This is a genomic window from Streptomyces sp. NBC_00075 (genome assembly GCF_045041225.1).
Taxonomy (GTDB): Bacteria; Actinomycetota; Actinomycetes; order Streptomycetales; family Streptomycetaceae; genus Streptomyces; species Streptomyces adonidis.
Map to the genome: position 1 here is coordinate 10,163,863 of NZ_CP108243.1, position 112,491 is coordinate 10,276,353.

Sequence of the window (112,491 nt, forward strand, 5' to 3'; positions counted from 1 at the left end):
TTCCGCTACCACCCAGCCCGTACGGCGCCTCCCGCTGACCGGCGTGCTGCGCGTCGGCCGACCGTCGGACATCTGGTTCAAACCGGCCCTGAGCGTGATCGCCGCCGTCGCCCCGCCCTGTCTGACCCTGGCCGCGCTCGACCGCCTCGACCTGGCGATGTACGCCATGGCCGGGGCCCTGTGCGCGCTCTACGCCCACAACCGGCCGTACGCCGCCCGGGCCCGCGTCCTGGCGGGAGTGGTCCTCGGCATGCTCGCCGGACTGGCCGTCGCGCTCGTCACCGCCGCGATCACAGGGAACGCCGTCGTCCTGGTCACCGTGGGCGCACTGCTGGCCGCCGCACAGAAGACGCTGTGCGACGCCACACGCATCGGGCCGCCCGCGAACGTGGTCCTCACCTTCGTGTCGTCCGCCGCGCTGTTCGCCCCGCAGACCCTCGGCCAGGTACCCGGCCATCTGGCGCTCGCCGCCGGGGTGGGCGGCTGGGCCTGGCTCGTCGGCATGGCGCCCGGACTCGTCCGCCCGCACGGCCCGGAGCGCCGCGCGACGGCCCACGCCCTGAACGCCGTCGCCGCACACATCGAGGCGCACGGCAGTGGCATCGGCGGCCACGGGTACGCCCGGTCGCGGATCGCCGCCGAGACCGCGGTCCAGGCGGCCCGGCAGACCCTGTCGGCGGCGGGTGGTCGCTCGGGCACCGCCCGTGCCACGACCCGGCGCGCCCTCCAACGGCTGGTCGTGCGGGCCGAGTTGGCGCTCGCCGAAAGTCGGCCCGACGAACTACGTGCCTGGGCGAGGGAGTTGCGCGGCAGCGGACAGATCCCGACGCCCGGCGAGCATCTCGCCGGAGAGCCGCAGGCCGCCGAACTCGCCGCCCCACCACCACCGTTGTGGACCAGGCTGGGCCCGCTCGCACCCTTCGCCGCTCGCACCGCCCTGGGCTGCGCCCTCGCCGGATACGCCTCCCTCGCCCTCGGTGTCGGCCGCCCCTACTGGGCCCTCGTCACCGCGGCCTCCCTCTACCAGGCCAACGTCACCCTCACCTGGAACCGGGCCGTGCAGCGGACCGTCGGCAACCTCGCCGGGGTGCTGCTGTTCGCCGCCGTCGTACCGCTGGCCCACCTCGGGCCGGTCGCCCTCGTCCTGTGCTGCCTCGCCCTCAACTTCGGCGCCGAGGCGCTGATGAGCCGCAACTACTGGCTCGGCAGCGTCTGTGTGACCCCGATGGCGCTGCTCGTCACCGAGTTCACGGGGTTCCAGGAACCCGGCCGGCTGATGACCGAGCGGATCGTCGACACCTGCGTCGGCGCGCTGCTCGGCTTCGTCGCGGCCGTCGCGGTCACCAACCACCGCGCGGGGGTCCGCGTCGAGCACGCGCTCACGGCGGTGGAACACGCCCGCACCCACGCCGAACGCACTCTGACGGACGTACATCCCGTACCCGAACGCCTGGACGAAGCGCGCCGTGGCCTCGCCGCCGCCCTCTCCGACCTGCGCACCACCGCCGACACGGCCGCCGGGGAGTGGTGGCAGCGCACCCGCCCCCAGGAGCGGGTCGTGCTCGCCGAACGGTCCGGACACCGTACGCTCGCGGCGACGGTACGAGGTCCGGGGCTGCGCCCCCAGGGCCTGGCGTCACATTCCCGCCTGCCCGGGGCCCCACTGCCTTGAGGAGTGGGAGGTGGCCCCGGGCCCGCCTCCGGGCGGACGACGGGAACGCGACGACAGGCACTGGGCGGCTGCCGACACGCGGACGGACGACAGGGCGACGGAGGACGTACGGCCATGACGGCAGGGAACGGGGGCACGCCGCCCGGCAGAGGCGCGGCGGCCGAGGAGACAGCCACCGGGTCGCGAGCCACCCTCGGCCCGGCACACGACACCGTGGCCGGAGTCGTACGCCAGTGGCAGACCGTCCATCCCGGCCTCGACACCGGGCCCATGGAGATCATCGGCCGGATCAACCGCTGCGCCGCGCTCCTCCAGCAGGCCGAGGACGCCCCGCTGCGCCGGGTCGGTCTCACCCGCCCCGAGTTCGATCTGCTCGGCGCGCTGAGGCGTACCGGCCATGAACTGACCCCGAGCGAACTCACCCGTGAGACCTTCTCCTCCGGGGCCGCCGTCACCAAGCGGCTCAAGCAGCTGACCGAGCGGGGCCTGGTCGAGCGGCGCGGCGACACCCGGGACCGCCGGGTCGCCCACGTCCGCCTCACCGACGCCGGACGCGACCTCGTCGACGGCATCCTGCCCGAGCAGCTCACCTACGAGACCGCCGTGCTCTCCGGCCTCGACAACACCGGACAGCGCGAACTCGCCGGACTGCTGGGCGAGTTGCTCGGTCGGCTGGAGGGTCGGCTGGGCGCGTTGCGGTTCTGACCCGGGCCCGGATCAGCCCTCCGTGTACTCCCGGTGGATGCCGAACACCCCGCCCTGCGGATCCCGCAGCACCGCGATGCGCGGGCCGTTCGGCACGGTCGTGGGCTCCATGGTGATGGAGGCCCCCGCTCCGGCCGCCGCGTCCGTCGAGGCGTCCACGTCCTCGACCACGAAGTACGGCAGCCAGTGCGGCGGCACCTCCGGCGGGTACATGTCGCTCATCGCGAGCATCCCGCCGAACTCGGCACCGTCGACGCCGAAGTGCGTGTACTCGGGGGACGAGGTGACGGACCAGCCGAAGACCTCGGTGTAGAAGGTCCGCGCCCGCTCGGTGTCGCGCGCCGCCAGCTCCACCCAGCCGAGCGAGCCCGGCGCGTTGAGCAGGCCCGCGCCCGCGAAGCCCTGGTCCTGCCACAGCTGGAAGGCCGCGCCGTCGGGATCGACGGCGGACGCGAACCGTCCCATGCCCGGCACGTCCCCGGGTTCCATGGCCACCGAGCCGCCCGCCGCCCGCACCTTCGCCACGGTCGCGTCCACGTCCGCCACGGCGAACGTCACGAACCAGGCGACGGGCTGCTTCTCCTCGCCCAGCGGCACGAACGCGGCGACCGGGGCGTCCCCGAGGTGGGCGATCGTGTAACCGCCCATCTCCGCGGTCGGGTCCGTCTGCGGCCGCCAGCCGAAGAGGTCGGCGTAGAAGCGTTTGGTCGCCTCCAGGTCGGTGGTGCCCAACTCGGCCCAGCAGGGTCCGCCGGTCACGGGCTTGTCGAACTTCATGGCGTCACGGCCTTTCTCAGCGCGTGTGCGGTCCACTGTTCTCCACGCAGCACGCTAGACCCGGTGGTCCGGCGGCGCACCCCAGTGGGCAACCCTCAGATACCGGGCCGGTACCGCAGCGGATGGTCCGCCGGCACCTCCACCAGCACGATCCGCGTGCCGTCCGGATCCGCGATCCACATCTCGACGAGCCCCCACGGCTCCTTCACCGGCGGCCGGACGATCTCGACGCCCCGGGACACCAGCTCGTCGTGCGCGGCCGTCACGTCCGCCACCTGGAGCCACAGCCGTACGGACGGCGACGGGGGTTCCTCGGCCCGCCCCGACAGCTCCAGGAACCCGCCGCCGAGGAAGTAGACCGTGCCCCGCTCCGGCCCTGTCCCGAACTCGCGGTGGACGGCGAGCCCCAGCCGCTCGCCGTAGAAGACCCGGGAACGCTCCGGGTCGAGGGGCCGGAGAAGAACCCGGCTGCTCAGTACATGCACCATGCACCCGGAGCCTAGGGCCTGTCCGCCGTCGGAGTTACGCTCATCGGTGCCCGCGCCGCGCACCGGAAACACGAGCACCCAGAGAACATGGAGAGCCGCCTCATGGACACCACCGCCACCGGACCGACCTTCCGAGACGCCACCGAGGCCGACGTCGACACCCTGGTCGAGCTGATCGAGTCGGCGTACCGGGGCGACGCCAGCCGAGCCGGCTGGACCACCGAGGCGGACATCCTCGAAGGACAGCGCAGCGATCCGCAGATCGTGCTCGGCGTCATCAAGGCGGCCGACAGCCGGCTGCTGACCGTCGAACAGGACGGCCGCGTGGTCGCCTGCTGCCAGCTCGAACACCGTGGCGACCACGCCTACTTCGGCATGTTCGCGGTCAGCCCGACCCTCCAGGGAGCGGGCCTCGGCAAGGTGATCATCGCCGAGGCGGAGCGGTCGGCGCGCGAGACCTGGGGCACCCGCGAGATGCACATGACCGTGATCTCCGTACGAAACGACCTGATCGCCTGGTACGAGCGGCGCGGCTACCGCCGTACGGGAAAGATGACCCCCTTCCCGTACGGCGACGAGCGCTTCGGCATTCCGCAGCGCGACGATCTACAGTTCGAGCTGCTGGTGAAGGAACTCGTGTAGCCGCTACGCGGTGAAGCGGCCCGTGCGTTTGATCTGCGGGTAGTCGGTGGTGGCGCCGTCCAGTTCCAGGGCCCGCACGAGGCGCAGCTGGTCCTGGGTGTTGACGACCCAGCCGATGATCCGCAGGTCCGCCTTCCGCGCCCGCTCGACGATCTCCAGGGTGAGGCGGCGGATGTTGAGGCAGACGGTCGAGGCGCCGGAGCGGGTGGCGCGGTCCACGACGTCGGTGCCGTAGCGGCTGGCGATGAGTGCCGTGCGTACCCCGGGCACCAGGCGGGTGATCTCGGCGATCGCCTCCTCGTGGAACGAGGACACCTCGATCCGGTCGGCCAGCCCCCGGCGCTCCAGTACCTCGGCCAGTGCCCGCGCCGCCGCCGTGTCCTTGATCTCGGCCTGGAGCGGTGCGCCGACCGCGTCCAGGACCTCCTCGAACACCGGCACGCGCTCGTCGCGGCCCGCGTCCAGGGCGCGCAGCTCGGCGAGGGACTTCTCGGCGATCGGTCCGGAGCCGTCCGTCGTGCGGTCCACGTCGGCGTCGTGCATGACGACGAGGGCGCCGTCCTTGCTGAGGCGCAGATCGAGTTCGATCATGTCGAGGCCCGCCTGTTCGGCGGCGACGAACGAACGCAGGGTGTTCTCGGGCTCGACGCCCATGATTCCGCGGTGCCCGATGGTCAGGAAGTTCAAGGTCAACTCGCTTCCGTCGACGGCGGCTCGGCTGCCGCAGCCTAACCGCCGGGCCGGGCAATGAACCCGTACAGACGCGCCGGAACCACTGGCCGGAAGTGATGGCTCGGGAAGGGGGTGTGGAGCGGCGACCGCCGGGTACCGGAAGTAACCGTCCTTTTGGTTTCCGGCAGGAAAAAACACGGTGACCATGGGGGTCGGCAGGATAATCTCTCCTGGCTCGCCTTGTGGTCGGGAACCTCGTGCGCATACGGTGTTCTTACGCGAGGTTCTCCCGGGGAGGATGGGACATGACGGAAATTCTTGTGCAGGCGGTTCCGGACGAGCGGGTTCTTCCGCTCGGCAGGGTGGTGGAGCACCCGGCATGGCCCGTGCTCAAGGATGCCGTGGAGCAGATCCGGCCATGGCAGGCCAAGGACGGGTCGGTCGACTTCGACCGGGAGGACGCCCCGGACCACGCGGACGTCGATCTCGCCGTCCGCCGGATCGTGGACGCCGTCGCGGAGCTGTCCCCGCTGCTGCCGCACGACGCCGCCTACCACCAGGCCCTCGCCAAGGATCTGCGCCGCTGGTCCGACGGCGGGTTCCGGGTGCCGGACTTCCTCGACTCGCTGCTGGCCTTCCAGCCCGCCGCGAGCCGCGCGGACGGCCTCCAGCACCTGGTCGTCTTCCCGATGTACACGCAGAACGGCAACCCGGACCGCAACCTCGAAGCGGTCGTCCTGCGCATGGTCTGGCCCGACTGGCTGGCCGAGCTGGAGCGCACCCGCTACGACAACCCGCTGTTCTGCGGCATCACCTTCGAGGACTTCACGGCCGGGTACGACACCAACTCCGCCGTCCTCTTCCCGGAGACCATCGCCGTGCGCGAGGCGCCGGAACGGTTCACCTGGGGCGGCATCTTCTGCGACCGCGAGGCCGCCCGCTTCCGCCGGGTCACCGAGGCCGCCGTCGACATCCTCGGCCTCGAACTGCCCGCGGACGTCGCCGCGATGGTCCACGACCAGAAGCGCTGCGAGGAGGCCTTCGTCCTGTGGGACATGGTCCACGACCGCACCCACAGCCACGGCGACCTGCCCTTCGACCCCTTCATGATCAAGCAGCGCCAGCCGTTCTGGATGTACGGCCTCGAAGAGCTGCGCTGCGACCTCACCGCCTTCAAGGAGGCCGTGAAACTGGAGGCCGAAGGCATTCCGCAGGCCCGCGACGTGCAGTTCGCCGTCCTCTTCGACCGGATGTTCCGCTTCCCGGTCACCGGCGAGCGCGTCCGCAACTACGACGGCCTCGGCGGCCAGCTCCTCTTCGCCTACCTCCACAAGCACGACGTGGTCCGCTGGACCGACAACAAGCTGCACATCGACTGGCAGCGTGCCCCGCAGGTCACCAACCAGCTCTGCGCCGAGATCGAGACCCTCTACCGCGAGGGCATCGACCGCCCCAAGCTCGTCCACTGGTTCAAGGCGTACGAGCTGGTCTCCACCTATCTCGCCCCGCACCCGGGCTCCCGCTGGGCCAAGGGCCCCGACGCCCTCGACCTGAACCAGCCGCCCCGCAAACTCGTCGACGACGTGCTTCCGGACGAGTTTCCGCTGAGCATGTTCTATGAGGCCCTCTCCAAGAAGCTGAAGAACGTGATCGCCTCGACCAAGGGGATCGTCGGAGAGAGCGCAGAGCGGGTCGCCGCATGAGCGACCGCGCCACCGAAAACACTGCTCAGGAGGCGATGAACATGGGGAACGGGGCTCTCAGCGGTGCGGTGATCGCGGTCGCCGGCGCCGGCGGACCGGCCGGCCGCGCGACACTGCTCAGGCTCGCCGAGGCGGGCGCGACCGTCGTCGGCTCGGACAACGACCCGGAGCGGCTCGCCGAGGCCGTCGACGCGGCCAGCTACGCCCACGGCGGCTCCACCGTCGTCGGCGACACCGTCGACCTGCTCGACCTCCAGTCGGCCCGGGACTGGGCCACCCGTATCGAGAAGGACTTCGGGCGCGTCGACGGCCTGGTCCACCTCGTCGGTGGCTGGCGCGGCAGCGAGACCTTCACCAGGACCAGTCTCGACGACTGGGACTTCCTGGAGATGCTGCTCATCCGCACCGTCCAGCACACCTCCCTCGCCTTCCATGAGGCGCTCCAGCGCAGCGAACGCGGCCGGTACGTCCTGATCAGCGCAGCCGGTGCGAGCAACCCGACGGCCGGCAACGCGGCGTACTCCGCCGCCAAGGCCGCCGCCGAGGCGTGGACGCTGGCGATGGGCGACTTCTTCCGTAAGGCCGGTGCCTCGGAGGGCGCGGACGGGCCGACGTCGGCGGCTGCGATCCTGGTCGTGAAGGCGTTGGTGCACGACGCGATGCGCGCCGAGCGCCCCAACGCGAAGTTCGCGGGCTTCACCGACGTCAAGGAGCTGGCCGAGGCCATCGTCGGCGTCTGGGACCGGCCCGCCGCCGAAGTGAACGGGAAACGTCTGTGGCTCACCGAGAAGCCGTGAACCCTCCGAAGACCGACGCACGCCGTCATCACGACCCGGAGGCACGGGGCTTCGCCAGCGACAACTACGCGGGGGCCCACCCCGAGGTGCTCGCCGCCCTGGCCCTGGCCAACGGCGGGCACCAGGTCGCGTACGGCGAGGACGACTACACGGACAACCTCCAGCGGATCGTCCGCAGCCACTTCGGGGCCACCGCGGAGGCGTTCCCCGTCTTCAACGGCACCGGGGCCAACGTCGTCGCGCTCCAGGCGGTCACCGACCGCTGGGGCGCCGTGATCTGCGCCGAGAGCGCGCACATCAACGTCGACGAGGGCGGCGCCCCCGAACGCATGGGCGGCCTCAAACTGCTCACGGTGCCCACCCCGGACGGCAAGCTCACGCCCGAACTGATCGACCGCCAGGCGTACGGCTGGGACGACGAGCACCGCGCGATGCCGCAGGTCGTCTCCATCACCCAGAGCACCGAACTGGGCACCCTCTACACCCCGGACGAGATCCGCGCGATCTGCGACCACGCCCACGCGCACGGCATGAAGGTCCACCTCGACGGCTCCCGCATAGCCAATGCGGCTGCCTCGCTCGACGTCCCGATGCGGACGTTCACCAACGCCGTCGGCGTCGACATCCTCTCCCTCGGCGGGACGAAGAACGGCGCACTGTTCGGCGAGGCGGTCGTCGTCATCAACCAGGACGCGGTCAGCCATATGAAGCACCTGCGCAAGCTGTCCATGCAGCTCGCCTCCAAGATGCGCTTCGTGTCGGTGCAGTTGGAGGCCCTGCTCGCCAAGGACCTGTGGCTGCGCAACGCCCGCCACTCCAACGCGATGGCGCAGCGGCTCGCCGAGGGCGTGCGGGCCGTGCACGGGGTCGAGATCCTCCACCCGGTCCAGGCGAACGCGGTCTTCGCCCGCCTCCCGCACGACGTGAGCGAACGCCTCCAGAAGCACTTCCGCTTCTACTTCTGGGACGAGGCCGCGGGCGACGTCCGCTGGATGTGCGCCTTCGACACGACGGAGGACGACGTGGACGCGTTCGTGGCGGCGCTGAAGGAGGAGATGGCGCGGTAGCGGGCGGTGCGGGAGTGCATAGGTATGCGGTCACCTGAAAAGTCATTGACTCTAAGGTGATCGCTTTCCTATGCTCTGGACGCATGGAGCTGATCCAGAACACCCCCGACCTGTCTGCATATCTGGCCGCTGACGAGGTCATCGACCACCATCATTCAGTGGTACGAGAGACTGCGGCGCGTCTCGCCAGGGAAGCGTCGGACTCGTATGTCTATGCGCAGGCCGCGTACGAGTTCGTGCGCGACACCATCCCGCACTCCGCCGACAGCGGCGACCCGCGTGTCACCTGGCGGGCATCCGACGTCCTGGAGCAGCGCACCGGCATCTGCCACGCCAAGGCCCACGCACTGGCCGCGCTGCTGCGCGCCGAGGACATCCCCACGGCGCTCTGCTATCAGCGGCTCGCGCACGACGACGGGAACGGTCACGCCGTGCATGGCCTGGTCGCCGTACGGTTCAACGGCGCCTGGCACCGGCAGGACCCGCGAGGCAACAAGGCGGGCGTGGACGCCCGGTTCTCCCTCGACGGGGAGCGGCTGGCGTGGGTCCCGGACGTGAAGTCCAATGAGATGGACTATCCAGTACTGTACGCTGAACCTCATCCGGTCGTACTGGGCGTACTCAAGGCCGCGCCCGACAGGCCGTATCTCTGGAAGACGCTCCCCACCGCACTCTGAGGCAAGCGATGACACTCACCCTGACCGTGTCCGACGAGGTGCGCGCGCTCGCGCCCGGCTTCACCCACGTCGCCATCGAGGCGCACGGACTCGTCAACGGGCCCAGCACCGACGCCAGTTCGGCGCTCCTGGACGACGCGGCCCGTCGGCTCGCCGTACGCCTGGACGGCCGCGCCCCGCACGAGGACGCGCACATCGCCGCCTGGCGCGACACGTACACGGCGTTCGGCTCCAAGCCCTCGCGCACCCGCAACTCGGCCGAGGCGCTCGCCAAGCGGGCCCTGACGGATGCGGGTCTGCCCCGGATCAACGTCCTGGTCGACCTCTACAACGCGATCAGTGTGGCCCATCTGATTCCGGTCGGCGGCGAGGACCTCGACCGCATCCAGGGCGGAATGCGGCTCGTACGCGCCACGGGCACCGAGGACTTCGTGACCGTGGCCGGCGGTGAGGACGTCGTCGAGCACCCTGACGCCGGTGAGGTCGTGTGGTGCGACGGGGCGGGCGTCACCTGCCGTCGCTGGAACTGGCGCCAGGGTCCGCGCACGAGGCTCACGGAGGAGACGACGTCCGCGATCTTCTTGTTGGAGTGCATGGCCCCGCCGATGACGGTCGCCGAGGCGAATGCCGCCGGGGCGGAACTGGCCGAACTGCTGGAGAAGTTCAGCCCCGGGGCGCGGATTGCCGTGCGAAACGCGGGGTGAGTTCGGCGGTTCGTCGGCTGCGGGCCCGGTGGGGGCTTGTCGCGCAGTTCCCCGCGCCCCTAGTACTCCAGCCGTAGATCGTGATCTTCATGCTTGAGCAGCTTGTCGTCGGTAGTGGCTGGTCTGGGATCGGGCCTGGTGGCGGCGTCGCCAGACGGACCAGCCAAGCCGGTGGACAGGGTCAAAGACGCGTTGGATGACGAGCGTGATGAACAGTCGTTGGATCTCGTTGCAGGTGAGCGGTATCAGCTCGTCGGGTGAGGGATGACGGTCGTGTTCGTTCGCGCGGACGACGGCGAGGAAGGCGTGCGCAAGCATGGCCAGGGTGACCCAGCGGGACCAGGACGAGTAGCGCCGGACCTGGTGCTCGTCCAAGGCCGCCAAGCCCTTGCCGGACTGGAAAAACTCCTCGACCCGCCACCTTGATCCAGCGACGCGGACCAGGGTGGTCAGCGGCACTGCGGCCGGCGAGTAGCAGCGGTAGTACGCGAGTTCGCCGGTGCTGCGGTTGCGGCGGATCAGCAACTGCTGGCTCCCGGGCCGGGGGTCGGTGAGGTCGATGACGGCCCAGTCGTAGAAGCGGTGGCCCTTGGCTCCGACCCCTGCGGACAGCTTCTGCCAGGCCCTCTTGGGCACCTTCCTGGCCAGCGTATCCGCGCGGAACTTCCCGGCGCCTGTGGTGACTTCGTGCGAGCAGGCCACCGCTAGCACGTAGCCGGTGCCGCGTTCCTCCAGCGCGGCGCGCAGCCTCGGGTTGCCGCCGTAGACCTCGTCTCCCGCGACCCATGCGGCCCGGTGGCCGGCGTCCAGGAATCGGGTGACCATGCGGGCGGCCGGCTCTGGCTTGGTCGCGAACTCCGTCTTGTCACCGAGTCCGGCGGCCCGGCAGCGGTCGGGGTCGGAGGTCCAGGAACGCGGAACATAGAGTTCCCGGTCGATCGCCGCGTGCCCTCGCGGGGTCGAGTAGGCGAGGTAAACGGCTACCTGGCTGTTCTCGACGCGTCCGGCGGTGCCGGTGTACTGGCGCTGGACACCGACAGTGTCGGTGCCTTTCTTCACGTCGCCGGTCTCGTCGACCACCAGCACCGCCTCGTCGTCGTGCAGATGCTCCACCACGTAGTCACCCACGTCGTCGCGGACCTGGTCGGCGTCCCACTTGGCCCGCCCGAGCAGGTGCTGCATGCCGTCCGGGGTCCTGTCCCCGGCCCACTCGGCGATGGTCCAGCAGTTCTTGCGCGGGAGGTCCGACAGCAGGCCGAGTACCAATTTCCGGGCTCGGCGCCGGGATTCGACCCGCGTGAACCGTCCCGCTATCCGGCTCATCAGGCCCTCGAACGCCTCCTGCCAGTGGGCAGGGTTTACGCTGTGACCTGCGGCCACCGCATGATCGTTTGTCTTCACACACCGATGATCAACGGTGGCCGCACCCGTCTCCACAGCGCGTCAGGCTCGCGCAGCGTCTGCCTGCCGTCCTGTATTTGGAGGACTTGTGCAACGTGGCGAAGTCTGGTGGGTTCAGTTCGACGAGCGGAGGTTGGTCGTACTGCTGTCGGGAGAGGACACGTCCGGGATCCGGGTGATGCAGGTCGTTGCTCCGGCGGGCGTCGACATCAGCGGTCTGGGCATCGAAGTGATGGTGGGCGCCGGTGAAGGACTGCCGTTCGAAGGCGTGCTGCGGCTCGCGTTCCCGCGTCCAGGCTTCACCCCGTGCACGTGGCTGACCACTGTGTCCCGGGACGACCTGATAGAGCGGGCGGCCGTCCTGTCCTCGGCGAAGCTCAGCGAGATTGACGATGCCCTCCGACTCGCTGAACAAGCGCAGGAGCAGACCCCGGCGACGACCGCAAAGCTCAGCGAGATAAGGGATGCCCTCCGTCTCGGTGAACTCGGGTAGAGGGAGAAGGAGCCGACAGCGTGGGCGGTCTCGGCCAGATGGTCGACGCTGTCCGACTGTCGCCTCGGCGCCCTTACCATCGAGATCACGATCTACGGCTGGAGTACTAGGGGGTTTCAGCTTGCGCCGGTTTCGCTGACTTCTTCTGGCGTCGGGGCTGTGCCCCCGAGATGCGCCGGCATCCACCATGTGTCGTCCGGGCCCTTGGGGCGGACCGGGTACGCCCGCTGAGCCGCTTCCAGGAGTTCGTTCACGCGCTCGCGCAGTTGGCGCGTGATTACGCCCGCGTACTTGTCGCGGGACGCCTCGATCGCCTCGCCCACGCGGATCGTGATCGGGATGTGGCTGCGCTTGAAGTTGCGCGGGTGGCCCTTGGTCCAGAGGCGCTGTGTGCCCCACACGGCCATCGGGATCAGCGGGACGCCCGCCTCCTGGGCCATGCGCGCGGCGCCGGACTTGAAGGCCTTCAGCGTGAACGACTGCGAGATCGTGGCCTCGGGGAAGACGCCGACGATCTCGCCGGAGCGCAACGAGTCGAGGGCGTGCTGGTAGGCCGCCTCGCCCCTTTTGCGGTCCACCGGGATGTGCTTCATGTTGCGCATCAGCGGGCCGGAGATCTTGTGCCGGAACACCGATTCCTTCGCCATGAAGCGCACCAGGCGCTTCTGCGGGAGAGCCGCCAGGCCGTCGAAGATGAAGTCCAGGTAGCTGATGTGGTTGCTCACCAGCACCGCGCCACCGGAGCGCGGGATGTTTTCCGACCCCTTGCAGTCGATCTTCAGGTCCCAGGCCTTGAACAACGTCTGGGCGAGACCGACGGCGGGACGGTAGACAAGCTCAGCCATGGACGGGGTGGACCCTTCTCTCTGTTCTGCCTGGGAAGGGGGGTTCCCGGCGGGAAACTTACGCAGCCGTAGGTTTTACGGCATTGCGCAGATCGTGCCCCAAGAACGGACGAGTGGCCAGCCCTCGTGCCTGTGAACGGCGAGATACTTGTCACTCACTCCGTCCGTACCGTCATCCGGCGTACAACCAGATACATCTCGCACCCGAGGCAGTACCCGAACGCCGCGTTCAGGAACGCCGCCGCCAGCGCCGCCCCGGTCGCCGCGATTCCCAGCCACTCGGGGCCCAGCGCGTACCCGACGAGCCCCACGCCCGCGAAGACCAGACCGACCGCCTGCGCGAACCGCGGCGGCTCCGGCGACTCGAACTCCGTCGGCGGGCCGAGCCGCGGACGCACCACCTTGCGGAACAGCCAGCCGTACGGGGAGCGTCCCACCCCGCCCGCCGCACCCAGCGCGAACGCCAGCGTCTGCCAGCCCAACAGCCACGCGCTCCCGGTGATCAGCACGACCGCCAGCACAGCCGTCGTCACGGCCGCCCCGAAGCGCGGCCCTCTCACATCGATGTCCATGAACCGATCATTCCGCAGAGGAAACGTTTTGAGCCGGCGGGAATCTTTGCAGTCACGTGAATGCTGCAATCGGGGATGACCGGAATCGTGGTGTGCGTGGCGGTGCTCGCGGCGGCGAGCGCCTTCGGAGTGCTGCATCGGCGGCGGAGCGGGAGAGTACGCGTGCGTGGGCGCGACGACGGAAAGCTGCTCGGCGCGGCCGAGTTGGGCGAGAGCCTCGGCGAGCGGGCGACGCTCGTCCAGTTCTCCAGCGCCTTCTGCGCGCCCTGCCGGGCCACCCGCCGCGTCCTCGGGGAGGTGGCCGGCCTCGTCCCCGGCGTCTCCCACGTCGAGATCGACGCCGAGGAGCACCTGGACCTCGTACGCAGGCTCGACATTCTGAAGACGCCCACCGTGCTGGTGCTCGACGCCGACGGGCGGATCGTGCGGCGCGCGACCGGGCAGCCGCGCAAGGCCGATGTCATCGCCGCGCTGGGGGAGGCCGTTTGACGTGTGCCAGGTGTCCGAGTATCCCGATCCCGCCCCTGATGGTGTGTTCGGTGACGCATCTCCCAGATGCCGGAAGCCACTTGACTGCGCCCACCATCTATCGTCAGCCTGACCCTATGCCTCCGGAACTCCTTCTCCACGCGCGAGTCCATGTGGATCTCGTACGCACCGCGAGCGCGCGCTGTCCGGGCCGTTGAGCAGTCGCCGCCCCGCTCACCGCCTCCCGCAGAAGGACACGCCCATGACGGCCACGCCCGGCCTCGGCACCTCTCCGTCCGTCGTTCCCGCCTCTCCCGACCTCCTGCGCTCCGTCTTCCGGCAGCACGCGGCCGGTGTCGCCGTGATCACCGCCCAGGGGAGTGCCGGCCCCGTCGGCTTCACCGCCACCTCCCTCGCCTCCGTCTCGGCCGAACCCCCGCTCGTCTCCTTCGGTGTCAGCACCGGCGCCTCCAGCTGGCCCGCGATATCCGGGACCGGCCATGTCGGCGTGCACATACTCGGCGAGCACCAGCACGACCTGGCCGCGACCTTCGCCCGCAGCGGCGCCGACCGGTTCGGCGCGCCCACCGCCTGGCGAGAGGGCCCCGAAGGGGTGCCCGTGCTCGACGGTGTCCTCGCCTGGCTGGTGTGCCGGATCGTCGCGCGCGTGCCGGCCGGGGACCACCGGATCGTGCTGGCCGAGGTGCTGCTGGGCGATCCCGCGGGCCCCGGACGCCCGCTGCTCTACCACCAGGGGCGCTTCAACGGCCTCCGGGACTGACCCCTTGTGTTCGACCGATCGGTACAATGTGATTTTGGCGATGCTGCGAGGCCGCCGAGTTCCGGTTACGCTGCGTTGCGAAGGTCACACGTCAAAGCGCTTGCTTAGTGGGCGCGGAGTGGGTGTACTGGCGAGTAATATTTCGTTCGGGGCGCGGGCCGCCCCGACCGGGATCGGCCGCTTGGGGCGCCTATGCTGCCTGCAGGAAGGCAGCCCGGAACAGACGATGCAGTAGGAGAGCCGGCGTGAGCTTGAGGATCGTTGTCACTGTGAAGTACGTGCCCGACGCCACTGGCGACCGGCACTTCGCCGATGACCTGACCGTCGACCGCGACGACGTGGACGGTCTGCTCTCGGAACTCGACGAATACGCGGTCGAGCAGGCGCTCCAGATCGCCGACGAGGCCGACGACGCAGAGATCACGGTCCTGACCGTCGGTCCCGAGGACGCCAAGGACGCGCTGCGCAAGGCGCTTTCGATGGGCGCCGACAAGGCGATCCACGTCGAGGACGACGACCTGCACGGCACCGACGCCATCGGCACCTCCCTGGTCCTGGCCAAGGCGATCGAGAAGGCCGGCTACGACCTGGTCATCTCCGGCATGGCGTCCACCGACGGCACCATGGGTGTCGTACCGGCGCTGCTGGCCGAGCGTCTTGGCGTCCCGCAGGTCACGCTGCTCTCCGAGGTCTCCGTCGAGGACGGCGTAGTCAAGGGCCGTCGTGACGGTGACTCCGCGTCCGAGCAGCTGGAGGCCTCCCTCCCGGCGGTCGTGTCGGTCACCGACCAGTCGGGTGAGGCGCGTTACCCGTCCTTCAAGGGCATCATGGCCGCCAAGAAGAAGCCGGTGGCTGCCTGGGACCTGTCCGACCTGGACCTGGAGGCCGAGGAGGTCGGCCTGGAGGGCGCGTACTCCGTGGTCGACTCCGCCACCGAGCGCCCGGCGCGCACGGCCGGCACGATCGTCAAGGACGAGGGCGAGGGCGGCAAGCAGCTCGCCGAGTTCCTCGCGGGCCAGAAGTTCATCTAGGCCCCGTTCGAGGCTCGTTGAGCCCCGTTTCGCAGACCGCCCCTCATCTTCCGCAAGCAGGAGAGTAGAAGTCCCATGGCTGAAGTTCTCGTCTACGTCGATCACGTGGACGGTGCCGTCCGCAAGCCCACCCTGGAGCTGCTGACCCTCGCCCGCCGCATCGGCGAGCCGGTCGCCGTCGCGCTGGGCAACGGCGCCGCCGACACCGCGCCCGCGCTCGCCGAGCACGGCGCCGTCAAGGTCCTCACCCACGAGGCCGCCGAGTACGCCGACTACCTGGTCGTCCCGAAGGTCGACGCCCTCCAGGCCGCGTACGACTCCGTGTCCCCGGCCGCCGTGCTGGTTCCGTCCTCTGCCGAGGGCAAGGAGATCGCCGCCCGCCTCGCGCTGCGCATCGGCTCCGGCATCATCACCGACGCCGTCGACCTGGAGGCCGGTGACGAGGGTCCGGTGGCCACGCAGTCCGCGTTCGCCGCGTCCTTCACCACCAAGTCCCGCATCGCCAAGGGCACCCCGGTCATCACGGTCAAGCCCAACAGCGCCGCCGTCGAGGCCGCCCCGGCCGCCGGCACGGTCGAGGCCCTGGCGGTCACCTTCTCCGCCCAGGCCACCGGCACCAAGGTCACCGGGCGCACCCCGCGCGAGTCGACCGGGCGTCCGGAGCTGACCGAGGCCGCGATCGTCGTCTCCGGCGGCCGTGGCGTCAACGGCGCCGAGAACTTCCCGATCATCGAGGCGCTCGCCGACTCCCTCGGCGCGGCCGTCGGCGCCTCGCGTGCCGCGGTGGACGCGGGCTGGTACCCGCACACCAACCAGGTCGGCCAGACCGGCAAGTCCGTCTCGCCGCAGCTGTACATCGCCAACGGCATCTCCGGCGCGATCCAGCACCGCGCCGGTATGCAGACCTCGAAGACGATCGTGGCGGTCAACAAGGACGCCGAGGCCCCGATCTTCGACCTCGTCGACTACGGCGTCGTCGGCGACCTCTTCGACGTCGTCCCGCAGCTCACCGAGGAGATCAACACCCGCAAGGGCTGATCGTCCTGAGCCGTCCGAGGCCCCCGTGACCGCACGAACGGTCACGGGGGCCTCGGCTCATCCCAGGGTCAGCGAGGCCTGCACCGGCAGATGGTCGCTGGGGTACATCCCGTCGACGGAGAAGTTGTTGATCGCCGCCCAGTGTGTGGTCACCCCGGGCGAGGACAGGATCCAGTCGATGCGCCGGCCGCCGGGCTTGGGCGTCCGGTAGGCGGGGAACGTCCCGTACAGCGGACTGCGGGAGTCCGCCGTGTCCCAGGTGTCGACGAGCCCGTTCTCCAGCATCAGGTCGTACACCCGGTTGTCGTGGGCGGCCGAGTTGAAGTCGCCGGTGACGACGACCGGCACCGACGGGTCCCAACCGGCGATCGTCTCGCCGATGAGCTTCGCGGAGCGCTCCCGGGCGTACTGGCTGACGCTGTCCAGATGGGTGTTGAGGACATAGAACTCCCGCCCTCCGTCGGCGAGATCGGCGAACTTCACCCAGGTCACCATGCGCAGCCAGTCCGCGCCCCAGGTGTTGGAGGCGATCGTGTACGGGGTGTCGGACAGCCAGAAGTGGTCGAACTCGATCGGGTCGAGTCTGCGGGTGTCGTAGAAGACCGCCATGAACTCGTCCTTGCTGCCACCCCCGCGGCCGGTGCCGATCCAGTCGTAGTGCCCGCCGAGGTCCTTCTCGATCATGCGCACCTGCTGGTAGAGCCCCTCCTGGGTGCCGATGACGTGGGGGCGCTCGCGGCGCAGCAACTCCCGCATCACCGGCCTGCGCACGGTCCAGCGCGGTGTGTCGTCGACGACCGTCGCGAAGCGCACATTGAACGTCATGACGTTCAGGGCGCCCGGGTGCTCGCCGGCGACCGCCGGTTTGGACGAGCCCGCCGTGGTCAGCAGCGGCACGGCGATGGCGACGGCCGCCGCGGACTTCAGTCCTTGACGACGCGTCACTCCGACCTCTTTCGGCACGCGATCTCCTCCCCTTCGGATCAGGATGAACCTTGCACAGTGAATACGGAAGAAGATGCCGGGTCAGCAGTGATCAGGGGGAAGAGCTTGGGAAATCCCCTTTCGAGACGGTGTTGACCGGGGTGAAGACCGGAAGCTAGCTTCGCTCTACGGATTGTTGATTCCGCAGTGCGGAAGACGGAGGGTGTGGAATGGGGCAGGGCCGGCAGGAGAACGTGGCGACGAGTCTCGCGGGCGCCGTCAGCGAGGAGATCAGCGCTTCCCTCGCCCCCGTCGACGTGGAGCTGGAGCGCCGCTACCCGGGCGACCCGGGCACCCGCCAGCCCGTGCACACCGTCTACGTCCCCGGGGGCGCCTTCGCCGCCGACACCATCCGCTCCTGGGGCGACCAGGCCCTCGCGGCCCTCGACGAACACGCCCCGGACGCCGCCTCCTTCGCCGCCGTCCTCGGCCTCTCCGACGACCTCGCCGAAGCCGTCCACGACCGCGTCCGCGCCAAACTGGAGCGCGAGCCGATCGAAGACCTGCGCGTCGACTTCGAGGACGGCTACGGCCCGCGCCCGGACGCCGAGGAGGACGAGACGGCGGCCCGCGCGGCCCGGCTGATCGCCGAGGCGTACGAGAGCGGCACGGCGGCCCCGTACATGGGCATCCGGATGAAGTGCATGGAGGCGCCGGTCCGCGACCGGGGCATCCGCACCCTCGACATCTTCCTGACCGGCCTGATGGAGGCCGGCGGCCTGCCCGACGGGCTGGTCCTCACCCTCCCCAAGGTGACGTACGCCGAGCAGGTCAGCGCCATGGTCCGGCTGCTGGAGGAGTTCGAGAAGGCGCGCGGGCTCACTCCCGGCCGGATCGGCTTCGAGATCCAGATCGAGACGAGCCAGTCCATCCTCGCCACCGACGGCACGGCCACGGTCGCCCGGATGATCCAGGCCGCCGAGGGCCGCGCCACCGGCCTGCACTACGGCACCTTCGACTACAGCGCCTGCCTCGGCGTCTCCGCCGCGTACCAGGCCAGCGACCACCCGGCCGCCGACCACGCCAAGGCGATCATGCAGGTCGCGGCGGCGGGCACCGGCGTACGCGTCTCGGACGGCTCCACCAACGTCCTGCCGGTCGGCCCGACCGAACAGGTCCACGCGGCCTGGCGACTGCACTACGGCCTCACCCGGCGCGCCCTGTCCCGCGCCTACTACCAGGGCTGGGACATGCACCCCCGGCACATCCCGACCCGGTACGCGGCCGTCTTCGCCTTCTACCGCGAGGGATACGAACAGGCCGCGGCCCGGCTCTCCCGCTACGCCAACCGCGCGGGCGGCGACGTCATGGACGAGCCCGCCACCGCCAAGGCCCTCAGCGGCTATCTGCTGCGCGGCCTGGACTGCGGCGCCCTGGACACGGCCGAGGTGACCCGGGCGACGGAGGGGCTGACCAGGGCCGACCTGGACGGCTTCGCCCGGCCCAGGCGTGCGGACCTGACGGCGTCGCCCAGGTAGCACCCCTGTCACAAGAGCGGCCACGATCTTCCGCCGTCACACCCGCCCCGTAGTCTGTACGGACACACGGGTGGGTCACAGGAACGGGGCAGCGGTGTCTTCGGGGGAGCAGGGACAGACGTCCGGACGGCCGGAAGAACGGTCGGATGCACGGGCGGTGGAGCAGAAGGACGGGGCCGACCGGCTGCTGGCCGGCCGCTACCGGGTCGTGTCCCAGCTCGGGCGCGGCGGCATGGGCATCGTCTGGCGTGCGGTCGACGAGGTCCTCGGCCGCGAGGTCGCCGTCAAGGAGCTGCGCACGTTCACGGACGCCGCCGCACCCGAACTGGCCGCCCTGCGGCTGCGGATGCAGCGCGAGGCCCGCGCGGCGGCCCGAATACGGCACTCCGGGGTCGTCGCCGTGCACGACGTCGCGGAGATCGACGGCCGCCCGCTGATCGTCATGGAGCTGGTGGACGGCCTCTCCCTGGACGACGTGCTGCGTGAGCGCGGCACCCTGGACCCGCGCGAGGTCGCCCGGATCGGCGCCCAGGTCATGGACGCGCTGGCCGCCGCCCACCGCGTCGGCGTCCTGCACCGTGACGTGAAGCCCGGCAACATCCTGCTGGAGGACTCGGGCCGGGTCGTCCTCACGGACTTCGGCATCGCCACGATGGAGGACCCGGGCGACGGCTCGGCCACCCACCTCACCCGCAGCGGCGAACTCGTCGGCTCCCTGGACTACTTGGCGCCCGAACGGGCCCAGGGCAACGACCCCGGCCCCGCCTCCGACATCTGGGCCCTGGGCGCCACCCTGTACGCGGCCGTCGAGGGCGCCTCGCCCTTCCGCCGGACGTCGACCTGGTCCACGCTCACCGCGATCGTGGCCGACCCTGTCCCGGAACCCCGCCAGGCCGGTGACCTGGGCCCGGTCCTGCGGCTCCTGATGGCCAAGAGCCCGGAGGAACGCCCGGACGCGGAGACGGCAAGGGGCCTGCTGGAGGCGGTCGCGTCGGCAACGAGCGGTGCCACGGACACGCCCACGACCGGGCTTCGACGGCACGGGGCCGCCGCAGCAGGGGCGCAGGTGGGGGAGACGGCGGAGTCCGCCGCCCCGGCGGTCCCGTCGGGCTCCGGGCCCGCCGAACAGATTCCGTCCGCCCCCGAAGGCGCACAGCAACCGTCCCCCGGCTTCGGCCTGCCCGAGCCCATGACCGCCGGAGCACCAGGCAACGGCCCTGCCGGGCCCAAGGCGACCCTCGTCGACCAGGACGCCGACCACCTCGCGGACCCGACCACCTTCGCCTCCCCGGCTCCCGCCTCCGCCCGCCCCCGCCGCAGGGGACGTGCGGTGCTCACCGCCGCGGCCGTCACCGTCGCCCTCGCCGCCGGACTCACCGTGGCGCTCATCGGCGACGGCGACGACAGCGAGGCGAGCGACGGGCCCGTGGCTTCTCAGGAGAGCAAGGTCGGTACGCCCGCCACGGGCACCGGCCGGTCCGACACGGACCCCTCCGTCACCCCGACGCCCACCGACAAGGGCGCCGGAAAGCCCCCGTCCCCGACGACGACCACGCCCAGCACAGGGAACGACGCGCCCCCGGTCCCGTCGCGAACCTCCGGAACCGACACCACGGGCGCCACCCCCGGAGCCTCGGACACGACCGATCCGAGCGAAGGCGCGACCTCCAGTCCCGCCACCGCGTGCGTGTCCATCGGCGGCGGCAAGTACAACTGCTCGGTCTGGCGCACCGCCAAGTCCTACACCGCGTCCGGCACCCAGATGGGCGTCCTCTACTCGGGCACCAACTATTTCTACTGCCAGCAGGACCTGGGCCGCCGCGAGACCTCCGGCGAGTGGACGAACACCTGGTGGGCGAAGACCGACGACGACAGCGGCAACGCCGATGTCTATGTCAGCGACGTCTACATCGAGGGCGGCGCAAACGACGAACCGGTGCCCGGACTCCCGGTCTGCTGATCCCTCACGTACGACTCCAGACCGGACGCGACCACCAGCCCCTCCGCCGCGAACAGCAGGGTGCCCCGTTCGCACCGGTCCCGGTCGAAGCGGGCCCGCGTGCAGAACTCCTCGGGTGTGCCGCCGAACAGGTCCCTCAACCCCGGTGATCCGGCGAGGAGTTCGGTGAGCAGCGGGCGTTCTCCCGGATGGCGGCGCGGACTTCCGGACCCGTCGTGCAGCACTCCGCGCCGGTTGACGTACACGTACACGCCGGGCAGCCGCTCGCCCGACTCCAACTCGACGGTCACGTCGGGGGAGGGCAGCCATGCACGGTCGTACGGGCCTGTCGGCACCGGCACTCCCTCGCTGGCGTCGATGACGGCGAGCTGGTCCGTGTCGAGCCAGGTGACGAACAACTCCCGTACGTTTCCGGGGGCGTTGAAGGGCGACGCGGAGACATACCCGAGCAGGCTCACATGCGCCGAGACACCGACCTCGACACCGGTGACCTTGACCCGGGTCATCGGGAGCGGTGCGCGGATGCCGAACTCCGCCATCTTGTGCCGCAGTTGACCGGGGGAGGCGTTGGAGCCGACGGCGAGGACGGGCACGCGGCCGGGGAAGGGGGGTGCGTCGGATGCGTCGGAGGAGAGGGGGAGGAAGAGGTCGCCGTCCAGGATTCCGGACTCGGTCGGCCAAGTGCCCGGATAGGTGAGCGGGTGGTCGCGCGGGGCCTCGGCCAGGCCCAGGGACTCCAGGGTGCGCATCGGCGGCTCAGTCCGCCGGGGGCAGTTCCCCCGAGCCCCGGGTGATCAGACGGGTCGGGAGTTCGATGCGCTCCGGGGTGAGCAGGGTGCCGTCCAGCTGGCGGAAGAGGCGATCGGCGGCCGTGCGGCCGAGCTGGGCCGCGTCCTGGGCTACGACCGTGACGCCCGGCTGGAGCAGGTCGGCGAGTTCGAAGTCGTCGAAGCCCACCAGCGCGACGGGGCGGCGATGTTCGGCGAGGACCCGGACGACCGTGACCGTCACCCGGTTGTTGCCCGCGAAGATCGCCGTGACCGGGGACGGCCCGACGAGCATCTCCTCGGCCGCGCGGCGCACCCGCTCCGGGTCGGTGACGCCGAGCGACATCCACGCGTCCTCGACCGGTATCCCCGCGTCCTCCATCGCGGCGCGATAGCCGCGCAGCCGCTCGGCGGCGGTGTGGATGCGGGGCATGTCACCGATGAAGCCGATCCGGCGGTGACCGTGCGCGATCAGATGCGCGACACCGTCGCGGGCGCCGCCGAAACTGTCCGACAGGACGACATCGGCGTCGATCTGCCCGGCCGGCCGGTCCACGAACACCGTGGCGACGCCCGCCTTCAGCTCGGGCTCCAGATAGCGGTGGTCGTCACCGGCCGGGATGATCACCAGCCCGTCCACGCGCCGTGCGCACAGCGCCAGCACCAACTCCTGCTCGCGCTCCGGGTCCTCGGCGCTCGATCCGTTGATCAGCAGGGCGCCGTGGGCTCTGGCGATCTCCTCGACCGCACGGCTCAGGGGGCCGTAGAAGGGGTCGGCGAGGTCTTCCAGGACGAGGCCGATGCTCGCCGTACTGCCCTTGCGCAGCACGCGCGCGCTGTCGTTGCGGCGGAAGCCCAGCGCGTCGATCGCCTCCTGGACACGGCGTTCGGTCTCCGGGGTGACGCCCGGTTCGCCGTTGACGACACGCGAGACCGTCTTCAGTCCTACCCCGGCCCGTGCGGCCACGTCCTTCATGGTCGGACGGTTGCCGTAGCGGTTCTCCGGGCGGCGGGCGGTGTCGGCCACGATGCGCTGTCCTGTCCTGTCGTCCACGGGAATTCGGCGATCCACGGCGATCCGCTGCCGTGTCCTTGGACCAAGTTCTGGTCCGGGGGTGCGTCGTCCCTTTGTATGTATGAGGATGTGGCGTCGAGCATAGAGCCTGGACAACGTTGTCAGATGCGGGAGACACTGTCCACCGCTAACTCCGGACTGCGCCCCCACCGTCAGACCGGTCTGCCCTTTTACCGTGGTTGACAGGGAGATCCGACACTGATGCACACCGACCTCGTGGCCGCGCTCGACATCGGCGGCACCAAGATCGCCGGAGCGCTGGTGGACGGCCACGGCCGGATCCTGCTGCGCGCACAGCGCCCGACGCCCGCACGGGAGGACGGCGAGACGGTGATGCGCGCCGTCGAGGAGGTCGCCGCCGAGCTGACGGGATCGCCGCTGTGGGAAGGCGCGACGGCCGTCGGTATCGGCAGCGCGGGCCCGGTGGACGCCTCCGCGGGCACGGTGAGCCCGGTGAACGTACCCGGCTGGCGCGACTATCCGCTCGTCGAACGCGTCCGGGCCGTGACCGGTGGTCTGCCCGTCGAGCTGATCGGCGACGGGGTGGCGATCACGGCGGCCGAACACTGGCAGGGCGCCGCACGCGGCCACGACAACGCGCTGTGCATGGTCGTCTCGACCGGCGTCGGCGGCGGCCTGGTCCTCAACGGACGGCTGCACCCCGGCCCCACCGGCAACGCGGGCCACATCGGGCACATCAGCGTCGACCTCGACGGCGAGCCCTGCGCCTGCGGCTCCCGTGGCTGCGTGGAGCGCATCGCCAGCGGCCCCAACATCGCCCGCCGCGCCCTGGCGGACGGCTGGCAGCCCGGCCCCGACGGCGACACCTCGGCCGCCGCCGTGGCCGAGGCGGCCCGGGCCGGCGATCCGGTCGCCGTCGCCTCCTTCGCGCGCGCGGCCCAGGCACTCGCTGCGGGCATCGCCGCCACCGCGACCCTGGTGGAGATCGACGTGGCCGTGATCGGCGGCGGGGTGGGCAAGGCGGGTGACGTCCTGTTCACGCCCTTGCGCGCGGCCCTGAAGACCTACGCGACCCTGTCGTTCGTCCAGCGCCTGGAGATCGTTCCGGCGCAGATGGGCACGGACGCGGGCCTGGTCGGGGCGGCAGCGGCGGCGCTGACACGGAGGGTGGACGACGCGGCTGGGGCGGGCGTCTGAGGGGGCTTCTCGGGGGTGGGCGTCGGCCGGAACGGTCCTTCACCGGGCCGATGTCCGTTGCTTCTCTTCTCGGCCTGGTGTTGACGCGGAGGGAGGGCGGCGTGGCTGGGGTGAGCGTGGGGTGGGTGCGGGTCCGGCGGATTGGTCCTTCACTGGGCCGATGTCCGTCGTTCCTCCTCCCGGCCTGGTGTTGACGCGGAGGGTGGGCGGCGTGGTTGAGGCGAGCGTGGGGTGGGTGCGGGTGTCGGCCGGAATGGTCCTTCGTCGGCCGACACCCGCACCCCCTCTCTTCCCTCCCGGGCCGGCTGAGTGCGGAAACGGTTCAGTGGTCGTGAGCAGCGGCGACCGGCTGACTCAGCAACTCACCACCGCATCCGCCCAGTCCGCGTGGTCCGAGTCGATCCCGTCGCCGCCGTCGGTCACGACCAGGCGGATCGTGCGGGCGCCCGTCACGTCCGCCGAGAGGTTTTCGGCGGGCATGGCGTTGGTGAGGACGCCGGTGGAGGCGACCTTCGTACCGTCCGCCCAGATCTCGAAGGCGACGGTGCCGTTGGCGCCCTTCTCGTCGTCGACGCCCACGTCCGCGCCGACCGTCTCGCAGGCCGCCCCGGTGTAGAACTCGACGGCGCTCGACGCGTGGACGCCGAGCCCCTTGGCGTACACCGCACCGCCGATGGTGATCGGATGTCCGTCGCCCGCCGCGCTCTCCCCGTTGCTGGTGTTCCGTTCGACGGGACCGTACCCGTTGGTGGCCGACAGCCAGGGCAGGTCGCCGAGGGGTGAGGTGCCGGCGGGAGGTGCCACCACCACGGACGCGGTCAGCGGCAGCGTGCTATCGACGCGTGCGCCGGCCGGTGACCGGTAACTCGCCCTGAGCGCAAGGTCGTACGAGCCTGGGGGTGTCCCCTGTGCAGGTGTGAGCGTCCACCTCGTGCGCAGGGACCCGCCGGGTCGTACGACGGGGGCGTCGGTCGGGGACTTCGCCCGAACTGTCCATCCTTCGGGGGCCGTTAGAGCGACCGAGACGCGCGTGGCGGGGGTGCGGCCCAGGTCGGTGAGCGTCGTCGTGAGGGTGGTCGGCGTGCCCGCCTCGACCAACAGGGTGTTGTCCAGGGCGAGTTCGACGGCGGGCGGGTACTGGGACCAGCGGCGGTCGGCGGCCACCCGTACGAGGACCGTGCCATGTGCCGGGACCGTCGCCGAGACGGTGCCCGCGGTGTTGTACGTGCGGTGCTGCCACAGGTCGCGCAGGGTGTACGCGTCGGCGGCGGGCAGGCCGACGGCCGCCGCGGTCGTCGCGATCCGCCTGGCGCTGCCGGTCTCGTTGAAGAGGGCCACCGTACGGCTGCCGTCCGCCATCTCCTTGGCGACGACCCAGCCGCCGCCCTCGGACGAGACGACCGTGCCCTGGCGGCCCAGCGGGTCCTGGTCGACGGCGACGACCTCACGGTTGCCCAGGATGTCGAAGGTCGCGTCGGACGCGGACCGCAGGTCGGAGCCGATGAGAAGGGGCGCGGCCATGATCGCCCACATGGAGAAGTGGGAGCGGTACTCGGTGTCCGTCATGCCGCCGTTGCCGACCTCCAGCATGTCGGGGTCGTTCCAGTGGCCGGGACCTGCGTACTGGGCCAGCGGCAGGTTCTTCTTGAGGATCGACAGCATCGAACCCCAGGTGTCGCTGATGTCCCCGGTCGTACGCCACAGCTGGCCGACGTCCGCCGCCCACTCCCAGGGCTTGTTCTGGCCCCACTCGCAGATGCTGTAGACGATGGGCCGGCCGGTCGCCAGGAGCGCGTCGCGCATGGTCGTGTAGCGCAGCTTGGCGTCCACGCCCTGGTTGTTGCAGTTGTCGTACTTGAGGTAGTCGACGCCCCAGTCGGCGAACTGCTGGGCGTCGCTGTACTCATGGCCCAGCGCCCCCGGGAAGCCGGCGCTGTTGCACGTCTTCGTGCCCGCGCTGGTGTAGATGCCGAGCTTGAGGCCCTTGGCGTGCACGTAGTCGGCGACCGCCTTGATCCCGTTGGGGAATCGGACGGGGTCGGGCACGAGCTTCCCGTCGGCGTCGCGCTGCGGCAGGGCCCAGCAGTCGTCGAGGTTGACGTACTCGTAGCCGACGTCCTTGAGGCCCTTCGCCACGAAGATGTCCGCGATCCCCTTGACCATGGCCTCGTTGAACTCCGCCCGGCAGTGCGTGGAGTTCCAGTTGTTGAAGCCCATCGGAGGGGTGAGTGCCAGGCCGGCGGTCGGAGCGGTAAGGGCGGGTGTGGCTTCCGGGGGAGCGGCCAGTGCCGGGGCGGTGAACCCGGCCGTGAACAGCAGAGCCGTCGCGGCTAATGCTCCGATCACTCTGTGACGGGTTGTGCGGGTGTGAAGGTGACGCATCGTTACGTTCCTCCGTACTCGCGAGATATGGGATGACGTCATGTCCGCGTCATCGGTGTGCGTTTACGGTAGGCCGTATACCGGCGGGCAGCCAGACCTCCGATGTCCGGGTGGCTCGGCAGGAGTCGGGCTGGAGTCGGGTTGGAGTCGGACCGGGGTCGGACCGGAGCCGGAGTCGATCAGGGCGTGACCCCGGCCCCGGTTCCGCAGTTGATCCGGGCATGAAGAAGCGCAGCATGCTCGCCATCGCCTCCCTCGCCACCGGGTTCGTCGTCGCGGCGATCACCCCGTCCCACGGTCTCGGCGCCGACGCCCTGGGTGATCTGAACGTGGACGACACGCTCAGTGCCCTCGACCACACCGTCGCCAGCGACAGCCTGGCCGTGGACGACGACGCGCTGGGAGGCGACAGCACCACCGGCTGACGTGCCGGACGTGGTGAAAGTGGCGCCGGTGTCCCGTGAGACGGGGCACCGGCGCCACTGTGTCGGCGGCCTCAACGTGATCTGGTTTCCGTGGCAGGGTGGAGCGGGCAAGCCTCAGGGGTCCAACAGAAGAGGGGGAAACGTGATCGTCTGGGTCAACGGCGCGTTCGGTGCGGGGAAGACCACCACCGCACGAGAACTGATCGAACTGATCCCGAACAGCACGCTCTTCGACCCCGAGGTCATCGGTGGGGCACTCGCACATCTGCTGCCGCCCAAGCGCCTCGCCGAGGTCGGCGACTTCCAGGACCTGCCGATCTGGCGGCGGCTCGTCGTGGACACCGCGGCCGCCATGCTCGCCGAGCTGGGCGGCACCCTCGTGGTGCCCATGACGCTGCTGCGCCAAGAGTACCGCGACGAGATCTTCGGCGGTCTCGCCGCCCGCCGGATCACGGTCCGGCATGTGCTCCTCGCCCCGGCGGAAACGATCCTGCGCGAGCGAATAGCCACCCGGGAGGTCCCGGACATCCCCGACGGGGAGATACGGGTACGGCAGTGGTCGTACGACCAGATAGAGCCGTACCGGACGGCGCTCGCGTCCTGGCTCACGGCCGACGCCCACCCGGTCGACACCAGCACCCTCAGTCCGTACGAGACGGCCGTGCGGATCGCCGAAGCCGTCAGCGCCGGAACAGCGCCGGTGTGCGACATCGTGCAGACCCCGGAACCCACCGGCGAGACGGTGGCCTCCGGGGTCCTGCTGTTCGACGAGCAGGACCGGGTGCTGCTCGTCGACCCCACCTACAAGGCGGGCTGGGAGTTCCCCGGCGGGGTCGTCGAGCGTGGCGAGGCGCCCGCGCGCGCGGGCATCCGCGAGGTCGCCGAGGAGACCGGCATCCACCTCACCGACGTACCCCGTCTCCTCGTCATCGACTGGGAGCCGCCCGCGCCGCCCGGCTACGGCGGACTGCGCCTCCTCTTCGACGGCGGGCGCCTCGACAGCACCGAGGCCGGCCGGCTGCTGCTCCCCGGCCCCGAACTGCGCGACTGGCGCTTCGTCTCCGAGGAGGAGGCCGCCGGCCTACTCCCGCCGGTCCGCTACGAGCGCCTGCGCGGGGCACTGCGGGCGCGCGAGCGGGGTGCCGCGCTCTATCTGGAGGCGGGAGTGGCGGTGGGGGAGGTCGAGGTGGAGTAGGCCCGGGGCCGGTCGACGCGGGTGAGCGGAGTCCGGCCCGCCGCGGATCGGCCTGCGGCCGCCGCGTCTGCGGCGGGCCGCCGGCCAGTTCCCGGCCCTGCCGTCCGGATCACGGCGACCTCAGTCACGGCGCGGTACGCCGGCCGATGTACGGGGATGCGCCCCTGGCCAGGGGCGCGACCCGCCGTGCGGCTTCGCCCGCCGTGCGGCTTCGCCCGCCGTGGGGCTTCGCCCGCCGTGGGGCTTCGCCCGCCGTGGGGCTTCGCCCGCCGTGGGGCTTCGCCCGCCGTGGGGCTTCGCCCGCCGTGGGGCTTCGCCCGCCGTGGGGCTTCGCCCGCCGTGGGGCTTCGCCCGCCGTGGGGCTTCGCCCGCCGTGGGGCTTCGCCCGCCGTGGGGCTTCGCCCGCCGTGGGGCTTCGCCCGCCGTGGGGCTTCGCCCGCCGTGGGGCTTCGCCCGCCGTGGGGCTTCGCCCGCCGTGGGGCTTCGCCCGCCGTGGGGCTTCGCCCGCCGTGCGGTCCTGGGGGTTCGGTTCTATCGAGTGGTTCAGGATGCCGCGTAGTTCCGGAGGAACAGGGCCTCTGTCACCGACAGGCGTTCCAGTTCCTCCGGGGAGACGCTTTCGTTCACCGCGTGGATCTGGGCCTCTGGCTCGCTCAGGCCGATCAGGAGGATCTCCGCCTGGGGGTAGAGCGAGGCGAGTGTGTTGCAGAGGGGGATCGAGCCGCCCTGGCCCGCGTACTGCATCTCCTGGCCCGGGTACGCGACCGCCATGGCCTCGGCCATCGCCGCGTACGCCGGGCTGGCGGTGTCCGCGCGGAACGGCTGGCCCTGGCCGATCTGTTCCGCGCTCACCCGCGCGCCCCACGGCGTGTGCGCCGCCAGATGCGCCTCCAGGAGCTTGGTCGCGGCCGCCGCGTCCACGCCCGGCGGCACCCGCAGGCTGACCAGCGCGCGGGCGCTCGCCTGCACGGACGGGGTGGCGCCGACCACCGGCGGGCAGTCGATGCCGAGGACCGTGACCGCGGGGCGCGCCCAGATGCGGTCGGCGACCGAGCCGGAGCCGATCAGTTCGACGCCGTCGAGCACCTTGGCGTCCTTGCGGAACTGCTCCTCGTCGTACGTCAGTCCGTCCCACGACGTCTCGTCCTTGAGCCCGTCGACCGTCGTCGAACCGTCCTCGGCACGCAGGGAGTCGAGGACGCGGATCAGCGCGGCGAGCGCGTCGGGCGCGGCCCCGCCGAACTGGCCCGAGTGCAGGTTGCCTTCGAGGGTGTCGATCCGGAGGCGTACGAGGGTCATGCCGCGCAGGGTCGCGGTGACCGTCGGCAGACCCACGCGGAAGTTGCCGGAGTCGCCGATGACGATCGAGTCGGCCGCCAGCAGCTCGGGGTGTTCCTCGGCGTACCGTTCGAGACCGCCCGTGCCCATTTCCTCCGAACCCTCGGCGATCACCTTGACGTTGACCGGGACGCCGCCGTTCGCCTTGAGGGCGCGCAGCGCGAGCAGGTGCATGATGAAGCCGCCCTTGCAGTCGGCGGCACCGCGCCCGTACCAGCGGCCGTCGCGCTCGGTCAGCTCGAACGGCGGGGTCTCCCAGCCGGCCTCGTCGAGCGGCGGCTGCACGTCGTAGTGGGCGTAGAGGAGGACGGTCTTCGCGTCCTCGGGGCCGGGCATGAAGCCGTACACCGACTGGGTGCCGTCCGGGGTGTCGAGCAGCGCCACGTCCTGGAAGCCCTCGGCGCGCAGCGCGTCAGCGACCCAGTTCGCGGCGGCCTCGCTCTCGCTCTTCGGGAACTGCTCGAAGTCCGCCACCGATTTGAACGCCACCAGTTCGGTCAGCTCCGCCCGAGCCCTCGGCATGAGGGAGGCGACGGTCTCGGCGACCGGATTCGAGGACATGGGCACGCTCCTTGTGGGTGCGACGTTGTACTGAGGAAGTCCTGTGATCCTCCCACAGCGGACTGTGGCGAAGCCCGCCGTAGGATGCGGGGGGACCAGGTGCGGCAGGCGGATGGATCAGGAGCAGCAGACCATCGTGAGCAGCGAGAACTCTTCGGCGGACGACGTGGCGCGGGTGTGGGACGTCGTTGTTGTGGGTGCGGGACCCGCGGGGGCCTCGGCCGCGTACGCGGCGGCGGTCGCGGGCCGCACGGTGCTGTTGCTGGAGAAAGCGGAACTGCCGCGCTACAAGACGTGCGGCGGTGGCATCATCGGCCCCTCGCGCGACTCCCTGCCGCCCGGTTTCGAACTGCCCTTCCAGGACCGGGTGCACGCGGTCACCTTCTCCAACAACGGCCGCTTCACCCGCACCCGCCGCTCCAAGCAGATGCTGTTCGGTCTGATCAACCGGCCCGAGTTCGACCAGCAGCTCGTCGAGCACGCTCAGAAGGCGGGCGCCGAACTGCGTACGGGCGTCACGGTGTCGCGGGTCGAGCAGCACGGCTCGGCGGTCCCGGACCGGCGGACGGTCGCCGTCGTGCTCCAGGGCGGCGAGACGGTGCTGGCCCGCGCGGTCGTGGGCGCCGACGGCAGTGCCAGCCGCATAGGAGCACACGTCGGAGTGAAACTCGACCAGGTGGATCTCGGCCTGGAGGCGGAGATCCCGGTGCCGGAGACCGTCGCCGAGGACTGGCAGGGGCGGGTGCTCATCGACTGGGGCCCGATGCCCGGCAGTTACGGATGGGTGTTCCCCAAGGGGGACACGCTGACCGTCGGCGTGATCTCCGCGCGCGGTGAAGGCGCGGCCACCAAGCGGTACTTGGAGGACTTCGTCGCCCGGCTGGGGCTGGCCGGCTTCGAACCGAGCATCTCCTCCGGCCACTTGACGCGCTGCCGTGCCGACGACTCGCCGCTCTCGCGCGGCCGGGTGCTGGTCTGCGGTGACGCGGCGGGCCTGCTGGAGCCGTGGACCCGCGAGGGCATCTCGTTCGCCCTGCGCTCGGGGCGGCTCGCGGGGGAGTGGGCGGTCCGGATCGCGGAGGCGCACGACGCCGTGGACACGCGCCGCCAGGCCCTGAACTACGCGTTCGCCATCAAGGCCGGGCTCGGCGTCGAGATGGCCGTCGGCCGCAGCATGCTGAAGGCGTTCGAGCGGCGCCCCGGTGTCTTCCACGCGGCCCTGACCGGCTTCCGGCCCGCGTGGAACGCCTTCCGGGACATCACCCGCGGCTCCACCTCGCTGGGCGAACTGGTGCGCACCCACCCGATGGCCGGGCGCGCCCTGACCGCGCTCGACCGGCCCTGACCGCCGTACAGGTCACGCGTGGTGTTCACGGTTTGACGGTGATCCGGAAGACGGGGTGCTTGGGGGCGGCGGCGAGCAGTTCCGCGTCGGTGGAGTCGGCGTTGACGTCGCCGAAGAAGCGCCCCACCTCCCAGCCCCACTTCTTGAGGTAGGTGCGCAGTACGACCGTCTTCTCCGCGTCCGGCAGCTCGACCGCGGTGAACTCCTGGACCCGGCGGCCGACCTTGAGCCGTCCGCCGCCGGCGGCGCGCATGTTCCGCACCCACTCGGAGTGGCCGCGCGCCGAGACGAGGTACGGGCCGCCCTCGTACGGCAGCGGGTTGACGGGCACCTTGCGCCACTCGCCGCTCTTGCGGCCGAGCACCGACAGCTCGGCGCTGCCCATGAGGCTCACGCCGCGCCGTGCGAGCCAGCCGATGAGGTTGTTCGTGGCCCGGTCGAAGGCATTGGGCTTGATGTAGTGGGCCGACGGCGACGACATGGGGTCCTCCTGGGGTCAGAGAGCGTGAGTGCGATGCTTGCGAGAGCACTGCTCTCGCTTGAGAGCAGTCTGTCGGAGATCGGTGATCCAAAGCAAGAGCACTGCTCTCTTTTTAGTTCGGCGCTCTCGTTTGTGTGCACTGCTCCGAAAACATGGAACACTCGCACGTATGAGCACCGCACAAGGAGCCCGCGCCCGCGCCCGGATCGAGGTCACGTCGGCGATCAAGGACGAGGCGCGCAGACAGCTGGCGGCGGAAGGTGCCGCCAAGCTCTCGCTGCGCGCCGTCGCCCGTGAACTCGGCATGGTCTCCTCCGCGCTGTACCGCTACTTCCCCAGCCGTGACGACCTGCTGACCGCTCTCATCATCGATGCCTACGACTCCCTGGGCCAGGCCGCCGAGACCGCCCACGCAGCCGTCGCGGACGCCGGCGCAGGCCCGCTGCGCCGCTGGGTCGCGGTGTGCGAGGCGGTGCGCAGCTGGGCGCTCGGGCATCCCCACGAGTACGCGCTGATCTACGGCTCGCCGGTCCCCGGCTACAAGGCGCCCGACACGACGGTGCCGGCCGCCTCGCGCGTCGGTCTGCTGCTGATCGGCATCGTGCGGGACGCACACCGCAGCGTCGGTGTGGCGCGTACCCCGGTCCCCGCCGAACTGCGCCCGGAAGCCGAGCGGTTGGCCGCCGATCTCGCCCCCGACCTTCCGGCGGAGGTGGTGGCGGCGCTCGTCGCGGCCTGGGCCCAGGTGTACGGGCTGGTCGGGTTCGAGCTGTTCGGCCAGTTCAACCGCGTGGTCGAGGACCGGGAGACGTTCTTCCGGCACTCCGTGAGCCGGATCGCGCACGGGGTGGGGCTGGTGTTCCCGGAGAAGCGGTAGACGACCGGCGGCCTCGTACTTCCCGGGGAGTACGGCTGGTCACCTCGCCCGGCGGACGCCGTCGCCGCGTGGTGCCGTCTAGCGTGGCTGACATGGACGAGCAGCGCGTACGCGGGGGAGGCCCGCCCCGGTGGTGGGGGCAGGGGCCGCCGTGGTGGAACCGCGGTGACGGGCAGGGCGTGCCCGGGACGGACCGGGACGTGGGCAGCCGGTGGCCCTGGCGTTCCACCGTACTGCTGACGGTCTTCGTGCTCGCCGGTTCGAAGTACGCCGCCGAGCAGCAGGTGGGCGAGCACGCCGACCTGGACCTCTTCGCGCGCGTCCTGCTCGTCGTCGGTTCGGGACTGCTGCTGTGGCGGCACCGGCACCCGGTACTGGTCGCCTTCGGCACCGCGACGGCGGCCATGGTCTATCTCGGCGCCGGGTATCCGTACGGGCCGGTCTTCCTGACCGTCGCGCTGGGCTGCTTCAGCGCTGTCGTCGCCGGGCACCGCAAGGCGGCGTGGGCGGCCGTCGGGATGCTCTGGGCCGGGCATGTGCTGATCGCGCACTGGCTGTACCGGTGGCTGCCGCCGTCCGGGGACGAGCCCGCCGCCTGGGGTCAGGAGATCGTGGTCGCCGCCTGGGTGGTGGCGATCGTGGCGGTCGCCGAGCTGGTCCGGGTGCGGCGGGAGCAGTGGGACCGGGAGCGTGCCGAGCGTGCCCAGGCCGCCCGGCGGCGCGCGGACGAGGAGCGGCTGCGGATCGCGCGCGAGCTGCACGACGTACTCGCGCACAGTATTTCGGTCATCAATGTGCAGGCCGGGGTCGGTCTCGCGCTGCTCGACTCCGATCCCGAGCAGGCCCGTACCGCGCTGACCACCATCAAGGCGGCCAGCAAGGAGGCGCTCGGGGAGGTGCGTCAGGTGCTTGACACGCTGCGTACGCCGGGTGACGCGCCGCGCGCTCCGGCGCCGGGGCTCGACCGGCTGCCCGAGCTGGTGGAGCAGGCGGCGGGGGCCGGGCTGACCGTCGAGGTGCGGGGCGAGGCGCCGAAGCTGTCGCCGGGTGCCGATCTGGCCGCCTTCCGGATCGTCCAGGAGGCCCTCACCAATGTCGTACGGCACTCCGGTTCGCGGCACGCGCGCGTACGGGTCGATGCGGCGGACGGCGTCCTGCGGCTGCGCGTCGACGACGACGGGCCCGCGACCGGCGCAGACGCGGGCGGCAGCGGGAACGGGCTGGCCGGGATGCGGGAGCGGGCCGCCGCCCTCGGTGGCACGATCGAGGCGGGGCCGCGCGCGGACGGCGGTTTCCGGGTGCTGGCGGTGCTGCCGCTCAAGGTGACGACGGTGAAGGGGGACCGGTGATCCGTGTACTGCTCGCCGACGATCAGTCGTTGGTCCGCGCGGGGTTCAGGGCGTTGCTCGACGCACAGCCCGACATCGAGGTGGCGGGCGAGGCCGCCGACGGGGAGGAGGCGCTGCGTGGCGTACGCGAACTGCGCCCCGATGTCGTCCTGATGGACATTCGGATGCCCGTGCTGGACGGGCTGGCCGCGACCCGCCGGATCACCGACGACGCGGCACTGAACGACGTCCGGGTGGTCATGCTGACCACCTTCGAACTCGACGAGTACGTCTTCGAGGCGATCCGCTGCGGTGCCTCCGGCTTTCTGGTCAAGGACACCGAGCCGGACGAACTCCTGCGCGCCGTACGGGCGGTGGTCGCGGGCGACGCGCTGCTCTCGCCCGGGGTCACCCGGCGCCTGATCGGCGAGTTCGCCGCCCGCTCGAAGGAACCGGCCGCCGCCGACGCCCTGACCCGGCTCACCGAACGGGAGCGGGAGGTGATGGCGCTGGTCGGCATCGGCCTGTCCAACGAGGAGATCGCCCGCCGTCTGGTCGTCAGCCCTCTCACCGCCAAGACCCATGTGAGCCGCACGATGGTGAAGCTGGGCGCCCGCGACCGGGCCCAACTGGTCGTGCTGGCCTACGAGTCGGGGTTGGTCAGGCCGGGCTGGCTCGGCTGAGTGGCGACACTGTCGTCGGTCTCGCGGGTGAAGCGGTTCAGTACGCTCACCACGCGCACCACGAAGAGGACGGTGCCCAGCGTCGCGCCCGAGGCGACGAGCGTGTCCTGGGGGCCGTCCGACAGTTCGAAGACCCACGCCGGTCCGGCCACCACCCCGAAGACGACGGCAGCCAGGAACAGGGCGCTGCACAGGGCGTATCCGATCTCCACGGTGACCGCGTCCCGCCGAGCCTGGGAGCCTCGCGTACGGCCCTGCCCCAGATGTCCCCCGTAGTTGTCCATCCGGTGAGTGAAACAGGCGGATGCCCGGCCGGGCAAGCAGCCCCGGCCGGGCACGGACGCTGGAGAGGCTCTCCGATCAGTCGCGGGCAGCCACGCTCTCGGTGGTCGTGTTCTCCTGCTGCTGAAGGGACTTGGCGACGACGACGGACTGGCTCGGCCTCCGGGTGCGCAGCCCGGGGAGTGTGACCAGCAGGCCGACGAGGGCGATGCCCGTCACCACGATCAGGCCGGGGCGGTAGGCGTCGAGGACCGCCTGCGGTGAGGGGTTGTCGGGCGTGCCCGCGGTGACGACCGCCGTCACGACGGCCAGGAAGATCGCGCCGCCCACCTGGACCGAGGTGTTCAACAGGCCGGAGACCATGCCCTGTTCATGGTCGTCGACGCCGTTCGTCGCCTGGATGTTGAGCGACGGGAAGACCAGTGCGAAGGCCCCGCCGATCAGCACCATCGACGGCAGGATCAGGGTGACGTAGCTCGGGTCGAGGCTTACGCGCAGGAACAGGGCGTACCCGGTGATCATCAGGGCGAAGCCCGTCACGATCAGCCGCTGGGTGCCGAACCGGTCGACGATCGCCCCCATCTTCGTCGCGGACAGGGCGACGATGGCGCCTGCGGGCAGGAAGGCGAGCGCCGTGTGCAGCGCCGACCAGCCGAGCAGCGACTGGAGGAACAGGGTGACCAGGAACTGGAATCCGACGTACGAGCCGAAGAGCGCCATCGCACCGAGCTGGGCGCGGATCTGGGGTCCTGAGCGCAGCACGCCGAGCCGGATCAGCGGTCCGGCGGAGCGCTGCTCGACGCGGACGAAGACGGTCAGCAACACGGCGACGGCGAGGAAGGAGAGCAGCGTGCGGGCCGAGCCCCAGCCGACCTCCGGGGCCTGGACGACGGTGAAGACCAGCAGCAGCATCGAGGCGGTGCCGAGGATCGCGCCGGGGATGTCGTAGCCGTTGTGGTCCTTCTCGCGTGCGCTGCGCGGCAGCAGCTTCAGGCCCGCGATCAGGGCGAGTACGGCGACCGGCGCGGGCAGCAGCATGGTCAGGCGCCAACTCGCCTCGGTGAGCAGGCCGGAGAGGACCAGACCCATCGAGAAGCCGGTGGCCGCGCAGGTGGTGTAGATGGACAGGGCCCGGTTGCGCAGCGGGCCTTCGGCGAAGGTCGTGGTGATGATGGACAGGCCGGCCGGGGCGGTGAAGGCGGCGCTGAGTCCCTTGATGAAGCGGCTGGCGATCAGCAGCGGGCCCGAGTCGACGAGTCCGCCGAGCAGCGAGGCCAGCGCGAAGACACCGAGGGCCACCAGGAACACCTGACGGCGGCCGAGCAGGTCGGCGGTCCTGCCGCCGAGGAGCAGGAGTCCGCCGTATCCCAGGATGTAGCCGCTGACGATCCATTGCAGCGTCGAGGTGGAGAGGCCGAGTTCGGAGCCGATGGACGGGAGCGCGACGCCGACCATCGACACGTCCAGCGCGTCCAGGAACATCGCGGCGCAGAGCACCAGCAGGGTGCCCCACAGGCGGGGAGTCCAGCGTCCGTCGGACGCTGGGGTGGTGAGCGGAGAGGTCATGACGAAGACAGTACATGCGCATGCATTGAATGCAAGAGCATTTAATGTTGACGCAACAAACTCCGGTCGGTGTCAGATGACGGCGGACTTCTCCTCCCAGAGTGCGGCGAGCGCGGGGTCGCCGGTCACGGCGGGGAACGGCTGCCGGTTCCACAGGGCCAGGTAGAGGGCGGCGGCCGGGCCGGTCACCTCGCAATCCGCCTCCGGACCGGTGGTGCGTTCGGCCGCCGGGGGTTCCGACGACAGTCGTACGGTCCACACCGCGTCGTCCCTGTCGGTCGCCCGGACCCGTAGTGTCCGGGGCTCGTCCGTGCGGACTCGGCTCTTCGCGCGGGCGTGGAAGCCGCGCAGCAGCTCGTCGATGCCGTCAGCGGCGAAGTCCGGGGCGAGCGGGGTGGGCGCGACGCCGAGGGCGGACTCGGCGTCCACCCGGTGGACGGCCGTCTCATGGGCCTGGCGACGGGCCCAGAACGCGAGGGGCGAGGGGGCGGGCAGAAAGCTCCAGCACTCGACGTCGGGCGGGGCCGAGGCGAGGGTGTCGACGAGGGTGCGATGGCCCTCCCGGAACCAGGTGAGCAGCGCGCTGCCGTCGAGGTCGGGCAGGTCGCCGAAGGGGGACGGCGACGTGTGCCGCTCGGCGACGTACGCGGTTGCCCAGCGGTGCACCGCACCTGTGTGCAGCACCAGGTCGCGCACCGCCCAGCCCGGGCAGGTCGGCACTTTGGCTCCGGTGCCCGCCCGTTCGGCGGCAGCGGCGAGCAACTGGCCCTCCGTGTCGAGGATTTCCATGAATCGCGCGGTCTCGATCAATGCGGTCTCCATTCGGGATTGCGGTGGTTCGCCAGGTCCTGTCGGCCTAGCTCAGGAACGCTTCGGCGGTCGCCGCGAACTGCTTCGCGTCGTCCAGCCACGGGAAGTGTCCGGCGCCGGGCTGGACGATCAGTTCGGCGTGCGGGAACAGGCCCGGGATCTCGGTCATCGCGGGTGGTGGGGAGTTGAGGTCGACCTCCCCGGCCAGTACGAGGACCGGTGAGGCGAGGCGGGCGAGTGCCGCCCGGGTGGCTGCCGGGTCGAAGGCGCCCTCGGAGGCGAAGACGGCCGCGGCCTCGTCGTTGCGCTGCCGGTCCTCCGCGGCGCGGTGGGCGCGGGCGGCCTCGTCCCAACGGCCGTACCAGAAGGGGGCGATGGCCTGGAAGGTGTCGGCGCTCGCCTGTCCGGCGACGAGCGCCTCCAGGGCCGCGAACGCCTCCGGGAACCAGGGCTGGTCCCGGCGCAGTCGTGCCGTCGCGACGCGGACGTCCCCGGCGATGGTGATGCCGAGTGCCAGGACGCTCGGGGTGATCAGCGCGAGCCTGCCGACGCGCTCGGGGTGACGGGCGGCGTACAGCAGGGCCAGGTTCGTGCCGGCGGAGTGGCCGAGCAGGTCCAGCCGGTCGAGGCCCAGGTGCTCGCGCAGGGCCTCGACGTCGGCGACGAGGCGGTCGCAGCGGTAGGACGCGGGGTCCTGCGGTACGGCCGAGCGGCCGGTGCCACGGAGGTCGAGCATGATCAGGCGGCGGTGCGCGGACAGGCCTCCGAGGTCCCCGAGATAGACGGAGTCCTGCATCGGGCCGCCGGGCAGACAGACCAGCGGCGGCCCGTCCCGCTCCTCGCCGAGCACTCGACAGGCCAGCTCGGTTCCGTCGTACGCGGTGAAGTGCGTGGGGGAGGGTGCGGGGGAAGCGGACATGGCCGGGACTCTCGCAGGGGTGCTGCGGTCCGGCAACCGGGTTTCGTGGCGTGGTCGTGGGCAGGGAGCGACTGTTGGCTGCGCGGTGGTGCGGGCCGTGCCGTGAAGCGCCGACGCGCGATTGTCAGTGGTGGGTGTCAGGCTGATGGCACAACGATCTGCGAAAGGGAATCGCCGTGATCACCACCGACCTCGCTCCCGGCTCCCCCTGTTGGCTCGACCTCGGTACCCCCGATGTCCCCGCCGCCGCGGCCTTCTACGGCGCTGTGCTCGGCTGGGAGTACGAGTCCATGGGCGCGGGGGAGGACATGGAAGGCGGGATGTTCCGGAAGGACGGCAAGGTCGTCGCCGGGCTCGGCAAGCTGACGGAGGAAGGCGCTCGCTCGGCCTGGATGATCTACTACAGCGTCACCGACGCGGACGCCACGACCCAGGCCGTGGAGCGCGCGGGCGGCACGGTGCGGCTGGCGCCGAGAGACCTCGACGACTGGGGGCGGATGGCCCAGTTCAGCGACCCGCTGGGGGGCCAGTTCGCGGTCTGGCAGGCGGGCAAGAACTCGGGGTTCGAGCTGGCCGACGCACCGGGCTCCCTGACCTGGACCGAGCTGTACACGCGTGACGCGGCTGCCGCCAAGGAGTTCTACGGCGGTGTCTTCGACTGGTGGTACAGCGAGATGGAGATGCCGGGCGGCGGGGGCGCGTACACCCTCATCACCGCTCCCGGGCTTCCCGAGGAGCGTATGCAGGGCGGCCTCATGCAGGTCCGCGAGGAGGATCTCGCCCTGGCGGACGGGCGGCCGTACTGGCATCCGGTCTTCGCGGTCACCGACTGCGACGCCGCGGTCGCCGAGGTCACCAAGCACGGCGGCAGTGTGCAGATGGGGCCCGTGGACGCGGAGGGTGTCGGCCGGCTGGCCGTGTGCCTCGATCCGGCGAACGCGGACTTCGTGGTGCTGGCCCCGGCCGAGGGCTGAGCCCACGAGGGCCGGGACCGGGGGGCCTGGGCCGGGGGCGACCCTGCGAGCCGAGGAACCCGGGCGGGGTGACCCCTGGCCTGGGCATCGTGCGTGACCCCGGCGGCACGGCGTTGTCCGCGCGCCGCCGGGACGAAACCGTCCGGCCCGTGTGTCGAAACGGTCGTCGGCGGCGGCCACGACACCCTGGGGAAGTCTCGGCCCCGGACATCACGACACCGATGTCGCACGCCGGGTGACGAAGCCGATCACGGCTGCCGTCGCGGCCAGTGCCGCGACGCTGGTGAGGGCGGCGGGGAGTGAGAACCACTCCGCCATGAACCCGATGGCGGGTGGCCCCAGAAGCATGCCGCCATAGCCGAGCGTGGACGCGACCGCGACTCCGTCGGGGCCTGCCAGCGCGCCCGCGCGTTCGACGGCGACGGGGAAGAGATTGGCGAGACCGAGCCCGGTGATCACGAAGCCGACGAGCGCCACCCACAGGGACGGGGCGAGCGCACCCAGGAGCATGCCGACGGCCGCGGTCGAACCGCCGGATATCAACGTACGGGTCTGGCCCAGCCGTTCGAGCAGCCTCGTACCGGTGAGCCGGCCGATGGTCATGGCGAGCGCGAAGCAGGAGTAGCCGACGGCCGCGACGCCCGGAGAGGCGTGCAGATCCTGTTCGAGGTGCAGGGCGCTCCAGTCGGCGAGGGCACCTTCGCCGTAGGCCGTGCACAGGGCGATCAGACCGAAGACGATGACGAGTCCACGGGTGTGGGTGTCCAGGCGCTGCGGCACCGCTTCCTTCTGCTCTGTCTGTACCGCGCTCTCCGGTGCTGCCGGAGGCTGGATGCGCAGCAGGGTGCGGCCCGCCAGGGCGGTGACGAACAGTCCGATCACGGTGAGGCCGAGCAGGTGTCGCGTGGGGGACAGCGCCCCGGCCACGAGTCCGCCGAGCCCGGCGCCGATCATGCCGCCGAGACTGAACGCGGCGTGGAAGCTGGGCATGATCGGCCGGCGCAGGACCCGCACCAGGTCGACGGCGGCGCTGTTGAAGGCGACGTTGATGCCGCCGAAGGCCATGCCGAAGATCAGCAGGACGGCGCCGAGTGCCGGGGCGGAGTGGGTCAGCGGAGGCAGGGCGACGCTGAGACAGAGGAGGACGGCGCAGGCGACGGTGACCCGGTGGTTGCCGTAGCGCCGGCAGAGGCGGCCGGTGAGGATCATCGTGACGACGGCTCCGCCGGAGACGCCGAGGAGGGCGAGGCCCAAGGCGCCGGCGGAGGCGTCGGTCTGTTCCTTGATGGCCGGGATACGGACGACCCAGCCGGCGAAGACGAAGCCGTCGAGGGCGAAGAACACGGTGAGGGCGAGGCGGAGCCGGGTGAGGTCGTGGCCCGGCACGGCGTTGTGCGTTCGGGCTTTGTTTATTTGCGGCACAAAATCAGGCTAGGGGGCTGATCGAGGTGGAGCAAGGGAGCCGCCGGCCCCCGAGGCGCCCCTGACGGTCCCTCACCACTCAGCGGGACCTGTCTTTGGCCGCCGGTCCAGGGCGCTCTCACGCTCCGAGTCGAACCGGTCCTCCCATCGGGAGCAGCGGCCCAGTCCCCGGGCCGGTTCCTTCCGTTCCTTCCGTCGGAGAGACCTTCAGAGCAGGGCGCTCACTCCCCACCGCCCAACTGAGAGAGACCGAGATGTCGGCATCTCCAGAAACCAGTACCGGTGTCCGCCGCCCCTTCCGTCCCCTCCCCGTTCTCCTAGGACTTCTGGTCCTCGCGGGCGCCGTCAGCGGCTTCGCGGCGACCGCGATGTCGCCGAACCCTTCGGCCGCCATGTCGAGGAGCATCGTGAGATTCGTGCGCGTCAGTCCGATGCGGGCAACGGTTTGGCGCTCTTCACGGTCAGGGGCACGCCGCCGAGGGCGAGGGTGCCCTGGCCGGGTCTGGTGCACAGCAGTTCGACCGTGCCGTCCTCGGTGGCGTAGCGCTTGCCGAGGAGGGTTCCGGCCGACTGGGCGGGGTCGAGGGGCTGTCCGGTGCCGGGGTCGTCCTGTGCGGGGTCGACCATCGGCGCGCCTCCGCAGGTCACTTGCCGGTCTCCTGCTGCCCAGCGGACGACGACCACGCTGGTGCTGTCCACCGTGCTCGCGAGCATCATCCCGATGCCGATCCGTGGTGTCATCGCGATTTGTTCCTTCCTTTCTTCTTCGTTCTAGCGGGTCGGTGTCCGGCCGATGATCCCGTCGGCTTCCAGCGCGGCGATCTCCCGCTCCGTGAGCCCGAGTTCGGTCAGCAGGGCGTGGTTGTGCTCGCCGAGCAGCGGGGCACGGCGTACGCGGTCGTGGGAGAGCCGTACCGGCCAAGTGCTGTAGCGAGCGGGGCCGTTGACGGGGTGGTCGACCTCCTCGAAGAAGCCGCGGAACCGCAACTGCTCCAACTCGGCCTGGCGGTGCGGTTGCAGTACCTTGCCCACCGGGACACCGGCCGGCCAGAGACGGTCGACGATCTCGTCCGCGCCGCGCTCACCGCACCAGGCCGCGAGATGCCCGTCGATGGCGTCGTGGTGCGAGTGGCGCCCGTCGACCGTGGACAGGTCCGGGTCCATCGTCCAGTCGGGGCGGCCGAGGGCGTCGCTCAGCGCCTCCCACTGGCCGTCCGTGGCCACGGCGATCGCCACCCAGGAGTCCCTGCCGCCGAACTCGTCGGTGTCCGCGGTGAGATAGAGGTTCTGCGGGGCCGCCGTCGGTCCCCGGTTCCCGGCCCGTTCAAGGAGCGCGCCGTAGGCCGAGTACTCGATGACCTGTTCGGCGGCCACGTTGAGCGCGGCGTCGACCATCGCCGCCTCCACCAGCGCTCCTTCGCCGGTGCGGCGCCGGTGCTCCAGGGCCAGCAGGAGGCCGTTCAGCGCGTGGACGCCCGCGTTCGGGTCGCCGATCGAGTAGGGCTCGACCGGATTCCCGTCGGGGTGGCCGGTGAGCCAGGTCAGTCCTGCCGCGTCCTCGATGACGTAGGCGAAGGCGGCGTTGTCGCGCCACGGTCCGTCGAGGCCGAAGCCGGGCATGCGGACCATGATGGTGTCGGGGCGGGCGGCGCGTACCGCCTCGTAGTCCAGGCCGAGTTGGTCCAGGACCCGCGGGGTGTAGTTCTCGACGATCACGTCACAGGTCGCGGCGAGCCTGCGCAGCAGGTCCCGGCCCTGTTCGGTCCGGAAGTCGAGCGTCAGGCTCTTCTTGCCGGTGTTGAGGCCCGCGAAGATCGGCGACCTCTCCCACCACTGGTCCACGGACGGCGGTACGCCCGCGATCAGGCGGGTTCCGTCGGGTCGCGAGGTGGATTCCAGGTGGATCACCTCGGCGCCGAGCAGGGAGAGGGCGTGCGTGCAGGAGGGGCCGGCCCAGAAGGCCGTCATGTCCAGGACCCTCAGGCCGCTGAACGACAGTCCGGTGTCCTCCTTGCCAGGCGCGCGCTGTGCGACCCGGCGGCTCTCGGTGTGCTCGCCGAGGCGGGGAGCCGGGGCCGCGGGCCGTAGTCGGGCGGGCTCCAGGCGGAAGGGAGGAGCGGGCTGGAGGAAGCCGTCGCGCGGGTTGGGCAGGAAGCTCCGGCGCGCCTCGAAGTGGTCCATGCCCGGAGCGTTGGCACCATTGACCACAGCGGAGTTGGGGATGCGGAACGCCGTGGCCAGCTCGCGGATCTCGGCGACCGTCCGGCCGGAGATCCACTCCTGGACGACCGGCGCGACCTCGGTGGCCCGTTGGACTATCGAGAAGGGGTTCTTCTCGTCGATCCACTCGGGGTGGCCGACCATCGCACAGAAGTCGAAGAACTGCTGGGCCGTCGAACAGCCCAGCGCCACGAGTCCGTCCTTGGCGGTGGCCACGCCCGGCATGTTCAGTCTGCGGGTCCGCTGCCACGGGCGGTCCAGCATGTCCCAGAACGTCACCGGGTGGTAGGTCAGGGACAGGACATGGGCTTCGAGCATGGAGAGGTCGACCAGTTCGCCCGTGCCGGGCGTGCGCAGTCGTACCGCCATCGTCGCGGCGGCGGCGTACGCCCCTGACACCCAGTCACCGGCCCGGCCCCCGACGAAGACCGGCGCCAGGTCCGGCGCGCCGCGCCCCAGTCCGATGATGCCGCCGGACCAGGCCTGGAGGGTGAACTCGGTGGCGGCGCGGTCGCGCCACGGTCCCTCAAGACCGAACGGCGTGATCGACGTGACCACGAGGTGAGGGTGGGTGCGGTGGATCTCCTGCGGGGACAGCGGCGAGCCCGGCGACCACACCACGACGTCCGCCGATTCCAGGAGCCCTCGTATCAGGTCCGGTTCGCCGACCACGCTCTCCTTCGAGCAGGCCAGGAAGCTGAACAGGGCGCCGTCGTCGCCGGGTTCGATCGTGGCGCCGGACGCCGACCACCGTCGTAGCGGATCGCCTTGCGGCGACTCGACCTTGACGACCTCCGCACCGCCGTCGGCCAGCAGTTTCGTGCAGTAGGCGCCGGGGATGCCCGTGGACAGGTCCACGACGAGACAGCCGCTGAGCGGCGGTTCGACGGGAGCCGCACTCATGAGCCGCCGTCTTCCCGCTTGCGTCCCGACCTGCTGAGGCGGAAGTCCGGCGGGAACCGGTCGTCATTGCCCCTGACCGCGTTGGCGATCCCCCCGTCGACCGTCTCCTCGTCGAGCATCAGGTCGTTGCCGTCGGCCCTGGCGATGCCACCGATCGACTCGAAGAGACCCGTGAGCAGCGAGCCCATGTACTCGCCCTGGTGTTGTTTGAAGATCTCGAAGAAGACCTTCTGCATGAACACCGTGTCGGTTGGCCGGGTGCGCGCGCAGGCCAGTGCGTACTTCTCCACCTCCGCCTCCAACTCGCCCCGGGGGACGACGCTGTTGAGGAAGTTGCACTCGTACATCTCCTGCGCGGTGAACGGCCTGCCGGTGAAGACCATCTCCTGGAACTTCCGCAGGCCCATCGTCTGCGCCCAGGTCCACATCCGGGGCGCCCAGCCGATGTACCGGAAGGAGGGATGGCCGAAGAGGGCGTCGTCGGAGGAGATCACCAGGTCGGCGTCGGCGGCCTGGTAGAAGTGCCAGCCGTAGCAGTAGCCCTTGACCTCCAGGATGCTGATCTTCTTGAAGTCCTGGAGGCTGCGGCAGCCGCCCGGGGGAGTCGCGTACCACTGGGCGGGGGTGCCGCCGTAGCGGTAGGAGTCCTTGGGCGGATAGCGGACGTCGTCGTCCTCGCCGATGCCCTGCTCCGCCAGGAGCGGTCCGGCGGTGGGCGCGGCGTGCATCTCCATCGTCTCCGCGATGTCGGCGCCCGAGCCGAGGTCGTCGCCGACGCCCCGGATCACCAGGACCTTCACCTCGTCGTCCACGTTGGCCCGGTGCAGCAGCTGCGCGAAGCGCAACCGGGCCGCCGCGGTAGGGGCGTTGAGGGCGTCGGGCCGGTCCAGGGTGAGCGTGGCGATCTTCGTCTTGGGGTCCTTCTCGTAGCGGATGATCTCCTCCGCCGAGGGACGCGTGGTGTCAGCCATGTACTGGGGTCCTTTCCCCGGCTGTGCGAGGGCGGGTCGGGGTCGTGGGGCTCCGGCCCCGACCCGCCGGACTAGGGTTTCCAGACGGGGCTCGACGTGAGCAGCTCGGCTCCGTCGTCGGTGATCAGCACGGCCTGCCGTCCCAGGACGGCTCCTACGCCCTCCTGCCAGACGTAGCCGGTGACGGCCAGCGCCATGCCGGGTTCGAGCCTTTCCTCGGCGGCCGTGGCCGGCAGGCCGGAGGCGACCACGGGCGGGTCGAAACCCAGGCCCAGGCCACGGGCGACGGGCATCGGGGGCAGCGGCTCGCCGACCGTGTCGTAGGCGGCTAGCAGGTCGTCGGCCGGTGCGCCGGGACGGCAGGCGTCGAGGAGCCGGGCCCACAGTTCGTCCCACCGCCCGTACAGGGAACCCGGGTTCCCGCCTTCGGCCGGCCACGTACGCGCGACCTCGCCGATGTATCCACCGGCCACCACTCCCGAGGTGAAGGCCACGAGGTCGCCCGCGCCCACCCGCCGGTCACCGTTCACCTTCCGCCACGGGTGTTCCCGGGAGGTCACCCAGGCCACCTCCTGGGTCGCGGGGGTGCTCACGCCTCCGGCTGCGGCTGCCTCCAGCAGTACGCCGGACAGGTGCTGCTCGGTGACGCCCGGCCGCAGCTCGGCAACCGCCTTGGCCAGACTGGCCTCGGCCACTCCGACGGCCTCCCTGAGGGCCACCACCTCCTCGGGCGTCTTGACCTGGCGGGCGGCACGCATGGCCGGTTCACCGTCGACCAGCTCGGCGGCGGGGAAGGCGTAGGGCAGCAGTTGGGCGAAGGTGGGCGAGATGGTGTCCGTGCCCACCCGCCGTGCCGTGGCCGTTCCCTCGATGCCCTGGAGTGCGGTCACCCAGTTCATGGGGTTCCAGGTCAGGCCGTAGAGGTGCTCCCGGGGGATGTCGTCGGGCACCCCCTCGTCCCAGGTCATGAGGGCGTGGACGGCTCCGGTCGCGCGGACCACCACTGCGCCGGGGAAGAAGGGATGGGTCCCCGCCGTCCAGAGCCCCGGGGACCCGGTGACGTAACGGACGTTGGCCATGCGGGCGAGGACGAGGATGTCGAGGTCGTGGGCTTCCATGTGTGCCAGCGCGCGTTCCCGCCGCCCGAGGCGGAGAGCGCGGTCGTCCGGCAGGACCTCAGTGGCCATAGGGGGCGTAGGTGTAGTCGGTCAGGGCCGTGAAGCCCTCGTCCTCGATCACGAGGACCTCCTCGCTGCGGTAGCCGCCGGTGCCGTCCTCCCAGACGACGGGTTCGAGAACGAGCACCATGCCTGCCTGGAGCACCAGTTGCTCGTCGAACTCCTCGCCCAGGTCGGTGCCGACGAAGGGCATCTCGGCGGGGTCGGTGCCCATGCCGTGGGCCAGGTAGAAGTGGGGGAGCCAGGGCTTCGTACCGCCGTTCGCGGTGATGGCGGCCCGGGTGAGGTCGGAGGCGGTGGCGCCCGCCCGCAGTACGTTCTTCACCGCGGAGTGGATCTCCCACCACCTGCCGAACTGTGCCTGCTGGCGCGGGTCCGGATCCTGCCCGACGATCCAGGTCCGGCCGAAGTCCGAGCAGTATCCGGCGTAGCCGATGCTCACGTCGGTCCACAGCACGTCGCCCCTGGCCAGCTCCCGCTCGGTCGTCAGCAGTGGAAGGGCGAGGTCGCCGTGGGTGGTCCACACGCCGGCCTCCCTGGACTCCGGCATCACCTGCCAGATGGGGTCGAGTACGTTCGCCTGGGCGCCGTGCTCGTAGGCCTGGCGGACGAAGCCGGCCGACAGGTCGATCTGGCGCATCCCGGGCGCCAGGGACCCCGCGATGTCGGCCATGGCCCGCTCGGTGATCCGCAGGGCGGTACGGATGCAGGCCAGTTCGTCGGGGGTCTTGATCAGCTTCGCCGCCGCCAGGACGAGTGCGGCGTCACTCGGAGGCCCGCCCGGGAAGAGCGACTTCTCCGCTCTGCGCATCGCCCCGGTCAGCTCGTCGGCCGCCACCGTCGCTCCGGCGGGCACGAGGTCGGAGATGACGCCCGCGAAGGTCCGTACCCCTTCGTCGTACTCCAGATAGACCGGCGGATGGACGTGGTCGGAGGGCAGCGGCGACTCGGCGGAGGTGCCCTCGCGGAACGGCATGAACAGATGGGCCCACGGGTCGTCCGCCACGACCACGGCGACAGGACGGTCGGCGTGGGCCAGACCGGAGTCGCCGAGCGGCCAGCTCACCCCGGTCGCGTAGCTCACCGCGGTGTTGCCGAGCAGGATCAGGGCGTCGACGCCCTGCTGGGCCATGGCGGCCCGCAGCTTCGCGCCGCGTTCACGGCCCATACGGGCCAGGTCGGGTTCGGACGGGATGTCGATGACGGTCATACCCGCCTCCGTAACAAGGTCGTTGAGCTACAGGCCGAGGTATTCCTTGATGTTGCCGCTGACGATGCGGGCGGCCTGCTCGGGACCGACGGCGTCCACCACCATGGCGACCGACTTCTCCGAGTAGCCGAACGTGCTTTCGTTGTGCGGGTAGTCGGCGGACCACATGACCCGGTCCGCCCCGATGTCCTCCAGCAGCCTGAGCCCGAGCGGGTCGACCATGAACGACGCGTACATGTGGTGGTCCCAGTAGTGCCGGATGTCGTGCTCCAGCGGGCGGTCCAGCATGTGCCGGTAGGAGGCGAGGATGTGCTCGGCGTCCTGGAGAGCGGAGGGCACCCAGTTCGCCCCACCCTCGAACCACCCGATGCGCAGGCCCGGATGACGGTCGAGGACGCCGCCGAAGATGTACTTCGCCCACACCTCCCGAAACGGCGAGACGTTGACGACCATGCCGACGGCGATCGCGTTGGACTCGCAGGGGGCCTTCAGCGTGCTCTCCCCGATGTGGTGCGAGACGGGGAGCCCGGCCTCCTCGATCGCCTCCCAGACGGGGCGCATGGCGGTGCTCGCGTAGTCGACGGGGTTGCCCTCCAGGTCGTTCCCCGCCGACAGCGGCATCAGGAACGTCCTGATCCCGAGGCTCTTGAGCTCCTCCAGGGTCCTGCGCGCACCCGGCCCGTCCCACCAGTTGATGAGCCCGACCCCGTAGAAGCGGCCCTGGGAGCGTTCTTGCAGGCCCGCTAGGTACTCGTTGTAGATCCGGAAGGTCAGCTCCCGGACCTCGGGGTCCGGGTAGAAGAACATCGCCAACAGCGCGTTGGGGAAGGCGAGTTCCCTGTCGATGCCGTCCGAGGAGAGTTCCTCCAGACGGCCGTCGAGGTTGTCCGTGCCGGCGCCCATGAGCGGGTCGTACTGCATGAGGACGCTGCTGAACTCCTTGGGCAGGAACGACTTCCCGCCCATCCCCAACTCGTAGGCGCCGTCCTCGTACCAGATGCGCGGTGCCTGGTCCTTGAGCCGCTCGGGGAACCTCTCGACGAAGATGTCCTCCGCCAGCGAGATGTGGTTGTCGGCGGAGAAGATCTCGGTGCCCGGCGGGAGGTTCAGGGCGCTGCCTGTGTGCCCCTGTCGGTCCTTCGGCGCGCCGAGGCCCTCGGGCGGGTAGAGCGTGTCGGCTTGGCTGGACATCGTCGTCCTCCATCCATGGGTGGTGCTACGAGGTGGTGGCGGCCCGTATCGGCTTCAGGCCCGCAGTGGTTCCGCCGTCGACCGTCAGCACGGTCCCGGTGACGTGCAGTGACCGGTCACCGCCGAGATAGGCGACGGCTTCGGCGACGTCCCGGGGGGTGCCGAGTCGTGCGAGCGGCTGAGTGGCCGCCATGTGGGCGCGGATACGCTCGGTGGTTCCGGCGTCCGCAGTCGCGGAGGCGAGCAGGCCGGTCGGGATGCCGCCCGGCGCCACGCAGTTGACGCGGACGTCGTGGGCGGCGAGGTCCAGCGCCACGCACTTCGTGAAGTGGACGACCGCTGCCTTCGAGGCGCGGTAGGACAACACCCCGGGTCCGGCCTGGACCCCGCCGATGGAACTGACGTTGACGATGGAGCCGCCGCCGTGCGCGGCCATGTGCCGGGCGGCCGACTGCGTACCCGTCATCACGCCGAACAGGTTCACCGAGAGGACGCGCGGGAAATCGGCGAAGTCCTCGTCCAGCAGGCTCTGGTGCATGGCCCCCGAGACGCCGGCGTTGTTGACCATGAGGTGCAGTCCGCCGAACTCCGCCACCGCGAACCCGACGAGTTCCCGGACCTGCCCGGCGACCGCGACGTCCGTCCGGCGGAAGCGGACGTCCGGGCCCAGGTCCGAGGCCAGGGACTTGCCCGACTCCTCGTCGAGATCGGCGATGACGACCCGGGCCCCGTCCTCCAGGAGCCGCTCGACGGTCGCGCGCCCCAGGCCCGCCGCACCGCCGGTCACCACGGCGACTCTTCCCGACAGTTCTTCGGCCATCGTGGTCACCCCCAGGTGACGGGCAGCGAGTAGACCCCGTAGGCGAGCCGGTCGTGCTTGAACCGGATCCGGTCCAGCGGCTCGGCCAGGCGGAGGGTGGGGATGCGGCGGAACAGCGTGCCGTAGACGACCTGGAGCTCCACCCGGGCCAGTTGCTGCCCCACGCACTGGTGGATGCCGAAGCCGAACGCGTTGTGCTGCCGGGCGTTCGGCCGGCGCAGATCCAGCAGGTCGGGCTCGGGGAAGACATGCGCGTCGCGGTTGGCGCTGAAGAGCTCCACGACGATGCCCTCGCCGGCGCGGATCACCTCCCCGCCGATCTCGATGTCCTCCTTGGCGATCCGCCGCTGGCCGCCGTGGATGATGCCCAGGTAGCGCAGCAGTTCCTCCACCGCGCCCGCGACGACCTTCGGATCGTCGGTGTCGCGCAGGACCGCCAGTTGGCCGGGGTGCTCAAGGAGCGCGACCGTGGCGAGGCCGATCATGTTGGCGCTGGTCTCGTGCCCGGCGATGAGCAGTCCCAGGCCCATCATGGCGGCCTCGGACACGGTGATGTCGCCGGAGGTCACCCGTGCCGCGATGTCGGACAGGGCGTCGTCCGCGGGCTCGGCGGCCTTCTGCTCGACGAGCCGCACCAGATACTCGTTGAGCGCCATGAAGTTCCGCCCGCTCTCCTCGGCGGACACGTTGTGGGCGATCCCGCGCGAGGCGTACTCCTGGAAGAACTCGTGGTCCTCGTACGGCACGCCCAGCAGTTCGCTGATCATCAGCGTGGGCAGGGGGAGTGCCAGCTCCTGGACGAGGTCGGCCGGCCTCGGTCCGGCCAGGAGCTTGTCGACGAGGCCGTCGGTGATCTTCTGGATGGTCGGGCGCAGCGCCTCCACCCGTTTGAAGGTGAACGGGCCGGTCATGATCCGCCGGTACCCGGAGTGTTCGGGGGCGTCCGAGTTGAAGACGGAACGCGGGCGGTGCGCCACCGCGGCCGCCATGCCCTCGTTCCAGTGCGGGAATCCGGGCAGCCGCTCGTCGACGCTGACCCGCGGATCACTGAGCAGGGCCCGCTGTGCGGCGTGACCGGTGACGATCCAGGGGGTGCTGCCGTCCCAGATCCGTACTTTCGCGAGCGGCTTCTCGGCGGTGAGCGTCCGTAAGCCCGGAGGAGGATCGAACGGGCAGCCTTCCGCCCGGGGCATCGGCCACTCGGGGGCCCGGGCTTCCCTGATCGTTGCGGCGTCTGTCGGTGCGTCGGGCATGTCCATCCTCTGGTGGTCGGCCGGGGTGTCATTCCTTGATGTGGATCGCCGGCGCGGGACAGACGGCGGCCGCGCACTGGCCGGCCGCGACGCATCTGTCCTGCTCGACGGTTACTTTCACGGGCTGCTCCGCATCGCCGGAGGGAAGTGCGGTGTGGTCGTCCGTCGACCGCGCCACTGAGTGAACTCCTGCCCAGTTCCTAAGTCAATCGATTGATTCAAAATCTCTTGAGAGGGCGCGATGGAGCTTTGGCGGAGGTGCGGTGGTGGGTGATGTCGTCCGTGACGGACCGTCAAGAACCTTCTGTGACAGGGGCCGTCCACACTCCGACGATCGCGTCGACCAGACCGGTGGCGGCATCGTGCCAGCTCGCCCTGGGTGTCGGAGTGCCGAGGGCGAGTGAGCGCTCACGCTCGGCGCACATGTGGAGGATCAGCTGCCGGGTCATGGCGGTGCGTTCCGCGCGCACCACGGTCGGCAGGTCGGGCAGACACCGATGCAGACCGTCGAGGATCTGCCGCCACATGGTGGCGTCGAGTGTCTCGTCGACGACGATCTCGTGGAGCGCGGGGTCGGCCATCACCTGGGCACAGAACCGCGCGAACCAGGTGGGGCTGCCCAGCTCCGCCAGATACTCGGTGGTCGGCCGTACCAGGCACGCCACCCAGTCCCGGAGTTCGGTGGAATCGCCCGTCTCGGCCAGCAGCCGCTCGATCACTCGCTCAAGGCGTGCGGTGTGATGGCGGGTGATCGCACGTACCAGGTCCGCCTTGGTGCCGAAGTGGTATCCGACCACGGCCGTGTTGCCCTGTCCCGCGGCCTCGCTGATCTGACGGTTCGACACGGCATGGACCCCGCGCTCGGCGAACAGCCGCTCCGCCGTGTTCCGGATGACTTCCCGGGTCGCTCGGACCTGCTCGGCCCGGACACTTCTGCCCGCCATGTCCGCCACCGTACCGGGATCGGTGGCCCTGGACGGAAATCAATGAAGTGATTTAGGTTTTGGGCTCGTCGGTCGACGGGACAGGTCGGCCTGGGGGCCGGAGATCCCGGAAAGGTGGTGATGATGGCAAGCGGGACGAGACGGGACGCTCAGGTCAGGGCGACACGGGAGGCGCTCCTGGACGCGGCGGAGCGGCTGTTCGCCGAGCACGGGGTGTACGCGGTCGGCAACCGCCAGATCAGCGAGGCCGCGGGGCAGGGCAACAACGCCGCCGTCAGCTACCACTTCGGTGCCAAGGCCGAGCTGGTGCGGGCCATCGTCCGAAGGCACGCCGAGCGGATCGAAGTCGTCCGCGTACGCATGCTGACCGCCATCGGCGACTCCTCCGACCTGCGGGACTGGGTGGACTGCTCGGTCCGGCCCGTCACCGAGCACCTGGAGACCCTGGGCTGTCCCAGCTGGTACGCCCGGTTCATCGCGCAGGTCTCGGCCGATCCCGCCCTCTACGCGATCACGGAGGAGGAGTACTACGAAGCCTCCCCGTCCCTGGGCAGACTCGAGGACGGCCTCACGCGCTGTGTGCCCGGACTGACGGCGGAGGTGCGCGCCGAACGTGCCGTCATGACACGGCACTTGATCGTCCAGATCTCCGTCGAGAGGGAACGGGCCCTCGCCGACGACACCGCCGCCCTCCGGCCGACCTGGCATGACGCCGCCACCGGCCTCGTCGACGCGATCGTCGCGCTGTGGCAGGCACCGGTGACGCCCGGCGCCTGACCGGTGGGCCGCTCACGGCGCGAACTGGCCGTCGCCGAGGGGGACTTGGTAGAACGCCGGTTCCCGGCCGCGTACCGGAACGGCGACCGGCGACCGGCTCGTCGGGGCTCTCGCGGTCGGCGTCAGCCCGGATTCCACTCAGCGGGAGCGCGAAGGCGTCTGCCGACCCCCGAACCTACGGTTGAACTCGCGTGCCGGTACCCGGAGTTGGGCTGCCGTGCCGAGCAGCGGAGGAGGCAGGTCGTTGACCGGATGGGATCACGCGACCGACTTCCTGGTGGTGGGGAGCGGTGCGGGCGTCGTCGGGGCGGTGCGGGCGCGGGCGCTCGGCAAGGATGTTCTCGTCGTGGAGAAGTCCGAACTGTTCGGCGGGTCGACCTGTATGTCGGGCGGCGTGATGTGGCTTCCCCACAACCCGCTCATGCGACGCGAGAGCGTTCCCGACTCGGTCGATGCCGCACTCGCCTACTTCGACACCGTCGTCGGTGACGCGGGGCCGGCGTCGTCGCCCGCCCGCAGACTGGCGTACATCAACTCCGGTGTCGAGATGGTCGAGTTCCTCGAATCCGAAGGCCTGGAGTTCCGGCGCTGCGAGGGCTACAGCGACTACTACTCCGGTGTCCGGGGCTGCGAGGGCGGCTCGGCGCGCGGCAGGGCGATCGAGGCGAAGGCCTTCGACAGGAAACGGCTCGGGCCGTGGCAGGACAGCATCCGTCCCGGTGTCTCCGGCGGCCTTACCGTCTACACCGGCGAGGCGGGGCCGATGATGCTGATGCGGACCCGGATCGGGCTGGCCGTCCTGGCCAGGGTGGGGCTGCGTACGGCGCTCGGCCGGATCCGCGGCCAGCGGCTCGTGACGAACGGGGCGGCACTGACCGCCCGCCTGCTCCAGGTGCTGCTGCGGCAGGGCGTCGACGTGTGGCTGGAATCCGCGCTGAAGGACCTAGTCGTCCAGGACGGCCGGGTCATCGGCGCCGTCCTTCACCAGAACGGTCGTGACGTACGTGTCCGAGTGCGCGAGGGCGTGCTGCTCGCCGCCGGCGGGTTCGCCCGCGACAAGGAGATGCGCGAACGGCATGCGGGCGGGCGGCCCACCAGCGACCGGTGGACCTCGGCCAACCCGGGCGACACCGGAGAGACGATCCGCATCGCCATGGCCCACGGAGCCGCGACGGACATGCTGGACGAGGCCTGGTGGATGCCCTCGTGGATCATGCCCGACGGAACCCCCACCATGTGCCTCTCCGAACGCAGCAAGCCGGGCGCGGTCATCGTCGACGCAGCGGGCCGTCGGTACTTCAACGAGGCGGTCGCCTACCAGGAGGCCGGTCAGCGCATGCACGCACACGAGCGGGAGTTCGGAGGTGCGATCCCCTCCTGGCTCGTCGTCGACTCCCGGCACCGCACCCACTACCCGTTCGGGATGTCTCCCCCTGGCCGGACACCGGAGGAGTGGATCACCAGCGGTGCGATGAAGCGCGCCGACAGCCTGGAGGATCTCGCCGGCCGGTGCGGGATCGACGCCGGCGGACTCCTCAAGACGGTCGAGCGGTTCAACCGCTTCGCCGCGGCGGGCGCCGACGAGGACTTCCACCGGGGAGAGGGCGACCACGAGAAGTACTACGGCGACATCACCCACGAGCCCAACCCCTGCCTGGGGCCCGTCTCGAAGCCGCCGTTCTACGCGGTCGCCCTCTATCCCGGGGACATCGGCACCAGCGGCGGACTTCTCTGCGACGAGTTCGCCCGGGTACTCGACACCGACGGGACACCGATCGACGGGCTCTACGCCACGGGCAACTGCACCGCGTCCGTGATGGGCCGCAAGTACCTGGGCGCGGGAGCCAGCATCGCCGCGTCGGCGGTGTTCGGCTACGTGGCGGCGAACCACGCGTCGCGGTGACCCACAAGGCCGTCGCATCCGCGCTGCTAGCGTGGTGACGGTGCGAACGGGGCACCGCCTCGGTGTACGCCCGCCTGCGCACTCGACCGCTTGGGGGAGATGTGGGGAGAGGCACCGAGCCGAGGCGGCCGGCCGCTCCGGTCTCGGGGCGGCAGGTCGCCCGGCGCGTCCGAATCCTCCGCGCGGCATCCGAACTCGCCGCCCGTGACGGGCTCGCCGGCATCCAGATGCAGGACGTCGCCAAGGAGGCGGGCGTCGCCCTCGGCACGCTGTACCGCTACTTCCCGTCCAAGCCCTATCTGTTCACCGCGGTGTTCGAGTGGCACATCGAGACGACCCTCGAAGGGTACGGCGTGGACATGGTCGTCGACGCGACGACGGACCGGGCGACCGAGGCGGCCGACACCCTCGTCGCGCTCAGCGTGAAGCTGTTGGACAGCCCGCTGCTGGCCTCGGCGACGGCCCTGTCGGCCTTCAGCGAGTACGCGGCGGTGATTCCGACCCGGTTCGACATCGTCGAGAGCTGCCTCGGCCAGACCCTGCTGCGGGTACTGGGCGTCAGCGAGGCCGGGGAACGGGACCGCAGTGTCGTACGGCTGCTCATCTACAGCTGGTGGGGGCTGTTCGTGGCCATGCTCACCCAGGAGATCACCGCCCGGCAGGCCGAGTCGGACCTGCGGCTGGCGACGAGGCTCATCCTCGCGCCGTACGACGAAGGCTGAGCCGGCGTCACACCGCGGCGGGTGCTGCGAACCGGCCGATTTCCCCGTGCACGGCCCTTGGGTCGTGCACGTCCGCGTTGGTACGTTGGCGGCGGCAACAAACTGGAATAGATTCTAGTTTCAGCAGAGAGGCGCCGACGACGATGTCTGCCCTTCACCTCGGCTCGCGTCTTGAGGCCGAACGGCCCGTACTGCCTCCGTCGATGATGGAGCGCGTGACGTTGATCATGGATCTCTTCGAGCACCCCCGAACGCGCCTGACACTCGAGACGGTCTCCCGCCGGACCCGGCTGCCGCGCTCGACGGCCCACCGGATCCTCGACCAACTGGTCCGGCTGGACTGGCTCCACCACACGGAATCCGGCTACGCGCTGGGACCGCGGGCGCTCGGCCTGGGCGGACGCGAGACCGGACACAGCACCCTGCGTGCCGCCGCGGCACCCCAACTGCTCGACCTGGCCATGCGGACCAGGATGGTCGTGCACCTCGCGGTGCTCGACGGGCTGGAGATCTACTACCTGGACAAGATCGGAGGCCGGGCAGCCGTGGACGTGCCCTCACGGGTCGGAGGCAGAGCCACCGCGCACTGCACCGGCCTCGGCAAGGCGATGCTCGCCTGGCTGAGCCCGGAGGAGATCGACGCGCGGTACGCGCCCCTGATGGAGCGGCGCACGCGTCACAGCATCGACCGCCTCGACGTACTGCACCGGGAACTCGGCGCGGTACGCGGCCGGAACGGGCTGGCCCTCGACCAGGGGGAGTGTTTCGCGGAGATCGCCTGCCTCGGACTCGCCATCCGCGGGCCCGAAGGGGCGGTCGGAGCGATCTCGGTGGTCGCCGACGCACGCTCCGCGGTGGAACGTGTCGCACCCCTGGTCGTCAACGCGGTCCGGGCCGTCACCGACGAGTTCTTCACCGGCCGACGCCCCCGCAGTGCGCTGCGGGCTCTCGGCCCCGCTTGAGCGGTCCCGTCCGCCCGAGGTGCGCGGCACATCGATCGGCAGTACTGGAGTGCCCCACCTTCCGACGCCTGCTCAAGGCCTCCGGATCACCGGCGCGTCCGTACGGTCCACGATGTCCTCGGCTGTCACGCCCGGCGCGCACTCCACGAGTACGAGGCCCTCCGGCGTGACGTCGAGTACGCCGAGGTCGGTGATGATCCGGTGGACGCAGGTCTCGCCGGTGAGCGGCAGGGTGCACTCCTTGAGGATCTTCGGGCTGCCGTCCTTGGCGGAGTGTTCCATCAGGACGATCACGCGGCGGGCGCCGTGGACCAGGTCCATCGCACCGCCCATGCCCTTGACCATCCTGCCGGGGATCATCCAGTTGGCCAGGTCGCCGGCGGCGGAGACCTGCATGGCGCCGAGTACGGCGGTGTCGATGTGGCCGCCCCGGATCATGCCGAAGGAGAGCGCCGAGTCGAAGAAGGAGGCGCCGGGCAGGACGGTGACCGTCTCCTTGCCCGCGTTGATGAGATCCGGGTCGACCTCGTCCTCGGCCGGATACGGGCCGGTGCCCAGGATGCCGTTCTCCGAGTGCAGGACCACCTGGATGTCCGGCGGGAGATGGCCGGGAATCAGGGTGGGCAGGCCGATGCCGAGATTGACATAGGAGCCGTCGGTGAGTTCGGCGGCGGCGCGGGCGGCCATCTCGTCCCGGGTCCAGCCCAGTTGCGTACCGAGGGTGGTGCTCATGCGCGTACGGTCCTCTTCTCTGGTTGCTTATCGGCCGTCTGCGCTGCCGTCAGTTCCACCACCCGCTGGACGAAGACGCCCGGCAGATGCACCTCGTCCGGGCTCAACTCGCCCGGTTCCACGAGCTGTTCGACCTCCGCGACGGTGATCCGGCCGGCCATCGCGGCCGGCGGGTTGAAGTTGGCGGCGGACTTGCGGAAGACCAGGTTTCCGTGGCGGTCGCCGCGCCAGGCCCGTACGAGGGCGAAGTCGGTGGTGATGCCGTGCTCCAGGACGTACGCGCGGCCCGCGAAGTCCCGGGTCTCCTTGGGCGGGGAGGCCACCGCGACCGTGCCGTCGGACGCGTGGCGCCAGGGCAGCCCGCCCTTGGCCACCTGCGTGCCCACTCCCGCCGGGGTGTAGAACGCCGGTATGCCCGCTCCGCCGGCGCGCAGCCGCTCGGCCAGCGTGCCCTGCGGCACCAGCTCCACCTCCAGTTCGCCCGACAGGTACTGCCGGGCGAACTCCTTGTTCTCGCCCACATAGCTGCCGGTCACCCGGGCGATCCGCCCGTCGGCCAGCAGGACCCCGAGTCCGTGCCCGTCCACACCGCAGTTGTTCGACACGACCCGCAAACCTGTGGTGCCCTGGGAGTGCAGGGCCCGGATCAGCACATCGGGGATGCCACTGAGACCGAAGCCACCGACGGCCAGCGACGCGCCGTCGGGTATGTCGGCGACCGCCTCGGCGGCGCTCGCACGGACCTTGTCCATGGGAAGTGGGCCTTTCTGCTGCTCTGCTCTACGGGTGCACGGCGTCCGAGATCGGTTTGGCGCCGCCGTGTGCGGTGAGGCCGCCGTCGACCGGGATCTCGGCGCCGGTGATGAAGGACGCGTTGTCGGACAGCAGGAACGTCACGAGCGGGGCGATGTCGTCGACGCTCCCGGTGCGGCCGAGGGGCGTCCCGAGGAGGTTCGCCTCACGGAAGCCCGGTGCGGCGAAGGCGGTCATGTCCGTCTCGATGAAGCCGGGGTGGACGATGTTCACGCGGATGCCGCGCGGCCCCAGCTCCATGGCGGCGGTTCGCGTCAGGCCGCGCAACGCCCACTTGCTGGCCGTGTACGCGACGGGATAGTGGGCGGTCAGCGCCGCCGAGGAACCGACGTTCACGATCGACGCCCCCGGCCGCATCAAGGGCACGAGATGCTGGATGCCGAGCAGCGGGCCGGTGACGTTGACGGCGTGGACCCGGGCCATGTCCTCGGGGCGTACGTCGTCGATACGGGCCCGCCAGGTGACGCCCGCGTTGTTCACCAGGCCGTGCACCTGCTCGTACGACTCCCGTAGTTCGGCGGCGAGTTCGGCCCACTCCTTCTCGCCGGTGACGTCGAGCCGGCGGCAGCCGGGTGCCTCGGTCACGTCGGTGGCGATCACCCGGGCGCCCTCCCGGGCCAGCGCCTCGGCCTCGGCGGCACCCTGGCCGCCGGCCGCGCCCGTGACGACCACGACCTTGCCGAGGAGCCGCTGCCGGCCGGCGTCGGTCACGGCCGCTCCCGCAGCCGCCGCCGGGCGACCGGCACAGGCACCGGATCGGCCCCGGCCACCACGGTGTTGGAGACGCTGCCGATGCCCTCGACGGTGAGCGTCACCGTGTCGCCGGGCCGCAGCGGCGCCGGGTCCTGATGCCCTCGTACGCCCCACAGCTCCGCCAGACACCCGCCGTTGCCGCAGGTCCCCGAGCCGAGGACGTCGCCGGGGCGGACGGCGGTGCCGCGCGAGGCGTAGGCGACCATCTCCTCGAACGTCCAGCTCATGTTGGACAGCAGGTCCTTGCCGACGGTCGTGCCGTTCACCTCCGCCGTCAGCTCCAGGCGCAGGAACCCGTCCGCGTCGCGGTACTTCTCCAGCTCGTCGGCGGTGACCAGGTACGGGCCAAGCGTCGAGGCGGTGTCCTTGCCCTTGCAGGGGCCGAGGCCCACCCTCATCTCGGCCGACTGGAGATCGCGGGCGGACCAGTCGTTGAAGACCGTGTAGCCGACGATGTGCTCACGGGCCTGCTCGGGAGTGAGGTCGCGGCCCTCCTTGCCGATCACGGCGGCGACCTCCAGTTCGAAGTCGAGCACGCTCGACCCCGGCGGCATCGGGATGTCGTCGTGCGCGCCGTACACGGCGTACGGGTTGGTGAAGTAGAAGGTCGGGGCCGCGTACCACCGCTCCGGCACCCCGGCGGCCCCGTCCACCGACCGTCGTACGCCCTCGACGTGCTCCTCGAAGGTGACGAAGTCCCGTACGGTGGGCGGCTGGAGCGGTGGCAGCAGCCGTACCTCCGACAGGGGGACGGGCGCGCCCACGGGGTGGGCGCCGACGGCTTCGAGGGGTGACGTGCCGTCCGGGAGGGCTCGTACGACGCTGCCTTCCACGATGCCGCAGTGGCGACGCCCCTCGTGCAAGTAAGTGGCGATACGCATGAGTTGCCTCTCAGACCGGCGGGGCGACGAACACCCCGCGGTCGACGTCGTTGAAGGACTCCTTGGCGACCAGTTCGTTCATCGGGTTCGCCGTGCCCCACTGGTCGGTGACCTCGGGCTGCGAGAAGTCGTAGACGTGGGGATGCCAGGAGTCCTCGTCGAGCAGCTCCAACTCCGTCGTGTACTCGACGGTGTTGCCGTGCGGGTCGAGGAAGTACGTGAAGGTGTTGTCGCCCGCCATGTGCCGGCCCGGACCCCAGACCTTCTGGAAACCGGCCCGCATCACCCGGCCGGAGCCGCGCATGTACTCGTCCAGGCCGCGCATCTCGAAGGACACGTGGTGCAGGGAGGTGTGCGGGCCCTTCGCGATGGCCATGGAGTGGTGCTGGTTGCTGATCCGCATGAAGTGCATGACGTCACCGACGTACGGCGAGCTGAGCGTGTCGGAGTGGCGGAAGCCGAGGTGACGCTCGTACCACTCGCGGGTCCTGTCGAGGTCCGGCGAGTTGAGGACGACGTGCGACAGCTTGACCGGGATCGCCTCCTTCTCCTCGATCCGGCGGTGCTGCCTGACCTCGACATCGGCGGAGACCTCGATCGTGCGCCCGTCGACGTCGAAGAAGCGGAAGCCGTAACCGCCGCCGGGCGTGTCCACCTTGCCCGGCTGCGACACCAACTGGACGCCATCGGCAAGCAGTTGCTCGGCGAGAGTGTCCACGTCGGCCGCGCTCCCGGCACCGTAGGACACCAGGTCGAGCCGCTTCTCGTCGGCCTTCCGCAGCCGTACGACGTACTGCTCGGGCGAGCCCTCGGCGGCCAGGAAGGAGATCCCGGAGTCCTCGGCGACCTTGGTCAGGCCCCACACACCGGCGTAGAAGTCGAGCTGCTTGTCGTAGTCGGGCACGGCGAGGTCGACGTGCCGGAGGTGCGTGAGCGGACGGTCACTCATGGGGGGTTCCTCCTAGGACGAGGTTGAGCAGGGCGGCGGCGTTGCCGCCCCGCACCGCGTGGAAGTCGTGGTCGGGCAGATCTGCCGTGCGCAGCGCGCCCAGCGGGTCGTCGGTACCCATGTCGAAGGGGAAGTCGGAGCCGAGCAGCACCCGGTCGGCGCCGACGGCCCGGATCAACTCCCGCAGTACGTACGGGTCGTGGACGAGCGAGTCGAAGTACAGCCGCTTGAGATAGCTGCTCGGTTCCCGCACGCAGTCCCGGGCGTCGGGGCGGATCCGCCAGGCGTGGTCGGAGCGGCCGATGTGGGTCGGCAGATAGCCGCCGCCGTGCGCCGCGATCAGCTTCAGGCCCGGATGACGGTCCAGGACGCCGGAGAAGATCACCTGGGAGAGGGCGACCGCGTTCTCGGTGGGCTGGCCGACGGTGTTGGACAGGTACCACCGGTCGAGCCGCTCGTCGAGCGTGCAGCCGAAGGGGTGCAGGAAGAGGACGGCACCCGTCTCCTCCGCACGGGACCAGAAGGGTTCGTACGCCGGATCCGACAGCTCGTGACCGGGTGCGTGCGAGGAGATCTCCACGCCCTTCAGGCCCTGTTCGAGTGCGTGGTCGAGCAACTCGACCGTGAGGTCGGGGTGTTGGAGCGGAACCAGGCCGAGGCCGTGCAGCCGGTCGGGTGCCTTCGCACAGTGCGCGGCGGTGCCCTCGTTGGCCAACTGGCAGAGCCTCTCGGCCAGTTGCGGCTCGGCCCAGTAGTGGTAGTGCGACGGGGACGGGCTGACCAGCTGGATGTCCACGCCCTGCGCGTCCATGGCGGCGAGGCGCACGGCGACGTCCGTGAGCCTCGGCACGCGCGCGCCGACCATGGGACCGTTGACGGCCAGGGCCGCCCGGCCGTTGCGGCGGGCGTCGAGTGCGCGGGCCTCGGCGAGACCGGGCCGGCCGACGACGGCCTCCTCGACCTCCGGGAGCAGGAGATGGGCGTGGACGTCGATCGTCGGGGGCGAGAGGGGCTCGGTCACGGGAGTTCCTTCAGAGCGCTCATCGTGCGGCCCATCAGCGCCGCCACGTCCTTGCCGCGTTCCTGGTCGGGCGCCCTTTCGAGCAGCCACCGGCCGACCTGTACGGAGGCCTCGACGACCATCCGCACTCGGGGCAGCCGTCGGGCGTGGTAGTCGGTGAGGAGCTGGTCGTCCCAGTCGTCGCGGCCGGTCAGCAACTCGGCCAGGACCAGGACGTCTTCGAGGGACATCGCGGCGCCCTGCGCGAGCGTGGGCGGACAGCAGTGCACGGCGTCACCGACCAGCACCACCCGGCCGCGGTGCCACGGGCCCTCGACCAACAGCTGGTCGAAGTACGCGTAGTTGACGGCCTTCGGGTCGGTGAACGCGGTGCGGATCTCCTCCCACGCCCCGCCGTAGCCCTCGCTGAGCGCTCGCATCTCGTCGGCGTACGCGTCGGGGTCCAGCGCGGCCCGGTCGCGGGCCCGCTCCACGAGATAGGCGTAGACCGTGTCCTCGCTGGTCGGGCAGTACCCGGCGATGAAACAGCGACCGCCGTACATCATCTCGGTACGGGTGACACCGGCCGGGCGGGGCGCGGGGGCGCGCCAGATGCCCATGCCGGTGGGTTCGGGTCTCTCGGTGATGCCGATCATGTCGCGGGTGGCGGAGTGCAGTCCGTCGGCGCCGACCACCAGGTCGTAGCGGCGGCTCGTACCGTCCGAGAAGGTCACGTCCACGCCCTCGCCGTCCTGCGCGAAGGCGGTGGCCGTCGTGCCGAGGCGGACCCCGGCGCCCGAGGTGCGCACCCGGTCGATGAGGAGCTGCTGGAGACCGGGCCGCTGCATCCCGATGTGGGCGGGCAGGTCCTCGCCGCCGGTGCGGAGTTCGTCGTGGGCGTAGATCACCGTGCCGTCGGGGGTGAGGATGGCGACGCCGTCGGCCGCGTAGCCGTCCTTCTCGATGCCGCCGAGGACGCCGACCTCTCGGAGTACGCGAAGGGCGTTGCCCTGAAGGGTGATGCCGGAACCGGCGACGGCCTTCCAGTCGGGGCTCGCCTCGACGAGGTCGACCTCGATGCCGGCTCGGCGCAGGAGGACGGTGAGGGTGTTGCCGGAGGTTCCTCCGCCGATGATCAGGACGGTGCGGGTGAGGCCGTTGGCCATGTCGGGGTTACCTCCGGGGTGAGGCCGCGCGGCTTTGGGCGGCAGGGTGCTCCGTTGAGGGCGGTACGTAGGGTGCGGGCTGTGTGTGGCTGGTCGCGCAGTTCCCCGCGCCCCTTTGGGGCGCCCGGGCTCGCGCCGGACTTCAGAGCGGGCTACTTCACCGCGATGGGGTTGACCGGGGAGCCGACGGCGCCGGTTATGGGTAGTGGGGCGGCCGTGAGCCAGAACTCGTATGCGCCGTCCTCGGCGCAGTCGGCTGCCAGGGTGTCCAGGTCCCACATCTCGCCGATCAGTAGGCCGATGCTGGGGATGACGACCTGGTGCAGTGGCTGGAAGGCGTGGTCGAACTCGTTCGGCCGTACCTCGAAGCCCCACGTGTCGGTGGCGATCGCGGTGATCTCGGTGCTGTGCAGCCAGCCCGCCGTGGTGAACGACAGGCCGGGTGCGGGCCCGCCCGCGTAGTCGCCCCAGCCGTCGCGCCGGGCGCGGGTCAGCTGTCCGGTGCGGACGAGGACGATGTCGCCCCGGCCGACGGTCACCCCGTGCGCCTCGGCGGTGGCGCTCAGGTGCTCCTCGGTGATGGCGAAGCCGTCGGGCAACTCGCCCCGCTCGCCGATGACTTGGCCGACGTCGAGGAGTACGCCGCGTCCGGCGACGTACGGCGCCATGTGCTCGATGCCGGTGACGAGGTCGCCGTCGGAGGTGACCACCTTCTCGGCGTCGCGGCCGTTCCACGCCTTGCCGTGGTCGAAGATGTGCCCGAGCCCGTCCCACTGCGTGGAGCACTGCAACGGCATCGCGATCACGTCGTCGGCGCCGCCGATACCGTGCGGGAAGCCCTGGTTGCCGAGGGCCGCGTCGGTGCCGGTGTCGAGCATGGTGTGCACGGGGTTGGTGCGCCGGCGCCAGCCCTTCTGCGGCCCGTTCATGTCGAACCGCTGCGAGAGCGAGAAACTGACGCCCCGTCGGACGAGTGCGGCACCTTCGCGCCGCTTGGCCTCGTCGAGGAAGTTGAGGGTGCCCAGCACGTCGTCCTCGCCCCAACGCCCCCAGTTGGAGTACGACTTGGCGGCCTCGGCGATGGCGCCCTCCGGGTCGTGACGGTCGAGGCGGCCGGTGTGGTCGACGTGGTCGAGACTCATGCCGACTCCTCCGCCGTACAACGGGTGCGCTGCACACCCAGACCGGTGATGGAGCCCTCCATGACGTCGCCGTCGCGCAGCAGCCGTCCCCAGTGGATGCCGTTCCCGGCCGGGCTGCCGGTCAACACCAGGTCACCGGGCAGGAGTTGGGCGGTCTGCGAGATGTACGACACCAGCCGTGCCACGCCGAAGAGCATGTCCTTGGTGGACTCGTCCTGCATGGTCTCGCCGTTGAGCTTCAGGGTGACCCGCAGATCGCCGGTGTCCGCGACCGACCCGGCCGGTACGAGCCAGGGGCCGAGCGGGGTGAACCCGGGGGCGTTCTTGCTGCGCAGCCAGTCGGTGCCGATGGCCTTCATGTCCCGGCGGAACACCGTGGCGCGGTCCGTGAGGTCGTTGGCGATCGTGTACCCGGCGACGTACTCCAGAGCCTCCTCCACCGGTACCCGGTGGGCCGACTTGGCGATGACGACCGCCAACTCCAGCTCCCAGTCGGGCTGTTCGGCCCAGGAGGGCAGTACGACATCGTCGTACGGGCCCGTGATCGTGCTCGGCAGGCCGATGAACACGTACGGCAGGTCCTCGGCCGCCCGGCGGTCCATGACCGCGGCGATCTCGGCCCGCGCCTCCTCGACCGTGCGCGGATCGTCGGGGGAGCGGTGGGCGACCTCCAGGTCGATCACGTGCTGCCGATAGTTGGCGCCGGACTGGAATATCTGCCGCGGCTCCAGCGGCGCGTGCACCCGCAGGACATCCAGCGGCTGCCAGCCGAGGACGGTGTCGGCGGCGAGGGCGTGCAGGACGGGGAGGGTCTCCTCCCACCGCTCCACCACGGCACGGACGCCGGACGGCGCCCAGTCCAGGGCCGTGCTCAGGTCGAGCACCCGGTCCTCGACCAGGAGACCGGGGAACGGCTCCCCGTCCGGTGCGGAGAACGTGCCGAGCGCGAACGGGCCGGCAGGTTGCGCGAGCGTTGCCATCAGATTTCCTTCTGCTGGGGTGCGGTCTACTCTGACCTCGAACTACCGATCACGGAAATCAATCTTCTGTATGTGCCGAATCCATGGCATGGATGGCTCTCGCTCGCTAGGCGGTCCCCGGTGAACCTGTCCAGACTCGACCTCAATCTGGTCCTCGCCCTGCGCGCGCTGCTGGAGGAGCGCAACGTCACCCGAGCGGGTGAGCGCATCGGCCTCAGCCAGCCCGCGATGAGCGCGGCACTGTCCCGGCTGCGCCGCCACTTCGACGACGAGCTGCTCGCCCGGACCGGCAACTCCTACGAGCTGACCCCGCTCGGCACCGCCCTGCGGGACCGCAGCGCCACCGCGTGCGACCTGCTGGAACGGGTCTTCGCCAGCCAGGCCGACTTCGACCCGGCCGCCGAGTCCCGCGAGTTCACGCTGCTCGCCTCCGACTACGGGGCGGCCGTCTTCGGTGCCGCGCTCGCCCGCGCCCTGCACGAGGAGGCGCCCGGCATCCGGCTCACCTTCCAGCACCCGGCGCCGTCCGTCCAGGAGAACACCGCCACCCTGCTGAGCACCGTCGACGGACTGCTGATGCCGCACGGCGTGATCGACGGCTTCCCCGCGGTCGACCTGCATCAGGACCGCTGGCTGTGCATGGTCGCCGACGACAACCCGGAGGTCGGAGACGAGCTGACGTTGGACCAGCTGGCGCGGCTGCCCTGGGCGGTCTACCAGCGCCCTTACGACGCCCCGGTCGCCCGGCAGCTCAGCATGATAGGGATCAGCCCCCGGACGGAGGTCTCGGTGCAGACGTTCCAGTTGCTGCCCCACATGGTCGAGGGCACCCGGCGGGTCGCGATGATCCAGGAGCGCCTGGCCCGCAAGGCGGTCCGCTCCGCGGCGGTGCGTGTCCTGGCCTGTCCGTTCGAGGCGGTTCCCGTGCGGGAGGCGTTGTGGTGGCATCCGGTGCACGCGCAGGACGCGGCCCACATCTGGCTCCGCCAGAAGGCGGCGGCTGTGGGCGCGACGCTCACTGGACCCGCCTAGGGGCGCGGGGAACTGCGCGACCAGCCACCCACCAAGCCGCACCCGCCGACTCACACTCCGCAGCAGACGCGACTGCGGGTCGTACGTGGTTGCTCGCGCCCACGCGGCGGAGCCGCAAGTTGATACAGCCCCGCGCCCCTAGGTGGGCTGTCCTGCCCTCAGTCCGATTGCTACGAAGGCCGTGGCGAGGCCCAGCAAGCCCACCGCACCCGCCAAGCTCCCCACCGCCGATTCGCCCGCCAGAAGCACCAGCGGGCAGACGAACTCCCCGCCGAAGAACGCCGCCATCCACAGCCCCGTCCCGCGCCCGCGGTCCTCGAAGTCCAGGCGGGACATCGCGCTGGTCAGGAGGGCCGGCAGGAGCATGCCGGTGCCCACGCAGTTGACGACCGCCCCGGCGACCAGCAGTGGGGCGCTGCCCGCGAGGAACATCAGGACGAAACCGGTGGCGCAGACCGCGAGGACGGCGGGCAGCATCGGGTCGGGGGAGCGTCCCAGGCGGGCGAAGGTGATCGCGCCGCCCACGGTGGCGGCACTGGCGATGGCGGTGGACAGGCCGATCACACCGGAGTTCTCCACGCCGAGGTCGTCGAGCAGGTACGCCATCTCCACCGGGACGGTGTAGAAGACCATCGCCCCGAAGAAGGTCAGCGCGCAGATGCCTCCCAACTGCCGCCAGGGGAAGGGACGGTGGGCCTCAGTACCGGCAGTGACCTCGGAACCGGAGGCCGGTCGAGCCGCAGGGTTGGGCAGCGCGGCGGCCATCAGCGGAGCGAGCGCCAGGCTCACCGCGTACACCCAGAACGGGACGCGCCAGCCGGCGGATCCGGCGGCGCCGCCGATCACGAAGAAGGCGGTGGCCGACGCCGAGGCGCACATGGTCTGGAGGGCGAGGTACTTCACGCGCCGGCGACCGGAGTAGTAGTCGCCGATCAGGGTCGTGCAGCACGTCATGATCGCGGCCTCCGTGACCCCGACCAGGGCACGGCTGGCGATGATGCCGCCCAGCGAGTCCAGCCAGAGCGGCGCCGTACCGAACACGGCGTACAGCAGGGTCGCCACGATCAGCAGGCGCTTGCGGCCCACCCGGTCCACGATCACCCCGGCGAACGGGGCCAGCAGCGCCAGCGCCAGCGCCGGAACGGTCAGCGCGAGGGGCACCAGCGCCTTGGCGCCGGGGACCGACGCGAAGTGGTCCTGCATCTTCGGCAGCACCGGGGCGATCAGCACCGCGCCCAGGATCGGCAGACAGCTGCCCGCCATCAGCAGGGTCACCCGCAGGAGATGGGCCGGGCCCGAGACCTCCAGGGAGGACGGCGCGTCGTCGTCGACCGTGGCGGAAGGGGGTGGCAGGACGGGACCGGGCATGGCGACTCCAGGGACGGTATCGGGGGAGCGGGCATGCCGGTTCTCACGGGCGCCGACGGCGCGCGGCATGCTGCGGACGGCCGCACGACGGCGGCTGGTCCGGACAGCTGCGTGCGGGTAGGGACGACTATGGGTCGTCGTACGCCGCGTCGCCATCCTCCACGCGATCCGAATCCCGTATCCGGCTCATCCATACGGTGGATGAGTAGTCGCCCCGCACCCCGAAGGGGCGCGGAGCGCTCGGCAGTGGTCAGAAGCCTCCGGGAGTGCGGCCGAGTGTGCCCGTCGGGTCGCCGGGGTCGGCGCCCTCGACCCGGCCGAAGTACAACTCGACCTGGGAGCGGAAGCGTTCGACGGCCGCGCGGTCGGACATGAACCTCGCGAACGCCTTCGGGTCGGTGTTCCTGTACGAGGCCAGCGGCTTGAGGCCGGTCGGTGGTGCGACGTCCGCACGGACGGACCAGGTCCAGGTCGCGATGGCGTTCTTCTGCACGGCCTGGGAGTCGAGCCAGCTCATGAAGAGCCTGGCGCCCGCCTTGTGCGGGGCGTCCTTGAAGATGGCGCCACGCTGGGCCCAGGAGTTGAAGCGCTCGCTGTCGGAGAAGACCTGGGTGCCGTTCGGCCGGGCGTCGCCGCCGACCGCGATCGAGGCCAGGTAGTCACCGCTCGCCACTCCGGCGGCGGAGCCGGGGACCCCGCGGATCAGCTTGGGGTTCTGCTCGATCAGCTGGGCGAGGTAGTCCCAGCCGTACTCGTCGACCATCTGCTTGTAGCCGAACAGCACGGCGTCGTCGTCGTTCGGGTAGGTGAGGATCAGCTTGTTCTTGTACTCGGGCTTGAGCAGGTCGGTGCCCTTGAAGTCGCTTGCCTTCGCCGGGAGTTGCTTGTTGTTGACGATGTAGGAGAAGGCGCCGTAGAAGACGCCGGTGTAGTAGCCGTCCTTGTCCTTGGCGTCGGCGAAGATCTTGTCCCAGCCCACCGGCTTGTACTTCAGCAGGTCGCCCTGCTTCTTCCAGCGGTCGAAGTCCTGCGTGGTCTGGAGGATCGCGGCGTCGGCGGTCAGCTTGCCGCTGGCGAGCTGGTTGTCGATCCGGGCGTCGTGGTACTTGCTCAGGTCGGTGACCAGGTTGAGCTGCATGTCCGGGAACTGCTGCCGGAACGCGGACGCCAGGCCGTCCCACTGGCCGGGCGCGTCGCCGCCCATGTACACGGTGACCTTGCCGCCCTCGGCCTTCGCGGCCTTGTAGAGCGCCTGGAGCTGGTCCTGCTCGCTGACGGTGGTGTGCCGGGGCGTGGTGGTGCCGGCCATGGCGGTCGTGCCTACGGCGGTCAGGGCCAGGGCGGTGGCGATGGCCGCGCCGATCAGCTTGTTCCTGTGCTTCATGGCGTAGTGCTGCCTCTCATGTGCTGGTGCGCGCGTTGCTGGTGCGCGAGTGCGCCCGGCAATCGTTTGATGTTTCAAACGTTGCGTTACGGAGCACGCTAGAGGAGGAAGTTTGAAAGTTCAAACGTGCGGGCCTAGGATGTGACCATGCCCACGACGCCCCGCTGGCTGGACACCGAGGAACAGCGAGCCTGGCTCGCCTACGTCGAGTTCTCCACGCATCTGTCCGACCATCTGAACCGTCAGCTGCGGCGGGACGCCGGGCTGACCCACGCGGATTACACGCTGCTGGCCCATCTGTCGTCCGTCCCGGACGAGGCCCTGACCATGTCCGAGCTGGCCGAGCGGCTGAAGATCACGCGCAGTCGGCTCACCCATGCGGTGACGCGACTTCAGCAGGCCGGTCACGTGGATCGACGCGACGATCCCGTGAATCGGCGCAACCAGCTTGCCGTGCTCACCGATCAGGGGCGTGAGCTGTTGGAGCGGGCGGCGCCTGGGCATGTGGACGCGGTGCGGCGGGCCGTCTTCGATGCGTTGACTGCCGAGCAGGTGCGGGGGTTTGCGGAGATCGGGGAGGCTATTAACGCCGCGTTGCGGCGTGTGGACGCCGGGGATGACGATGTTGAGGCGTTGCCTTGGCGGCGCCGGTAAGGGAGTGCGGTGAGGGGTTGTCGGTTTGCTGCTGGTCGCGCAGTTCCCCGCGCCCCTTTGGGGCGCTGCCGGACCGTAGCTGGTCGCGCCCACGCGGCGGAGCCGCATATGGATACGGCCCCGCGCCCCTTGGTCGGTCAGGGCGAGGTCCCCGCCATCGCGCCCGGGATCACCGCGCTTTGCGTGCCGGAGAAGATGACACCGGGTTCGGACGGGGCGTGGTTGAGGACCCACAGGCCGATCAGGGTGGCGAGGGTGAAGACGACGGCGATCAGTACGGCGAGGACGAGGCGGCGGCGTCGCTCCCGGCGTAGCCAGTCGCCGCGTGCCGTGCGGTAGGCGTCGGGGGTGGGTGCGGCGCTCACTCCGTCGGCCAGGGTTTCCAGGGCGGCCCGCAACTCCCTTTCCGTACGGTCCTGTTCTGTGAAGTGGTCGTTGTTCATCGCCGTGTCTCCATCGCCTGGGTCAGAGCGGCGATGCCGCGTGCGGTGTGCGTCTTGACCGAGCCGCAGGAGATGCCCATCGCGGCGGCGATCTCGCTCTCCTTGAGGCCCAGCCAGTGGCGCAGGACGAGTGCCTCGCGCTGTCGGGCGGGCAGCTGCTGGAGGGCGCCGATCAGTACGCGCTGGTCGTCGTGGAGGAGAGCGGTGCTCTCGGCGGAGGCGACCGAGTCCTCCGGTGGGGGAGGGTTCTCCACATGTCGGCGGGCGACCTGGAGGTGGCGTATGCGCATCCGGGTCAGATTGCACACCGTGGAGCGCAGATACGCCTCCGCCGCCCCGGTCTCCCGCAGCCGCCGCCACTTCCGGTAGAGCTGGTAGTAGGCCTCGGCCACCACGTTCTCCGGGTCGTCCGCGCCGAGCAGGACGGCCAGCCGCAGCATCGAGGAGTAGTGCAGCTCGAAGAGGCTGGCGAGGGCGGCCTCGCGTTCGAGGTCGGCCGGATCGCCGACCACCGGTGCCAGGATCTCGCTCGCGGCGGCGGGCCGGGGAACCGACGGCGTGGTGACGGCCGGTTCGGCCACGGCGGCGGCGCCCGGTGGCAGCACCGGCAGGCGTGTGGGCTGTCTGCGTCTCACGGGTTGTTCGCTCCCGTCTCGGGGCGCCGCCTGACGATCAGGCGGGACGGCAGGTCGGTCGCGTCGGCGCCGCGCGGGACGCCGAGACGTTCGAGGGCCGCCGTGCCGAGGACGGCGACGGCCAGATTGAGCAGAAGGGCGGCCAGACCGGCGTAGATCTGGAGGGGCTGGTCGGCGGAGCCGAACGCCACGATGGACGAGAAGCCCTCGCGCACCACCATGAACGTTCCTGCCACCATGCCGACGGCCCATCCGGCGAGCAGCGCACGCGGATGCAGCCGCCCGGTGTAGAGCCCGACGGCGACGGCCGGGAAGATCTGGAGGATCCAGACGCCGCCGAGGAGCTGGAGATTGACGGCGTCCTGGTCGCGCAGCCCGAACACGAACGCCACCGCCCCCACCTTCGCGGTGAGCGACACCGCCTTGGCGATGCGCACCTGCCGCTTGGGCGTGGCCGTCGGGTGCACGTACTCGACGTACACATTGCGTACGAAGCTGGTGGCGGCGGCGATCGACATCACGGCCGCCGGGACAAGTGCCCCCACGGTGATCGCGCCGAACACCAGGCCCGCCAGTGGCCCCGGCATCAACTGGTCCACGAGCATCGGCACGGCTGCCTCGGCACCGCCCTCCGGTGCCTGGACCCCCGCCGCCAACGCCGCGATGCCGAGGAAACCGAAGAGCGCGAGCAGCCCCGTCCACGCGGGCAGTGACACGGCGACCTTGCGGACCGTGCGCGTCCCGTCGGCCGCGAAGCCGGCGGTCAGGACGTGCGGGTACATCAGCAGCGCCAGTGCCGAGCCCAGGGCGAGCGTGGCGTAGGCCGGCTGCTGTTCGGGGGAGAGGAGCAGGGGCGAGTGGGCGGCGTCCGTGCCGCCGAGCCGGCGTGCCGCCCCGTCGAAGACCGCGCCGGGCCCGTCGAACCTGTCGAGCACCAGCCAGCACACGGCGGTCAGCGAGACGAAGACGGCCACCGCCTTGAGCGCCGAGATCACGGCGGGTGCGCGCAGACCGTGCCGGTACGTCGCCACCGCGAGCCCCGCGAACAGCGCCACCATGACCAGGTCCCCGGCGGCACCCCGGGGGTAGAGGCCCCCGGCGGTCAACACAGCCCGTATGCCAAGGAGTTGCAGCGCCAGATACGGCATCGTCGCGAGGATCCCGGTCAGCGCGACCACCAGGGCCAGCGGCGGCGAACCGTACCGCCCGCGCACGAAGTCGGCGGCCGTGATGTAACCGTGCCGCCGCGCCACCGCCCACAGCCGGGTGAGGAGGACGAAGGCCAGCGGGCAGACGATCACCGTGTACGGGACCGCGAAGAACGCCGGCGCGCCGTTTCCGTACGCCAGTCCGGGGACGGCGGTGAAGGTGTACGCGGTGAAGATGGTGCCGCCGAGCAGCAGCCAGGTCCACACCGGGCCGAGACTCCGGTCGGCCAGCGCCCAGCCCTCCAGCGAGGGCAGCCGGTCGCTGGGGCGCAGGCGGCGCGCGGTCACGGCGAGCAGCGACGCCCCGCCGATCACGGCGAGGAACGTCGCGGTCATGGCGCTGTCCGCCATGGGTCACCGTCCTTGGTGTGCCTGGAGCCCTCGCCGGAGAGTTGCGCGGGTGGCCGGTTCGGAGGACAGGGAACCGACGGGAAATCTTCTGGAAATTCGGTGTCAACCGTTTCCGGCGGGTGGGCAACTCTTGCACAGACCCACAGCGAGCGGGAGAGGAGCGCAGGTCATGGCACGGACCGGACATCAACGGCTACGACGCGTCGCCGTCGCCGTACTGCTCCTCGCGCCCGCGGCAGGGCTGCTGTGGGTCCCCTGGTACGCCGGTGCGGGCCCGCGTCTCGCCGGTACGCCGTTCTTCTACTGGTACCAGCTCGCCTGGGTACCGGGCGGCGGGCTCTGCCTGCTCGCCGCGTACGCGCTGACCAGGAAGGACGCCAGCGACCCCTGACAAGGTCGGCCGACCGCCCACGTCACTCCCGCTGAGCCGCTCCGTCCCTCGAACCCCAGCCCAGCCATCCACCCGTCACCGTCAGGTGAGGAGCCGCCATGTCCGCATCAGCCATGCCCGAATCCGCCCTCCCGGCACCGGAAGGCCCACCGAACCAGCCGTCCGGATCCCCCCGGATGTCCCCGCGCTCGATCCTGCTCTGGACCACCGTCGCCCTGGCCGGGGCCGTCGGCTGGGGTGTCCTCGCGCTGGCCCGGGGCGAGGAGATCTCCGCGGTCTGGCTGGTGGTGGCCGCCCTCGGCTCGTACGCCATCGCCTACCGCTTCTACTCCCGCTTCGTCGTCCGGCGCGTGCTGAAGCCGGACGACAGCCGGGCCACTCCCGCCGAACGCCTTGAGGACGGCGTCGACTTCCAGCCCACCGACCGCCGGGTGCTCCTCGGCCACCACTTCGCCGCCATCGCGGGCGCAGGACCGCTGGTCGGGCCGGTGCTCGCGGCACAGATGGGGTACCTGCCCGGCACCCTGTGGATCGTCGCCGGAGTGATCTTCGCCGGGGCCGTGCAGGACATGGTGGTGCTGTTCCTGTCCATGCGACGGGACGGGAAATCGCTCGGGCAGATGGCCCGGGAGGAGATCGGCCGGGCAGGTGGCGCGGCGGCGCTGATCGCGGTGTTCGCCATCATGATCATCCTGCTCGGGGTGCTGGCCCTGGTCGTGGTCAACGCCCTCGCCCACTCGCCGTGGGGCACCTTCTCCGTCGCCATGACCATCCCCATCGCCCTGTTCATGGGCTTCTGGATGCATGTCGTACGCCCCGGCCGCGTCGTCGAGACCAGCCTCATCGGTGTCGCCCTGCTGCTGCTCGCGATCGTCGGCGGCAGCTGGATCCAGAACTCCTCGCTCGCGGACGCCTTCACCCTCAGCCCGACCACCCTGGTCTTCTGTCTGGTCGGCTACGGCTTCGTCGCCTCCGTGCTGCCCGTGTGGATGCTGCTCGCGCCGCGCGACTACCTCTCCACCTTCATGAAGATCGGCACCATCGCGCTCCTCGCGGTCGGTGTCGTCGTCGCGGCGCCGGTCATGCGGGCGGACGCGGTGAGCGACTTCGCCTCCTCGGGCACCGGGCCGGTCTTCGCCGGGTCGCTCTTCCCGTTCCTCTTCATCACCATCGCCTGCGGCGCCCTGTCGGGCTTCCACGCGCTGGTCGCCTCCGGGACGACCCCGAAGCTGATCCAGAAGGAGTCCCAGGTCCGGATGATCGGCTACGGCGCCATGCTGATGGAGTCGTTCGTCGCGATCATGGCGCTGATCGCCGCCGCCACTCTCGAACCGGGCCTGTACTACGCGATGAACGCGCCCGCCGGACTCCTCGGCACCACCGCCGAATCCGCCTCCCAGGCGGTGGCGGGCCTCGGCTTCACCATCACCCCCGACCAACTGACCCAGGCCGCCAAGGCAGTTGAGGAACAGGCACTGATCGCCCGCTCCGGCGGCGCGCCGACCCTCGCGGTCGGTATGTCGGAGATCTTCTCCGGGGTCTTCGGGGGTACCGCCCTCAAGGCCTTCTGGTACCACTTCGCGATCATGTTCGAGGCGCTGTTCATCCTGACGACGGTCGACGCGGGCACGCGGGTCGGCCGCTTCATGCTCCAGGACATGCTCGGCAACGTCTGGAAGCCCATCGGCCGGGTCAACTGGAAGCCCGGCATCTGGCTGTGCAGCGGCATCGTCGTGGCCGCCTGGGGCTACTTCCTCTACACCGGCGCCACCGACCCCCTCGGCGGAATCAACCAGCTCTTCCCGCTCTTCGGCATCGCCAACCAACTGCTGGCCGCCATCGCCCTCACCGTCTGCACGACGGTACTGATCAAGTCCGGCCGACTGCGCTGGGCCTGGGTCACCGGCGCTCCGCTCGCCTGGGTGGTCGCGATCACCTTCACCGCGGGCTGGCAGAAGATCTTCTCCGACGACCCCCGGGTCGGCTTCTTCGCCCAGCGCGCCAAGTACGCCGACGGCATCGACGCCGGCCAGGTCATCGCGCCCGCCAAGTCCCTCGACGACATGCACACCGTGGTCACCAACTCCACGGTCGACGGCGTCCTGATCGCCCTGTTCCTGCTGCTGGTCACGGTGGTCATCGCCAACGCGGCCGTGGTCTGCGTACGGGCCGTACGCTCGCCCGTCCCACTCCCGACGACCGAGACGCCGTACGTCGAATCCCGCATCGATCTCCCGGAGCAGGCCTCCGAGCCGCTGGTGGGGGCCCGCTCATGAAGGCCCAGGTCCGGGCCGTGTTCCGGAACGTGCGCTGGTACCTGCGCGAACTGACCGGAGAGGCGGAGTACGACCGCCACTGCGAGCGCCATCGCGGCAGGCACCCGCACACCCCCGTACCGACCCGGCGCGAGTACGAGGTCCTGCGCACCCGGCACCGGGAGACCCACCCGCAGAGCCGCTGCTGCTGACACCCTGCCGGCCCCGGCGTTTCGACGCCGGGGCCGGCGGCGGTCGCTCAGTCGCGCGCCGGGGGCGTGTAGAAGTCGCCGACGGACGTCCAGACGCCGTTCTTCACCTCCACCCGCTGCACACTTCGCGTGCCGAGGTGGTTGCTCGCGCTGAACTTCATCACCGGCGACACCCCCGGGTCCACGGAGGACGCCTTCGCGTACGCGGCGCTGATGGCCTCGGACGTGACGGGGCCCTTGATGGTCTTGGCGATCTCGGCGAACACCTTCGCGTTGCTCCAGCCCCACAGCGCGAGGAAGCCGGCGTCCTGACCGGGCTCGTACTTGGCCATCGCGGTGCGGAACTCCTTCACCGCGGGGTCAGGGTCCGAGGGTGCCTTCACCAGCTGCACGGCCTTGAGGCCCTCGGCGGCGTCCTTGGCCAGCGAGACCGTCGACTCGGCGGCCACCGGCGCGTAGGCGTAGGTGGGCAGGTCGAGCCCCTGGAGCTTGGCCTCCTTGAGGAAGGCGGCGGCCTCGGGGGAGGTGAGGATCACGATCACCGCCTGGGTCTTCGCGGCCTTCACCTTGCTGATCACCGGGGTGTAGTCGGTGGTCTGGTACTTGACCGCCAGCCGCTCGACCTCGACCGAGGGGTCCACCTTCTTCGCCACGGGCTCGACCTGCTCGGCCACGTTCACGAACGCGGCCGGGTCACTGTGCACGACGAGGATCTTCTTCGCGCCGTCCTGCACCGCCCACGCGGCGACCGCGGCGGCCTGGTCCTCGTACAGGGTCTGGGTGCCGAACAGGCCGGCGCGCGGCGGGTCGTACCAGGCCTCGCTGCCGCCCACCTCGTTGAGAACCGGGATCTTGGACTGGGTGAGGACGAACGGGAAGGCCGCCTCCGCCTGGGAGGTGCCGTTCGCGTTCACGATGGCCACGACCTTGTCCTGGCCGACGAGTTCACGGGCGATCTGCACGGTCTGCTGCGGATCGGCCGCGTTGTCCTCGACCGTCCACTTGATCTTGCGGCCGTTGATGCCGCCGGCCGCGTTGACCATCTTGAAGTACGCGTCGGCGCCCGCCTTCTCGGGCACGCCGTACGAGGCGGTGGCCCCGGTCAGAGGGAGCCACGCGCCGATGTGGATCTCCGTATCGCTGCCGGCGGCGCCCGCGGAGTCCTGGTCGGCACAGGCATTGGCCGTCAGTGAGACCACGGCCAGGACGGCGAGGGCTCCCAGAGTGCGGCGAGATCTATTGATTGTGCGGAACACGATCCACCTCGTTCATGCTCGTTCATGACGTGATTTCAGTTCACTTGGGGTGCCCGGGCGGCGGTCGCCGCGGTCGTGGCGGTGGCGGCGGCTTCCAGGCCGCCGCTGAAGTAGGCGGCTTCGGCGAGGTCGGCGAACTCCGGGTCGCCAGGCCGTCCATGGGCCGCGACGACGCCCTCGTGCAGTACGGCCACCTCGTGGCAGACGGACATGGCGCGGCTGAGCAGTTGTTCGAGCAGGACGACGGTCAGGCCGTCGTGGGCCAGCCGCACCAGCCGGTCGTAGACCTCGTCGACCAGTGCGGGGGCCAGCCCGAGCGCCGGTTCGTCGACGATCAGGACATCGGGGCGGACGATGAGCGCCCGGGCGATGGCGAGCATCTGCTGCTCGCCGCCGGACAGCCCGGCGGCGGACGCGTTCAGCCGGTCGCGCAGCCGTGGCGGCAGCCACTCGACGGTCTCCGTCAGCCGCTCGCGCAGTGGCGCACCGGTGATCCCGGCCGCGTACGCCGCGACTTCGAGGTTCTCGCGCAGGGTCAGCGTCTTGAACAGGGCACGGCCCTCGGGCGCCAGGCAGGTGCGGACGGCACCGCCCGTCTCCCGGTCGCCGTGGGCGGGTTTCAGTGAGCCGTGCAGGATGCCGGCCAGCGTGCTCTTGCCCGCGCCGTTGGCGCCCGCGATCCCCAGGACGACGCCCTTGCGGACGTTGAGGTCGACATCCCGCAGGGCGGTCACACCGCCGTAGACATGGCCGACACCGCGCAGCCGGATCATGCTCTGTTCGCCCACGTGCTCAGGGAGTTGGGCCCGGTTGCCGACCGTCCCGAGGTACGACGACCGCACCTTGGGATCCTGGAGGACGGTGTCCGGGGTGCCTCCGCCGATCGTGCGTCCGAAGTCGAACGCGATCACGCGGTGGGCGACGGAGAACAGGTCGTCGAGGACGTGGTCGATGACCACCACGGCGGTGCCGTTCGCGTACAGCCGCCTGATGTGCCCGGCCAGCAGCGCCCGTTCAGCCGAGTCGAGGCCGCCGAACGGCTCGTCCAGCACCAGCAGTTTGGGTTCCTCGGCCATCGCACGGGCGAGGTCGAGGCGCTTCTGGAGCCCGAACGGCAGCTCCGTGGGCCGCCGGTCCGCCACGTCCGCGAGGCCCACGGAGTGCAGCAGCCGCATGACTTGGGCGCGGTCCCGGGCCGTGACCCGGCGCCGCGTGCACAACACGTTCTCGGCGACGGTGAGTTCGGAGAACACCTCCGCGTGCTGGAACGTACGCCCGATGCCCAGCCGCCGCCGCGCGGTCGCCCTCGCGTTCAGCAGCGGCCGTCCGGCGAACTCGGCGGTCCCGCTCACCCGCCCGTTGCCGGTCAGCCCCGACAGGGCGTTCAACAGGGTGGTCTTTCCCGCCCCGTTGGGCCCGATGACGGCCAGGATCTCATCCTGACGGAGGGTCAGCGAGGCGTCCTCCAGGGCTTTGAGCCCGCCGTACGAGACGGACAGGTGCTCCAGGTTCAGAAGGACGGTGTCGTCGGACGCGGGCCGCAGCGGTACGGGGTCCGCCGACGGCTCGGGGGCGGGCGCGGGCCGGACATCGGGCCGTCGCAGAACACGTCGTACGAGAGCGCGCACCGGTTTGGCGAGGAACGGCACGACTCCGCCCGGCAGGAAGAGCAGCACCGCGATGAGCACGGTGCCCTGCACCACCGGCTGGGGCAGACCGACCGCCGACGACAGCGAGGGATTCCAGGTCAGATAGATGCCGCCGGCCACCGCGCCGACGATGGTGCCCACCCCGCCGAGCACGCACGCCGCGATCAGCGAGATGCCCAAGGTGAGCGAGAACGGATCCGGGCTGACGAACCCGGTGAGCAGACCGAGCAGCACGCCCGCGAACGTCGTGCACGCGCCGCTCACCGCGAACGACAGCGCCGACTGCGCCTCGGGCGCGATCCCGATCGTACGGGCGGCCAGCGGATGGGACTTGGCGGCCACCAGCCGCATCCGCAGCCCCGAGGCCGCGGCCGGCACCGCCAGCCCGAGGACCACGGCGGCGGCCCCCACCGCCAGGTACTGCGCGTCGGTGCCACCGCCCAGGACGGTGCCCAGACCGAGGACGCTGCGCAGCTGGAGCACCGGGACGCCCTGGTCGCCGCCGGTCACGCTGCTCCAGCGGTTGACCAGTTCCAGGGTCACCGTGGTGAAGGCGAGGGTCAGCAGGGCGATGTACAGCGTGGAGAACCTGGCACCCGCGTACCCGATGAAGCCGCCCAGGACGGCACCGGTGGCGACTGCCCCGAGGACCACCGCCTCCAGCGTCCAGTCGTGGCCGCTGCCGTACGCGGCGAAGTAGGCGCCGATGGCGAAGAACGCGGGATGGCCCACCGACCAGATGCCCGACCAGCCGGCCAGCAGACCGACCGACAGCACGACGATCGTGTACACGGCCGCCAGCCCCACCGAGTACATCTGGTACGCGGGGATGGCACCGGACGCCATGAACGCCATGAGCACCGCGCCTGCGGCCGGGCCCAGGGCGGCCCTCGCCAGGAGGGAACGGTTGAAGACCATGGATGCGACCCCTCAGACCCGTTGGAAGGTGCGGGTGCCGAACATGCCCTGCGGGCGGATCAGCAGGACCAGCACGGTGAACGCGAAGACGAAGGTGTCCCGGAAGCTGGCGGAGACGTAGTTCGCCGCCAGGTTGTCCAGGACGCCGATGGTCAGCCCGCCGACGACAGCGCCGTACATGCTGGTCAGACCGCCGAGGAAGATCCCGGCGAAGGCCCTGAACAGCGGGGCGACGAGTGCGGTGGGCACCAGCCCGGAGCGGGGCGCGTACAGACAGGCGGCGAGCGCGGCGAGACCCAGGCCGAGGGCCCAGGAGAGCCGGGCGATGCGCTGGGCGCCGAGGCCGACGATCCGGGCCGTGTCCGCCGACTCCGCCACCGCGCGCATGGCCGAGCCGAGCGTGGTGCGGGCGAACAGATAGCCCACCAGCGCCATCGCCACGGCGGCGACGGCGATCGTCACCAGGCTCTGTACCGGCACCGCGGCACCCGACCAGCGCACCGTCCCGTCGACCAGGTTGGGGAAGGCCTTGGGCTGGTCGCCCCAGATCGATCCGGCCACGCTCTCCAGCACCAGGGACACACCCATCGTCACGACGAGCGCGGAGAACAACTGCCCCTGGCCCAGCGGCCTGATGACCGTCTCGCGGACCAGGAGACCGGCCGCCACGGTGATCGCGACGGCGGCGAGGATACCGACCACCGTCGCCACGCCCCGGTCGTGCAACGAGACCGCCACGTACAGGCCCAGGGTCGCGAGGGACGCCATCGCGAAGTTCACGACGTCCGTGGCCCGGTAGATGATGACCAGCCCCAGACCCATGAGGCCGTACACGGCTCCGCTGGCCACACCGCTGACCAGGACGAGCAGGAACTGACTCACAGCCCCTCCCCGGGGGAAGGACACATTCGCGCCACCCATACAGGAAGCATGATCACCTCACGAGCCGCAGAGTTAAAGTGAACTCAATTCAGTAAGCTAGGCACTCCGGTGCCGGACGGGCAAGCCTCGTGCACGGGATTTGTGCCGTACGGCGACCGGGATTCAGGAGCCGGTGACGGTCGGCGTCCCGCCGAGCGCGGTGCGTGCCGCCGCGAGGCCGAACACCAGGGCGGGAGCGAGACCGCCGGCGTAGGCGCGCCGGTACAGCCCGCCCGCGTCCGCCCCGGCCGCCAGCAGACCGGGGATCCGGCTGCGCCCGTCCGAGTCCGCGGACAGTGCGTGCGCTCCGGCGTCGATCAGCAGGCCACCGAAGGTGAAGGTGATCGCCGGAGCCGCCTCGATGACGTAGAAGGGCGGTTCGTCGAGCGGTCGGGCATCGAGCAGCCGCCCGGGGGTCTGGGTACCGCCTGTGCCCGCGGCGGCGTTGAACTCCCTGATGCGGTCGCGGATCACGGCGCCCGGATAACCCCACTCCTCGGGCATCGACGCGAAGTCGTCCAGGCTCTCCGCGACCGCGCTGCGGGCACCGGCACGATGGCAGAGCTGGAACTTGTCCACGCCGGGGATGCCCTCCACGTACGAGGCGCTGATCCACTCGCGGTGCACCCGCGCGTCGGCGACCAACAGGCCACGGGCGCCCGGCCGTTCCAGCAGCGCCATCGTGGTCAGATGGTCGCCGGCCGTCTCGTCGACGAAGCGCTCGCCCGTGGTGTCGAACAGCAGGGCGTGCTCGCTGTAGTAGAGCGCCAGGTCGACGAAGCGCGCCGGGTCGGCCAGGGACACGCCGGCCGGCATCAGATGCCCGTAGAACCCCGCGTCCTTCTTGCCGAACGCCGCGCCCGCCGCACTCCCGAGCGCGAGACCGTCACCCCGGCTGTACGGGTTCGCCCGCAGCCCGATGTCGGCGGCCTGGGGGTGGATGCGCTCGGTGCGCAGGGCCGGATCGCCCTGGAAGCCGCCGGTGGCGAGCAGGGTCCAGGTGGCCTCGATCCGGCGTGCGGTTCCGTCCGGCAAGATGCACTCCGCCCCCTTGACCGTGCCGTTCTCCGTGAGGAGGGCGCGTGTCCAGGTGTCGGTCAGCACCTCCTGGCCCCGGTCGCGGATCAGCCGCTCGCAGGTGTCGAGGTAGTGGTTGGTGTCGACGTGGTGGCCACGTCCGAAGCCGAGTACGGGCACCGGCGGCCGGCACTCCACGCCGAGCGACCGGATCCATGCGATGTCGTCCGCGAACCCGTCGATCAGGGCCTCGGCCAGCTCCGGGTCGCCATCCGGGTTGACCCGGCGCAGCTCTTCGATGGTCGGCGCGGTCCACACGAAACCCGCGAAGCGCGCGGAGCCGCCGACGCGTTCCGCCTTCTCCACCAGCACCACCGAGCCGCCCTCGGCCGCCACCCGCGCGGCGGCCGAGAGACCGGCCATCCCGCCGCCGATCACCAGAAGATCAACTGACTCCACCGACTCCACTGATTCCGCACCCATAGCGGGCCCACCGCCTTCGTCCGCTTCGTGTCACCGGGATGAAACACGACGCTAATTGAACTCACTTCTGGAGTCGAGAGGTCGGACGGCGGACGGTCGGGCAGTGCGAGTTCAGGCCGGGCGGGCCGCACGATTCGCATCGGTCGCGACGGCCGGATCAGTCGGGTATGAGAACCGCGCGTCCCCGCACCCCGCCGGAGCGAAGCCCCTCGATCGCCTCCAGCGCACGCGACAGCCCGAACCGCTCGACCTCCACCTTCAGGACGCCCTCGCGCGCCAGCGCGACGACCTGCTCCAGCTCCGGCAGGGTCCCCCAGAAGGGGAGGGAGATCCGCGTCCCGGGCGGGAGCACACCGGGCTTGCGGACCGACAGCTCCCCGCCGCCGCTGCCCACCACGGACAGCTCCCCGCCCGCCCGCAGCACGCCGATCGCGAGGTCCAGGCTGGAACGGCTGCCGACGAAGTCGAGTACGGCGACCGCCCCGACCCCGCCCGTCCGGCCCCGCAGGACCGCCGCGCTGCCGGGCCGCAGGAGCGTCCCGAAGTGCGCGCCGCACGCGTCGGCCAGGGCGAGCGCCTCCTCCCGTACGTCCACGGCCAGCACCCGTGCCGTCGTCGTGGCGCGCAGGATCTGGACGGCCAGATGCCCGAGCCCGCCGACACCGATCACGACCACGCTCGCGCCGTCGTCGATCGCCCGCCGGACCCCGGCCACGGCGTGGTACGCGGTGAGCCCGGCGTCCGACAGCGGCGCGGCCTGTACGGCGGCCAGCTCGCCGACCGGGACCAGCAACCGTCCGGACGGCACCAGCAGCAGGTCGGCCATGCCGCCGTCGCGTCCGAGCCCCGCCCCGGTTCCGGTGCGGTCCGCGTCCAGTGCCGTACGCCGGTCGCAGTAGTTCTCCGCGCCGGCGGCGCAGCGCGCGCAACTCCCGCAGCCCCAGGGGCCGTACACGACCACACGCTCACCGACCGCCGGACCGATGGCGCCGGGACCCCGCTCCGCCACCCGGCCGGCGACCTCGTGGCCGAGGGTGAACGGGGTGCGGTAGGGGAGGGCGCCGTCTCGTGCGTCGATGACATGGAGGTCCGACCGGCACACGCCGGCCGCCTCCACCCGAATCAGGACCTCTTCGCCCGTGGGGACGGGCCGTGCCACCTCGCTGACGACCGGTGGGCCGCCCCACCGCGTCAGCCTGACCGCTCTTGTCCCGCCTGTTGACATGTGTGAGACGGTAACAAAAATGAAGTCAGTTCAGGAACAAGTGCGAGGGCTGGAACTGGTGCGGGGAGAGGATCGCGCATGGGCGGCGAACACGCGGGACGCTTCGGCGGGCGGATCGCGCTCGTCACCGGCGCCGGATCCGGCATCGGCGCGGCGGTCGCACGGCGGCTCGCCGCGCAGGGCGCCGAGGTCTTCGCCGCCGACATCGACGGTCCGGCCGCCGAGGCCGTGGCGAAGGAACTGCCGCGAGCGCACCCGCTGACCGTCGACGTGGGCGAGTCCGCGGAGGTCGACCGGGCCTGCGACGAGGTCGTACGACGGCACGGGCGGCTCGATGTCGTGGTGCACGCGGCCGGGGTCGACGACCCCATGGCCAAGGAGTGGATCGCCGAGGCCCTGGGCGCGGACCGGCCACCTGAGGTGACGGGGAGGCTCGGCGACGAGGCCTGGCGGCGCGTCATGCGCGTCAACCTGGACGGCACCTTCCATGTCCTGCGCGCCGCCCTGCGGGTCATGGCGCCCCGCCGGTCCGGAGCCGTCGTCACCGTCGGCTCCTCCTCGGCCTTCGACACCCAGGCCGGCTACCCGCACTACGCGGCCTCGAAGGCCGGCGTGCACGCGCTGAGCCAGTCCGTCGCCAAGGAGGCCATCGCCTTCGGCGTCCGCGTCAACACCGTGGCGCCCGGACCGACCGAGACCGGCATGGCCGCCAGGACCCCGGCCGCACTGCGCCACGGCTTCGCCGATCCACGCGTACGCCCGTACGCGACTCCCGAGGAGATCGCCCACATCGCCCTGTTCCTGGCGAGCGACGAGGCCGCGAACCTCGTCGGCGCGGTCCTCCTCGCCAACGGCGGACGTTTCACGGTCTGACGGACCAGGCGACCCCGCATGCCCGAAGGAGGCTTGGATGTTCCGGCTCGACCCCGATCCGGCGCTGCTGCTGGAGAGCGACGAACGACACCAACTACGCGATGTTATACGGCAGTTGCTGGCCGAGACCTGCGGCCCCGAGGAGGTCCGCGCACAGGCGGACAGCCCGCGCGGACACGACCGCGTGCTGTGGGACCGGCTCGCCGGTGAGATCGGTGTGCACGGGCTCGCCGTGCCCGAGGAGTACGGCGGCGCCGGCTACACCTTCGCCGAACTCGCCGTGGCCCTGGAGGAGACCGGGCGCGTGCTGTGTCCCGCCCCGCTGCTGTCGACCGTCGTCCTCGCCGGACACGCCCTGTCGGCCAGTGGCGACCGGGAGGCCTGCGCCCGCCGGCTGCCGGGCATCGCGTCCGGCACGCGCACGGCCACGGTCGCCGGATTCCTGCACCGGGCCGACGTGACCGCCGAACGCGGCCCCGGCGGCTGGGTGTTGCGCGGAGAGGCCGACTTCGTACCCGACGGCGAGGGTGCCGACCTGCTGCTCGTCGTGGCCCGAGCGCCGGACGGGGAACGGCTGTTCGCCTGCGAACCGGACGCCGCGACCGTCGACCGGGTCGCCCGCCGCGTCCTCGATCCCACCCGCCGCCAGGCCCTGATCCGCTTCCGGGGAGCGCCGGCGGAACCGGTCGGCGAGTCCGGACAGGCGCCGGGGATCGTCGACGCCGTCCTCGACGCCGGGCGGATCGCACTGGCCGCCGAGCATGTGGGCGGCAGCGCACACGCCCTGGACGCCGTCCTCACGTATGTGTCCCACCGAACCCAGTTCGGCCGTGCCATCGGCTCCTTCCAGGCCGTCAAGCATCGACTGGCCGATCTGCTCGTCGAGGTCGAGGGCGCACGGTCGGCGTCGGCGTACGCGAGCGCCTGCCTCGCCGGGGGAGCGCCGGAGGTCCCGGTGGCGGCGAGCGCGGCGGCGGTGGCCTGCACCGGCGCCTACCGCCTGGCGAGCACGGAATACGTGCAGCTCCACGGCGGAATCGGCTTCACCTGGGAACACCCTGCCCATCTGTACGTACGCCGCGCACGGGCCGACGAGGCCCTGTTCGGCACCGCCGACGACCACCGGCTGCGCCTGGCCGGACTGCTCGGCCTCACCGGACACGGCGACGGACCGGTCGACGGGAACGGATCGGTCCACGGCGACTGATCGTCGTGCCCTGTCCATTGACAGGGCCAACCACCGCACCCAGAATCGTACTGAATTCAGTTCAGGTTGGAGGAACTCATGGCAGTCGAAGACGAGATCCAGTTCGAGCGCGACGGAGCCGTTGCGCGGGTCTGGCTGAACCGGCCGCACAAGAAGAACTGTGTGACGGTGCCGATCCTCAATCGGCTCGACGAGATCATCACCGAGGTCGACGCGGACCCCGAACTGCGCGTGCTGGTCCTGCGCGGGCGCGGCAACACCTTCTGTTCCGGGTTCGACCTGGACAGCCTCAAGGCCGACTTCATCGGCAGCTCCACCGCCATCGACGTCGCCGTGCTGTCGGCGAAGGTCTGCGACCGGCTCTACTCGATGAAGACCCCGTCGATCGCCGTCCTCGAAGGCCATGTCACCGCGGGCGGCTTCGAGCTGATGATCTCCTGCGACTTCGCGATCGCCGCGGACGACGCCCTGATCGGTGACTTCCACATCCGCCGGGCGCTGTTCGGCGGCGCGGGCCCGATCTACCGCGTGCCGCGCATGATCGGCGTCCGCAAGACCAAGGAGCTGATGCTCACCGGCAAGCTGCTCACGGGGGTCGAGGCCGCCGAGTTCGACCTCATCAATTCCTCGGCGCCCGCCGACAAACTCGACGCGACGGTCGAGGAGTTCGCCGACCAGCTCATCGACAAGAGCCCGTTCACCATGTGGATCACCAAGATGACCATCGACCGGAGCCTCGACGCCGACATCCAGTCCCTGATGGTCATGGAGCACCTCGCGGTCGGCGTGATGCTCAACTCCGAGGACGCGGCGGAGGGCGTCGCGGCCTTCCTGGAGAAGCGGGAGCCGCAGTGGAAGGGCCGCTGAGCGGTCGGCTCCACGGGTCCCGGTGCGCCGGGTGCGCGGTGGCCGTGTACCCGGCCGACCCGGCGTGCCCGCGCTGCGGGGGCCCGGCCGCCCCGACCGTCCTCTCGCACACGGGCACGCTGTGGACATGGACCGTACAGCGGTACGCGCCCAAGTCGCCGCCGTACGTCGTCCCGGCCGCCGGGTTCGAGCCGTTCGCCGTCGGATACGTCGAACTCCCGGACGGAGTAAGGGTGTTGGCCGTCCTCGACGTACCGCCCGATGACGTCACGATCGGCATGCCGCTGCGGATCGGCGCGGCGGACGGTGTCCCCAGGGCGGCAGCCGTCGGAGCCGCCGTATGAGCACCGAGGACGTCATGATCTGCGGCGCCGGGATCACCTCCTTCGCCCGCACGGAGGCCACCGGCAGGCAACTCGCCGTGGAGGCCGTACGGGCGGCCCTCGCCGACGCGGGGCTGCCGTGGTCACGGGTCCGGGCGGCGTACGGCGGCAGCGACGCGGCCGGGAACGCCGACACCCTCGTGGCCGAACTCGGCCTGACGGGCGTGCCGTTCGTCAACGTACGCAACGGATGCGCGACCGGCGGCAGCGCGCTCGTCTCCGCCGTCAACGCCATCCGCTCCGGCGCGGCGGACGTCGCCCTCGCCGTCGGCTTCGACAAACACCCGCGCGGTGCCTTCGATCCACGGCCGGCGGACTGGGGGCTCGACGAGGCCTACGGCCACGAGGGGCTGATGGTCACCACCCAGTTCTTCGCCATGAAGATCCAGCGGTACATGCACGACCACGGGATCACCGCACGCACGCTCGCGCTGGTCGCGGAGAAGGCGTACGCCAACGGGGTCCGCAACCCGCACGCCTGGCGCCGGAAGCCCCTCGACGCGGCCGAGATCCTGGCGTCCGGCATGGTCAACGATCCGCTGACCCGCTACATGTTCTGCTCGCCAGGACAAGGCGCGGTCGCCCTGGTCCTGTGCAGTCGGGCGGTCGCCCGTGAGCTGGAGGCCGACCCCGTCGCGCTGCGGGCGGCCGTCGTACGGACCCGGCGGTTCGGTTCGTTCGAGGTGTTCAGCCCCTGGGCGCCGCCCGGCACCCCGAGCAGCGTCAGTACGGATGCCGCACAACTGGCCTTCGAGCAAGCCGGGTTGGGGCCAGGTGACATCGATGTGTGTCAGCTCCAGGACACCGAGAGCGGTGCCGAGGTGATGCACCTGGCGGAGTGCGGGTTCTGCGAACACGGCGAGCAGGAGCGGCTCATCGCCTCCGGCGCGACCGCGATCGACGGCACGCTGCCGGTCAACACCGACGGCGGCTGCATCGCCAACGGCGAGCCCATCGGCGCCTCCGGACTGCGCCAAGTCCACGAGATAGTCCAGCAGTTGCGCGGGAGAGCGGGCGAACGACAGGTGCCCGGCGACCCGTCGAGCGGCTTCACCCATGTGTACGGCGCCCCCGGTGTCAGCGCCTGCACCGTACTGACCCGCTGAGTCGGAACCGCCGAAAGGAACCGACGGAAGGGAGCACGATGAGCGGCATTCCCGGCCCTGAGGAGTTCCGCGCCGAGGCCCGGCGCTGGCTCACCGGCACGGCGAAGGCCCGCGCCGCCCGCCAGGAATGGGGCCGCGGCGACGACTCCGTGGCCGTCTTCGAGAACCGGACCGAGGCCGAGGAACGCGAACACACCGACCGCACCCGGGAGTGGGAACGCACCCGGTACGACCAGGGGTGGGGTGCGCTCGACTGGCCGAAGGAGTACGGCGGACGCGAACTCCCCGCCCACTACGAGCAGTTGTACCGTGCCGAGGAAGCCGCCTTCGACGTTCCCCGGCGCACCGAGATCTTCCCCGTCACCCAGCAGCTCGTCGCCCCCGCGATCCGGATCTGGGGAACGGCGGAACAGAAGCAGCGCTGGCTGCGGCCCATGCTGCGCACCGACGAACTCGCCTGCCAGCTCTTCTCCGAGACGGAAGCTGGCTCCGACCTGGCCGCCGTCCGCACCCGGGCCGTACCGGACGGCGAGGGCTGGGTGCTGCGCGGCCACAAGGTCTGGACGTCCGGCGCCCAGGTCGCCACCTGGGGCGTCGCCGTGTGCCGTACCGACCCGGACGTGCCCAAGCACGCGGGCATCACGGTCTTCCTGGTCCGGATGGACGCCCCGGGCGTGACCGTACGGCCCATCCGGCAGATGACCGGCGGCTCCAGCTTCAACGAGGTCTACCTGGACGACGTGTTCGTCCCCGACACCGACCGGCTCGGCCCCGTCGGCGAGGGCTGGCGGGTCACCCTCACCGTGCTCGCCGCCGAACGCCTCGACTCCGGCGGCCTCGGCCTCGACAACGTCGACCGCGCCCTCGACCTCGCCCGGCACCTGCCCCGGCCGCTCACCGGCGGCGAACGGCAGCAGGCAGCCGACCTGTTCGTCCGCTCCCTGGTCCAGCGGCTCATCGGCCTGCGCGTCACCGCGGCCCTGGTCGCCGGGCGTGAACCGGGCGCCGAGGCCTCGGTCGGCAAGCTCCATGCCACCGCGACAATGCGCGCCACCACCGACCTCGTCCAGCAACTCCTCGGGCCGCGCCTCGCCGCCGACACGGGGGAGTGGGGCACCTTCGCCTGGACGGAACACCTGCTCGGCGCCCCCGGCTACCGCATCGCCGGCGGCAGCGACGAGATCCAGCGCACCATCCTGGCCGAACGCGTGCTGGGACTGCCCAAGGAGCCGAAGGGAGCCGGGAGTTGAGCACCGCGACCGACGTGACGGAACTCGCCGCACGAGTCCGCGCCCAGCTGGCCGACCACCATCCGGACGAGCCCTTCGGTGACCTGCGCACCCTGCCCGGCGGCCACTCCGGGCTCACGTACGCCATCACGGCGGGGACGACCTCGTACGTCGTGAAGGCGGTGCCACCCGGGCAGCGCCCCATCGGCCGCAACGACGTGCTCCGGCAGGCCCGGGTGCTGCGCGTCCTCGCCGGATCACCGGTGCCCGTACCCCGCGTGGCCGCCGTCGACGAACGCGAACCCGCGTGGTTCGCGATGGAGTTCATGGCGGGCGAGGCCGTCGAGCCGGTCCTCGACGAGCACCGGCTCATTCCCGACCTGTGCCGGACACGGATGCTGGCGCTGGCCGGAGTACTGCGGGACCTGCACGACACGAAGGCGGAGACGTACGAGGCGCAGGCCTCCGAACCACCGCTGGATCCGGCCGGTGAACTGGAGCGATGGACCCGCACCATGCGGGCCGTACCGCTCGAACTCCGCCCCGGAGGCGAGGAGTTGCTCGACTCGCTGGCCTCCCGGGTCCCGTCGGACGTCCCGCCCGTGCTGACCCACGGCGACTTCCGTCTCGGCAACGTCCTGTGCCGGGGCGAGCGGCCGACGGCCGTCGTCGACTGGGAGATCTGGGGCGTCGGCGACCCCCGTATCGACCTCGCGTGGTTTCTCCTCTTCGCGGACCACCGCAACTTCCCCCAACTCGGCCGCCCGGTCCCCGGTCTGCCCGGCGAGACCGAACTGCTCGCCGCCTATCTCGACGGCCGCCCCGAACCCCCCGCCCTCGACTGGTTCCGTGCCCTGGCCCGCACCAAGATGGCCGCGATCATGGGCCACAACCTGCGCCGGCACCGTGAGGGCAAGCACCACGACCCCGACCAGGAGCGACTGCCGCCGACGATCGCGGCGATGATCCGCACGGCGCGCGACATCGTCGCCCCCAGGCCCTGAAGGAGCGCCACCATGGATTTCGGACTCTCCCCGAAGGCCGAAGAACTCCGCACCCGGATGGCCGCGTTCATGGCGGAGTACGTCCTGCCCGCCGAGGCGGTGTACGACCGGCAGCTCGCGGAAGCCGACGACCCGCACGAACTCCCGCCCATCATGCGCGAGTTGAAGGAGAAGGCCCGCGCCGAAGGACTCTGGAACCTCTTCCTCGCCCACGGCGACTGGGGCGCCGGCCTCACCAACCTCGAATACGCGCCCCTCGCCGAACTGGCCGGACGCTCGGTGATGGGCCCCGAGGTGTTCAACTGCTCGGCCCCCGACACCGGCAACATGGAACTCCTCGCGCTCTTCGGCACCCCCGAACAGCAAGACCGTTGGCTGCGCCCCCTGTTGGCCGCCGAGATCCGGTCCTGCTTCGCGATGACCGAACCCGAGGTCGCCAGCTCCGACGCGCGCAACATCCGCACCCGGATCACCCGGGACGGCGACGAGTACGTCGTCAACGGCCACAAGTGGTACACCTCCGGCATCATCGACCCCGACTGCCGGCTGATCATCCTGATGGGCGTCACCGACCCGGACGCGCCCACCTACCGGCAGCAGAGCATGCTGCTGATCCCCCGAGACACCCCCGGCATCACCGTCCTGCGCGACCTGCCGATGTTCGGCTACACCGACCGCTGCGGCCACGGAGACGTGCTCTTCGAGGACGTACGGGTGCCGGTGGACGCCATGTTGGGCGGTGAAGGGGAAGGATTCGCTCTGGCCCAGGGGCGGTTGGGGCCCGGGCGGATGCACTACGCCATGCGGGCCGTCGGATTCGCCGAACGTGCACTGGAGTTGATGTGCCGCCGCACCCTCACCCGCACCGCCTTCGGGGGCAAGCTCGCGGAACAGGGTGTCGTGCGGGAGTGGATCGCGCGCAGCCGGATCGAGATCGAGCAGCTGCGGCTGCTGGTCCTCAAGTCGGCCTGGCTGATGGACACCCAGGGCAACTCTGCGGCCCGTACCGAGGTCGCCGCCATCAAGGTGGCCGCCCTGGAGGTCGCCCACCGGGTGGTCGACCGCGCCGTCCAGGCGCACGGCGCGGCCGGCGTCAGCGACGACACCGTACTGGCGCGGCTGTACGCCATCACCCGGGCACTGCGGATCGCGGACGGGCCCGACGAGGTGCATCTGCGGACGGTCGCACGGCGCGAACTGGCCAGGTATCCCGAGGAGTCGGCGTGAAGGAACAGGTACTGAACGGCCGGGTCGCCGTGATCACCGGCGGCTCCCGGGGCATCGGCCTCGGCATCGCCCAGGCGTACCGGGAGGCGGGCGCCCATGTGGTGATCGCCGCCCGCAAACCGGACGGACTCGCCGCCGCGCGCGAGGAGTTGCTGCGCGTCAAGGGCGACGGCGAGATCCACGAGGTCGTCGCCAACGCGGGGGAGCCGGCCGACGCCGAGCGGTGTGTCGAGGAGACCACGGCCCGGTTCGGCAGGCTCGACGTGCTGGTCAACAACGCGGCCACCAACCCCTACATGGGCCCTCTCCTCGACCTCGACCTGCCCCGCGCGGAGAAGACGGTACGGGTCAACCAGTACGGCATGCTCGCCTGGACCCGGTGTGCCTGGCGGGCCTGGATGGCGGAGCACGGGGGAGCGGTCGTCAACATCGCCTCCGTCGGCGGACTGATCGTCGACCCCCACATCGGCTGGTACAACGCCACCAAGGCGGCCATGCTGCACATGACCCGCCAACTCGCCTACGAACTGGGCCCGATGGCACGCGTGAACGCGATCGCGCCCGGCCTGATCAAGACCGAGCTGGCCCGGGCCGTCTGGGAGCCACGAGAACCGATCCTGACCGCGAAACTGCCCCTGCGCAGACTCGGAACCGTGGAGGACGTGGCACACGCGGCCGTCTTCCTGGCGTCCGAGGCCTCGTCCTGGATGACGGGACAGACGCTGGTCCTGGACGGTGGAGCGACAGTGCTGCCGATCGGGGTGGAGGGATGACCGCCGTGGCCGAGCCGCTCACGGAGCTGTTCTCGCTACGGGGGCGGACGGTGGTGGTCACCGGGGCGTCCTCCGGACTCGGCGCCCGGTTCGCCGCCGTACTCGCGTCGGCGGGCGCGACGGTGTTCGCTGCGGCCCGGCGGCTGGAGAAACTCAAGGAACTCGCCGACACGGACCCCCGCATCCACCCCGTCGTCTGCGACGTCGCGCGCGAGGAGGACCGGGTACGGCTGATCACGACGGCGCTCGACGAGACCGGCCGGATCGACGTCCTCGTCAACAACGCCGGCGCGCCCGGAGCCGTACGCGCCGAGGACGAGAGCCCCGACGACTTCGCGGACGTACTGGGGGTGAACCTGGTCGCGCCGTTCCACCTGGCACGGCTGCTGGCTGAAGCGCCGACACCGACCACGACGCCGACAGCTGCGTCGCCGTCCGGTCGTACGAGGTCGGTCGTCAACGTCTCGTCCGTGCTCGGGCTGGTCTCCGGAGCCCCGCTGGGAGGTGCCGCCTATGCCGCCTCCAAGGCCGGGCTCGTCGGGCTGACCCGTGAACTGGCAGGGCAGTGGGGGCAGTCGGGCGTGCGGGTCAACGCGCTCGCACCCGGCTGGTTCCACTCGGAGATGACCGAGGAGCTGTTCGCCGACGAGCGCTCCCGGCGGTGGGTCGAGCGCGGCACGATGCTGGGGCGCGGTGGTGAACAGGGGGAGCTGGACGGGGCGTTGCTCTTCCTGGCGTCGGACGCGTCCTCGTACTGCACCGGGCATGTGCTCACCGTGGACGGTGGGTGGACCGCGCGATGAGGGCCACGGTCGAGGTCGACGGGGACGGGCTGGCGCACATCGAGATGTGCCGGGGCGCGGGCAACGCGATCGACCTGGCGATGGCCCGGGCGCTGCTGGACGCGGCCCGGGAGTGCGAGAAGGCGCGGGCGCGGGCGGTGCTGCTCACCGGACGGGGACGGTCGTTCTGCGTCGGCGGTGATCTGAAGGAGTTCGCCGCACTGTCCGGGGAGCGCCTGTCCGGCCATCTCACCGACGTCACCGACGCACTCCACGGAGCGCTGCGCATCCTCGCCGGTCTTGACGCCCCGCTGGTGGTCGCCGTCCAGGGGGCCGTCGCGGGAGCGGGGCTGGGCCTTGCGACCGCGGCGGACGTGATCCTCGCGGCGAGCGACGCCCGCTTCACGGCCGCGTACACCGCGATCGGATACACACCCGACGCCGGGACCAGCTGGTCGCTGCCCCGGCTCGTCGGACCCCGACGGGCCATGGACCTGCTGCTCACCAACCGGCGGGTACCGGCCCCGGAGGCGCTGGCGATGGGGCTGGTGAGCCGGGTCGTCGCGCCGGAGCTGCTGTACGAGGAGGCCGTCGAGGCTGCGGGAGCGCTGGCGCGCGGGGCCACGGTCGCGTATGGCGCGACACGGCGGCTGGTGGGACAGGCACTGCTGGCCGGCCTCGACGAACACCTCGACGCGGAGGCCCGTCAGCTGGCCGCCGCCGCGGTGTCGACGGAGGGCCGGGAGGGCGTGGCGGCGTTCCTCGCCGGCCGCCCGCCCGATTTCGCCCGTCCGGAGACCACGGGGGAGACCCGGGCGGCCTTCGATTCGAAACCGACTTGAACTTGGGTCTACTCTCGGACGACCGGACGGTGATCGGATCCGTGCGTGGAGCAGAGGGAGAGACGATGGCAAGGGCACGGATCGTGGATCCGGAGGAGGGGCCCAGGTCGAAGCGTGGCGCGATCCTCGTGGCCGCCGTGGAGCGGTTCGGGGAGGACGGCTACGAGAACACGAAGTGGTCGGAGGTGGCCGACCGGGTCGGCATCGGGCAGACCGCCCTCTACCACTACTTCGAGTCCAAGGCCCACTGCCTGCTCACCATCATGCGCCTGGAACTCCAGCGCTCCCACGACATGTTCGTCGAGGCCACGGCCGACGAGACGGAACCCGTGGAGGAGCTGCGCGCGGCGGTCCGGGCCGCCTTCGCGGTGACCGATCAGGAGATCCGCCAGATGCGCATCCTGCAGGCCAACATGTCCCTGCTCGCCAACCCGCGGAAGTCCAAGCGCGAGGAGACCGAGCGCGTCGCGGCCCGGCAGCTGGTCCAGATGGTCGAGCGGGACTGGACGAACCTGCTGATGCGCGGCATGTCGAAGGGTGCCTTCCCGGTCCGGGACGCGCACACCCTCGGCCTGGGCGTCCTCGGCATGATCGTGAGTGTCTGGCGCTGGTACCGCCCGACCGGGGCGATCCCCCTGCCGGAGATCAGCGAGATGATCGAGGGGTGTGTGGTGAGGATGGTCGCCGAATAGCACGTCGCCCCGCCCCTTGTCGGGGGCGGGGCGGCTGCCTTACAGTCAAACTGAACTGAACTCAGGTTGTTTGATGATGGTTGTTCCATGGCGCTGAGGGAGAGCGATCAGCAATGGTGCTTCGCGAATACATGGCCAGAATGGACGGCCAGGACCCGGAGAAGGCCCTCGAACTCCTGGAACCGGACTTCCGGTTCCTCATCGCCCTCCCCGGCGCCCAACGGACCGGCACGACCCGTGCGGACTTCGCCGACTACATCGCGGGACGCGCCGCTGTGGACCGTACGCACGAGATCAAGCGGTACTCGGTCGACGGCGATGTCGAGACGGCGTACGGCTTCGTCGTCGAGAAGGGCGTGACCACCGGCGCGTTCCTGTCCGCCGTACAGGTCTCGCCGGCCGGGCTGATGGCGCGCTACCAGTCGTTCTTCACGACCGACTTCGACCTGGTGGACCGGACATGACCACACACACGGCCTCCTTTCTCAGCAACTGGTTCGCGATCCTGGACAGCGACGACGCCGACCGGATCCTCGACCTGATCAGCGACGACTTCTCCTTCTCCATCCTGTTCTCCACCGGTGGCGACGGCGCGACCGACTTCCACGGCGGCCGTCCCGAGATGGAGGGCTATCTCGCCCAGCGCGCGGTGGGCGTCCGCACCCACCACCGGCTCACCGCGAGCACGGTCGGCGAGGACGAACTGTTCCTCGGCGAGGTACGGCGGTCCGGCGTGCCGGAGGCGACCTTCGTGGCGTCGGCCCGGCTCGACGGAGAGGGCAAGGTACGGCGGTTGATGATCGGGCGTTCGCCCGCGGTCCTGTTCACGTGATCGACCAAGGAGGGCGGATGTACAACCTGGTACTGCTGGCGGCCCGGCCGCCCGAGTGGACGCATGAGCGGTTCATCGACTGGTGGCGCGGCGACCACGCCGAACTCACCCGTCGGCTGCCCGGCCTCAGGGCCTGGCGGCACACGGACATCGACGCGGCTCTCGAACCGCGCTCGGAGGGTTGGGACGGGCTCTCCGTCCTGAGCTTCGACACCGCCGACGACCTGCACAAGGCGCTGCGGAGCCCGGAGTGGGCGGAGGCCGTCGCCCAGGTCGGCGACATGCGCGGACGCCGGATCGCCGTCATGGGCGGCGAGCTGGAGATGTACGCGGGCTGAGCGCGGCCGGGCCTTCGCGGACCCGGCCCAGGGCCTGGGCATTCTGGACAACCCCTTCGCGAAGAGGCGAGGAAGCGGATGCGACAGACAGTGCGGGAGTTCTACGACCGGTCCCAGCGGGCCGACTTCACAGCGGTCGTCGACGACCACGGCCGACACGGCGCCCGCGACCTTCTCCAGCGTGCGGCCGATCTGGCCGAGGCGATGAGCCCCGAATGGGCGCCGGGCGGCACGGTGCTCCTCCAGGCCGACAACTCCTGGCGGACCGTCGCGACGACCCTCGCCGTCGGACTGACCAACGGCGTCCTGGCGCTGGTCAACCGGCATACGACCCCTGCCGAGTTCGCGGCGGCCATGGAGGACATCCGGCCGGACGTCGTGATCGCCGAACCGTCCGCGATGGCGGAGTGGGGCGTCGACCGGGCCATGCCGGACGCCCGGACGGTACAGGCCCTCGACGGCTGGACGGTACGAGCCGGCCACGGCCCGCGCGACGTGTCCCGCTGGTCGGGCGGCACCCTCATCGGGCTCACCTCCGGCTCGACCGGACGGCCGAAGGGTGTCGTCCAGTCCGAGGACGCCCTGCGGTACGCGTGTACGTGCACGATCGACGTCAACGGGCTGCGCGACGGGGACGCCGTGGCCGCCGTGGTCCCGCTCTCCTCGACCGCCGCCTACTGCTTCGGGGTCTGTCTGGCCCTCATGCTGGGCGGCCCTCTCGTCCTGACCGGCCGCTGGGACCGCGAGGAGGCGCTCGCACGCATGGCGGCCCATGACGTCCGGTGGACCATGTGCGTACCGACCATGGCCCTCCAGATGGGCTCGGCCGCGGCCGGCTCGAAGGTCCTCGACGGGGTCCGCTCGATCACCGTCGGCGGCGGCCCCATGGACAGCGGCGCCCTCGCCCGAGCCGAACGCTCCCTGGGGACCAGGATCCTGCGCGTCTTCGGCATGTCCGAGTGCCTGGGACACACCTCTCCCCACCCCGACGACCCCGAGGAGATCCGCCTCGGCCGCGACGGACGCCCTTTCCCCGGCACCGAACTGCGCGCGGTCGCCCCCGACGGCACAGTCCTGGCAGCGGGTGCGACCGGCCGGGCCCAGGTCCGAGGCCCGTCCCTGTTCCTCGGCTACGCCCGGGACGGCAAGACGGAACCTCCTGCCTTGACCCCCGACGGCTTCTTCCCCACGGGCGACCTGCTGACGACCGGCGAGGACGGCACGGTCACCGTCATGGGCCGGGAGAAGGACGTCATCATCCGTGGCGGACGCAACCTCGACATCACCGAGATCGAACGCGCCGTCGCCACCCATCCGGCAGTGGCCCGTGCCTGCGTCACGCCCGTCCCGGACCCGCTCCTCGGCGAACGCGCCGCGGTCCTCCTCGTGTTGGAGGACGGCAGCACCGGACTCGGGCTCGACGAGATCCGCGAACACCTGGCCCGTACCGGCCTGTCAAAGTCCAAGTGGCCCGAATTCGCGTTCAATGTAAGCGAGTTGCCGCAGACGACAGTCGGCAAGCTCGATCGCTCGGGAGCCCGCGGCCTCGCCCGCGAACTGCACGCGAGGCTCCCCGAACACGCCGAACAGCACCGCCAAGGAGACGCATGACCACCCCCACGACGCCCACCCCCCGCTTCGACCGCGGACGGTGGGCGGAAGGCGGACCCGAGACCGTACGACCCGGCGTCCACCGCATTCCGCTCCCGCTGCCGGACGACGGACTGCGAGCCGTCAACGTCTACGCGCTGGAGGGACTGACGGAGGGGCTGGTCCTCATCGACGGAGGATGGTCGATCCCCGAGTCCCGCAAGGCACTTGAGAACGCCCTCACCGGACTGGGCCACGACCTCGGCGAGATCAGCCACATCCTGGTCACCCACATCCACCGCGACCACTACACCCAGGCCGTCGAACTGCGCAGGCTGCTCGGCTCCCGGGTCTATCTCGGCGCGGGGGAGCGACGCGGGCTTGAACTGCTGGGGGAACTGCGCTCGAACGAGCCGGTCGGTTCGCTCCGGACGCTGCGGAGGGCAGGGGCGGTCGAACTCGCCGAGCGGGTGGCGGCGATGTACGACAAGGACTTCGACCTGAGTGTGTGGGAGGCGCCGGACCGCTGGTTGGACGAGGAGGAACTCCGCTTCGGCGACACGTCGCTGTCGGTCGTCCCGACGCCCGGTCATACCCGGGGCCATGTCGTCTACCTGGACCGGGCCCGGGGCCTGCTGTTCTCCGGGGACCACGTCCTGCCGCACATCACCCCCTCGATCGGATTCGAACTGGGCGGTACGGCCCTGCCGTTGGGCGACTACCTGGACTCACTACGCCGGATGACCACCCTGTCCGACGCCCAACTCCTCCCCGCGCACGGTCCGGTCGGCGCCAGCATGCACGCACGCACGGAAGAGCTCCTGGCCCACCACGACGACCGCCTCACCGAGACGCTGACGGTCCTGGGTGCGCGTACGCGCAACGCGTACGAGGTGGCAGGGGAGTTGGGCTGGACCCGAAGGAAACTGCCCTTCACGGACCTGAACGCCTTCAACCAGATGCTCGCCGTCAACGAGACGGCGGCCCACCTGGACGTACTGGTGTCCCGTACCCAGGCGAGCTGCACACGAACGAACGGCATCAACTGGTACAAGGCGACGGCTGCTTGAGAACAAACACTTTCCTCGCCCCCGCCGCCCCTACCCGTCCCATCCCTGGGGGCTGCGCCCCCAGACCCCCGCTGTCGGCCTGAACGGCCTCGTCCTCAAACGCCGGACGGGCTAGATGGTGCGGGGCGGCGAAAAAGGGCGGGCTAAACGCGCTTGCCCTTGAGCCTCGGACGGGCTGGGTGTGCCGACCGGTGCTTGATCTCTGAGCACCGGCCCGCATTTCCAGCCCGTCCGGCGTTTGAGGACAAGGCCCGTTCAGGGCCGTGGCGGGGGTTCGGGGGCGGCAGCCCCCAGGGATGGGACGGGTAGGGGCGGCGGGGGCGGGAAAACCAACCACCTCAGCGTGCCGTCCAACCCCCATCCACATACAACTCAGACCCAGTCACAAAGCTCGCGTCATCGGAAGCCAGAAACGCCACCGCCCCCGCCACCTCCTCAGGCGTACCCAGCCGCCCCAACGGCGTCCCCTCCACCATCGCGGTCAACCGAGGCGTGTCACGCCACAGTTCACGAGACCGAGGCGTCTCGATGAACCCAGGATGCAGCGAGTTCACCCGAACCCCACGGGTAGCCCAGTGCAGCGCGGCATTCTTCGTCATCAACCGCACCGCCCCCTTCGCCGCGTGATACGAGAACTGCGCACCGAATCCCCCCACCGTCCCGAAGATCGACGCCACGTTGACGATCGAGCCGCCCCCGGAACGCTCGATCGCCGCACCCCCGTACTTCATCCCGAGCCAAACCCCGGTCTGGGTCACGCCGAGCACCCGCTCCCAGGACTCCATGGTCTCCGTCTCGACCGTATGCATGGTGGCGATGCCGGCGTTGTTGACCAGCACGGACAGACCCCCCAACTCACCGGTCACCGCATCGACGACCGCACGCCAAGCCGACTCGTCCGAGACATCGAGCGTCAACCCCAGCGCCCCACCCCCGACCTCCTGGGCAAGCTTCGCGCAGCGATCACCGTCGAGGTCGGTCACCACGACCACCGCACCCTCGGCAGCGAGCCGCCGCACGACGGCATCACCGATACCTCCCGTGGCCCCGGTCACCAGCGCCGTCTTTCCACCCAGCCTCGCCTGCATCGAACCACCTGTCCCCATTGTCCCAACCTTGGATCTCGACGCGCCCACTCCTCCTCAGCCCTCAGCCCTCAGCCCTCAGCCCTCAGCCCTCAGCCCTCAATCCCGCACCCCAAGCCACGCAAGCGCACCCCCATCGATCACATACGACGCCCCCGTGATGAACGCCGCGTCGTCCGACGCCAGAAAGCACGCCAGCTTGGCGACCTCCTCCGGACGCCCGAGCCGCTCCACCAACTGCGGCGCGGTCAGCTCCCGTTCCATGGCGTCACGGTCGGTCGCGGCGGCGAAGTGGTCCTGGGCGAGCGGGGTGTCGATGACGCCGGGGCAGAAGCAGTTGCAGCGCACGGGGGCCAGGTCGACGGCGGTCACCTTGGTCAGGTGGATGACACCGGCCTTGGTGACGCCGTACGCGGGGGCGTTGGGAAAGCCGGTGAGGCCGGAGACGGAGGCGGCGTTCACGATGGCGGGCCCCCGCCGCGAGCGGCGCAGATGGGGTGCGGCGAACTTGGTGGTCAGCCACACCGCCTTGAGGTTCACCTCGTAGACGGCGTCCCAGACCTCCTCGGAGAGCGACTCGACCCCACGGTCCGGCTCCGCCGTGAACGCGGTCTCGATCACCCCCGCGTTGTTGACCAGGACGTCGAGCCCGTCGAACCCCTCCGCCGTACGCGCCACCATCGCCTCGATGTCGTCCCGCACGCGCAGATCGCACACGATCGCCTCGGCCCGCGCCCCCTCCGCGCGGACGAGGTCGGCCGTCTCGGCGGCGGTCTCCTTGTTCCGGTCGGCGACGGCCACGGCCGACGAGCCCTGCCGGGCCATCTGTACGGCGATCGCCCGCCCGATCCCTTGCCCCGCGCCGGTGACGAGGGCGGTCCTGCCATTGAGGGAACCCAGCATGAGTCTGCTCCCGATCCCGAGTACGCGACGCACATCACGAAACAGGCCGTACATCCTGAACTGAACTGGCTTCATTTTCTTCGAGTCTAGATTTGCGCGACAGCGGGGGGCAAGGCTCACGTCAGAGTGAAGTTCGGCCGAGAACCGCCGGGCGGGGTCCCCCGAAGGCCACTCTGCCCCTTACGTTCTTCTCCTCGCCGATCTCACCTGCCCGGCCCGTCCGACCTGCCCAACCTGTCCGACACGCCAACTCCGCGCACTGGGAGCCCTCTTGGACGCCGAAGACACCTCCAGCACCACGGACGACGACACCCGGTTCGGCCCGCTCTCCCGCCGCAGATTCCTCCAGGCGACCGCCACGGCCACCGCCACGGCCACCGTCACGACCGCCGCACTCGCCACCGCCGGTACGCCGGCCGCGATCGCCGCGTCTCCCAAAACGAACCTCACCTTCACCGCCGCAACAGGCGGTTCCGCGACCCTCGCCCCCGCTGGTGACCGTCTCGTCGCCGAGGTCCAGAACGTGCTGTGGTCCGTGCCGCGCGGCGGCGGCACCGCCGTCCCGCTGACCGCGCCCGGCCTCGAACCCACACGCCCCCAGTTCTCGCCCGACGGCAGCAGTCTCGTCGTATGCGCCTACCGCGGCGGAGGCTTCCACCTCTGGACGCTGCGGCCCGACGGCACCGGCCTGCGGCAGCTCACCGACGGGCCATGGGACGACCGGGGCCCGGCCTGGTCGCCGGACGGCACCCGGATCGCGTTCGCCTCCGAGCGCGGGGGCGACACCGTGACCGGAGCCCCGTACCGCGTCTGGGTCGTGGACGTACGCACCGGCGCGCTGACCCGGCTCACCGGGCGCCCCGGCCAGCAGGGCCCCGGCCAGGACACCGCCTGGGAGGACTTCGACCCGACATGGTCGCCCGACGGCGAGCGAGTGCTGTTCGTGCGCGCGACCGTCCCCGCACCCGGCACCCTCCGCGCGACCACCGTCGCGTCCGTTGCCGCCGACGGCTCGGGCCCGGTCGTCACCGAGCACACCGACGACTCCGGCGCCCAGCTCATGACCCCCGCCGTCTCACCCGCCGGCCGCCTCGCCTACCTGCGCACCACGGCAGCCCCCACCGCCTCCTGCACCCTCGTCGTGGACGGCACACCGGTCCCCGTCGACGGTGACCTCCTCCCGGCACCGCCCCGCTGGACGGACCGCGAACGGCTGCTGCTGAACATCGACGGCCACTTCCACCTCCTCGACCCGGACGCACCGGCACCGGCCGACCGCGAGGAGATCCCGTTCACGGCCACGCTCCCCGTGCACCGCCCCAAGTACCGCGTCAAGGCGTACGACTTCGAGGGCGCCGGCACCCGCCCCGTCCGCGCGCTCCACCTCCCAGCCCTCTCACCCGACGGCCGGTCCGTCGCCTTCGCCGCGCTCAACGCGCTGTGGACCGTCGGGACGACGGGCGGCCGGCCACCCCGCAAGGTTCTCCAAGTCCCGGCCACCCGCTATGTGTTGGCGCCGACCTGGACACCCGACGGCACGGCACTGGTGTACGCCGACGACCGCGACGGGCTGTTCGCCGTACGGCGTCGCGACCTCGACTCCGGGACGGAGACCGTGCTCGCCGAGGGCGGCCGGGTCTTCCCCGCCCTCTCGCCCGACGGGACCCGGCTGGCCTGCCTGGACATGTCGGGCAACCTCGTGGTGCGCGACCTGCCCGACGGCCCCGAACGGGTCCTCGCGACACCCCTCGGCGCGGGCGGTCTCCCCGGCCGCCCCAGCTGGTCGCCCGACGGCCGGTACGTCGCCCTCTGCGACCGCAACCGCGTCAACCAGCGCTTCCGCGAGGGCTTCAACCTCATCCGGGTCGTCGACACCACCACCGGCACCGCCGCCCTGCACGCCCTCGCCCCGCACACCTCGCTCGCCGACCGCTACGACTCCGGGCCCGTCTGGTCCCCGGACGGCCGCTGGATGGCCGTCGTCGCCGAGTCCGCGCTGTGGCTGCTTCCGGTCCGCGCCGACGGCACCCCCGACGGCGAGCCCCGCCAACTCACCACCGAACCCGCCGACCACCCGTCCTGGTCCGCCGACTCCCGCACCCTCCTCCACCTCTCCGTCGGCACCCTGCGCCTGACCGACATCGCCGACGGCAGCACCCGTACCGTCCGCGTCCCCCTGGACTACCGCAGACCCCGCCTGGCCGACACGGTCGTCCACGCGGGCCGCTTCTGGGACGGCACCGGGCCGGATGTCCGCGAGGACATCGATGTCGTCGTCCGCGACGGCCGGATCGCCGAGGTCGCCCCGCACCGGGCCGACCGCCCCGCCGTGCGCCGGATCGACGCGAGCGACCGCACGGTGATCCCGGGCCTGTGGGACGCGCACACCCACCCCTGGCAGTCCACCTACGGCGGCCGTCAGACGGCACTCCAGGTCGCGTACGGCATCACGACCGCCGTCTCGCTCGGCGGGTTCGCCTACGAACAGGCCCGTATCCGGGAGGCGGTCGCCGCCGGTGCCCTCGCCGGACCCCGGCTGCTGTCCACCGGCGAACTGCTCGACGGCGGGCGCGTCGCCTACAGCATGGCCCGCGCCCACCGCACACCCGAGGGTCTGCGCCGCTCCCTGACCCGGGCGCGGGCGCTCGACTGGGACTTCGTGAAGACGTACGTACGCGCCCCCGGCTGGGTGATGAAGGAGGCCGCCGACTTCGCCCACGACCGGCTCGGGGTGCGCAGCGGCAGCCATCTGTGCAGCCCGGGCGTACAACTGGGCCAGGATCTGACGACCCATCTACAGGCCACCCAGCGACTGGAGTTCGGGCACGCGACCACGGCGACGGGCCGCGCCTACCAGGACCTGGCGGAGATCTACACCCGTACCGACTTCCACCTGATCGCCACCCCGTTCACGGCGGCTCCCCTGCTTGGCGCCGACCCCGCCCTCGCCGACGACCCGCGCGTCACGACCCTCATGCCGCCGTGGGACACCGCACTCGTCCGGCAGCAGGCCGGCGTACCGCCCACCGCAGCTCAACTGGCGACACTGGACCGCGAGTCGGACGTCTACCGGCGGATCCTCGCGGCCGGTGGCCTGGTCGCGCTCGGCACGGACCAGCCGCTCGTCCCGGTGGGCCTGCACCTCCACCTGGCCCTGCGCGCGCTCCACCGCGCCGGCCTCTCACCGGCCGAGGCGCTGCGCACCGCCACCCTGCTCCCCGCGCGGGTCTTCGGCGCCGACGCAGACCTGGGCACCCTGGAGGAGGGCAAGCTCGCCGACCTCACGATCGTGGACGGCGACCCCTTCACCGACTTCGCCACCCTGATCCGTACCGTGGCCGTCCTGCGAGGAGGCGTCCCCTTCGAACAGGCGGCCCTGGTCGACGCCTTCGGCGCCGACTCCACGCGCCGCCACGGCCTCCAGCAGTCGCCCTCGGCCGAGGACTGGCTGGAGGTCGGCCACCGTATGCGGCGCGACGGATGCTGCGATCCGGAGAGCGGGGGCTGAACACCGCCGTAGGAGTTCCGCACGGTCCGCACGGAACGCGAGGGGTCATTTGGCCGCCCCGGGCCTACTCTGGGGAGGCATGGCGGGGGATGCGGGCAAAAGCGTGTCCGGTGAAGTGCCGGACTCGGAGTGGTCGTTGGGGCCACTCGTGATCGCCGGGCAGCCGGCGTTCCTGCGGGCCGCGCGCGTCGAACTCCCCGAGGAGAACCCCGATCCGACCGTGCTGCCCACGATCACCCTGCTGGAGCGTGCGGCGTCCCGGGGGATCGACGCGAAGGAACTGCCGCTGCCGCCCGGGCAGTTGCTCGCCGGGCAGTACCTGTTGATCCGGCCGCTCGGCTACGGCGGAATGGGCGAGGTCTACCTCGCGCTCGACACGAAGGTCGACGACCGCGAGGTGGCCATCAAGATCCTGCACCCCGAGCAGGCGGTGGTCGAGGCGGGCGCTCTGGTCCGGGAACGACGGGCCCTGGTCGACCTCAGCCACGACGACATCATCCGCGTATACAACTACGGGCACCACCCCGAGGTCGGCGACTTCCTCGTGCTCCAGTACGTGGACGGGCTGACCCTGGAGGAGGTACGGGCGCGGGCGCGGTTGAACCCGGAGGAGTTCGGCGGCGCGCGGTTCCACGAGTTCGTGCTCGCGTACGGCCTGCGGATCCTGTCCGCCCTCGGGCATCTGCACGCCGACCTGCCCGGCAAGGTCTACGGCGATCTGAAGCCGGACAACGTCATGCACGACGGCACCACGACGAAGATCATCGACGTCGGGAGCGTTCGCGCCGCCGGACTGCCGGGGCTGACGACGAGAGGCTTCCGCGCCCCGACGGTGGGCCGGAACGGTGAGTGCACCGGCCAGGACGACCTGTTCAGCCTGGGGGAGACACTGCGGCGGCTGAGCGGCCTAGGCACCTCGCTCCAGGACCTGGCCCGGCTCGGCGACCTGGGCGCTCCGGACGGTTCGACGGCCGCGGCCACCGAGGAGACGACCGCTCCCGCTCCCCGCGGCCTCGGCCTCGTCTCGCTCGCCCGTGTGCTGGATCGGGCGACCCGGAGCGAGCGGCACGAGAGATTCGCCGACGCACGCGAGATGGCCGAGCAACTGCGCGGTGTCTTCCGTGAGTTGAGATCCCTGCGGACCGGCACCGAGACCTTCGAACCCTCACCGCTGTTCCTCCAGTCGGCCTACGCCCTCGACGGCGCCCTCGGATCCGCGCCACCCCTCGCCCACTGGGCCGCGCCGGGCACCCTCTCGCCGTACGCGCCGCCGTCACCCGCCGAGGTCGCGTACCGGCTGCCCGTCCCACGGCCCGACCGCCACGACAGCCACCACGCCGAACTGAGCAGACTGGCCGACGCCGCCCCCGAGGCACTCCTCCAGCACACCGGGGACTGGCGGGACTCCACCGAGGTCCATCTGCTGCGCTGCCGCCTGCGCCTCAGGGCGGCGGGCGGCGGACCCGACGCCGCCGAACGGGAACTGCGGGCCGCGGAGGAGTCCGTCGGACCCGAACGCGCCCCGTACGACTGGCGGTTGGACTGGCACCGAGGACTCGTCGCGCTCGCCCGGGACCAAGTGGAGGTCGCCGGGCGGCACTTCGACCGGGTGTACGCGGCGATCCCCGGCGAGTACGCGCCGAAGCTCGCCCTCGGATACTGCGCCGAGCGTCTTGAGCGGTGGCACGAGGCACTCACGTTCTACGAGGCGGTGCGGCTGCGCAACCCGTCGTTGGGCAGCGCGGCCTTCGGCGCCGCGCGGGCCCGCCTCGCGCTGGGCGGTGAACGGTCGCGCGAGGAGGCCGTGCGCGAACTGGACGCGGTGCCGCAGCACTCGCGGCACCGAACCGCCGCCCGTACGGCGGCTGTTCGCATCGGGGTCGAGCATCTGCGGACCGCCGGGCGGAGCGGCGAACTCCCGGAGCGGCTGCGTGAGGTGCTGCGACGGCTGGCCCTGCTCTTCCACGCGCACGGGCTGACCGACGAGGAGGCCAGGGCCCGGATGACCCTCGAAGCGTGGGAGGCCGTCCAGGGCGCGCTCGCCCGAGGCGCCCTCGACGCGACGGAACTGGACACCCTGGCCGCGGACGCCGATCCACGGCTGGGCCTGCCGTCCGACGAGCCCGGCCTGCGCAAGGACCTCTCCCGGCTCCACCTCGCCCTCGCCCACCAGGCCGCCCGCTCCGCCGCGCCCGAGGACGCGACCGTCGCCGAAGTCCTCCTGGACCGCGCCTACGAGGTGCGTCCGCTCGCCTTCCGACACCGCAGGGACAGTCCATGGCCCGGGAAGAGACTCACCGACTGGCTCCGGACGGCCGCCTCCGCGACCTCGCAGAGACAGCCGTCCGCCTCGGACGGGCCACTGCCTCCGTAGCCGCCGAACTCGCCCGCCGCGTCCGGCGTTACGCCTGGCCGTCGACCACGGGCCGCCGCAACCGCGCGTATCTGCGGGACCGGCTGGTCGCGCTGCCGCTGCTCGCCGTGGTGGCCTTCGGGGCGTTCGGATGGGCCTACGCGGACGTGCGCGGTGACTCCGCGTACGTACGGGACCGGGTCGCGCCCGCACTCGTCGACCTCGCGGACGCCAAGGCCTCGCTGCTCATCGCGCAGGGCGAGGCCGAGAAGAGCCTCGACGAGGGACGGGCGGCGGAGCTGGGCGGGCTCAACGAGCGTTACCGCACCCGGATCGCGCGAGCGACGCAGCGCCTGAACCAGGTCACCCGTGGCGGGGCGCTCACCGTCGCCGAGGAACAGGACCTGCGCGTGGCGTCCGCACTGGTCGTGGACTACACCGGCTGGATCGGCCGGGCACAGGGCCACGCGACCGACCCGGTCCTGCGGGACGCGGAACTGACGTACGCGCGCAGCATGCTCTGCTCGGCGCCGGCCGTCACCGAGGAGCGCGAGGACCGCTATCCGGAGTGTTCGGCCGGGACCGGCCCCGGCGCGACCGCGATCGTGGACCGGGTGTCGGGCCTGGAGGAGCGGCTGCGCGAGCGGCTCGCGGACCGGGCAGCCTGGGGCGCGGGCGTGATCACCGCCGCGACCGTCTCCGCGCTCGCCTTCGTCCTGCTCGCCGCCGGTCTCTGGCGGACCGTGGCCTTCCTGCGCCGCCGCTTCCGTATCCGGCTCAGCATCCCCCTCACCGCCGCCGCCCTGCCGCTGCTCGCCCTGCCGCTCCTGACGGCAGACGCGCTGCTCGCCCAGCACGCCCAGGACGCTGCCGTCCCGGTGGCGGACGCGCTCGCCGAGCGGACCTCGCCGGCAACGGAGGCGATCGTGGAGGAACGCCCGTTCGACGGCCCCGATCCGGGGGCCATCGAAGTACTGGAGTCCCGCATCGACGACGAACTGGTGGACGGACGGCTCGCCCTCCTCGACGGAGCGGCGCCGCTCGTGTTCCCCACCGGTCTGGCCTGCGCGGCCGTCATCGGCGGCGCCCTGCACGGGTACCGCCGTGAGTACCTCGTCGTGACCCGCGGAGGAGCCGTCTCATGAGACGCGTCCTGCACGCCCTTCTCGCGGCCTGCCTCCTCGCCCTGGTCCCCGGCTGTACGTCGGACACCCCCGACCCGCTGGTCGTCCTCGGCCCCTGGACCGGCGCGGAGGGCAGGGCCTTCGAGGCGGCCCTGCGGAAGCTGGACGACGGCACGGGACGGACGTACACCTACGAAGGAACCCGCTCGCTGCGCGAGACACTCGTCTCACAACTCGAGGCGGAGGCCCCGCCGGACGTGGCGATCCTCAACAGCATCGGCGAACTCACCGAGTACGCCCGCCGCGACAAACTCAGACCGCTCGTCGAGGCGACCGCCGAGCGCGCCTATCCGCCGTGGGCGCCGACCCTGATCGTGGACAGCAGACGGCGGACGTACTGGGTGCCGCTGAAGGTCGATCTGAAGAGCCTGGTGTGGAGCAAGGAGGGCACCTCCTCCGAGGACCCGGAGTGGTGCGTGGGGCTCGCCTCGCAGCAGACCTCGGGCTGGCCCGGCACGGACTGGATCGAGGACATCCTGCTCCACCAGGCGGGCCCCGCCCGCTACACGGAGTGGGCCACAGGCAGGCTGAGCTGGCAGGACCCGGCGGTCGAGCGGGCCTGGCAGACCTGGGCGCGACTGCTCGGCGACCGCTCCCGGACATCGCTCCAGCGGTCCCTGACCACGTCGTACGAAGGCACACCGCAAGCCTCCGGCGAGCCACGCGGTCTGCTCGACTCCCCGGGCTTCGACTGCACCCACGAGCACCAGAGCGCCTTCATCCGGTACGTCTACGCAGGCGACGACATCCGAGTGGAACCGTCCGCCCGCTTCCTGGACGGGCAGCCCGAATACCGGGACGCGTACGAGGTCGCCGGCGACATGGCCGCCGTCTTCAGCGACGACCCGGCGGCCCAGGAACTGGTGGAGCGGCTGTCCGGCCCGGCGGGGCGCGAACTCTGGCGTGAGGCGGCGGGCCCGGCGGTGCGGCCGCTGTTCCCGGACCCGGCCGGACTGCCCCCGACTGCGAGCGCAGACCCCATCGAACAGGAGATCGACTCCCTGCTCACGTCCGGGGCCCGCACCCTGTGCTTCGACGCGTCCGACGTGATGCCGCCCGAGGTGCGCGACGTCTTCTACCGGGCGGTGCTCGAGTTCTTCCGGGACCACACGACGAAGCACCTCGACTCGCTGCTGGGTCAACTGGAGTCCGTACGTGCCCAGACGGTCGAGAACTCCGGCGACGACCGCTCCTTCCGGCCGCCGGAGGACATCTGCGCGCCCGGCGGATGAGACGCGCGGCCCTGCCGAGGTGACGGCCGCATCCCGGTGGCTCGCGGTCTCATTTCGCGTATCGTCATTTCTTGGTTGATATCGCTCATGGCGTCAGTCGTATCCGAGGAGGCTCGGGCAGTCATGACGGACCCCACCCGTATCGACGTCCACCAGCACCTGATCCCGCCGGAGCGCGCCCGCGCGATGGCGGGCCGTGCCGCCGGCCTCGGCTGGCCCGCGCCCGTGTGGGACGAGGCGAGCGCGCTCGCGATGATGGACCGCCGGTCCATCGCCACCGGCGTGCTGTCGTACGCCGCACCGCTCGCGGCCCCCGACGACCCGGAGGGCGCCCGGACCGGGGCACGGAGCGTCAACGAGTACACCGCGGAACTGGTCAAGAACCGGCCCGACCGCTTCGGCCTGTTCGCCGTGCTGCCCCTCCCGGACGTCGACGGCGCGCTCGCCGAGGCCGCCCACGCCCTGGACGAGCTGAACGCCGACGGAGTGATGGTCCTGTCCAACGCCCAGGGCCGCTACCTCGGCGACCCGGAGTTCGAGCCCCTGTGGGCCGAGCTGGACCGCCGGTCCGCCGTCGTGCTCGTCCACCCCACCGCGCCGCCGGGCCCTCCGGACCCCGCGCTGCCGCCCGCCCCACTGGTCGATTTTCCCTACGACACCACCCGCACCGCCCTGCATCTGGCGATGCGCGGCGTGCCCCGGCGCCACCCCCGGATCAGGATGATCCTGCCGCACGCGGGCGGCTTCCTGCCGTACGCCGCCCAGCGGCTGGCCCTCGCCGGACACCTCGACCCCGACACCACCCCCGAGGACTTCCTCGCCGACCTGCGCCGCTTCTACTTCGACACCGCCCTCGCCGGCAGCCCCGCGACCCTGCCCTCGCTGCTGGCCTTCGCCGACCCCGAACGCGTCCTGTTCGGCAGCGACTTCCCCATGCTCCCCGAGGAGTGGGGCACCGGCTTCGACAACGGCCTTGACGGGTACGCCGGTTGGGACCCCGGCCAGCTCCACGCGATCAACCGTGGCAACGCCGAGGCGCTCATTCCGCGACTCGCGACGGGTTAGTCTCGGGGCATGCGGATCTCCGTCTCCTCCGACATGGACGAACCCGTGGCCCGCGCCCTTCTCGGGCAGCTGCGCGACCGCGGACACGACGTGGTGACGTACGGGGCGCTGAGCCCCGGCGACGATCCGCAGTGGGCCGCCTGCTCGGAGGCGGCGGCCCGCGAGGTCGCCACCGGGAACGCCGACCAGGCCGTCGTGTGCTGCTGGACAGGCACGGGCGCGTCGATCGCCGCGAACAAGGTGCCCGGTGTACGCGCGGCCCTGTGCACGGACGCCTACACGGCGGACGGCGCCCGCCGCTGGAACGACGCCAACGTGCTCGCGCTCAGCCTGCGCCTGACGTCGGAGCCGCTGCTCAAGGAGATCCTGGACGCCTGGTTCGCGGCCGAGGCGAGCGCGGACGCCGAGGACCGGGAGAACGTGGCACGCGTCGAGCGGCTGGACAACACGAGAACCACCCCCTGAAGAAAGGCTAGTTGAAAGAGGCCCGCGGTCACCGAGACCGTGATGGCCCAGACCGCGATCACTCAGACCGTGATGACTCTGAGCCCGGCCTCCTCGAACCGCCCCACCGTCTCCTCGTCCGCCGCCGTGTCCGTGACCAGCGTGTCCACGGCCTCGACCGCGCAGATCCGGGCGAACGCCCGCCGCCCCAGCTTGCTGGAGTCGGCGGCCACCACCACGCGCCCGGCGCGCTCGCACAGCAGCCGGTTGATCGCGGCCTCCGCCTCGTCGTTCGCCGCCGCCCCGTGGGTGACGTCGAGGGCGACCACGCCCAGTACGGCCATGTCGATGGTGATCTGGCTCAGCACACCGTCGGCGAGCGGCCCGACCAGTTCGTACGACTGCGGGCGCGCGACCCCGCCCGTCAGCACGATCTTGAACTGGGGCCGTACGGCAAGCTCGTTGGCGATGTTCAGCGCGTTCGTGACGATCGTCATCGCGGGCGAGCCGACGGTCAGATCACCGCGTACGGCCAACGCCCGCGCCACCTCCGTCGTGGTCGTCCCGCCCGTCAGGCCCACCGCCTCACCGGGGGCGACCAGATCCGCGACCGCCCGCGCGATGCGCTGCTTCTCGGAGGCGCGGCGGGCGGTCTTGTAGCGCAGCGGCAGTTCGTACGACACACCGTGCACGACCGCGCCGCCCCTGGTGCGTACGAGCATCTGCTGCTCGGCGAGCTGGTCGAAGTCACGGCGGATCGTCGCGGCCGACACCCCCAGCTCGGCCGCCGCCTCCTCGACCTCCAGCCGGCCCCGCTCGACCAGCAGGTCCAGCAGGGACTTCCAGCGGGCGTCCCGGGACATCCGGACTCTCCGTTCCTCGATCTTCCGCGACCCTAGCGCACCGAATGTTCACAGTCCCTGCTGCTCGAATGCTTGATTCTGCTCGAAACGTGGTTATATCTTGCAAGAACGAGCATGAATCGGCTCTCTGGGGGAGAGGCACCGCATGACCCATGTCGAGGACGAACTGAACAGCCAGCCCGAGTGCTGGACGCGCGTCGCCGCGGAGGCGGCCGAGCATGCCCACGCGCTGCCGGTGGCGGGGGAGCGGGTCGCGATCGTGGGCTGCGGCACCTCGTACTTCATGGCGCAGGCCGCCGCGGCCCTGCGGGAAGGCGCCGGTCAGGGGGAGACGGACGCCTTCGCCGCCTCCGAGTTCCCCTACGGCCGCCCGTACGACCGGGTCGTCGCCCTCACCCGGTCCGGCACCACCACCGAGGTGCTCGAACTGCTCGGACGACTGCGGGACGGCACGCCCCCTGGCGCGCGGACGCGGACCACCGCGATAACCGCCGATCCCCGAACTCCGGTGATGGAGGCGGCCGATGACCTCGTCGTACTCGACTACGCGGACGAACGCTCCGTCGTACAGACGAGATTCGCCACCACCGCGCTCACGCTGCTCCGCGCCCACCTCGGACTGCACGACGAAACCGTGCTCGACGACTGCCGTACCGCGCTCTCGACTCCGTTGCCCGAAGGGCTCGTCGAGTGCACGCAGTTCACCTTCCTCGGCCGAGGTTGGACGGTGGGGCTCGCCAACGAGGCCGGACTGAAGATGCGCGAGGCTTCCCTGTCCTGGACCGAGGCCTATCCGGCGATGGAGTACCGGCACGGCCCCATCAGCGTCACCACCCGCTCCACGGCGACCTGGATGTTCGGCGAGGCGCCGGAGGGGCTGGCCCAACAGGTGCGGGACACCGGTGCTTTGTGGGTGACCGGCGTCCTCGACCCGCTCGCCGAACTGGTGCGCGCGCAGCGCCTCGCGGTGGTGGTGGCGGCGGCACGGGGCCTCGACCCCGACCGCCCGCGCCACCTCACCCGCTCGGTGATCCTCGCGCCGGCACTCTGACGCCTCGTCCATGTCCTGGAAGGAGGAGACATGCCCCTCGTGACCACCGGCGAACTCGTCACCCGGGCCGCCGCCACGCACTCGGCGGTCGCCGCGTTCAACATCATCACCCTGGAGCATGTCGAGGCCGTCATCGCCGGTGCGGAGGAGGCGGGTTCACCCGTCGTCCTCCAAGTCAGCGAGAACGCCGTCAAGTTCCGCCGAGGGCAGGTCCTTCCGCTGGCCCGCGCCGCAGCCTCAGTCGCCGAACAGGCCGCCGTACCCGTCGCGTTGCACCTCGACCACGTCCAGAGCGACGACCTGCTGCGTCAGGCGCCCGCCGCCGGATTCAGCTCCGTGATGTACGACGCGGCGCGGCTGCCGTACGCCGAGAACCTCGCCGCGACCCGGGCCGCCGCCGACTGGGCGCATGCCCAAGGGCTCTGGATCGAGGCCGAGTTGGGTCAGGTGGGCGGCAAGGACGGACGGCCCCCGCTGGACGCCCACGCACCCGGCGCCCGTACCGACCCCGCCGAGGCCCGTGCCTTCGTCGCCGACTCAGGGGTGGACGCCCTCGCCGTGGCCGTCGGCAGCACGCACGCCATGACCACCCGTACGGCGGCCCTCGACCACGACCTCCTGAAGCGGCTCTCCGCCACCCTGGACGTCCCCCTCGTCCTGCACGGCTCGTCCGGCGTACCGGACGACGAACTCGTGTCCGCCGTCGCCGCCGGCATTACCAAGGTCAACGTCGGTACGGCCCTCAACATCGCCATGACCGGCGCCATCAGGGAGTTCCTCGCCGCCCACCCCGAGACCGTCGACCCGCGCAAGTATCTGAGCGTGGGCCGGGAGGCGATGGTGCGGACGGTGACCCGGATCATCGGCGTACTGAGCTGACACAGAGCTCAAGGCCACCAGCGCTGGTATTTTTTCACCATGCACGAAACGGAGCTGTACCTCGGCGAGCCGCCCCACGTCGCCAACGCGGGCGTCGGCGTGCACGGGATCGCGAGCCGCACCGACGTCTTCCGGCTTCCGGAGCTGTGGCAGCTGCACCTCTACCAGTACGAGGCCGAGCTGATCGTCGGCGGCACCCCGCACGTCGTCCGCCCCGGCCACGTGAGCCTCGTACCGCCCGGCACCACGGTCCGCTTCCGCTACCAGGGCCGCTCCGAACACCTCTACGCACACCTGCGCATCCCCACCACCGGACCCTCGCGCACCGTGCCCGTCGTCCAGGACGCGGGCCCCGAACTCCCCACCTTCACCGGCCTGTTGCTCGCGGCCATCGCCGCCGTGCCACGCGCCCCCGAGCACACGAGAGCCGAGATCTGGACGGCGCTGTGGCGCATCGCCCACCTCACCCCGGACACCGAACGCCCCGGCCCCGGCCCGCACCCGGCGGTCAGCGCGGCCATCGCGTACATCGAGGGCCAGCTCGCCGCCCCCCTCACCGTGCCGGCCGTCGCCCAGGCGGCCGGCGTCTCGCACAACCACCTGACCAGGCTGTTCAAGGCCGCGACCGGCGACACGGTGGTCGGCTACATCCGCCGCCGCAGACTCGACCGCGCCCGCCACCTGCTGCGCGCCTCGACCCTCTCCATCCCGGCAGTGGCCGCCTCGGTCGGCATCCCCGACCTCCAGGCGTTCAACAAGGCATGCCGCCGCGAACTCGGCGCGTCACCACGAGCCCTACGGGGAGAGACGACCACCACCGGCACCTGAGGTGGTAGAAATTCACCCCGGACCGCTTACCGCGTCACTGCTTCACGGCCTTCAGCACCACGAACTTGGCATCACTCGCGACGAGCCGACTGTTGCCGAACAGCTTCCGCAGCTTGAGGTGATAGCCGAGATGCCGGTTGCCGATCACCCACAGCTCACCGCCCGGCCGCAGCGCCCGCCGGGCGCCGGTGAACATCCGCCAGGCCGTGGCGTCCGACGTCGCTTGGTGGGTGTGGAACGGCGGATTGTTGAGCACGAGGTCGACGCTCCCGTCCGCGATCCCGGCCAGCCCGTCGCCGACCCGGAACTCGGCCTGCCCGTCCGGCAGTTCGTTGGCCCGGTAGGTCTCCTCCGCCGAGGCCACCGCCTGGAACGACTCGTCGACGAAGAGCAGCTCGGCCTCCGGCGCGGTCAGCGCCACCGCCGTACCGACCACACCGTTCCCGCAGCCCAGGTCGACCACCCGGGCGGCACCCGACGGCTCCGGCAGATGCTGGAGGAAGAACCGGGTGCCGATGTCGAGACGCTCGGCGCAGAAGACGCCCGCGTGGTTGACGACGGTGTGCCCGGAGACGGGGCCGATGCCGTCGGGCAGCGCGTAGCGGAGCGGCCAGGGATTGACGCCCTTGCCCACCGACGGACCGACACCGGAGTGGACGAGCCGGGCCTTCTTCTCCGCGAGGGAGGTCCGGGTCGGGCCGACGATCCGCTCGAACAGCTTCAGCGTCGAGGTGTGGATCTCCTTCACCATGCCGGTGCCGACGACGACCGTGTCCTTGTGCAGCGTGGGCGCCAGCCGCAACAGCTGGTCCTCGAGGAGCGCCAGGCTCTTCGGCACCCGCACGAGCAGCACGTCGACGCGCTCC

At 71.0% G+C, this 112,491-nt stretch carries 108 protein-coding genes and 2 pseudogenes (2 of these 110 cut by a window edge); 58 read left to right on the forward strand and 52 right to left on the reverse strand.

Annotated features, from left to right (window positions below):
- On the forward strand, positions 1-1,672 hold the 3' portion of the coding sequence (locus OG787_RS44420) for an FUSC family protein (protein WP_405539108.1). Its footprint begins 11 nt before the window's first position; the window shows 1,672 of its 1,683 coding nt (coding positions 12-1,683); the start codon falls outside the window, past its left edge; the stop codon is at positions 1,670-1,672.
- A gap of 114 nt (positions 1,673-1,786) precedes the next feature.
- Positions 1,787-2,377 carry a MarR family winged helix-turn-helix transcriptional regulator gene (locus OG787_RS44425; protein WP_405539110.1) on the forward strand — a complete coding sequence of 197 codons (591 nt, stop codon included), beginning with the start codon at positions 1,787-1,789 and terminating at the stop codon, positions 2,375-2,377.
- 12 nt (positions 2,378-2,389) lie between these two features.
- On the opposite strand, the gene OG787_RS44430 is transcribed toward OG787_RS44425, so the two are convergent.
- Both OG787_RS44430 and OG787_RS44435 read right to left on the reverse strand, forming a co-directional pair.
- Positions 2,390-3,154: a VOC family protein gene (locus OG787_RS44430; protein WP_369029899.1), complete on the reverse strand. Its 765-nt coding sequence runs from the start codon at positions 3,152-3,154 to the stop codon at positions 2,390-2,392.
- 95 nt (positions 3,155-3,249) lie between these two features.
- Positions 3,250-3,642, reverse strand: coding sequence for a VOC family protein (locus tag OG787_RS44435; protein ID WP_369029898.1), 393 nt, complete (start codon positions 3,640-3,642; stop codon positions 3,250-3,252).
- A 102-nt stretch (positions 3,643-3,744) separates the two neighbouring features.
- Between OG787_RS44435 and OG787_RS44440 the strand changes: the two genes are divergently transcribed.
- Positions 3,745-4,284, forward strand: coding sequence for a GNAT family N-acetyltransferase (locus tag OG787_RS44440; RefSeq protein ID WP_369029897.1), 540 nt, complete (start codon positions 3,745-3,747; stop codon positions 4,282-4,284).
- Between the two features lie 3 nt (positions 4,285-4,287).
- On the opposite strand, the gene OG787_RS44445 is transcribed toward OG787_RS44440, so the two are convergent.
- The gene (locus OG787_RS44445) at positions 4,288-4,971 is read right to left on the reverse strand and encodes a glycerophosphodiester phosphodiesterase (RefSeq protein ID WP_369030110.1); all 684 of its coding nucleotides are present in this window, start codon (positions 4,969-4,971) and stop codon (positions 4,288-4,290) included.
- Between the two features lie 290 nt (positions 4,972-5,261).
- Between OG787_RS44445 and OG787_RS44450 the strand changes: the two genes are divergently transcribed.
- The 5 genes from OG787_RS44450 to OG787_RS44470 all read left to right on the forward strand — a co-directional run bounded on the left by OG787_RS44450 (position 5,262) and on the right by OG787_RS44470 (position 9,904).
- A complete protein-coding gene (locus OG787_RS44450) occupies positions 5,262-6,659 on the forward strand; it encodes a DUF6421 family protein (RefSeq protein WP_369029896.1) in 1,398 nt (465 codons plus the stop codon).
- Between the two features lie 41 nt (positions 6,660-6,700).
- Positions 6,701-7,456 (forward strand): SDR family NAD(P)-dependent oxidoreductase, encoded by a 756-nt coding sequence (locus OG787_RS44455; RefSeq protein WP_369029895.1) that lies wholly within the window; start codon positions 6,701-6,703, stop codon positions 7,454-7,456.
- Positions 7,453-8,523 (forward strand): threonine aldolase family protein, encoded by a 1,071-nt coding sequence (locus OG787_RS44460; RefSeq protein ID WP_405539113.1) that lies wholly within the window; start codon positions 7,453-7,455, stop codon positions 8,521-8,523. Before OG787_RS44455 ends, OG787_RS44460 begins: the two co-directional genes overlap by 4 nt.
- An 83-nt stretch (positions 8,524-8,606) precedes the next feature.
- Positions 8,607-9,200: a transglutaminase domain-containing protein gene (locus OG787_RS44465; RefSeq protein ID WP_369029893.1), complete on the forward strand. Its 594-nt coding sequence runs from the start codon at positions 8,607-8,609 to the stop codon at positions 9,198-9,200.
- An 8-nt stretch (positions 9,201-9,208) separates the two neighbouring features.
- On the forward strand, positions 9,209-9,904 hold the full coding sequence (locus tag OG787_RS44470; protein WP_405539115.1) for a B3/4 domain-containing protein: 696 nt from the start codon (positions 9,209-9,211) through the stop codon (positions 9,902-9,904).
- An 87-nt stretch (positions 9,905-9,991) separates the two neighbouring features.
- Here the strand turns inward: OG787_RS44470 and OG787_RS44475 are convergent, their stop codons facing one another.
- Positions 9,992-11,227: an IS701 family transposase gene (locus tag OG787_RS44475; RefSeq protein ID WP_405540762.1), complete on the reverse strand. Its 1,236-nt coding sequence runs from the start codon at positions 11,225-11,227 to the stop codon at positions 9,992-9,994.
- A 166-nt stretch (positions 11,228-11,393) separates the two neighbouring features.
- Here OG787_RS44475 and OG787_RS44480 point away from each other — a divergent pair, with 166 nt between their 5' ends.
- Positions 11,394-11,798: a type II toxin-antitoxin system PemK/MazF family toxin gene (locus OG787_RS44480; protein ID WP_369029891.1), complete on the forward strand. Its 405-nt coding sequence runs from the start codon at positions 11,394-11,396 to the stop codon at positions 11,796-11,798.
- A gap of 116 nt (positions 11,799-11,914) precedes the next feature.
- Here OG787_RS44480 and OG787_RS44485 read toward each other — a convergent pair whose 3' ends face one another.
- Positions 11,915-12,643, reverse strand: a complete 729-nt coding sequence (locus tag OG787_RS44485) for a lysophospholipid acyltransferase family protein (protein WP_405539117.1) — start codon at positions 12,641-12,643, stop codon at positions 11,915-11,917.
- Between the two features lie 155 nt (positions 12,644-12,798).
- Positions 12,799-13,215: a DUF4395 domain-containing protein gene (locus OG787_RS44490; RefSeq protein ID WP_405539119.1), complete on the reverse strand. Its 417-nt coding sequence runs from the start codon at positions 13,213-13,215 to the stop codon at positions 12,799-12,801.
- Positions 13,216-13,290: 75 nt separating this feature from the next.
- Here OG787_RS44490 and OG787_RS44495 point away from each other — a divergent pair, with 75 nt between their 5' ends.
- The 4 genes from OG787_RS44495 (at position 13,291) to OG787_RS44510 (ending at position 16,533) form a co-directional block, all read left to right on the forward strand.
- Positions 13,291-13,704, forward strand: a complete 414-nt coding sequence (locus tag OG787_RS44495) for a TlpA family protein disulfide reductase (RefSeq protein WP_405539121.1) — start codon at positions 13,291-13,293, stop codon at positions 13,702-13,704.
- Between the two features lie 241 nt (positions 13,705-13,945).
- The gene (locus OG787_RS44500) at positions 13,946-14,464 is read left to right on the forward strand and encodes a flavin reductase family protein (RefSeq protein WP_369031999.1); all 519 of its coding nucleotides are present in this window, start codon (positions 13,946-13,948) and stop codon (positions 14,462-14,464) included.
- Between the two features lie 245 nt (positions 14,465-14,709).
- Positions 14,710-15,495 (forward strand): electron transfer flavoprotein subunit beta/FixA family protein, encoded by a 786-nt coding sequence (locus tag OG787_RS44505; RefSeq protein WP_389348271.1) that lies wholly within the window; start codon positions 14,710-14,712, stop codon positions 15,493-15,495.
- A gap of 75 nt (positions 15,496-15,570) precedes the next feature.
- Positions 15,571-16,533, forward strand: a complete 963-nt coding sequence (locus OG787_RS44510) for an electron transfer flavoprotein subunit alpha/FixB family protein (protein WP_369031997.1) — start codon at positions 15,571-15,573, stop codon at positions 16,531-16,533.
- 57 nt (positions 16,534-16,590) lie between these two features.
- Here the strand turns inward: OG787_RS44510 and OG787_RS44515 are convergent, their stop codons facing one another.
- Complete coding sequence (locus tag OG787_RS44515) at positions 16,591-17,496, reverse strand: endonuclease/exonuclease/phosphatase family protein (protein WP_369031996.1); 906 nt, start codon at positions 17,494-17,496, stop codon at positions 16,591-16,593.
- Between the two features lie 191 nt (positions 17,497-17,687).
- On the opposite strand from OG787_RS44515, the gene OG787_RS44520 reads away from it, so the two are divergent.
- Both OG787_RS44520 and OG787_RS44525 read left to right on the forward strand, forming a co-directional pair.
- Positions 17,688-18,995, forward strand: coding sequence for a DUF6986 family protein (locus OG787_RS44520; protein ID WP_405539124.1), 1,308 nt, complete (start codon positions 17,688-17,690; stop codon positions 18,993-18,995).
- Positions 18,996-19,089: 94 nt separating this feature from the next.
- Entirely contained in the window at positions 19,090-20,955 is a 1,866-nt protein-coding gene (locus OG787_RS44525) for a protein kinase domain-containing protein (RefSeq protein WP_405539126.1), read from the forward strand.
- Here OG787_RS44525 and OG787_RS44530 read toward each other — a convergent pair.
- The gene (locus OG787_RS44530; protein WP_405539128.1) at positions 20,901-21,704 is read right to left on the reverse strand and encodes a hypothetical protein; all 804 of its coding nucleotides are present in this window, start codon (positions 21,702-21,704) and stop codon (positions 20,901-20,903) included. The genes OG787_RS44525 and OG787_RS44530 overlap by 55 nt on opposite strands.
- A gap of 7 nt (positions 21,705-21,711) precedes the next feature.
- Positions 21,712-22,776 carry a LacI family DNA-binding transcriptional regulator gene (locus tag OG787_RS44535; RefSeq protein WP_369031992.1) on the reverse strand — a complete coding sequence of 355 codons (1,065 nt, stop codon included), beginning with the start codon at positions 22,774-22,776 and terminating at the stop codon, positions 21,712-21,714.
- 222 nt (positions 22,777-22,998) lie between these two features.
- On the opposite strand from OG787_RS44535, the gene OG787_RS44540 reads away from it, so the two are divergent.
- Entirely contained in the window at positions 22,999-23,955 is a 957-nt protein-coding gene (locus tag OG787_RS44540; protein ID WP_369031991.1) for an ROK family protein, read from the forward strand.
- A gap of 354 nt (positions 23,956-24,309) precedes the next feature.
- Here the strand turns inward: OG787_RS44540 and OG787_RS44545 are convergent, their stop codons facing one another.
- On the reverse strand, positions 24,310-26,337 hold the full coding sequence (locus OG787_RS44545; RefSeq protein WP_405539131.1) for an NPCBM/NEW2 domain-containing protein: 2,028 nt from the start codon (positions 26,335-26,337) through the stop codon (positions 24,310-24,312).
- Between the two features lie 221 nt (positions 26,338-26,558).
- Between OG787_RS44545 and OG787_RS44550 the strand changes: the two genes are divergently transcribed.
- Together OG787_RS44550 and OG787_RS44555 are read left to right on the forward strand one after the other, a co-directional pair.
- Positions 26,559-26,762, forward strand: a complete 204-nt coding sequence (locus OG787_RS44550; protein ID WP_389348262.1) for a hypothetical protein — start codon at positions 26,559-26,561, stop codon at positions 26,760-26,762.
- Between the two features lie 142 nt (positions 26,763-26,904).
- On the forward strand, positions 26,905-27,957 hold the full coding sequence (locus OG787_RS44555; RefSeq protein WP_405539133.1) for an NUDIX domain-containing protein: 1,053 nt from the start codon (positions 26,905-26,907) through the stop codon (positions 27,955-27,957).
- Positions 27,958-28,500: 543 nt separating this feature from the next.
- Here OG787_RS44555 and OG787_RS44560 read toward each other — a convergent pair.
- Positions 28,501-29,856: a dipeptidase gene (locus OG787_RS44560; protein ID WP_405539135.1), complete on the reverse strand. Its 1,356-nt coding sequence runs from the start codon at positions 29,854-29,856 to the stop codon at positions 28,501-28,503.
- Between the two features lie 136 nt (positions 29,857-29,992).
- On the opposite strand from OG787_RS44560, the gene OG787_RS44565 reads away from it, so the two are divergent.
- Positions 29,993-31,201 carry a geranylgeranyl reductase family protein gene (locus tag OG787_RS44565; RefSeq protein WP_369032011.1) on the forward strand — a complete coding sequence of 403 codons (1,209 nt, stop codon included), beginning with the start codon at positions 29,993-29,995 and terminating at the stop codon, positions 31,199-31,201.
- Positions 31,202-31,226: 25 nt separating this feature from the next.
- Here OG787_RS44565 and OG787_RS44570 read toward each other — a convergent pair whose 3' ends face one another.
- Positions 31,227-31,682, reverse strand: coding sequence for a nitroreductase family deazaflavin-dependent oxidoreductase (locus tag OG787_RS44570; protein ID WP_405539137.1), 456 nt, complete (start codon positions 31,680-31,682; stop codon positions 31,227-31,229).
- 169 nt (positions 31,683-31,851) lie between these two features.
- Here OG787_RS44570 and OG787_RS44575 point away from each other — a divergent pair, with 169 nt between their 5' ends.
- The 3 genes from OG787_RS44575 to OG787_RS44585 all read left to right on the forward strand — a co-directional run bounded on the left by OG787_RS44575 (position 31,852) and on the right by OG787_RS44585 (position 34,570).
- Positions 31,852-32,559: a TetR/AcrR family transcriptional regulator gene (locus OG787_RS44575; protein WP_405539139.1), complete on the forward strand. Its 708-nt coding sequence runs from the start codon at positions 31,852-31,854 to the stop codon at positions 32,557-32,559.
- Between the two features lie 92 nt (positions 32,560-32,651).
- Positions 32,652-33,908, forward strand: coding sequence for a sensor histidine kinase (locus tag OG787_RS44580; protein ID WP_405539141.1), 1,257 nt, complete (start codon positions 32,652-32,654; stop codon positions 33,906-33,908).
- The gene (locus tag OG787_RS44585) at positions 33,905-34,570 is read left to right on the forward strand and encodes a response regulator (RefSeq protein WP_369031983.1); all 666 of its coding nucleotides are present in this window, start codon (positions 33,905-33,907) and stop codon (positions 34,568-34,570) included. Before OG787_RS44580 ends, OG787_RS44585 begins: the two co-directional genes overlap by 4 nt.
- Here the strand turns inward: OG787_RS44585 and OG787_RS44590 are convergent.
- The 4 genes from OG787_RS44590 to OG787_RS44605 all read right to left on the reverse strand — a co-directional run bounded on the left by OG787_RS44590 (position 34,531) and on the right by OG787_RS44605 (position 38,147).
- Entirely contained in the window at positions 34,531-34,854 is a 324-nt protein-coding gene (locus OG787_RS44590; protein ID WP_369031982.1) for a DUF6332 family protein, read from the reverse strand. The two genes, OG787_RS44585 and OG787_RS44590, sit on opposite strands and share 40 nt — an antisense overlap.
- A gap of 76 nt (positions 34,855-34,930) precedes the next feature.
- On the reverse strand, positions 34,931-36,418 hold the full coding sequence (locus OG787_RS44595) for an MFS transporter (protein WP_405539143.1): 1,488 nt from the start codon (positions 36,416-36,418) through the stop codon (positions 34,931-34,933).
- A gap of 72 nt (positions 36,419-36,490) precedes the next feature.
- The gene (locus OG787_RS44600) at positions 36,491-37,225 is read right to left on the reverse strand and encodes a maleylpyruvate isomerase family mycothiol-dependent enzyme (protein ID WP_405540764.1); all 735 of its coding nucleotides are present in this window, start codon (positions 37,223-37,225) and stop codon (positions 36,491-36,493) included.
- A 49-nt stretch (positions 37,226-37,274) separates the two neighbouring features.
- Positions 37,275-38,147, reverse strand: a complete 873-nt coding sequence (locus OG787_RS44605; protein ID WP_405539145.1) for an alpha/beta fold hydrolase — start codon at positions 38,145-38,147, stop codon at positions 37,275-37,277.
- A 176-nt stretch (positions 38,148-38,323) separates the two neighbouring features.
- Between OG787_RS44605 and OG787_RS44610 the strand changes: the two genes are divergently transcribed.
- Complete coding sequence (locus tag OG787_RS44610; RefSeq protein WP_369031979.1) at positions 38,324-39,121, forward strand: VOC family protein; 798 nt, start codon at positions 38,324-38,326, stop codon at positions 39,119-39,121.
- A gap of 210 nt (positions 39,122-39,331) precedes the next feature.
- Here OG787_RS44610 and OG787_RS44615 read toward each other — a convergent pair whose 3' ends face one another.
- From OG787_RS44615 to OG787_RS44665, 11 genes are all read right to left on the reverse strand, one after another.
- Positions 39,332-40,543, reverse strand: coding sequence for an MFS transporter (locus OG787_RS44615; RefSeq protein WP_405539147.1), 1,212 nt, complete (start codon positions 40,541-40,543; stop codon positions 39,332-39,334).
- A gap of 423 nt (positions 40,544-40,966) precedes the next feature.
- A complete protein-coding gene (locus OG787_RS44620) occupies positions 40,967-41,284 on the reverse strand; it encodes a hypothetical protein (protein ID WP_369031978.1) in 318 nt (105 codons plus the stop codon).
- A 30-nt stretch (positions 41,285-41,314) separates the two neighbouring features.
- Positions 41,315-43,666: a CoA transferase gene (locus OG787_RS44625; protein ID WP_405539149.1), complete on the reverse strand. Its 2,352-nt coding sequence runs from the start codon at positions 43,664-43,666 to the stop codon at positions 41,315-41,317.
- The gene (locus OG787_RS44630; protein WP_405539151.1) at positions 43,663-44,637 is read right to left on the reverse strand and encodes an enoyl-CoA hydratase/isomerase family protein; all 975 of its coding nucleotides are present in this window, start codon (positions 44,635-44,637) and stop codon (positions 43,663-43,665) included. Before OG787_RS44630 ends, OG787_RS44625 begins: the two co-directional genes overlap by 4 nt.
- A 71-nt stretch (positions 44,638-44,708) precedes the next feature.
- A complete protein-coding gene (locus OG787_RS44635; RefSeq protein ID WP_405539153.1) occupies positions 44,709-45,824 on the reverse strand; it encodes a M24 family metallopeptidase in 1,116 nt (371 codons plus the stop codon).
- On the reverse strand, positions 45,814-47,025 hold the full coding sequence (locus OG787_RS44640) for a M24 family metallopeptidase (RefSeq protein ID WP_405539154.1): 1,212 nt from the start codon (positions 47,023-47,025) through the stop codon (positions 45,814-45,816). The genes OG787_RS44635 and OG787_RS44640 overlap by 11 nt, the downstream gene beginning before the upstream one ends.
- 27 nt (positions 47,026-47,052) lie before the next feature.
- Positions 47,053-48,216: an amidohydrolase family protein gene (locus tag OG787_RS44645; RefSeq protein WP_405539155.1), complete on the reverse strand. Its 1,164-nt coding sequence runs from the start codon at positions 48,214-48,216 to the stop codon at positions 47,053-47,055.
- Between the two features lie 25 nt (positions 48,217-48,241).
- Positions 48,242-49,036, reverse strand: a complete 795-nt coding sequence (locus tag OG787_RS44650) for an SDR family NAD(P)-dependent oxidoreductase (RefSeq protein WP_405539156.1) — start codon at positions 49,034-49,036, stop codon at positions 48,242-48,244.
- 5 nt (positions 49,037-49,041) lie between these two features.
- Positions 49,042-50,289 (reverse strand): cytochrome P450, encoded by a 1,248-nt coding sequence (locus OG787_RS44655; protein ID WP_405539157.1) that lies wholly within the window; start codon positions 50,287-50,289, stop codon positions 49,042-49,044.
- 28 nt (positions 50,290-50,317) lie between these two features.
- Positions 50,318-50,467, reverse strand: coding sequence for a hypothetical protein (locus tag OG787_RS44660; RefSeq protein WP_405539159.1), 150 nt, complete (start codon positions 50,465-50,467; stop codon positions 50,318-50,320).
- Positions 50,468-50,582: 115 nt separating this feature from the next.
- Positions 50,583-51,233, reverse strand: coding sequence for a TetR/AcrR family transcriptional regulator (locus OG787_RS44665; protein WP_405539160.1), 651 nt, complete (start codon positions 51,231-51,233; stop codon positions 50,583-50,585).
- 123 nt (positions 51,234-51,356) lie between these two features.
- Here OG787_RS44665 and OG787_RS44670 point away from each other — a divergent pair, with 123 nt between their 5' ends.
- The 4 genes from OG787_RS44670 (at position 51,357) to OG787_RS44685 (ending at position 55,597) form a co-directional block, all read left to right on the forward strand.
- Positions 51,357-52,010, forward strand: coding sequence for a TetR/AcrR family transcriptional regulator (locus OG787_RS44670; protein ID WP_369031968.1), 654 nt, complete (start codon positions 51,357-51,359; stop codon positions 52,008-52,010).
- A 244-nt stretch (positions 52,011-52,254) separates the two neighbouring features.
- Entirely contained in the window at positions 52,255-53,913 is a 1,659-nt protein-coding gene (locus tag OG787_RS44675) for an FAD-binding protein (protein ID WP_405539163.1), read from the forward strand.
- Positions 53,914-54,014: 101 nt separating this feature from the next.
- On the forward strand, positions 54,015-54,635 hold the full coding sequence (locus tag OG787_RS44680; protein WP_369031966.1) for a TetR/AcrR family transcriptional regulator: 621 nt from the start codon (positions 54,015-54,017) through the stop codon (positions 54,633-54,635).
- Positions 54,636-54,778: 143 nt separating this feature from the next.
- Positions 54,779-55,597 (forward strand): IclR family transcriptional regulator, encoded by an 819-nt coding sequence (locus OG787_RS44685; protein ID WP_369031965.1) that lies wholly within the window; start codon positions 54,779-54,781, stop codon positions 55,595-55,597.
- Positions 55,598-55,669: 72 nt separating this feature from the next.
- Here the strand turns inward: OG787_RS44685 and OG787_RS44690 are convergent, their stop codons facing one another.
- From OG787_RS44690 to OG787_RS44730, 9 genes are all read right to left on the reverse strand, one after another.
- Complete coding sequence (locus tag OG787_RS44690) at positions 55,670-56,305, reverse strand: CoA transferase subunit B (RefSeq protein ID WP_369032008.1); 636 nt, start codon at positions 56,303-56,305, stop codon at positions 55,670-55,672.
- Between the two features lie 20 nt (positions 56,306-56,325).
- Complete coding sequence (locus tag OG787_RS44695; protein WP_405539165.1) at positions 56,326-57,081, reverse strand: CoA transferase subunit A; 756 nt, start codon at positions 57,079-57,081, stop codon at positions 56,326-56,328.
- A gap of 28 nt (positions 57,082-57,109) precedes the next feature.
- Positions 57,110-57,853, reverse strand: coding sequence for an SDR family oxidoreductase (locus OG787_RS44700; protein WP_405539167.1), 744 nt, complete (start codon positions 57,851-57,853; stop codon positions 57,110-57,112).
- Positions 57,850-58,776, reverse strand: a complete 927-nt coding sequence (locus OG787_RS44705; RefSeq protein WP_405539168.1) for a fumarylacetoacetate hydrolase family protein — start codon at positions 58,774-58,776, stop codon at positions 57,850-57,852. Before OG787_RS44705 ends, OG787_RS44700 begins: the two co-directional genes overlap by 4 nt.
- A gap of 10 nt (positions 58,777-58,786) precedes the next feature.
- Positions 58,787-59,725, reverse strand: coding sequence for a VOC family protein (locus OG787_RS44710; protein WP_405539170.1), 939 nt, complete (start codon positions 59,723-59,725; stop codon positions 58,787-58,789).
- Positions 59,718-60,746: an amidohydrolase family protein gene (locus OG787_RS44715; protein WP_405539173.1), complete on the reverse strand. Its 1,029-nt coding sequence runs from the start codon at positions 60,744-60,746 to the stop codon at positions 59,718-59,720. The genes OG787_RS44710 and OG787_RS44715 overlap by 8 nt, the downstream gene beginning before the upstream one ends.
- Positions 60,743-61,891 (reverse strand): FAD-dependent oxidoreductase, encoded by a 1,149-nt coding sequence (locus OG787_RS44720; protein WP_405539175.1) that lies wholly within the window; start codon positions 61,889-61,891, stop codon positions 60,743-60,745. Before OG787_RS44720 ends, OG787_RS44715 begins: the two co-directional genes overlap by 4 nt.
- A 152-nt stretch (positions 61,892-62,043) precedes the next feature.
- A complete protein-coding gene (locus tag OG787_RS44725) occupies positions 62,044-63,033 on the reverse strand; it encodes a cyclase family protein (RefSeq protein WP_369031958.1) in 990 nt (329 codons plus the stop codon).
- Positions 63,030-64,013: a fumarylacetoacetate hydrolase family protein gene (locus OG787_RS44730; protein WP_405539177.1), complete on the reverse strand. Its 984-nt coding sequence runs from the start codon at positions 64,011-64,013 to the stop codon at positions 63,030-63,032. The genes OG787_RS44725 and OG787_RS44730 overlap by 4 nt, the downstream gene beginning before the upstream one ends.
- Before the next feature lie 120 nt (positions 64,014-64,133).
- Here OG787_RS44730 and OG787_RS44735 point away from each other — a divergent pair, with 120 nt between their 5' ends.
- Positions 64,134-65,045 (forward strand): LysR family transcriptional regulator, encoded by a 912-nt coding sequence (locus OG787_RS44735; protein WP_369031956.1) that lies wholly within the window; start codon positions 64,134-64,136, stop codon positions 65,043-65,045.
- A gap of 138 nt (positions 65,046-65,183) precedes the next feature.
- Here the strand turns inward: OG787_RS44735 and OG787_RS44740 are convergent, their stop codons facing one another.
- Together OG787_RS44740 and OG787_RS44745 are read right to left on the reverse strand one after the other, a co-directional pair.
- Entirely contained in the window at positions 65,184-66,413 is a 1,230-nt protein-coding gene (locus OG787_RS44740; protein WP_369031955.1) for an MFS transporter, read from the reverse strand.
- A 250-nt stretch (positions 66,414-66,663) separates the two neighbouring features.
- A complete protein-coding gene (locus tag OG787_RS44745; protein WP_369031954.1) occupies positions 66,664-67,797 on the reverse strand; it encodes an ABC transporter substrate-binding protein in 1,134 nt (377 codons plus the stop codon).
- A gap of 147 nt (positions 67,798-67,944) precedes the next feature.
- On the opposite strand from OG787_RS44745, the gene OG787_RS44750 reads away from it, so the two are divergent.
- Entirely contained in the window at positions 67,945-68,451 is a 507-nt protein-coding gene (locus tag OG787_RS44750; protein WP_405539180.1) for a MarR family winged helix-turn-helix transcriptional regulator, read from the forward strand.
- A 137-nt stretch (positions 68,452-68,588) separates the two neighbouring features.
- Here the strand turns inward: OG787_RS44750 and OG787_RS44755 are convergent, their stop codons facing one another.
- Genes OG787_RS44755 through OG787_RS44765 form a run of 3 tightly spaced genes read right to left on the reverse strand, consistent with a single transcriptional unit; the run spans position 68,589 to position 71,088 of the window.
- On the reverse strand, positions 68,589-68,894 hold the full coding sequence (locus OG787_RS44755) for a hypothetical protein (RefSeq protein ID WP_369031952.1): 306 nt from the start codon (positions 68,892-68,894) through the stop codon (positions 68,589-68,591).
- Complete coding sequence (locus tag OG787_RS44760; protein WP_369031951.1) at positions 68,891-69,529, reverse strand: SigE family RNA polymerase sigma factor; 639 nt, start codon at positions 69,527-69,529, stop codon at positions 68,891-68,893. The genes OG787_RS44755 and OG787_RS44760 overlap by 4 nt, the downstream gene beginning before the upstream one ends.
- The gene (locus OG787_RS44765; RefSeq protein WP_369031950.1) at positions 69,526-71,088 is read right to left on the reverse strand and encodes a sodium:solute symporter; all 1,563 of its coding nucleotides are present in this window, start codon (positions 71,086-71,088) and stop codon (positions 69,526-69,528) included. Before OG787_RS44765 ends, OG787_RS44760 begins: the two co-directional genes overlap by 4 nt.
- Before the next feature lie 169 nt (positions 71,089-71,257).
- On the opposite strand from OG787_RS44765, the gene OG787_RS44770 reads away from it, so the two are divergent.
- The 3 genes from OG787_RS44770 to OG787_RS44780 all read left to right on the forward strand — a co-directional run bounded on the left by OG787_RS44770 (position 71,258) and on the right by OG787_RS44780 (position 73,946).
- Positions 71,258-71,479, forward strand: coding sequence for a DUF3311 domain-containing protein (locus OG787_RS44770; RefSeq protein WP_369031949.1), 222 nt, complete (start codon positions 71,258-71,260; stop codon positions 71,477-71,479).
- Positions 71,480-71,577: 98 nt separating this feature from the next.
- Positions 71,578-73,755: a carbon starvation CstA family protein gene (locus tag OG787_RS44775; protein WP_405539182.1), complete on the forward strand. Its 2,178-nt coding sequence runs from the start codon at positions 71,578-71,580 to the stop codon at positions 73,753-73,755.
- Positions 73,752-73,946 (forward strand): CstA-like transporter-associated (seleno)protein, encoded by a 195-nt coding sequence (locus OG787_RS44780; protein ID WP_369031947.1) that lies wholly within the window; start codon positions 73,752-73,754, stop codon positions 73,944-73,946. The genes OG787_RS44775 and OG787_RS44780 overlap by 4 nt, the downstream gene beginning before the upstream one ends.
- A 47-nt stretch (positions 73,947-73,993) precedes the next feature.
- On the opposite strand, the gene OG787_RS44785 is transcribed toward OG787_RS44780, so the two are convergent.
- From OG787_RS44785 to OG787_RS44815, 7 genes and pseudogenes are all read right to left on the reverse strand, one after another.
- Positions 73,994-75,202, reverse strand: a complete 1,209-nt coding sequence (locus OG787_RS44785) for an ABC transporter substrate-binding protein (protein WP_369031946.1) — start codon at positions 75,200-75,202, stop codon at positions 73,994-73,996.
- Between the two features lie 35 nt (positions 75,203-75,237).
- Positions 75,238-75,975: an ABC transporter ATP-binding protein gene (locus OG787_RS44790; RefSeq protein WP_405540766.1), complete on the reverse strand. Its 738-nt coding sequence runs from the start codon at positions 75,973-75,975 to the stop codon at positions 75,238-75,240.
- A gap of 273 nt (positions 75,976-76,248) precedes the next feature.
- A pseudogene (locus OG787_RS44795) lies at positions 76,249-76,659 on the reverse strand (ATP-binding cassette domain-containing protein); the annotation flags it as partial.
- A gap of 270 nt (positions 76,660-76,929) precedes the next feature.
- Positions 76,930-77,769: pseudogene (locus OG787_RS44800) on the reverse strand (branched-chain amino acid ABC transporter permease); the annotation flags it as partial.
- Positions 77,770-77,781: 12 nt separating this feature from the next.
- Entirely contained in the window at positions 77,782-78,651 is an 870-nt protein-coding gene (locus tag OG787_RS44805; RefSeq protein ID WP_369031944.1) for a branched-chain amino acid ABC transporter permease, read from the reverse strand.
- A gap of 162 nt (positions 78,652-78,813) precedes the next feature.
- Complete coding sequence (locus tag OG787_RS44810; RefSeq protein WP_405539185.1) at positions 78,814-80,190, reverse strand: FAD-dependent oxidoreductase; 1,377 nt, start codon at positions 80,188-80,190, stop codon at positions 78,814-78,816.
- A gap of 157 nt (positions 80,191-80,347) precedes the next feature.
- Positions 80,348-81,415, reverse strand: a complete 1,068-nt coding sequence (locus OG787_RS44815; protein WP_369031942.1) for an alcohol dehydrogenase catalytic domain-containing protein — start codon at positions 81,413-81,415, stop codon at positions 80,348-80,350.
- Between the two features lie 78 nt (positions 81,416-81,493).
- Between OG787_RS44815 and OG787_RS44820 the strand changes: the two genes are divergently transcribed.
- From OG787_RS44820 to OG787_RS44900, 17 genes are all read left to right on the forward strand, one after another.
- Entirely contained in the window at positions 81,494-82,288 is a 795-nt protein-coding gene (locus OG787_RS44820) for an SDR family NAD(P)-dependent oxidoreductase (RefSeq protein ID WP_405539188.1), read from the forward strand.
- Between the two features lie 37 nt (positions 82,289-82,325).
- Entirely contained in the window at positions 82,326-83,495 is a 1,170-nt protein-coding gene (locus tag OG787_RS44825) for an acyl-CoA dehydrogenase family protein (protein ID WP_405539190.1), read from the forward strand.
- Between the two features lie 78 nt (positions 83,496-83,573).
- Positions 83,574-84,362 carry an enoyl-CoA hydratase/isomerase family protein gene (locus OG787_RS44830; RefSeq protein WP_369031939.1) on the forward strand — a complete coding sequence of 263 codons (789 nt, stop codon included), beginning with the start codon at positions 83,574-83,576 and terminating at the stop codon, positions 84,360-84,362.
- Positions 84,347-84,706, forward strand: coding sequence for a Zn-ribbon domain-containing OB-fold protein (locus tag OG787_RS44835; RefSeq protein WP_405539192.1), 360 nt, complete (start codon positions 84,347-84,349; stop codon positions 84,704-84,706). The genes OG787_RS44830 and OG787_RS44835 overlap by 16 nt, the downstream gene beginning before the upstream one ends.
- The gene (locus OG787_RS44840) at positions 84,703-85,851 is read left to right on the forward strand and encodes a thiolase family protein (protein WP_405539194.1); all 1,149 of its coding nucleotides are present in this window, start codon (positions 84,703-84,705) and stop codon (positions 85,849-85,851) included. The genes OG787_RS44835 and OG787_RS44840 overlap by 4 nt, the downstream gene beginning before the upstream one ends.
- A gap of 38 nt (positions 85,852-85,889) precedes the next feature.
- The gene (locus tag OG787_RS44845; RefSeq protein WP_405539196.1) at positions 85,890-87,101 is read left to right on the forward strand and encodes an acyl-CoA dehydrogenase family protein; all 1,212 of its coding nucleotides are present in this window, start codon (positions 85,890-85,892) and stop codon (positions 87,099-87,101) included.
- On the forward strand, positions 87,098-88,084 hold the full coding sequence (locus OG787_RS44850) for a phosphotransferase family protein (protein ID WP_405539198.1): 987 nt from the start codon (positions 87,098-87,100) through the stop codon (positions 88,082-88,084). Before OG787_RS44845 ends, OG787_RS44850 begins: the two co-directional genes overlap by 4 nt.
- 12 nt (positions 88,085-88,096) lie before the next feature.
- Positions 88,097-89,311, forward strand: a complete 1,215-nt coding sequence (locus tag OG787_RS44855; RefSeq protein WP_405539200.1) for an acyl-CoA dehydrogenase family protein — start codon at positions 88,097-88,099, stop codon at positions 89,309-89,311.
- Positions 89,308-90,084 carry an SDR family oxidoreductase gene (locus OG787_RS44860; RefSeq protein WP_369031933.1) on the forward strand — a complete coding sequence of 259 codons (777 nt, stop codon included), beginning with the start codon at positions 89,308-89,310 and terminating at the stop codon, positions 90,082-90,084. Before OG787_RS44855 ends, OG787_RS44860 begins: the two co-directional genes overlap by 4 nt.
- A complete protein-coding gene (locus OG787_RS44865; RefSeq protein ID WP_405539202.1) occupies positions 90,081-90,887 on the forward strand; it encodes an SDR family NAD(P)-dependent oxidoreductase in 807 nt (268 codons plus the stop codon). Before OG787_RS44860 ends, OG787_RS44865 begins: the two co-directional genes overlap by 4 nt.
- Positions 90,884-91,708, forward strand: coding sequence for an enoyl-CoA hydratase/isomerase family protein (locus tag OG787_RS44870; protein ID WP_405539204.1), 825 nt, complete (start codon positions 90,884-90,886; stop codon positions 91,706-91,708). The genes OG787_RS44865 and OG787_RS44870 overlap by 4 nt, the downstream gene beginning before the upstream one ends.
- A gap of 65 nt (positions 91,709-91,773) precedes the next feature.
- The gene (locus tag OG787_RS44875; protein WP_369031930.1) at positions 91,774-92,400 is read left to right on the forward strand and encodes a TetR family transcriptional regulator; all 627 of its coding nucleotides are present in this window, start codon (positions 91,774-91,776) and stop codon (positions 92,398-92,400) included.
- A 113-nt stretch (positions 92,401-92,513) separates the two neighbouring features.
- Complete coding sequence (locus tag OG787_RS44880) at positions 92,514-92,864, forward strand: nuclear transport factor 2 family protein (protein WP_369031929.1); 351 nt, start codon at positions 92,514-92,516, stop codon at positions 92,862-92,864.
- Positions 92,861-93,232 (forward strand): nuclear transport factor 2 family protein, encoded by a 372-nt coding sequence (locus OG787_RS44885; protein WP_405539207.1) that lies wholly within the window; start codon positions 92,861-92,863, stop codon positions 93,230-93,232. Before OG787_RS44880 ends, OG787_RS44885 begins: the two co-directional genes overlap by 4 nt.
- 17 nt (positions 93,233-93,249) lie before the next feature.
- The gene (locus OG787_RS44890; RefSeq protein ID WP_369031927.1) at positions 93,250-93,570 is read left to right on the forward strand and encodes an EthD family reductase; all 321 of its coding nucleotides are present in this window, start codon (positions 93,250-93,252) and stop codon (positions 93,568-93,570) included.
- Positions 93,571-93,648: 78 nt separating this feature from the next.
- Positions 93,649-95,181, forward strand: coding sequence for a class I adenylate-forming enzyme family protein (locus OG787_RS44895; protein WP_405539209.1), 1,533 nt, complete (start codon positions 93,649-93,651; stop codon positions 95,179-95,181).
- The gene (locus OG787_RS44900) at positions 95,178-96,230 is read left to right on the forward strand and encodes an MBL fold metallo-hydrolase (protein ID WP_405539211.1); all 1,053 of its coding nucleotides are present in this window, start codon (positions 95,178-95,180) and stop codon (positions 96,228-96,230) included. The genes OG787_RS44895 and OG787_RS44900 overlap by 4 nt, the downstream gene beginning before the upstream one ends.
- A 338-nt stretch (positions 96,231-96,568) precedes the next feature.
- Here OG787_RS44900 and OG787_RS44905 read toward each other — a convergent pair whose 3' ends face one another.
- Together OG787_RS44905 and OG787_RS44910 are read right to left on the reverse strand one after the other, a co-directional pair.
- On the reverse strand, positions 96,569-97,318 hold the full coding sequence (locus OG787_RS44905; RefSeq protein ID WP_405539212.1) for an SDR family NAD(P)-dependent oxidoreductase: 750 nt from the start codon (positions 97,316-97,318) through the stop codon (positions 96,569-96,571).
- Between the two features lie 96 nt (positions 97,319-97,414).
- A complete protein-coding gene (locus tag OG787_RS44910; protein WP_369031923.1) occupies positions 97,415-98,218 on the reverse strand; it encodes an SDR family NAD(P)-dependent oxidoreductase in 804 nt (267 codons plus the stop codon).
- A 271-nt stretch (positions 98,219-98,489) separates the two neighbouring features.
- On the opposite strand from OG787_RS44910, the gene OG787_RS44915 reads away from it, so the two are divergent.
- The 6 genes from OG787_RS44915 to OG787_RS44940 all read left to right on the forward strand — a co-directional run bounded on the left by OG787_RS44915 (position 98,490) and on the right by OG787_RS44940 (position 108,025).
- The gene (locus OG787_RS44915) at positions 98,490-101,726 is read left to right on the forward strand and encodes an amidohydrolase family protein (RefSeq protein WP_405539213.1); all 3,237 of its coding nucleotides are present in this window, start codon (positions 98,490-98,492) and stop codon (positions 101,724-101,726) included.
- Between the two features lie 103 nt (positions 101,727-101,829).
- Positions 101,830-104,100 carry a tetratricopeptide repeat protein gene (locus OG787_RS44920; RefSeq protein ID WP_405539214.1) on the forward strand — a complete coding sequence of 757 codons (2,271 nt, stop codon included), beginning with the start codon at positions 101,830-101,832 and terminating at the stop codon, positions 104,098-104,100.
- Entirely contained in the window at positions 104,004-105,224 is a 1,221-nt protein-coding gene (locus OG787_RS44925) for a hypothetical protein (RefSeq protein ID WP_405539215.1), read from the forward strand. Before OG787_RS44920 ends, OG787_RS44925 begins: the two co-directional genes overlap by 97 nt.
- Positions 105,221-106,495: an alpha-glucoside ABC transporter substrate-binding protein gene (locus OG787_RS44930; RefSeq protein ID WP_405539217.1), complete on the forward strand. Its 1,275-nt coding sequence runs from the start codon at positions 105,221-105,223 to the stop codon at positions 106,493-106,495. Before OG787_RS44925 ends, OG787_RS44930 begins: the two co-directional genes overlap by 4 nt.
- A 123-nt stretch (positions 106,496-106,618) precedes the next feature.
- Positions 106,619-107,560 (forward strand): amidohydrolase family protein, encoded by a 942-nt coding sequence (locus tag OG787_RS44935; protein WP_405539218.1) that lies wholly within the window; start codon positions 106,619-106,621, stop codon positions 107,558-107,560.
- Between the two features lie 9 nt (positions 107,561-107,569).
- Positions 107,570-108,025 (forward strand): RpiB/LacA/LacB family sugar-phosphate isomerase, encoded by a 456-nt coding sequence (locus OG787_RS44940; RefSeq protein WP_369031917.1) that lies wholly within the window; start codon positions 107,570-107,572, stop codon positions 108,023-108,025.
- Between the two features lie 62 nt (positions 108,026-108,087).
- Here OG787_RS44940 and OG787_RS44945 read toward each other — a convergent pair whose 3' ends face one another.
- The gene (locus tag OG787_RS44945) at positions 108,088-108,867 is read right to left on the reverse strand and encodes a DeoR/GlpR family DNA-binding transcription regulator (RefSeq protein ID WP_405539220.1); all 780 of its coding nucleotides are present in this window, start codon (positions 108,865-108,867) and stop codon (positions 108,088-108,090) included.
- A 145-nt stretch (positions 108,868-109,012) separates the two neighbouring features.
- Between OG787_RS44945 and OG787_RS44950 the strand changes: the two genes are divergently transcribed.
- The 3 genes from OG787_RS44950 to OG787_RS44960 are packed head-to-tail and all read left to right on the forward strand — an operon-like array spanning position 109,013 to position 111,625.
- Positions 109,013-109,918 carry an SIS domain-containing protein gene (locus OG787_RS44950; protein ID WP_405539222.1) on the forward strand — a complete coding sequence of 302 codons (906 nt, stop codon included), beginning with the start codon at positions 109,013-109,015 and terminating at the stop codon, positions 109,916-109,918.
- 30 nt (positions 109,919-109,948) lie between these two features.
- The gene (locus OG787_RS44955; protein WP_369031914.1) at positions 109,949-110,797 is read left to right on the forward strand and encodes a ketose-bisphosphate aldolase; all 849 of its coding nucleotides are present in this window, start codon (positions 109,949-109,951) and stop codon (positions 110,795-110,797) included.
- 39 nt (positions 110,798-110,836) lie between these two features.
- The gene (locus OG787_RS44960; RefSeq protein ID WP_405539223.1) at positions 110,837-111,625 is read left to right on the forward strand and encodes a helix-turn-helix domain-containing protein; all 789 of its coding nucleotides are present in this window, start codon (positions 110,837-110,839) and stop codon (positions 111,623-111,625) included.
- A 34-nt stretch (positions 111,626-111,659) separates the two neighbouring features.
- Here OG787_RS44960 and OG787_RS44965 read toward each other — a convergent pair whose 3' ends face one another.
- On the reverse strand, positions 111,660-112,491 hold the 3' portion of the coding sequence (locus tag OG787_RS44965) for a methyltransferase (protein WP_405539224.1). Its footprint extends 317 nt past the window's final position; only the last 832 of its 1,149 coding nucleotides appear in the window; its start codon lies off the right edge, out of view; the stop codon is at positions 111,660-111,662.

Coding starts and splice junctions, on each gene's coding strand:
- OG787_RS44730 (WP_405539177.1), bottom strand. CDS start 64,013: ATGGCAACGCTCGCGCAACCTGCCGGCCCGTTCGCGCTCGGCACGTTC.
- OG787_RS44475 (WP_405540762.1), bottom strand. CDS start 11,227: ATGAGCCGGATAGCGGGACGGTTCACGCGGGTCGAATCCCGGCGCCGA.
- OG787_RS44455 (WP_369029895.1), top strand. CDS start 6,701: ATGGGGAACGGGGCTCTCAGCGGTGCGGTGATCGCGGTCGCCGGCGCC.
- OG787_RS44890 (WP_369031927.1), top strand. CDS start 93,250: ATGTACAACCTGGTACTGCTGGCGGCCCGGCCGCCCGAGTGGACGCAT.
- OG787_RS44855 (WP_405539200.1), top strand. CDS start 88,097: ATGGATTTCGGACTCTCCCCGAAGGCCGAAGAACTCCGCACCCGGATG.
- OG787_RS44815 (WP_369031942.1), bottom strand. CDS start 81,415: ATGTCAACAGGCGGGACAAGAGCGGTCAGGCTGACGCGGTGGGGCGGC.
- OG787_RS44495 (WP_405539121.1), top strand. CDS start 13,291: ATGACCGGAATCGTGGTGTGCGTGGCGGTGCTCGCGGCGGCGAGCGCC.
- OG787_RS44840 (WP_405539194.1), top strand. CDS start 84,703: ATGAGCACCGAGGACGTCATGATCTGCGGCGCCGGGATCACCTCCTTC.
- OG787_RS44645 (WP_405539155.1), bottom strand. CDS start 48,216: ATGTCCAGCCAAGCCGACACGCTCTACCCGCCCGAGGGCCTCGGCGCG.
- OG787_RS44670 (WP_369031968.1), top strand. CDS start 51,357: ATGGCAAGCGGGACGAGACGGGACGCTCAGGTCAGGGCGACACGGGAG.
- OG787_RS44905 (WP_405539212.1), bottom strand. CDS start 97,318: ATGCAGGCGAGGCTGGGTGGAAAGACGGCGCTGGTGACCGGGGCCACG.
- OG787_RS44810 (WP_405539185.1), bottom strand. CDS start 80,190: ATGGGTGCGGAATCAGTGGAGTCGGTGGAGTCAGTTGATCTTCTGGTG.
- OG787_RS44780 (WP_369031947.1), top strand. CDS start 73,752: ATGAAGGCCCAGGTCCGGGCCGTGTTCCGGAACGTGCGCTGGTACCTG.
- OG787_RS44745 (WP_369031954.1), bottom strand. CDS start 67,797: ATGAAGCACAGGAACAAGCTGATCGGCGCGGCCATCGCCACCGCCCTG.
- OG787_RS44570 (WP_405539137.1), bottom strand. CDS start 31,682: ATGTCGTCGCCGTCGGCCCACTACATCAAGCCCAATGCCTTCGACCGG.
- OG787_RS44685 (WP_369031965.1), top strand. CDS start 54,779: ATGTCTGCCCTTCACCTCGGCTCGCGTCTTGAGGCCGAACGGCCCGTA.
- OG787_RS44725 (WP_369031958.1), bottom strand. CDS start 63,033: ATGAGTCTCGACCACGTCGACCACACCGGCCGCCTCGACCGTCACGAC.
- OG787_RS44485 (WP_405539117.1), bottom strand. CDS start 12,643: ATGGCTGAGCTTGTCTACCGTCCCGCCGTCGGTCTCGCCCAGACGTTG.
- OG787_RS44605 (WP_405539145.1), bottom strand. CDS start 38,147: ATGTCCGCTTCCCCCGCACCCTCCCCCACGCACTTCACCGCGTACGAC.
- OG787_RS44875 (WP_369031930.1), top strand. CDS start 91,774: ATGGCAAGGGCACGGATCGTGGATCCGGAGGAGGGGCCCAGGTCGAAG.
- OG787_RS44940 (WP_369031917.1), top strand. CDS start 107,570: ATGCGGATCTCCGTCTCCTCCGACATGGACGAACCCGTGGCCCGCGCC.
- OG787_RS44740 (WP_369031955.1), bottom strand. CDS start 66,413: ATGCCCGGTCCCGTCCTGCCACCCCCTTCCGCCACGGTCGACGACGAC.
- OG787_RS44885 (WP_405539207.1), top strand. CDS start 92,861: ATGACCACACACACGGCCTCCTTTCTCAGCAACTGGTTCGCGATCCTG.
- OG787_RS44895 (WP_405539209.1), top strand. CDS start 93,649: ATGCGACAGACAGTGCGGGAGTTCTACGACCGGTCCCAGCGGGCCGAC.
- OG787_RS44955 (WP_369031914.1), top strand. CDS start 109,949: ATGCCCCTCGTGACCACCGGCGAACTCGTCACCCGGGCCGCCGCCACG.
- OG787_RS44575 (WP_405539139.1), top strand. CDS start 31,852: ATGAGCACCGCACAAGGAGCCCGCGCCCGCGCCCGGATCGAGGTCACG.
- OG787_RS44510 (WP_369031997.1), top strand. CDS start 15,571: ATGGCTGAAGTTCTCGTCTACGTCGATCACGTGGACGGTGCCGTCCGC.
- OG787_RS44665 (WP_405539160.1), bottom strand. CDS start 51,233: ATGGCGGGCAGAAGTGTCCGGGCCGAGCAGGTCCGAGCGACCCGGGAA.
- OG787_RS44530 (WP_405539128.1), bottom strand. CDS start 21,704: ATGCGCACCCTGGAGTCCCTGGGCCTGGCCGAGGCCCCGCGCGACCAC.
- OG787_RS44630 (WP_405539151.1), bottom strand. CDS start 44,637: ATGGCTGACACCACGCGTCCCTCGGCGGAGGAGATCATCCGCTACGAG.
- OG787_RS44845 (WP_405539196.1), top strand. CDS start 85,890: ATGAGCGGCATTCCCGGCCCTGAGGAGTTCCGCGCCGAGGCCCGGCGC.
- OG787_RS44650 (WP_405539156.1), bottom strand. CDS start 49,036: ATGGCCGAAGAACTGTCGGGAAGAGTCGCCGTGGTGACCGGCGGTGCG.
- OG787_RS44500 (WP_369031999.1), top strand. CDS start 13,946: ATGACGGCCACGCCCGGCCTCGGCACCTCTCCGTCCGTCGTTCCCGCC.
- OG787_RS44880 (WP_369031929.1), top strand. CDS start 92,514: ATGGTGCTTCGCGAATACATGGCCAGAATGGACGGCCAGGACCCGGAG.
- OG787_RS44935 (WP_405539218.1), top strand. CDS start 106,619: ATGACGGACCCCACCCGTATCGACGTCCACCAGCACCTGATCCCGCCG.
- OG787_RS44705 (WP_405539168.1), bottom strand. CDS start 58,776: ATGCGTATCGCCACTTACTTGCACGAGGGGCGTCGCCACTGCGGCATC.
- OG787_RS44620 (WP_369031978.1), bottom strand. CDS start 41,284: ATGACACCACGGATCGGCATCGGGATGATGCTCGCGAGCACGGTGGAC.
- OG787_RS44560 (WP_405539135.1), bottom strand. CDS start 29,856: ATGTCCTCGAATCCGGTCGCCGAGACCGTCGCCTCCCTCATGCCGAGG.
- OG787_RS44900 (WP_405539211.1), top strand. CDS start 95,178: ATGACCACCCCCACGACGCCCACCCCCCGCTTCGACCGCGGACGGTGG.
- OG787_RS44870 (WP_405539204.1), top strand. CDS start 90,884: ATGAGGGCCACGGTCGAGGTCGACGGGGACGGGCTGGCGCACATCGAG.
- OG787_RS44790 (WP_405540766.1), bottom strand. CDS start 75,975: ATGATCCGGCTGCGCGGTGTCGGCCATGTCTACGGCGGTGTGACCGCC.
- OG787_RS44950 (WP_405539222.1), top strand. CDS start 109,013: ATGACCCATGTCGAGGACGAACTGAACAGCCAGCCCGAGTGCTGGACG.
- OG787_RS44945 (WP_405539220.1), bottom strand. CDS start 108,867: ATGTCCCGGGACGCCCGCTGGAAGTCCCTGCTGGACCTGCTGGTCGAG.
- OG787_RS44770 (WP_369031949.1), top strand. CDS start 71,258: ATGGCACGGACCGGACATCAACGGCTACGACGCGTCGCCGTCGCCGTA.
- OG787_RS44720 (WP_405539175.1), bottom strand. CDS start 61,891: ATGGCCAACGGCCTCACCCGCACCGTCCTGATCATCGGCGGAGGAACC.
- OG787_RS44825 (WP_405539190.1), top strand. CDS start 82,326: ATGTTCCGGCTCGACCCCGATCCGGCGCTGCTGCTGGAGAGCGACGAA.
- OG787_RS44595 (WP_405539143.1), bottom strand. CDS start 36,418: ATGACCTCTCCGCTCACCACCCCAGCGTCCGACGGACGCTGGACTCCC.
- OG787_RS44465 (WP_369029893.1), top strand. CDS start 8,607: ATGGAGCTGATCCAGAACACCCCCGACCTGTCTGCATATCTGGCCGCT.
- OG787_RS44470 (WP_405539115.1), top strand. CDS start 9,209: ATGACACTCACCCTGACCGTGTCCGACGAGGTGCGCGCGCTCGCGCCC.
- OG787_RS44765 (WP_369031950.1), bottom strand. CDS start 71,088: ATGGCGGACAGCGCCATGACCGCGACGTTCCTCGCCGTGATCGGCGGG.
- OG787_RS44930 (WP_405539217.1), top strand. CDS start 105,221: ATGAGACGCGTCCTGCACGCCCTTCTCGCGGCCTGCCTCCTCGCCCTG.
- OG787_RS44545 (WP_405539131.1), bottom strand. CDS start 26,337: ATGCGTCACCTTCACACCCGCACAACCCGTCACAGAGTGATCGGAGCA.
- OG787_RS44755 (WP_369031952.1), bottom strand. CDS start 68,894: ATGAACAACGACCACTTCACAGAACAGGACCGTACGGAAAGGGAGTTG.
- OG787_RS44440 (WP_369029897.1), top strand. CDS start 3,745: ATGGACACCACCGCCACCGGACCGACCTTCCGAGACGCCACCGAGGCC.
- OG787_RS44625 (WP_405539149.1), bottom strand. CDS start 43,666: ATGAGTGCGGCTCCCGTCGAACCGCCGCTCAGCGGCTGTCTCGTCGTG.
- OG787_RS44540 (WP_369031991.1), top strand. CDS start 22,999: ATGCACACCGACCTCGTGGCCGCGCTCGACATCGGCGGCACCAAGATC.
- OG787_RS44520 (WP_405539124.1), top strand. CDS start 17,688: ATGGGGCAGGGCCGGCAGGAGAACGTGGCGACGAGTCTCGCGGGCGCC.
- OG787_RS44750 (WP_405539180.1), top strand. CDS start 67,945: ATGCCCACGACGCCCCGCTGGCTGGACACCGAGGAACAGCGAGCCTGG.
- OG787_RS44655 (WP_405539157.1), bottom strand. CDS start 50,289: ATGCCCGACGCACCGACAGACGCCGCAACGATCAGGGAAGCCCGGGCC.
- OG787_RS44910 (WP_369031923.1), bottom strand. CDS start 98,218: ATGCTGGGTTCCCTCAATGGCAGGACCGCCCTCGTCACCGGCGCGGGG.
- OG787_RS44550 (WP_389348262.1), top strand. CDS start 26,559: ATGAAGAAGCGCAGCATGCTCGCCATCGCCTCCCTCGCCACCGGGTTC.
- OG787_RS44820 (WP_405539188.1), top strand. CDS start 81,494: ATGGGCGGCGAACACGCGGGACGCTTCGGCGGGCGGATCGCGCTCGTC.
- OG787_RS44635 (WP_405539153.1), bottom strand. CDS start 45,824: ATGGCCACTGAGGTCCTGCCGGACGACCGCGCTCTCCGCCTCGGGCGG.
- OG787_RS44775 (WP_405539182.1), top strand. CDS start 71,578: ATGTCCGCATCAGCCATGCCCGAATCCGCCCTCCCGGCACCGGAAGGC.
- OG787_RS44435 (WP_369029898.1), bottom strand. CDS start 3,642: ATGGTGCATGTACTGAGCAGCCGGGTTCTTCTCCGGCCCCTCGACCCG.
- OG787_RS44640 (WP_405539154.1), bottom strand. CDS start 47,025: ATGACCGTCATCGACATCCCGTCCGAACCCGACCTGGCCCGTATGGGC.
- OG787_RS44425 (WP_405539110.1), top strand. CDS start 1,787: ATGACGGCAGGGAACGGGGGCACGCCGCCCGGCAGAGGCGCGGCGGCC.
- OG787_RS44830 (WP_369031939.1), top strand. CDS start 83,574: ATGGCAGTCGAAGACGAGATCCAGTTCGAGCGCGACGGAGCCGTTGCG.
- OG787_RS44430 (WP_369029899.1), bottom strand. CDS start 3,154: ATGAAGTTCGACAAGCCCGTGACCGGCGGACCCTGCTGGGCCGAGTTG.
- OG787_RS44865 (WP_405539202.1), top strand. CDS start 90,081: ATGACCGCCGTGGCCGAGCCGCTCACGGAGCTGTTCTCGCTACGGGGG.
- OG787_RS44960 (WP_405539223.1), top strand. CDS start 110,837: ATGCACGAAACGGAGCTGTACCTCGGCGAGCCGCCCCACGTCGCCAAC.
- OG787_RS44450 (WP_369029896.1), top strand. CDS start 5,262: ATGACGGAAATTCTTGTGCAGGCGGTTCCGGACGAGCGGGTTCTTCCG.
- OG787_RS44925 (WP_405539215.1), top strand. CDS start 104,004: ATGGCCCGGGAAGAGACTCACCGACTGGCTCCGGACGGCCGCCTCCGC.
- OG787_RS44710 (WP_405539170.1), bottom strand. CDS start 59,725: ATGAGTGACCGTCCGCTCACGCACCTCCGGCACGTCGACCTCGCCGTG.
- OG787_RS44490 (WP_405539119.1), bottom strand. CDS start 13,215: ATGGACATCGATGTGAGAGGGCCGCGCTTCGGGGCGGCCGTGACGACG.
- OG787_RS44580 (WP_405539141.1), top strand. CDS start 32,652: ATGGACGAGCAGCGCGTACGCGGGGGAGGCCCGCCCCGGTGGTGGGGG.
- OG787_RS44695 (WP_405539165.1), bottom strand. CDS start 57,081: ATGGACAAGGTCCGTGCGAGCGCCGCCGAGGCGGTCGCCGACATACCC.
- OG787_RS44590 (WP_369031982.1), bottom strand. CDS start 34,854: ATGGACAACTACGGGGGACATCTGGGGCAGGGCCGTACGCGAGGCTCC.